This is a genomic window from Klebsiella sp. G-Nf4 (genome assembly GCF_002810615.1).
In the GTDB taxonomy this organism is placed as follows: Bacteria; Pseudomonadota; Gammaproteobacteria; order Enterobacterales; family Enterobacteriaceae; genus Klebsiella; species Klebsiella variicola.
In genome coordinates, this window is record NZ_PION01000011.1 from 1 (window position 1) to 115,343 (window position 115,343).

The following is a 115,343-nucleotide window of genomic DNA, read 5'->3' on the forward strand; positions in this document are numbered from 1 at the left end:
CATGTGTTAGGCCTGCCGCCAGCGTTCAATCTGAGCCATGATCAAACTCTTCAATTTAAGTTTGATGCTCGTGAATTAAACTTCGTAATGAATTACGTATGTTCACTCAGAGACTTGGTATTCATTTATTGTCCGAAGACATTAAGAATCCATGTCACTTTGAGTGCCCACACAGATTGTCTGATAAATTGTTAAAGAGCAGTTGCGACGCGCTTTAGCGCTCTGTCGCGAGGTGGCGTATATTACGCTTTCCTCTTTCAGAGTCAACCCTGAATTTCAGGATTTTTCTCTTCAACCGAACCGGCTGTTTGTGTGAAGTGATTCACATCCGCCGTGTCGATGGAGGCGCATTATAGGGAGCTCTCCGGGAATGACAAGCGGAAAAATACAATTTTATTTCAACCGCTCATCTTTTAAACGCAACGCTTATTTTTGCTGCTTTTTAATCGCCGCAGGCAGCTCTGCCAGGCTATTTAGCACCCAGTCAGCCGCTTTTTCCGCTTCTTCAGTAAGGGGCTTACCGGTACGCACCAGCACTTTAGTACCGACATCCGCTGCGGCGGCGGCCTGCATATCTTCCAGTTTGTCCCCTACCATATAGGAAGCGGCCATATCGATATGCAGAAAATCACGTGCAGAGATCAGCATCCCCGGATGTGGTTTACGGCAATCACAGGTCTGGCGGTACTCCTCCACCGTACCCTGCGGATGATGCGGGCAATAGTAGATACCATCCAGGTCGACACCACGGTCCGCCAGAGACCAGTCCATCCATTCGGTCAGCGTTTCAAACTGAGCTTCGGTAAATTTGCCGCGAGCAATACCGGACTGGTTAGTGACCAGCACCAGCGCGTAGCCCATCTCTTTTAGTTCGCGCATCGCGTCAATGACGCCATCGATAAATTCAAAATTGTCGATTTCGTGGACGTAACCATGATCGATATTAATCGTGCCGTCACGGTCGAGAAAAATTGCGGGTACTGACTTTGCCACCGGTTTGCTCCTGAAAAAGGCTAATGCCGTTAGTATCGCATGTTTCGGCATGCAAGAAAGTGCTCATTATAAAGAGTCAGATTGATTTAGACGTCTGGATGCCTTAACATCCATTTCATTGACAGGCATCGCCTGGATACGGCAGAAGAAAATGCCACGGCAAACGGCTAAACGATAATAAATAACTGATGATTAAACTTTCCAATATCACCAAAGTGTTCCAGCAGGGGAATCGCAGCATTCAGGCGCTGAATGACGTCAGCCTGCATGTCCCTGCCGGACAAATTTATGGCGTCATCGGAGCCTCCGGCGCCGGTAAAAGTACGCTGATTCGCTGCGTCAACCTGCTGGAGCGCCCGACCGAGGGCAGCGTACAAGTTGACGGTCAGGAATTGACTGCTCTGTCGGAAAAAGAGCTAACCCGCGCGCGCCGTCAGATTGGCATGATTTTCCAGCATTTTAACCTGCTGGCTTCCCGGACCGTTTTCGGCAACGTGGCGTTGCCCCTGGAACTGGATAACACCCCGCAGGCTGAAATCAAACGCCGTGTCACCGAGTTGCTGGATCTCGTCGGCCTGGGTGATAAGCACGACAGCTACCCGGCTAATCTCTCTGGTGGCCAGAAACAGCGCGTCGCCATTGCCCGCGCGCTGGCCAGCAACCCGAAGGTATTGCTGTGCGATGAAGCCACCAGCGCTCTCGACCCGGCCACCACTCGTTCCATTCTCGAACTGCTGAAAGACATTAACCGTCGTCTGGGACTGACCATTCTGCTAATCACCCACGAAATGGATGTGGTGAAACGCATCTGCGACTGCGTGGCGGTGATTAGCAACGGCCAGCTTATTGAGCAGGACACGGTAAGTGAAGTCTTCTCCCATCCGAAGACGCCGCTGGCCCAGCAGTTCATTCAGTCGACTCTGCACCTGGATATTCCGGATGACTACCAGGCACGCCTGAAACCTACCGCCGCAGCGGACAGTGTACCGATGCTGCGCATGGAATTTACCGGCCACTCCGTCGATGCGCCGCTGCTCTCTGAAACCGCGCGTCGCTTCAATGTGAATAACAACATTATTAGTGCGCAGATGGATTACGCCGGTGGCGTGAAGTTCGGCATAATGCTGACCGAAATGCACGGTACACAGGAAGACACTCAGGCGGCCATCGCCTGGCTGCAGGAACACCATGTAAAAGTAGAGGTATTGGGATATGTCTGAGCCAATGATGTGGCTGCTGTTGCGCGGCGTGTGGGAAACGCTGGCAATGACCTTTGTCTCCGGCTTCTTCGGCTTTGTCCTTGGTCTGCCGGTGGGCGTGCTGCTGTATGTCACGCGCCCTGGGCAAATTGCCGCCAATGCCAAACTCTATCGTACCTTGTCGGCGGTGGTGAATATTTTCCGTTCCATCCCGTTCATTATCCTGCTGGTCTGGATGATCCCGTTTACTCGCATAATCGTCGGCACCTCGATCGGCCTGCAGGCGGCGATCGTGCCGTTAACAGTCGGCGCCGCGCCGTTTATCGCCCGCATGGTGGAGAACGCCCTACTGGAGATCCCGACCGGGCTTATCGAAGCTTCCCGCGCGATGGGCGCCACACCGCTGCAGATTGTCCGCAAGGTCCTGCTGCCTGAGGCGCTGCCGGGTCTGGTCAACGCCGCCACCATCACCCTCATTACTCTCGTGGGCTATTCCGCCATGGGCGGTGCGGTGGGCGCCGGTGGTCTGGGGCAGATTGGTTATCAGTACGGTTATATCGGCTACAACGCCACCGTGATGAATACCGTACTGGTATTACTGGTTATTCTGGTTTATCTAATTCAATTCTCTGGCGATCGTATCGTCCGGGCTGTGACTCATAAATAACGTTATTGGCAGACAACACTCATTCTTACAGGAAGGAAATAACATGGCCTTTAATTTCAAAACCTTTGCGGCAGTTGGCGCGTTAATCGGTTCTCTGGCGCTGGTGGGTTGCGGTCAGGATGAAAAAGATCCGAATCATATTAAAGTCGGCGTTATCGTCGGGGCGGAACAGCAGGTCGCTGAAGTTGCGCAGAAAGTGGCAAAAGAGAAGTATGGCCTCGACGTTGAGCTGGTCACCTTTAACGATTATGTGCTGCCAAACGAAGCGCTGAGCAAAGGCGATATCGACGTGAACGCCTTCCAGCATAAACCGTATCTCGATCAGCAGATTAAAGACCGTGGCTATAAGCTGGTCTCCGTTGGCAACACCTTCGTCTATCCGATCGCGGGTTACTCGAAGAAAATCAAATCGCTGGACGAACTGCAGCCGGGCTCGCAGATCGCCGTCCCTAACGATCCGACCAACCTCGGCCGTTCCCTGCTGCTGCTGCAGCAAGTGGGTCTGATTAAACTGAAAGAAGGTGTAGGCCTGCTGCCAACCTCTCTGGATGTGGTAGAGAACCCGAAAAACCTGAAGATTGTTGAGCTGGAAGCGCCGCAGCTGCCGCGTTCTCTGGACGATGCACAGATTGCGCTGGCCGTCATCAACACCACTTACGCCAGCCAGATTGGCCTGACCCCGGCGAAAGACGGTATCTTTGTTGAAGGCAAAGAGTCTCCTTACGTGAACCTGATTGTGGCGCGCGAAGACAATAAAGATGCTGAGAATGTGAAGAAATTCGTTCAGGCTTACCAGAGCGATGAAGTTTACGAAGCGGCGAACAAGATCTTTAACGGCGGCGCAGTGAAAGGCTGGTAATCTTTTCTCACCGTAATATCATTCAGGACGGGCTTCACGCCCGTCTTGTCATTTATGCAAGCACCTGATTCAATAACGCCCTGTTTTTTATTCATTGAGGAAATACTATGCGTGCTTTACCGGTCTGTTTGTTAGCACTCATGTTAAGCGGTTGTTCCATGCTAAGCAGATCCCCTGTTGAACCTGTTCAAAGCACTGCAACCCCCCCGGTTAAATCTGAGCCGAGCAAACCACGCGTAACCCGTCCGGCGCCGGTACGTATTTATACCGATGCGTCAGAGCTGGTGGGAAAACCGTTCCGCGATCTGGGTGAAGTGACTGGTGAGTCATGCCAGGCCTCAAATCAGGATTCCCCACCGAACATCCCAACCGCCCGCAAGCGTCTGCAGGTGAATGCGGCACGCATGAAAGCCAATGCCGTCCTGCTTCACCGCTGCGAAGTGACCAGCGGCACGCCAGGCTGCTACCGTCAGGCGGTTTGTCTGGGCTCGGCGCTTAACGTTTCGGCACAATGAGTGCATTCCAGTTTGCGCAGATAGGCGTTATCCGCTCGCCGTATAAAGAGAAATTTGCCGTTCCTCGCCAGCCTGGGCTGGTTAAGCACGGCGGCGGAGAACTGCATCTGGTCGCGCCCTACAATCAGGCCGACGCCGTGCGTGGCCTGGAAAACTTCAGCCATCTGTGGGTCCTGTTTGTGTTTCATCAGACCATGGAAGGCGGCTGGCGTCCGACGGTGCGCCCTCCCCGACTGGGAGGCAATGCACGGATGGGCGTCTTTGCCACCCGTTCGACGTTTCGCCCTAACCCCATCGGCATGTCGCTGGTTGAGCTGAAAGGCATTCGTTGTCAGAAGGATCAGGTGATCCTGGAACTCGGTAGCCTCGATCTCGTCGACGGGACGCCGGTGGTTGATATCAAACCGTATCTTCCTTTCGCCGAAGCCCTGCCGGATGCCAGCGCCAGCTATGCGCAACAGGCGCCGCTGGCGGGTATGAACGTCAGTTTTACACCGGAAACAGAAGCGCAGTTACTGACCCTGGAAAAACGCTACCCGCATATCAAAGCGTTTATTCGCGAAGTATTGGCACAGGATCCGCGCCCAGCCTACCGTAAAGAGGAAGAAGCAGGAAAAAATTATGCCGTCTGGTTGCTGGATTTCAACGTCCGCTGGCGGGTGATCGCCTCTGGTTTTGAAGTCTTTGCCCTCGAAGCGCGCTAATTTTATTTTCCTCTCTTTTGGCATCTTTGCCACACTGGTAAACTAAACCACTTTTTTTGTTTCAGGCTGGGCAACCAGCCTGTTCCGCTCGTTTAACTGGAACCGTTACAACATGCGTACTAGCCAATATCTGCTCTCCACTCTGAAGGAGACACCTGCCGACGCCGAGGTCATCAGCCACCAGCTGATGCTGCGCGCCGGGATGATCCGCAAGCTGGCCTCCGGGTTATACACCTGGCTGCCGACCGGCGTGCGCGTCCTGAAAAAAGTCGAAAACATCGTGCGTGAAGAAATGAACAACGCCGGTGCGATCGAGGTGTTAATGCCGGTCGTTCAGCCCTCTGAACTGTGGCAGGAGAGCGGTCGCTGGGAGCAGTACGGCCCGGAACTACTGCGCATTGCCGATCGTGGCGATCGCCCGTTCGTCCTCGGTCCAACCCACGAAGAGGTCATTACCGATCTGATTCGCAACGAGCTGAATTCTTATAAGCAGCTGCCGCTGAACTTCTATCAGATTCAGACCAAGTTCCGCGACGAAGTGCGCCCGCGTTTCGGCGTGATGCGCTCCCGTGAATTCCTGATGAAAGATGCTTACTCTTTCCATACCTCTCAGGAATCGCTGCAGGAAACCTACGACGCGATGTATACCGCTTACAGCAAAATCTTCAGTCGTATGGGGCTGGATTTCCGTGCGGTACAGGCTGATACCGGTTCTATCGGCGGCAGCGCCTCTCATGAATTCCAGGTGCTGGCGCAGAGCGGCGAAGACGATGTGATCTTCTCCGACAGCTCCGACTACGCGGCAAACATCGAGTTTGCCGAAGCCGTTGCGCCAAAAGCGCCGCGCGCAGCCGCCACCCAGGAGATGACCCTGGTTGATACGCCGAACGCCAAAACCATCGCCGAACTGGTTGAGCAGTTCAACCTGCCGATCGAAAAAACCGTGAAGACCCTGCTGGTGAAAGCGGTTGAAGGTAGCGCCTTCCCGCTGGTTGCCCTGCTGGTGCGCGGCGATCACGAGCTGAACGAAGTGAAAGCGGAAAAACTGCCGCAGGTCGCCAGCCCGCTGACCTTCGCCACCGAAGAGGAGATCCGCGCTCTGGTGAAAGCCGGTCCGGGCTCCCTGGGTCCGGTGAACCTGCCGATCCCGGTGGTTATCGACCGTACCGTTGCGGTGATGAGCGATTTCGCCGCTGGCGCCAACATCGATGGCAAACACTACTTCGGCATCAACTGGGATCGCGACGTTGCCACGCCGGAAGTCGCCGATATTCGTAACGTCGTCGCTGGCGATCCGAGCCCGGACGGCAAAGGTACCCTGCTTATCAAGCGCGGTATCGAAGTGGGTCACATCTTCCAGTTGGGTACTAAGTACTCTCAGGCGATGAATGCCGCCGTACAGGGCGAAGATGGCCGTAACCAGATCCTGACCATGGGCTGCTACGGTATTGGGGTGACCCGCGTGGTGGCCGCTGCTATCGAGCAGAACTTCGACGATCGCGGGATTATCTGGCCAGACGCCATCGCGCCGTTCCAGGTGGCGATTCTGCCGATGAATATGCACAAGTCCTATCGCGTGCAGGAGCTGGCCGAGAAGCTGTACGCCGAGTTGCGTGCGCATGGCATCGATGTGCTGATGGACGACCGTAAAGAGCGTCCTGGCGTGATGTTCGCTGATATGGAGCTGATCGGTATCCCGCACACTATCGTGCTGGGCGATCGGAACCTCGATAACGATGATATTGAATACAAGTATCGTCGCAACGGTGAGAAGCAGCTGATTAAAACCGGTGATATCGTGGAATATCTGGTTAAAGCGATAAAAGGCTAAGCAACCACCTCAGGGCCCTGAACGGATGTCAGGGCCTTTTTTTTACAAGGACAGTACCCATGACTGCACCTATCCTGAGCAGCGGACTGCTTACTTCCGCCCTGCTACTGCTTACCGCCTGCACCGTAGACGTCGGCCGCAGCGCCGCTTCCGCATCCGCTACCGAGGGCCGCTCCCCGCCATGGGCTGTCACCCTCCAGCGTCAAAGCTCGATTGCCGGCAGCGGGCTCCACGAAATTGACGAAAGCGATCTCCGTTCCGGCGACCTGCTCTTCTCGTCCAGCCTGGGTATCACTTCGCTTGGGATCCGCGCCTTCAGCGCCTCTTCCGTTAGCCACGTCGCACTGTATCTTGGCGAGGGTCAGATCGCGGAAGCCACCGGCGCTGGCGTACAGGTGATTTCTGTTCAGCAGGCGCTGGCGCACAGCGATAAACTCTTTGCCCTCAGGGTGCCCGACCTGACGCCGGACCAGGCAACGGCGATGAAAAATTTTGCCTGGCAGGTCAAAGACAGCGGGTATAACTATCGCGGCATTATTCAGTTTATCCCTTATATGGTCACCAAACCGCTCTGCTCGCTCAACCCTTTCTCGCGTAACTTTCGTCAGCAGTGCGTGAGCGGCCTGGCCAAAGCGCAACTGGGCGATGCGGCAAGCGCCGACAAGAAAGCGTGGTTTTGCTCGGAGTTTGTCAGCGAGGCCTTCGTCAGAGCCGGGCATCCACTGACCCTGGCGCAGGCGGCGTGGATCAGTCCTTCTGATTTGCTGCACATGCGGGAAGGAGACGTCGCCACGTTTAAACCCGAAACGCAGTTGCAGTATGTCGGGCATCTGAAACCAGGCGTTTATCTTCAGGCCGGGAAGCTGGTGGGGCTGAATAAACCGAAGACAGATGTGAAGTGAAAAAACGATTTGCGCTTTTCCGCCAGCCAGACCCACGCTCACTGTTGATGTGACAGGGCGAATCGCAGGAGCAAGCTGGTGGTAGCTGGGGGGATCATCCCCTGCCCGGTCCCGGGCAGGGGCCTGACAATCAGTGGCTGCAGTCTTTTCCTGGGATAAATTTGCCGTCTTTATCTGTCATCAGCGTCTTCATCATTTCGCCGGTATCCGGGTTCGCCTCGAGGGTAAAGTGCCCCTCCACCACCAGCAGCACCGGTCGTGAATCATTGCCGCGGGCAGCGGCATAATCCCGCTCAAGCTGGGCATTGTTCGCCACCGCGACGCGTTTACCGGTCGCGCAATCGGTAAAGGTTGCCGCATCGGCCATATAGAAATACATGCCGCGCATCGCCATCGGGGTGGTCGGCAGGCTGGCCTTCACCGGCTCCAGGGTATAATTGAGAGGAGACTGAACGGGGCTCCCGCTGCGGTCAAGCATCTCCAGCTTGTCGCCCTTCGCGCGAAAATATGATTTCTCACCTTTGCTGTCGGTCAGCACCAGTTTATCCGCTGTGCGAGCCCAGGTGCCATAAGAGGCAAAAGATGACGGTTCACGACGGGCGCCCTGGTAGTGCTCGTTCATCACCCAGGTACCGTCTTTTTCCAGGAACAGCGAGGTTTCAATACCTTCACAATCCGCGCAAGGCAGCACCCCACGCCAGCTTTGCTGCATCGGTTTGAGCTCTTCCATCGCCGCTGGCTGTACGGTGTCAGTCTCGGCGCGATGGTTACAACCAAACAGCGCGAACAGCGAACAGGCCGCTATCACGGAGAATACGATTTTTTTCACTTTGCTTTCCTTATCATCCATTCCACCCGTTCACCATCGCCTTCACTGGCGAACTTTCCCACGCAGCGCTTTAACTGAGGACTTTTGTGCCTTGGAAGCAAGGCGTCGCTCTTTGGATGCCCGAGTCGGTCGCGTCTCCCGGCGACTTTTTTGCACTGCGGTTAATTCTTTTATGAGGGCCACCAGCCGCGAGATCGCCGCTTCGCGGTTCATCTCCTGGCTGCGATATTCCTGAGCCTTAATGATAACCACACCGTCAGCAGAAATTAAGTGGTGGCTGGCGGCGAGCAGGCGCTCCTTGTCATGCTCTGGCAAGCTCGAGGCTTTGATATCGAAGCGCAGATGGATCGCCGTCGACGCTTTATTCACATGCTGGCCCCCGGCCCCCTGGGCACGAATGCCTTCCAGCGTGACTTCATCATCGGCAATGGTCACGCTGCGGCTAATGGTAATCATGCTGATGCTTGCCAGGCCGTTAAATGAATTTCCAGATTATTCCGAGCGTCGGATAACCAGATAGCGCCGTCCTGCAGAGTGGCCTGCAGCGTCATGGTGCGATCGGCAAAGGCGCTAAGCTGCGCCAGTTGCGCATCATCAAGATACCAGATGGTCAGCTTCGGGTACGCCGCAAGCTTGTTCTGATTCTGCTGCCACCAGATTTCAGCGGCCCGGCTATTATAGGCAAACAGCGCCACCGCCTGCGCCCGGGAGCAGGCTTTCTTGAGACGTTTCTCGTCCGGCAGCCCCAGCTCAATCCACAGATCGATGCCCAAATGGTCGTTTAGCTGCCACAGCTCCGGTTCATCATCCGAGGATAACCCCCGGGTAAACTGTAGCCGCTCATCGGCATATTTGATCCACGCCAGCAGGCGCAACATCATGCGCTCCTGGGTTTCCGAGGGGTGCTGCGCCAGCGTCAGGTTAGCATCCAGAAACTGGTTGCGATCCAGATCGGCTACATTTACCGCGGCTTTATATATCGTCGCTTTCAGCGCCATGAATAAACTCCTGAAAAGAATGGCGTACATTGTAGCGAAACTGGCGGCAAAAGGCTGTCGTCAATCGCAGCAACCTGTTTCATCCTGCTGAAATTGCTTAAATGACTATGATATAGTTCCCTTGCTAAACAGAGTTTATCTTCGTAGGCTTAAACTTGCATCCCACGGTTGAGTCAGAACGCTGACAGGAGGGCATGTGGACCACTATTGTGAGTTAATACGCAAGCGGTATGCGGAAATAGCCAGCGGAGACTTAGGGTATATCCCGGATGCGCTGGGTTGCGTGTTGAAAGTATTGAATGAGATTGCGGCGGATGAGGCCCTTTCGGAGTCAGTCAGGGAAAAGGCCGCTTATGCGGCAGCAAACTTACTGGTGAGCGATTATGTCAATGAATGATACTTATCAACCCATTAACTGCGACGATTACGACAACCTGGAACTGGCTTGCCAGCATCACCTGGTGCTGACGCTGGCGCTGAAGGATGGTGAACAGCTGCAGGCGAAGGCCAGCGATCTAATCTCGCGTAAAAATATCGAGTATCTGGTGGTCGAACTCGCCGGCAACGTCCGCGAGCTACGCCTGGATAAAATCGCCAGCTTCAGTCACCCGGAAATCGGCACCGTGGTGGTGAGCGAATCCTGAATCAAAACGGGCTTAACCGCCCGTTTTCCTCCATGCCAGCCTGACCCCTTCCCCTTCCCCTTCCATGACGGCACCTTCTTTGGCCACAAACAGATCGTCCGCTGCGGCAATCAGCGTTTCGCCGTAAAACAGCAGCGGCGTGGTGTCTCGTCGCCACGGAGCAACGCCCAGCTCCTGCCAGATCTTCTTCAGCTTACGTCCGCCGTGGCGCCCGACGATATGCAGGCGGCCGCTGGCGCGAAAGCGGATAGTGACCGGCTCATCCGCAGACGGCGGGCGCAACGTCCCGCCGGGCTGCAGCATCAGCTCGCCGAGACCGTCTGCCAGCCGCAGCGGCTGGCGCCAGTTGGGCCAGTGCTGGACACTTTCCGTCTGGCCGGGAAGATACTTCACCCAGTACAAACGCTGTTGAAAACGACGAACGGTAAATTCCCCCAGCCGCAGACAAGGGCTGGCATCTTCCCGCGCCAGCGCCACCTCATGCCAGAGGCGCTCAGGCACCTCGCGGGCCGGCATCGGCGCCTGATGCCCGGCGAGCCAGCGACGCAGCAGCGCCGCGCGACGGGGTGGGCTCATCGACGTCAGCGGCGTGATAGCCAGCGAGCCATCTTCGGCCACCAGCGACGCCAGCTCCGCCGCCAGCATTTCGTCCAGCAGTTGTTCCTGCTCGGCGCACAGGCTGGCGCTGCGGGCGACGGCCTCGCTAAAGTGCGGCCAGCGCTCGCGCAGGACCGGGATCACCCGCAGGCGCAGAAAGTTGCGGTCATAGGTATCGTCCTGATTGCTCTCATCTTCAATCCACGAGAGCTGATGGGCGAGTGCCCACTGGCGTAGCGATTCGCGGGTTTCATTGAGGAGAGGACGCAGTAGTCGGCTGCCGGCAAAGGCAGAGGATGCCGCCATCGCCGACAGACCGGTAGGACCGCTGCCGCGTTTTAACGCCAGCAGCAGCGTTTCGCACTGGTCATCCTGGTGCTGGGCGGTCACTAACACCTCGCCGGCGTTGAGCGTATCCTGAAAAGCCTGATAGCGCGCCGCGCGGGCATGGGCCTCCACGCCCAGACCACCCCGGGCTAACGTCACGTGATGCACCACCAGCGGTACCTGCCACTGCTGGCAGATCTGCCGACAATGCGCCACCCAGTCGTCTGCATGGGCGCTCAGGCCATGGTGAACATGCACTGCCCGCAGCGTCAGCGAGGGATCCTGCTCCCGCAGCAGCACCAGCTGGTGCAGGAGAACCGTCGAATCCAGACCACCGCTGAAGGCCACCAGCAGCTGGCGATGGGGATGAAGCGTATGCGCAATATCAGCCGTCATATCCACGAACATACCGAGAAGTGATGGCCCGGCACGTTACCGGGCCAGGGTCGCGCTGGCAAGGTTTACTGCTGATATATTTCCAGCGGCAGGTCGTCCGGATCGCTAAAGAAGGTAAAGCGTTTACCGGTAAAGGGATCGACGCGAATTGCTTCACACTCGACGCCATGGGCCGTCAGATGCGCCACCGCAGCGTCGATATCATCCACGCTAAAGGCCAGATGACGCAACCCACAGGCTTCGGGGCGACTGGGTCGGGCCGGCGGAAACGGGAACGAGAACAGCTCAATCACGTACTCGCCATTGAGCGCCAGATCGCCCTTCCAGGAGTCGCGCTCGGCGCGATAAAACTCACTTTGCAGCGTAAACCCCAGAATATCGCAATAGAACGCTTTACTGCGGGCGTAGTCCGTCGCAATGATGGCAATATGGTGAACCCGTTTCAAACCCAGCATGGTCAAACTCCTTCTGTTAAGCCAGCCACGTTACTCGTGCGCGCCGTTAACGCGCAAGCCTTTCGTCATTTTTTAAGACTCGTACCCGATACACGCCGTCCTCATCGCGCTTCGCACCGTGAATATCAGTCTCAAAACCCGGGTAATGACGGCCGATGGAGCAGAGCATCAGCAGGAAATCGAGCACTGCCCGGCTCTCCTCCGTGATCATCTCTCCCGGCATCAGCAGCGGTACGCCCGGTGGATAAGGGAGGATCATGTTGGCCGAAATCCGGCCCACCAGGTTCTCCAGTTCAATCGTTTCCACCTCACCCTTGATCTGGCGCTGCCAGGCGTGATGCGGCGTCATTTTCATTTCCGGCAGGACGTCAAAGGCGCTGAGCATCAGCTGCGGCAGCTGGTGCTGACGGATCAAGCGGTGGATCCCCTGCGCCAGGTCCTGGATCCGCATGTTGCGGTAGAAGTCGGGATCTTCCGCGTACAGATCCGGCAACATATTTTTCACCCGCAGATTGAGATCGTAGGCGCGTTTGAACTCTGTCAGACCGCGCAGCAGCCCCATCGCCCGGGTTTTATCAATACCGATGCTGAACAGGAACAGCAGGTTATAGGGGCCCGTTTTTTCCACCACCACGCCCCGCTCGTCGAGGAACTTCGCCACCAGCGCCGCCGGGATCCCCTCTTCATCCATATTCCCCTGCTCGTCCATGCCCGGCGTCAGAATGGTGACCTTCACCGGATCGAGATACATATGATCCGCATCGGCATCTTTGAAACCGTGCCAGTCTTCGCCAGGCGCCACCGGCCAGCACTCGGCTTTATCCACCGCTTCCGGCTGCCAGATATCAAAGAACCAGCCGTCCGACTCCTCGCGCAGTCGCTGCACCTCTTTGCGGAAGTCCAGCGCTCGCTCAATGGAGCGCTGGATCAGACGCTTACCGGAGTTACCGCGCAGCATCGCCGCTGCGGTCTCAATCGACGCGACGATGGGATAGCTCGGCGACGTAGAGGTATGCATCATAAAGGCTTCATTAAAGGTCTCTTCATCATAGTTGCCCTTAATGTGGATCAGCGAGGCCTGCGACAGCGCGGCCAGCATCTTATGCGTGGACTGCGTCTCGAAGATGACTTTCCCGGGGATCCGCTCACCGCTCATGCCGCTTTTCCCCTGATATATCGGATGGAAATGGGTATACGGCACCCAGGCGGAATCGAAATGGATCGACGGGACGTCGAGCGTCTCCTTAAGCCAGGTGGTGTTATAGAGCAGGCCATCGTAGGTGGAGTTAGTGATCACCGCATGCACGGGCCACTGCGCCCCACCCGTGTCGCGCACTTTCTGGTGAATGCTGTCGCGGGTAAATTCGCGCCGGGGGATACCGCCGAGAATCCCCAGCGCGTTGCGGGTCGGCTTCAGCCACAGGGGAACCACATCGCTCATCATCAGCAGATGGGCCAGTGATTTGTGACAGTTACGGTCAATCAGCAGCGTGCTGCCGGCGGGCGCCGAGTACATACCGACAATTTTGTTGGACGTCGAGGTGCCGTTGGTCACCATGTAGCTCTGTTCAGCGCCAAAGGCGCGGGCAATATACTCCTCCGCCTCCAGATGCGGGCCGGTATGATCCAGCAGCGACCCCAGCTCGGTTACCGAAATCGAAACATCCGCCTTTAACGTATTCCCGCCAAAGAAATCATAGAACAGGCAGCCCACCGGGCTTTTCTGATAGGCGCTACCGCCCATATGGCCCGGTGTACAAAAGGTATACTTCCCCTCCTGCACATAGTTGAACAGGGCGCGGGTAAACGGCGGGGTGATATTGTCCAGGTACTCGCGCGTGTACTGCCCGATGCGGGTGGCGATCTCTTCGGAGAGTCCCAGCGCATATTCGAAGAACCACAGCGTCATGCGCAGATCCTGACTACTGACGTCCATCGTCGAGTGGGCGTTAATAAAGGCGTACAGAGGCAGATATTCATTGAGCTGATTAATGTCGCTGCACAGATCGACACTGTATTCATCCCAGTCGAAAATCACCCCACAGATGCGCGGGTTGTGCTCAATAAACTGCAGCAGGTCGGCGCTGTTTTGCGGCCAGATGGTCTGAAAGCCCTGGCGTTGCAGCGCCGCTTCCAGTTCTTTGATCGGTTCGTCTTTGTGATAGACGCCGTGAGGCCCCATGATGGCGATGATATTCACGCTTTCCTCCTGGTATTCACCTAAGTCAAGCATCATAGCAATCCCCTCGGCGCATCGCACATAAAAAAAGGGCCGGAAAATCCGGCCCTTAGTGTTTTGCGCTCGCGAAAAACTTAGGCGTAACCGTAGCTCATCAGGCGCTGATAGCGGCGGTTCAGCAGCTCTTCTTCGCTGAGCAGATCGAGATCGGCCAGGTCTGCCAGCAGCTGCGCTTTCAGGCTCGCTGCCATCACTTCCGGGTTGCGGTGCGCGCCGCCCAGCGGTTCCGGAACGATAGAGTCAATCAGCTTCAGCTCTTTCAGACGCGGCGCGACAATACCCATCGCTTCCGCGGCCAGCGGTGCTTTATCCGCGCTTTTCCACAGAATGGACGCGCAGCCTTCCGGCGAAATGACCGAATAGGTGCTGTACTGCAGCATGTTAACCTTGTCGCCCACGCCAATCGCCAGCGCGCCGCCGGAGCCGCCTTCACCGATCACGGTGCAGATAACCGGCACGCTAAGACGCGACATTTCACGCAGGTTGCGGGCAATCGCTTCAGACTGGCCGCGCTCTTCCGCACCAACACCCGGATAGGCGCCAGGGGTGTCGATGAAGGTGATGATCGGCATTTTAAACCGCTCAGCCATCTCCATCAGGCGCAGCGCTTTGCGATAGCCTTCCGGGGCCGGCATACCAAAGTTGCGACGGATCTTCTCTTTGGTTTCGCGACCTTTCTGGTGGCCGATGATCATCACCGGACGACCATCAAGACGCGCAATACCGCCGACAATCGCTTTATCGTCAGCGTAGGCGCGGTCACCGGCCAGTTCGTCAAACTCGTCGAACGCCAGGCGGACATAATCCAGGGTATAGGGACGACGTGGATGGCGCGCCAGCTGGGCTACCTGCCATGCACCAAGATCGGCGAAGATTTTGCGCGTCAGCTCTACGCTTTTCTCGCGCAGACGATGCACTTCTTCGTCGATGTTAATATCCAGTTTCTCATCCTGACGGCTTACCGCAGTCAGGGAATCGATTTTCGCTTCCAGCTCTGCAATCGGCTGTTCAAAATCTAGGAAATTCAGACTCATAGTATTCCTGTATTAGTCAAACTCCAGTTCCACCTGCTCCGAGCCGATAAGGCCACGCAGATCGTTAAGTAAACGATCGCTCGGAGAGACGCGCCATGTTGCGCCGAAACGCAACCGCGCGCGTGCATCCGCCCTCTGATAGTAGAGGTGCACTGGAATGGTTCCCGAACGGTGGGGTTCCAGAGACTGACGGAGTCGGTTTAAAAGCTGGTCATCAATTTGCCTGTCCGTCAGCGAGATAGCAAGCCCGCGAGCATATTTTTCCCGGGCTTCGTCAATGTCCATGACTTCGCGGGCGGTCATTTTAAGCCCCCCGCTAAAGTCATCAAAGCTGACCTGTCCGCTGACGATAAGTATGCGGTCTTTTTCCAGCAACTGCTGATATTTATCCAGCGCGTCGGTGAACAACATCACCTCCAGACGCCCGGAACGGTCATCCAGCGTACAGATGCCGATACGATTGCCGCGCTTGGTGACCATTACCCGCGCCGCAATCACCAGCCCCGCCGCCGTGGTCACTTTACCACGATCGGTCGGATGCATGTCTTTGAGCCGCACGCCACCGACGTAGCGCTCGATCTCTTTCAGGTACTGGTTAATCGGGTGACCGGTCAGATACAGCCCCAGGGTTTCCCTTTCACCATCCAGCACCACCTGCTCAGGCCACGGCTGGCAGCTGGCGTAGGACTGTTCAATTTGCTCAGGCTCTTCCGCCAGCACGCCGAACATATCGGCCTGGCCAATGGCCTCCGCTTTCGCGTGCTGGTCGGCGGCTTTTAACGCATCGCCCAGCGAATTCATCAGCGCTGCGCGATGCGGACCGAGACGATCGAACGCCCCGGACATAATCAGTTTTTCCAGCACCCGACGGTTGAGCTTTTTAATATCGGTCCGCGCGCAGAGGTCGAACAGCTCGCGGAAATAACCGCCATTGTTGCGCGCCTCAATGATCGCTTCGATCGGCCCTTCGCCAACGCCTTTGATGGCGCCGATGCCGTAGACGATCTCACCGTCATCATTGACGTGGAAATGGTACAGGCCGGAGTTAATATCCGGGGGCAAAATTTTCAGCCCCATACGCCAGCACTCATCCACCAGACCAACCACCTTCTCAGTGTTGTCCATATCGGCGGTCATTACCGCCGCCATAAACTCAGCCGGATAGTGCGCCTTAAGCCATAGCGTCTGGTAAGAGACCAGCGCGTAGGCAGCGGAGTGCGATTTGTTAAACCCGTAACCGGCGAATTTCTCCACCAGGTCGAAGATTTTTATCGCCAGTTCACCATCAACACCGTTTTTCCTCGCCCCTTCTTCGAAGGTGCCACGCTGCTTGGCCATCTCCTCCGGTTTTTTCTTACCCATCGCACGGCGCAGCATATCTGCGCCGCCGAGGGTATAACCGGAAAGCACCTGGGCAATCTGCATGACCTGTTCCTGATACAGGATAATGCCGTAGGTCGGCTCCAGCACCGGTTTCAGGCTCTCATGCTGCCACTGTACGTCCGGGTAGGAAATCTCTTCGCGGCCGTGCTTACGGTCGATAAAGTTATCTACCATTCCCGACTGCAGCGGGCCCGGACGGAACAGAGCCACCAGCGCGATCATATCTTCGAAGCAGTCAGGCTGCAGACGCTTAATCAGATCTTTCATGCCGCGTGATTCAAGCTGGAAGACCGCGGTGGTTTCCGAGCGCTGCAGCATGTCGAAGCTTTTCTTGTCATCCAGCGGGATAGCGGCAATATCCAACGGCCCTTCGCCGTTCTTCGCCCGCCGCTTGTTGATCATCTCCAGCGCCCAGTTAATGATAGTGAGCGTACGCAGACCGAGGAAGTCGAATTTTACCAGCCCGGCGTATTCGACGTCGTTCTTGTCAAACTGGGTAACCGGATGCAGCCCCTGCTCATCGCAATACAGCGGCGCAAAGTCGGTGATTTTAGTGGGAGCGATAACCACCCCACCGGCGTGTTTACCGGCGTTTCGCGTCACCCCTTCCAGCTTACGCGCCATGTCGATCAGCGCTTTAACTTCTTCGTCCGCCTCGTAGATTTCCGGCAGCTGCGGTTCGGCTTCAAACGCTTTCGCCAGCGTCATGCCCGGATCGGGCGGCACCAGCTTGGAGATACGGTCGACAAAGCCGTACGGGTGACCCAGCACACGGCCCACGTCGCGGATAACCGCTTTCGCCGCCATGGTACCGAAGGTGATGATCTGCGATACCGCATCGCGGCCATACATGTCCGCCACATGCTCAATAACCTGGTCGCGTTTCTCCATGCAGAAATCGACGTCGAAGTCGGGCATCGAGACACGCTCCGGGTTAAGGAAACGTTCGAACAGCAGATCAAATTCCAGCGGATCAAGATCGGTGATTTTCAGCGCGTAGGCCACCAGTGAACCGGCGCCGGAACCACGGCCCGGGCCAACCGGTACGCCGTTATCCTTCGACCACTGGATAAACTCCATGACGATCAGGAAGTAGCCCGGGAACCCCATCTGGTTGATGACCTGGAGTTCAATATCCAGACGCTCGTCATACGCCGGGCGCTTTTCAGCACGTACGGCAGGATCCGGGAAGAGGAATTCCAGACGCTCTTCCAGACCCTCTTTCGATTTCATGACCAGGAAATCTTCGGTGGTCATATCGCCCGTCGGAAACTGCGGCAGGAAATATTCACCAAGCCGCACGGTGACGTTGCAGCGTTTGGCGATCTCAACGCTGTTTTCCAGCGCTTCCGGGATATCGGCGAACAGCTCGCACATCTCCTCCTCACTGCGCATATATTGCTGCGGCGAGTAGTTGCGCGGGCGTTTCGGGTCGTCGAGCGTGAAGCCGTCGTGGATCGCGACGCGGATTTCATGGGCGTCGAAATCGCTGGTGTCGAGGAAGCGGACATCGTTGGTCGCCACCACCGGCAGGCCACGCGCTTCCGCCAGCGCCACCGCGGCGTGGAGATAGGACTCTTCATCCTGACGACCGGTGCGGATCAGCTCAAGAAAATAACGGTCCGGGAAATGCTCTTCATAGAACGCGACACACTGTTCCACTAAAGGCATATTGCCGCGGATCAGGCTAACACCAACGTCGCCTTTACGGCCGCCGGAGAGCAGAATCAACCCTTCCTGATGTTCTACCAGCCAGTCGCGGTCAATCCACGGCCCCAGCGCGCCGTAGCCGCGCTGGTAGGCGCGGGAAATGAGCAGTGTCAGATTCTGATAACCCGCATTATTCGCCGCCAGTACAGTCAGCTCGGTAAACTCGTCGCCGAGCAGGTCGCACTGCACGTGAAAGTCGGCGCCGACAATCGGCTTAATGCCCGCGCCGTGTCCCGTCCCGTAGAACTTCACCAGCCCACACAGGTTGGTGAAATCGGTGATCGCCAACGCAGGCATGCCAAGCGAGGCCGCCTTTTTCACCAGCGGCCCGGTCTTTGCCAGCCCATCGATCATGGAATAGTCGCTGTGCACCCGCAGGTGTACGAAACGTGGTTCAGCCATCTTTAGATCCCGGTGACTTAGTTGGACGCCAGGCCCAGGGCACGCTTCACCGGGCCAAAACTGCGCCGGTGATGCTCTGTTGCGCCGTGTTCCTGCAGCTTCTGCAGGTGAACAGCGGTGGGATAGCCTTTGTGCTGGGCAAAACCGTAGTGGGGAAATGCGAGATCCAGCGTGGCCATTTCGGCGTCACGAGTGACTTTTGCCAGAATAGACGCTGCGCTGATTTCTGCCACCCGGCTGTCGCCTTTCACCACCGCCAGGGAGGGCATCGGCAGCGACGGACAGCGGTTGCCATCGATCAGGACAAACTCAGGAACAATGCTCAGGCCGGCGACGGCGCGCTGCATCGCCAGCATAGTGGCATGCAGAATATTCAGCTCGTCGATTTCGTGCGGCTCGGCGCGCCCCAGGCTCCAGCACAGCGCTTTCTCTTTAATCTCATCGCACAGCGCCAGACGACGCTTCTCGCTGAGTTTTTTGGAATCATTCAGACCCACAATCGGCTTCGCCGGATCGAGGATCACCGCCGCGGTCACTACCGCGCCAACCAGTGGCCCGCGACCAACTTCATCAACGCCGGCAACCAGATGGGTATGCGGATAGACGAACTCCATCATTGTTTTGCTAACTCCAGTACGGCGTCCGCGGCCTGCTCATCGGCGTTGCAGCGGATCTGCTGATGCAGCGCGCGGAACGTCTCATGCATCTCGTGGCTGGTTTTGCCATCGGCCAGCAGCGGCTTCAGGGCGGCAGCCAGCGCCTGCGGCTCGCATTCATCCTGCAGCAGCTCTTTGACCAGCTCGCGCCCGGCCAGCAGATTCGGCAAGGAGACGTAGTCGGTTTTCACCAGACGCTTTGCCAGCCAGAAGGTGAACGGCTTCATGCGGTAGCCAACCACCATCGGGCACTTCGCCAGCATGCACTCCAGCGCCGCCGTCCCGGAGGCCAGCAGCGCGGCGTCGCTGGCGATCATCGCATCGCGCGCCTGACCATCCAGCATATGCACGATCATATCCGGCGCCGTCTCAGCTTTGATTCGCTCAAACTGCTCCCGTCGTTTGGCATTGACCAGCGGCACCACCACCTGCAGATCGGGATAGGTGACGCGTAACAACTGTGCGGTTTTCAGAAAGTCCGCGCTGAGCATTTCAACTTCCGCGCCGCGGCTGCCGGGCAGCAGCGCCAGACAGCGCACATTGTGCGGGATCCCTAACCGGTCACGCGCAGCGTTCTTGTCGGGATCCAGCGGCATCGCATCCGCCATGGTATGGCCGATAAAGCGGCAAGGGACGTTAAATTTGTCATAAAACGCTTTTTCGAAAGGCAGAAATGCCAGCACCAGATCGGTCGATCTGCCGATTTTGAAAACGCGTTTTTGTCGCCAGGCCCAGACCGACGGGCTGACGTAGTGAATCGTTTTGATGCCCTGCTTTTTCAAATTCCCTTCGAGGGTAATATTGAAGTCAGGGGCGTCGATGCCGACAAAGACATCGGGGCGCAGCTCGCCAAAACGGCGGGTTAAATCGGCGCGAATATGCAGTAAGCGGCGTAAGCGACCTAGCACTTCAACAATGCCCATCACCGCCAGCTCTTCCATTTCGTACCAGGCTTCGCACCCTTCCGCCTGCATCAGCGGCCCCGCCACGCCGACAAAGCGTGCATCAGGGATGCGCGCTTTGAGAGCCCGGATGAGGCCTGCACCAAGAATATCGCCGGAGGTTTCTCCGGCGACCAGGGCAATCGTCAGGGGAGGCGATTCAGCCATTAACGAATCAAGCCGCGAGTGGAACGGGCAAAGAAATCGACAAACGGCTGAACTTCAGGATACTGAGTCGCCAGTTCGGCGATTTCCGGTTTGGCTTCGTCCAGCGTTTTGCCGCTGCGGTACAGCAGTTTATACGCGTTACGAATCGCGGTAATCGCCTCACGGCTAAAGCCACGGCGTTTCAGCCCTTCGATGTTCACGCCAAACGGGGTGGCGTGGTTACCCTGGGCAATCACGAACGGCGGAACGTCCTGCGCCACGCCGGAGCAACCGCCAACCATGACGTGTGCGCCGATGATGCAGAACTGGTGTACTGCAGTCATGCCGCCGATGATGACGAAATCATCCAGAGATACGTGACCGGCCAAGGTTGCGTTATTGGCCAGAATGCAGCGATCGCCAAGCGTACAATCGTGCGCCACGTGGGCGTTGATCATCAGCAGGTTATCGTTGCCCACCTTTGTTAATCCACCGCCCTGTACTGTGCCGCGATGAATGGTGACGCTTTCGCGGATGCGGTTGCGATCGCCAATTTCCACCCGGGTCGGTTCGCCAGCATATTTCAGATCCTGGTTAACTTCGCCGACGGAAGCGAACTGATAGATCTCATTGTCACGGCCGATTTTGGTGTGGCCGTTAACGACGACATGAGACTTCAGTACGGTGCCTTCGCCAATTTCGACGTTAGCGCCAACAATACAAAACGGACCAATGTGAACGTTAGCGCCAATGACGGCGCCTTCTTCTACAATGGCGGTAGGATGAACAAAAGCGGTTTTATCAATCACGTATCAGGCCTCCCGGCTACGCGCACACATCATCGTCGCTTCGCAAACCACTTTACCGTCAACCATCGCGACGCCCTTAAAGCGGGTCAGGCCACGACGGGTTTTCTCGAAAGTGACTTCCATAATCATCTGATCGCCTGGTACTACCGGACGTTTGAAGCGCGCTTCGTCGATGCCCGCGAAATAGTACAGCTCGCCTGGCTCCAGTTTCCCGACGCTTTTAAATGCCAGAATCCCGGTGGCCTGCGCCATCGCTTCCAGAATCAGCACGCCCGGCAAAATCGGCTTACCAGGGAAGTGACCCTGGAAAAACGGCTCGTTTACAGAAACATTTTTTACTGCGCGCAGAAAACGACCTTCTTCAAAATCCAGCACGCGGTCTACCAGCAGGAACGGGTAACGGTGAGGCAGAAGTTCCAGAATCTCTTCAATGTGCAGAGTATGAGTGTCAGTAGTCAAAATACTCTTCCTGTCTAAATGTACTAAAAGGCAATAATAACACGGCCTGCGGCAATCTTTTAGCGAATGCAACAGGCCGGAAATGTCATGTGACCAAATGATGAATTAGTCTTGTTGATTAACCTTGCGCTCAATCGCTTTCAGGCGCTTGCTCATCTCGTCAATATTCATCACCAGCGCCGCAGTTTTACGCCACGCCTTGTTCGGCTGCAGCGGAATACCGGAGGAGTATACGCCAGGTTCAGAAATAGGACGCATAACCATCCCCATCCCCGTGACGGTGACTTTATCGCAGATTTCCATATGGCCATTAATCACGCTGGCGCCGCCAATCATGCAGTAGCGGCCAATTTTCAGGCTTCCGGCCATGATAACACCGCCGGCAACCGCGGTATTGTCGCCAATCACCACGTTATGCGCAATCTGACACTGATTATCGATAATGACGCCATTACCGATAAGGGTGTCATCCAGCGCGCCGCGATCGATAGTGGTACAGGCGCCGATCTCCACGCGATCGCCAATAATAACGCGACCAAGCTGCGGGATCTTTACCCAGTTGCCACGATCGTTAGCGTAGCCGAAGCCATCCGCGCCGATCACCGTGCTGGACTGGATCAGGCAATTCTCGCCGATCTCAATCTCATGGTAAATGGTCACATTGGCCCACAAACGCGAGCCGGCACCAATTTTCGTATTTTTCCCAACGAAGCAGCCTGCGCCGATCACCACGTTATCGCCCAGCACAACACCGGATTCGATAACGGCGTTAGCACCGATCGCCACGTTGTTACCCAGCTTCGCCGACGGATCGATAACCGCGCTCGGCGCGATATCCTGTGCCGGCTGCGGCGTGGTATCAAGAATTTGAGCCATGCGCGCGTAGGTCAGGTAGGGATTACGCACTACCAGCGCGGCGCTATGGGCAAAAGGCAAATCATCCTGCGTCATGACAACGGCAGAAGCCTGACAAGCGGCCAGGTGTTCACGGTACTTAGGGTTGACCATGAAAGTGATTTGGCCCGTTTTCGCGCTCTGCATGGACGCAACGCCGGTGATGACGATATCGCCATCACCGTGTAATTCTGCATCCAACTGCTGCGCGAGATCAGCCAGTCGAATTGAAGGCATTACTTATTTAACCTGTTTCAGCACATCAGCGGTGATGTCTTTTACATCGCCGCTGTTGTATGCAACGGCATTTGCGTCAACCACCAGATCGATGCTCTGATCTTTCGCTACGCTCTGTACAGCAGTCTGGATGCGGGTAACCAGTTTGCCACGCTCTTCGTTAGAACGACGTGCGCGATCTTGCTCAAATGCCTGCGCTTTCTGGGAGAAGCTCTGGCGCTGAGCCATCACGTCTTTTTCCAGTTTGGTACGATCGGCGCCCGGCTTCATGGACTGCAGACGCTGCATTTTAGACTGCAGGTCGCCTTCCATACGCTGCAGTTCGCTAGCGCGGCCTTTGAACTCGTTTTCCAGCGTGTTGGAAACGCCAGTTTTCTGGGCAACCTGTTGGAACAGGCTGTTCATGTTCACCAGGGCAATTTTATCTGCCGCCTGAGCGGAAGTAACCATTGCCAAACCCAGACCTGCAGCTAATAACCACTTTTTCACAATAAACTCCTTACCATCCCATGAGTACCCAGGGGTACCGTTATTTGCGTGGCGAGGCGATAAACGCGTTATCGCCTACAGTCAGCGCTATACTGCACTTGCATTCCGTTGCCACCTACAATTACCAGGTTTTACCAATGTTAAACTGGAACTGTTCGGCTTTGTCTCCATCGTACTTTTTGAACGGTTGGGCGTAGGAGAAGACCAACGGCCCCAACGGCGACATCCACTGCACGGCAATACCCGCAGACATACGGATGTTGCTCGGATCACTGTAATCCGGATAGCCGCCATAGGCGTTCGAATCCCAGTGAGTATCCCATACGGTACCCATATCCCAGAAGAAGGAAGTACGGACCGAGTTCGCATATTTGTCACTAATAAACGGTGTCGGGGTAATCAGCTCCAGGCTGGCCACCGCCATCGCGTTACCGCCCACCGCATCATCAGATTTACACGGTGCGGATTCGGTGCTCTTACAGTCATTGGTATAACCGCTATCGCCATCATGACGGCTGCTCGACGGGAAGTATACCGCCTTCGGACCGATGGTGTTCGACTGGAAACCACGCACGGTGCTGGAACCACCGGCATAGAAGTTCTCATAGAACGGCATCTCTTTGCCGCCGATACCATCGCCATAGCCAAAGCGGGTACGCCCCAGCACTACCCACTGGTGATCGTTGTCGATCGGCACGTAGGTCGCCGTATCCAGCGTCGCTTTGTAGTATTCGTTGTCTGAGCCCGGAATGGTCACCTTACCGTTCAGGTTGACGCGCGAACCTTCCGTTGGGAAGAAGCCGCGGTCAAGCTTGTTATAGGTCCAACCGTAGTTGAAGGTGAAGTCATTCGCACTGAACGAGTTCCGGTCGTTGGTGTTGTCCGGATACTGGCCCATCGAGTTCAGGTAACGCCACATCGCCACCTGCGGCTGCATATTGGACAGGGAGTTATGGACATAACCGACACCGGCGCGCAGCGTATTGTATTCGTTGACCGGGAAGCCCAGCGTGACGTCTGTACCATAGCTTTTGTTGGTATAGTCAGACAGATCCGCATCGTTCGCATCAAAGTCATTATAGAAGATACGACCGCCGAGGCTCACACCGTCTACGGTGAAGTACGGGTTGGTCACCGACAGTTCGGTATAGGTCTGGTAGTCATTTTTGGTGCCGTTGATCCCGACAGCATAACCCGTACCTAACCAGTTATCCTGCTGGACGCCCGCCTGGAAGCTGACGCCGCTTTCGGTACCGTAGCCGATGCCGAAGTTGAAGCTACCGGTATTACGCTCTTTCACCTTGTAGACAACGTCGACCTGGTCCGGGCTGCCCGGCACGCGCTGGGTATCGGTATCCACCGTTTCGAAGAAGCCTAAACGGTTGAGACGGTCTTTACCCTGATCGACGAGATCGCTCCCCAGCCATGCGCCTTCCATCTGGCGCATTTCGCGGCGCAGTACGGCATCTTTGGAGGTGTCGTTGCCTTCGAAGCGAATTTTACGCACGTAATAGCGGTTACCCGCATCGACGTTGACGTGCAGTTTGACGGTCTTATCGCTGTCGTTGATTTCCGGCTGCGACTGAACGCGCGGGTAGGCGTAACCATAACGACCCAACAGTTTCTTGATGTCGTTTTCCATCTTGGTTACTTTCGCGCCGTTGTACAGTTCGCCCGGCTCGACTTTGGTCAGCGCTTCGATTTCGGCCGAATGGCCCGCGAGATCGCCCGTTACCTGCACCCCGGAAAGCTTGTACTGATCGCCTTCGGTGATGTTGACGGTAATGTAGATCCCTTTCTTGTCCGGCGTCAGGCTAACCTGAGTAGAATCGATGTTGAAACGGGCATAACCGCGATCCAGATAGTAGCTGCGCAGGGTTTCAAGGTCGCCCGCCAGCTTCTGCTTCTGGTATTTACGGTCGCCGACCACGTTCCACCACGGTACCTCATCGCGCAGCTGGAAGTGGGAGATCAGTTCATCGGTCGAAAACGCATGGTTGCCGACGATATTGATCTGCTGAATTTTTGCGGAGACGCCTTCCTGGAAGACCAGCTTCAGATCGACACGGTTACGCGGCAGCGGCGTCACAACCGCTTTGACGCTGGCGCTGTATTTACCGACGCTGTAGTAGAAATCCTCAAGACCCTTCTCGATATCCGCGATGGTCGTGCGGTCAAGCGACTCGCCCACCCGAACACCAGAAGCCTCAAGGTTCTGCTTGAGCATGTCATCTTTCACCGACTTGTTGCCGGAGAAGGTGATGCTGGCGATCGTCGGACGCTCTTTCACCTGCACCAGCAGGGTATCACCGTCGCGCAGGACGCGGACGTCCTCGAAGTTGCCAGTGGCAAACAGCGCGCGAATAGTGTTACTGATATCATCGTCGGTCACCGTATCGCCAGGACGCACTGGCATACTGAGGAGGGCCGCACCAACAGCGACACGCTGCAAGCCTTCGAAATGAATGTCCTTCACCACGAACCCTTCAGCACCGTATACAGTCGCGCTGCTAAACAGCAGCGACGCTATGAGCAACTTTTTCATCGCCATCGTTATTATGCGTTCTTCCTAACAAACTCTCTTATAACCGAGAGAAATCATTGAAAAGTGCAAGCCCCATTAACAGCACCAGCAGTATTGAGCCAATGCGATAACTAAAGTCTTGAACTCGCTCGGATACCGGCCCGCCCTTCAGCTTTTCGATCGCTAAAAACAGCAGATGTCCCCCATCCAGTACGGGCAGTGGGAACAGGTTGATGATTCCGAGGTTCACGCTAATCAGCGCAAGGAACATCAGATAATAAATCAACCCAAACTCCGCTGACATTCCAGCCCCCTGAGCGATAGAGATCGGCCCACTGAGGTTGTTCAGTTTGACATCACCGGTTATCAATTTACCCAGCATCCTGACCGTCAGTGACATCAGCTGCCAGGTTTTATCCGTGGCTTCAGCGATGGCGGCAAACGGTCCGTACTGACGTACTGTCTTGTATTCCTCAGGTAGCGGGATGACCTTTGGCACCACCCCTGCGAACCCTTCTGCCTTACCTTTTACCGTTTTCGCATCCGGCGTCAGGGTTAACGGCAGCGCACTCCCCTGCCGTTCAATCTCCAGCGCCAGCGCTTTGCCCGGATTATCTCGCACCAGATTAACAAACGTCATCCACTGCGTTAACGGTTGACCATCGACTTTAACGATCCGGTCGCCCGCTTGCAAACCCGCTTTCTGGGCCGCCGAGCCCGCCTGGACTTCCGCCAGCACCGTATCAATCTGCGCGCTGCGCGGCTGGATCCCCAGCGAGGTCACGGGATCTTGCTTGTCTGGCTCAAACGCCCAGTGCCGCAGATCGACGATTTTATCCTGGCGCTGATTGGTCCCGAAAGGGGCGACGGTAAGTATTGTTTGCGAGTTGCCGATTTTGGCCACCAGCTGCATACGCACCGCATCCCAATCAGGCGTTTCGATACCATCTATCGCTTTAAGTTCCGTTCCTTTTGCAATTTGTGCTTGCGCGGCAACCGAATTGGGCGTTATTTCACCCACCACCGGCCGCACGCCGGGAACGCCGATGATAAAGACCAGCCAGTAGGCAAAGATTGCGAAAAGGAAGTTAGCGATGGGGCCTGCGGCAATCACCGCCGCACGCTGGCCGACGGTTTTATTGTTGAAAGCGTAGTGGCGCATCTCCGGCGCTACCGCCTCGACGCGCTCGTCCAGCATCTTGACGTAGCCGCCCAGCGGGATCAAAGCAATGACGAACTCCGTGCCCTGCTTATCCATCCGCCGCCACAGCGCTTTGCCAAAGCCAATAGAAAAACGCTCAACCCGGATGCCGCAGCGGCGCGCCACCCAAAAATGGCCAAACTCATGCACCGTAATCAGTACGCCAAGCGCAATGATAAAAGCTGCCAGATTCCAGAGCACGCTCAGCATATAACCTTCCGTCAAATCGTCCTGAAGACCAACAGTAGCAAACAGGCGAAGACCGGTACCGCCGCCGTCAGGCTGTCGATACGATCGAGAATACCGCCGTGTCCGGGAATCAAGTGCCCGCTATCCTTAATGCCGGCCTCGCGCTTAAACATACTTTCCGTCAGGTCGCCCAGCACGGAAGCCAGGGCCGCCACCACGGAACAGACCAGTAGCACCGTCGGCGTGACGTCAAGATGCGCCCACACCCCGTAAGCCCAGGAGATCACGGCCGCCGTCAGCAAACCGCCAAAAAAACCCTGCCAGGTTTTTCCCGGTGAAACCTTCGGCGCCAGCTTATGCTTGCCGAACATTTTGCCAAACATGTAGGCGCCCGAGTCGGCACCCCAGACCAGGATCATGACGTACAGCAGCCACACCGCGCCGCTATAGTGATTATCGGTATAGTGCCAGGCGCGCAGCGCCAACATGCCCCAGAAAAACGGGACGATGGTCAATATGCCGAAGATAAGGCGCAGCACTTTGGAATGGCGCCAGAATGCCGCCGACGCCGGGTACGATAACACCAGTAACAGGGCGACGATCCACCAGGCGAACGAGGCCCATAGTGAACCTTCGACCATCGGTTGATGAACGTCATAATGGTATTCAGGCAGCAGAAAAAGCATGGCAGCCAGCAGAAGGCCGCACAGCACCGCCAGCCAGACCCGCTGCGACGTTGAGTTGAAACCGCTCAGTTGCCCCCACTCCCACGCGGCGAGCATACAGACCACGAGGGTCACGATAGCAAACCCCATCGGCGGCAATAAGAACAGCGCCGCAATGACGACGGGAATTAAGACGAAAGCAGATATCAGGCGATACTTCAGCAAAAGTGACCCCCATCAGGCATGACTGCCACCCGGCTCAGTGCCGCCGAAACGACGCTCTCGATTAACAAAGGCATGGAGTGCACCTTCAAAGTCCTGTTCAGCAAAATCGGGCCAAAGAACATCCGTAAAGTAAAGTTCGGCATAGGCAATTTGCCAAATCAAAAAGTTACTTATTCGGTGCTCTCCCCCGGTCCTAATAACTAAATCAACGGGAGCCAGTTCATGCATGCAGACCTGCTGACTCAGCATCTCTTCCGTGATCTCTTCAGGCAGCAGCGTCCCGTCCTGCACTTGTTTGGCCAGCAGACGAACGCCCTGGGTAATATCCCAGCGACCACCGTAATTTGCCGCAATGTTCAGCGTTAAGCCGGTATTGTTTGCGGTCAACGCTTCCGCTTTGCGGATGCGTTCCTGCAGGCGTGCATTGAAGCGCGTGGTGTCGCCAATCACCCGCAAACGCACATTGTGTCGGTGCAGACTTTTGACTTCGCTATCCAGCGCCCAGACGAACAGTTCCATCAGCGCGCTGACTTCCTGAGCCGGACGATTCCAGTTTTCGCTGCTGAACGCGTATAACGTTAACGCCTCAATTCCATTATTCGCCGCAAAGGAGACCGCACGACGCACGGATTTCGCACCGGCCTTGTGCCCGAAAGCGCGAATTTTACCTTGCCGTTTCGCCCAACGGCCGTTGCCATCCATAATAATGGCGACATGACGGCAGCCATGTGTTGGCGATATTTCGCTGACAGTTTGATTAGCAGACAACATCACGCGTTTTAAGTCCATAATAAGGATTAACTAGCCACCAAACAGAGGCCACCGGGCCGCGCTGGATACGCATTTTTATCCGATGCCGGGGCTGCAGCCAATCGCAGAGAACAACCAAAAGCTTTACGCAAAAAAGCCGTGTTTTGCCACGGCCACCGTAATCTTTAACAACAAAATGCAACGATCGGGTGGCGCAGACTATATCACCGAAGCCTTTCGCCCACAAATACCACCGCGTTACGCCTGCGCGCCCAAACGCTTCAGCTGCTGGTGAGCTACCGCACGAGCGTCAGCGTCGATAACCAGAACGTCATCAATGCTTTGCGGCTCCTGCAGGTTCATCTTATCCAGCACCGCCAGATTCACCGCCGCAATATCGGTAAAGCGGATATCGCCATGCAGAAACGCGGCAACCGACTCTTCATTGGCCGCATTCAGCGCCGTAGTGGCCGCCTGGCCGACATCAAACGCGTCCATCGCCAGCTTCAGGCAAGGATACCGAGTGTAGTCCGGCGCGGAGAAGCTCAGGTTGCTCAGCTGGCAGAAGTCCAGCGGTTTGGCCCCGGAGGTCAGGCGCTGTGGCCAGCCCATGGTATGGGCAATCGGCGTGCGCATATCCGGCTCCCCAAGCTGGGCCAGCACGCTGCCGTCCTGATAGCGAACCATCGAGTGGATCACCGACTGCGGGTGGATCAGCACTTCCATCTGCTGCGCCGAGGCATTGAACAGCCAGCGCGCTTCAATATACTCCAGACCTTTGTTCATCATCGTGGCTGAGTCGACGGAGATCTTACGTCCCATTGACCAGTTTGGATGGCGGCAGGCCTGATCCGGGGTCATCGCCGACAGTTCAGCCACGTCCGTCTCGCGGAAAGGGCCTCCTGAACCGGTCAACAGAATCGACGAAACGCCATTCTGGGTGAGGTCAGCGTATCCCAGATGCTGTTGAATTGTCTCCGGCATACTCTGAAAAATAGCGTTATGTTCGCTATCGACCGGCAGCAATCGCGCCCCCGACCGCTGAACGGCCTCCATGAACAAGCGACCGCAGGTCACCAGCGATTCTTTATTCGCCAACAACACCGTTTTCCCGGCGCGGATCGCCGCCAGCGTCGGCACCAGTCCCGCCGCGCCGACGATAGCCGCCATCACCTGATCGACTTCATCCAGCGCCGCGACCTCAGCTGCCGCCTGCTGGCCGCTCAACACCTCGGTACGGCAGCCATGCTCATGCAGACGGGTGCGCAACCGCTCAGCGCTTTGCGCATCATCCATCACCGCGAAGCGAGGGGTAAATTCCAGGCATTGTTCAACCATGCGGTCAACGTTTTTCCCCGCGACCAGCGCGGCGACGGAAAAGCAACCAGGGTTATGGCGTACCACGTCCAGCGTGCTACAGCCAATGGATCCGGTCGAACCGAGAACGGTTAATTGCTTCATGAGACGTCCAGAAGAAAGGAAACAGAATAAAAAGCAAAACGCCGCCAGCAAGCCCCTACGCGACAACTATCGGGGATAAGACGGCGGCATCAGGCCTTCAACTTAGCGCTAAAGGCTACAAGGCCAGCCGTCTCAACGCAATCCCGAGAATTGAGCGTACAGTCTTCTGTACGGCGTTTCAGATTTTACTCAGGCCAGGAAGTGTCGGCCCGAGCAACAGCAGAGCATCAGAACTGCATCAGTTCCGCTTCTTTATCTGCCAGCGCCGCGTCAACTTTCTTGATGGCGGCGTCAGTCATTTTCTGCACGTCGTCCTGAGAACGGCGATCGTCATCTTCGCTGATCTCTTTCTCTTTGAGCAGAGCTTTAACTTTGTCGTTCGCATCACGGCGAACGTTACGCACGGCGACACGCGCCTGCTCCGCTTCGCCACGCACGATCTTGGTCAGATCTTTACGACGTTCTTCGGTCAGCGGCGGCAGCGGAACACGAATATCGCTGCCGGCAGAGCTTGGGTTCAAACCGAGGTCGGACGCCATGATTGCTTTTTCAACGGCCGGGCTCATGGAGCGGTCAAAGACGTTGATTTTCAGCGTACGGGAGTCTTCTACCGTAACGCTGGCCAGCTGGCGCAGCGGGGTCGGGGTACCGTAGTATTCAACAATAATCCCGTCCAGCAGGCTCGGAGAAGCACGACCCGTGCGAATTTTGCTGATTTGGTTTTTGAATGCTTCAACGCATTTTTCCATGCGGATTTCAGCATCTTTTCTGATATCGCTAATCACGTTACGAATCCTTGAAAGCTTGTCTCAGTCAGACCAGACGGGACACCCGTCGGAAAATGAGCTAAGTATAGTCAGATTTAATGAAAATCACCGGGCAATATCCCCGCGAAAGTAAAGCGGAATATTACCCGGATTTGGCGCTGACGGGAATTATTCCGTGATCAATGTGCCTTCTTTTTCGCCCATGACCACGCGACGCAGGGCGCCAGGTTTGTTCATGTTGAAGACGCGAATCGGCAATTTGTGGTCACGCGCCAGGGTGAAGGCCGCCAGATCCATGACTTTCAGCTCTTTATCCAGCACTTCGCTGTAGGTCAGCTGATCGTACATGGTGGCAGAAGGATCTTTTGCCGGATCCGCGGTAAACACACCGTCAACCTTGGTCGCTTTCAGCACCACGTCGGCTTCAATTTCAATACCACGCAGGCAGGCTGCGGAGTCGGTGGTAAAGAACGGGTTGCCGGTACCCGCGGAGAGGATCACCACGCGGTTGTTGCGCAGCAGGCTGATCGCCTCTGCCCAGCTGTAGTTGTCGCACACGCCGTTCAGCGGGATGGCGGACATCAGACGAGCGTTCACATAGGCGCGGTGGAGCGCATCACGCATTGCGAGGCCGTTCATGACCGTTGCCAGCATGCCCATGTGGTCGCCCACAACGCGGTTCATACCCGCTTTCGCCAGACCAGCACCACGGAACAGGTTACCGCCACCAATTACTACGCCAACCTGAATACCCAGCTCAACCAGCTCTTTGATCTCCTGAGCCATGCGGTCAAGTATGCTTGCATCAATACCGAAGCCTTCTGAGCCCTGCAGCGCTTCGCCACTTAATTTCAGCAGAATACGTTTGTAGACGGGTTTTGCATTGGTAGCCATGTTTCTTTCCTGAGACTGTCAACGAATGAGATATGAGAATTCTGGCGACATTGTATGTCGCATTTCAGCGCGGTCACTATACGCAGTTGGCTGAATTTACAAAATGGGCGCAAAAAGAAGCCGCCCTCAGGCGGCTCCTTGTAAAAATTAAGACTGCTTGGACATCGCAGCAACTTCTGCTGCAAAGTCAGTCTCAACTTTCTCGATGCCTTCGCCCACTTCAAAGCGGATGAAGCCAGTCACGTCAGCATTATGCTCTTTCAGCAGCTGACCAACAGATTTGCTCGGCTCCATAACGAAAGGCTGACCCGTCAGAGAAACTTCGCCGGTGAATTTCTTCATGCGGCCTTCAACCATTTTCTCTGCGATTTCTTTCGGCTTACCAGACTGCATCGCGATGTCCAGCTGAACCTGGTACTCTTTTTCTACGACTTCAGCAGACACGTCTTCCGGCTTAACGAATTCCGGCTTGCTTGCTGCAACGTGCATTGCCAGCTGCTTAACCAGCTCTGCGTCAGCGCCTTTAGCGGCAACCAGAACGCCGATGCGCGCACCGTGCTGGTAGCTACCCAGAACGTCGCCTTCCAGAACAGCGATACGACGGATGTTGATGTTCTCACCGATTTTAGCAACCAGCGCAACACGTTCTTCTTCGAACTGCGCTTTCAGAACTTCAACGTCGGAGATTTTACCAGCAACAGCTGCGTCCAGTACTTTGTCAGCAAATGCCTGGAAACCACCATCTTTAGCAACGAAGTCAGTCTGGCAGTTAACTTCCAGAATGTAACCGTAGTTGCCTTCGATTTTGGTTTTGATCACGCCGTCAGCAGCCACGTTGCCTGCTTTCTTCGCCGCTTTGATCGCGCCGGATTTACGCATGTTTTCGATTGCCAGCTCGATGTCGCCATTCGCTTCAGTCAGCGCTTTTTTGCAATCCATCATGCCTGCGCCAGTACGTTCGCGCAGCTCTTTTACCAGGGAAGCGGTAATTTCAGCCATTCTAAAATCCTCGGGAGATGTGGATACTGCCCGGCCAGCGGCCAAACAGCGTAAATTGAAAAAAGGGGCCTGTAATGGGCCCCTATTCATACACGGTACTAATAAGGGCTTAAACCTTATTATTCAGCTTCTACGAAGCTTTCTTCCGCCTGAGAAGCCAGGTCCTGAGAGCGACCTTCACGAACGGTAGCAGCAACAGCGCCCAGGTACAGGGTCACTGCGCGGATTGCATCGTCGTTACCCGGGATAACGAAGTCTACGCCGTCCGGATCAGAGTTGGTATCAACGATAGCAAATACCGGGATACCCAGGTTGTTTGCTTCTTTGATAGCGATGTGCTCGTGGTCAGCGTCGATAACGAACAGTGCGTCCGGCAGGCCGCCCATGTCTTTGATACCGCCCAGGCTGTTTTCCAGCTTGTCCAGCTCACGAGTGCGCATCAGCGCTTCTTTCTTGGTCAGCTTCTCGAAAGTACCGTCCTGGGACTGAGTTTCCAGGTCTTTCAGACGTTTGATGGACTGACGAACGGTTTTCCAGTTAGTCAGCATACCGCCCAGCCAGCGATGGTTCACGAAGAACTGGTCGCAGCTGTTAGCAGCTTCTTTTACCGCTTCGCTTGCAGCGCGCTTAGTACCAACGAACAGGATCTTGCCTTTACGGGCAGAGATTTTGTTCAGCTCAGCCAGAGCTTCGTTGAACATCGGTACCGTTTTCTCAAGGTTGATGATGTGAACTTTGTTACGCGCGCCGAAGATGAAAGGCTTCATTTTCGGGTTCCAGTAACGGGTCTGGTGACCAAAGTGAACACCAGCCTTGAGCATGTCGCGCATGGAAACAGTTGCCATGTTTAAAACCTCTATAGATTAAATTGGGGTTATGCCTCCACGTATCCCATATTACCGACCCCGAAGGGCACCCCGGAATATGTGCCGATACGTGTGTGTTATTTACACAATATGAGTATGTCGCTTACGTCCATCCTTGTGTATCTGAGATGGAACGGAAGTCCGGCGCGCTTTATACCACAAAATCAATCCAGACACCAACTCTTGTTGACGTCACGTGCTGTTAATGATTCTCAATTTGGCACCAGCCTGCCCGGACTGTTACCATTGGCAGGACTTACTCTATTATTGTCGAAAATATCGACACTGCTGGACATACTCCATGGCTATCTCTATCAAGACATCTGAAGACATTGAAAAAATGCGCGTTGCCGGCCGCCTGGCCGCTGAAGTGCTGGAAATGATCGAACCCTGGGTTAAACCGGGCGTCAGCACCGGCGAACTGGACCGCATCTGTAACGACTATATCGTTAACGAGCAGAAGGCCATTTCCGCCTGCCTCGGCTATCACGGCTATCCGAAATCCGTCTGCATTTCCGTCAACGAAGTGGTCTGCCACGGTATTCCTGACGACGGCAAACTGCTGAAAGATGGCGATATCGTTAACATCGACGTGACGGTCATTAAAGATGATTTCCATGGCGACACCTCCAAAATGTTTATCGTCGGTAAACCGACGATTCTCGGTGAGCGCCTGTGCCGCATCACTCAGGAAAGCCTGTATCTGGCGCTGAAAATGGTGAAGCCGGGGATCAACCTGCGCACCATCGGCGCGGCGATCCAGAAATACGTTGAAGCCGAAGGTTTTTCCGTGGTGCGCGAATACTGTGGCCACGGTATCGGCCGCGGCTTCCATGAAGAGCCGCAGGTGCTGCACTACGACTCACCAGAAACCAACGTTGTGCTTAAACCCGGCATGACCTTCACCATCGAGCCGATGGTCAACGCCGGTAAAAAAGAGATCCGCAGCATGAAAGACGGCTGGACGGTGAAAACTAAAGACCGGAGCTTGTCTGCGCAGTACGAGCATACTATTGTGGTGACAGACAACGGCTGCGAAATTCTGACGCTACGCAAGGATGACACCATCCCGGCGATAATCTCGCACGATGAATGATGAAAAGCCGGCGCCCGCCGGCTTTTTTATTAGATAGTTTCTTCTTATGGTGACGCGATGAGCAACTCATTACCTGACACAGCCTCCCCTCTTCTGCCCGTCCCGCCGGAACATCCGGTGAGCTGGCCGCAGGGCGATCTGAACTGTGCTGCAATTAAGGCGCACATCGATACCTTCCAGCACTGGCTGGGCGAGGCGTTTGACTCCGGCATCGCCGCGGAGCAGCTCATTGCGGCGCGCACCGAATTTATCGACCAGCTGCTGCAGCGGTTGTGGATCGCCTGCGGCTTTGAATCCGTCTGCGATCTGGCGCTGGTCGCCGTCGGCGGCTATGGCCGCGGCGAGCTGCATCCGCTCTCTGACGTCGACCTGCTGATCCTCAGCCGCAAAAAGCTGCCGGACGACCAGGCGCAAAAGGTCGGCGAACTGCTGACGCTGCTGTGGGACGTCAAGCTGGAGGTGGGCCACAGCGTACGTACCCTCGAAGAGTGTCTGCTCGAAGGCCTCTCGGATCTCACCGTCGCCACTAACTTGATTGAATCGCGCCTGCTGATCGGCGACGTCGCGCTGTTCCTTGAGCTACAAAAACATATTTTTAGCGACGGCTTCTGGCCATCGGAAAAGTTCTTCGCCGCCAAGGTCGAAGAACAGAACGTCCGTCATCAACGCTATCACGGCACCAGCTATAACCTGGAGCCGGACGTGAAAAGCAGCCCCGGCGGCCTGCGCGACATCCATACGCTACAGTGGGTAGCTCGCCGCCATTTTGGCGCCACCTCGATGGATGAGATGGTCGGCTTCGGCTTTCTGACCGAAGCCGAGCGCAATGAGCTCAACGAGTGCCTGCACCAGCTGTGGCGCATCCGTTTCGCGCTGCATCTCGAGCTCACGCGCTATGACAACCGCCTGCTTTTCGACCGTCAGCTCAGCGTCGCCCGCCGGCTCGGCTACGAAGGCGACGGCAACCAGCCGATTGAGCATATGATGAAGGACTTCTTCCGCGTCACCCGCCGGGTGAGCGAGCTGAACCAGATGCTGCTTCAGCTGTTTGAAGAGGCTATTCTCGCCCTGACCGAGGATGAAAAACCGCGCCCGATAGACGATGACTTCCAGCTGCGCGGCACCCTTATTGATCTGCGTGACGACACGCTGTTTATTCGCGAACCGCAGGCCATTCTGCGCATGTTTTATATGATGGTACGCAACAGCACCATCACCGGCATCTACTCCACGACGTTGCGCCATCTGCGCCATGCCCGGCGCCATCTGACCCAGCCGCTGTGCTATATCCCGGAGGCGCGTACGCTCTTTCTCAGCATGCTACGCCATCAGGGGGCGGTAAGCCGCGGACTGCTGCCGATGCATCGCCACAGCGTGCTGTGGGCCTATATGCCGCAGTGGTCACATATCGTCGGCCAGATGCAGTTTGATCTGTTTCACGCCTACACCGTCGATGAACACACCATCCGCGTGATGCTGAAGCTGGAGAGCTTTGCCAAAGAAGAAACCCGCAGCCGCCACCCGCTGTGCGTGGAGTTGTGGCCGCGCTTAACGCACCCGGAGCTGATTTTAATCGCCGCCCTGTTCCACGACATTGCGAAAGGGCGTGGCGGCGACCACTCGATCCTCGGCGCGCAGGATGTGCTGAAGTTTGCCGAGCTACATGGGCTAAACTCCCGCGAAACGCAGCTGGTCGCCTGGCTGGTGCGTCACCATCTGCTGATGTCGGTCACCGCCCAACGGCGCGACATTCAGGATCCGGAGGTGATTAAGCAGTTCGCCGAGGAAGTGCAAACGGAAAATCGCCTGCGCTATCTGGTGTGCCTGACCGTCGCCGATATCTGCGCCACCAACGAAACGCTGTGGAACAGCTGGAAGCAGAGCCTGCTGCGCGAACTCTATTTCGCTACCGAGAAGCAGCTGCGTCGCGGCATGCAAAGCACCCCGGATATGCGCGAACGGGTGCGTCATCATCAGCTGCAGGCGCTGGCCCTGCTGCGGATGGACAATATTAATGAAGAGGCGCTGCATCAGATCTGGAACCGCTGCCGCGCCAACTATTTCGTGCGGCATACGCCGACGCAGCTCGCCTGGCACGCCCGCAACCTGCTGCGCCACGATCTGAATAAGCCGATGATCCTGCTGAGCTCTCAGGCCACCCGCGGCGGTACGGAGATTTTCATCTGGAGCCCGGATCGCCCTTATCTGTTTGCCGCGGTGTGCGGCGAGCTGGACCGCCGCAACCTCAGCGTCCATGACGCGCAGATCTTCACCACCCGCGACGGCATGGCGATGGATACCTTTATTGTCCTCGAACCCGACGGCAGCCCGCTTTCCGCTGATCGCCACGACGCGATTCGCCACGGTCTTGAACAGACGATAACTCAGCGCAGCTGGGAGCCTCCGGCCCCGCGTCGCCAGGCGGCAAAACTGCGTCACTTCTCTGTGCCGACCGAGGTGAATTTTCTGCCAACACACACCGACCGAAAATCGTTTCTGGAGCTGATTGCGCTCGATCAGCCTGGGCTGCTCGCCCGCGTCGGACAGGTGTTCGCCGACCTCGGTATTTCGCTTCACGGGGCGCGAATTACGACAATTGGTGAGCGAGTAGAAGATTTATTTATAATCGCCACCGCCGACCGGCGTGGCCTTAATAATGAGCTACAACAAGAAGTGCAACAACGGTTGACAGAGGCCCTCAATCCAAACGATAAAGGGTGACGTATTTTTTTTAGTGAATGGAAAGAAACAATGCAGCAGTTACAGAACGTTATTGAGTCCGCCTTCGAGCGTCGCGCCGACATCACGCCGGCCAATGTGGATACCGTGACCCGCGAAGCGGTAAACCAGGTTATCGCCCTTCTGGATTCCGGCGCGCTGCGCGTCGCTGAGAAGATCGATGGTCAGTGGGTGACGCATCAATGGCTGAAGAAAGCGGTACTGCTCTCTTTCCGTATTAACGATAACCAGGTTATCGATGGTGCGGAAAGCCGCTACTTCGATAAAGTACCGATGAAATTCGCTGACTACGACGAAGCGCGTTTCCAGAAAGAAGGTTTCCGTGTGGTGCCGCCGGCAGCGGTGCGCCAGGGCGCATTCATCGCCCGCAACACCGTGCTGATGCCGTCCTACGTTAACATCGGCGCCTACGTTGACGAAGGCACCATGGTTGACACCTGGGCTACCGTCGGCTCCTGCGCGCAGATCGGTAAAAACGTTCACCTGTCCGGCGGTGTCGGCATCGGTGGCGTACTGGAGCCGCTGCAGGCGAACCCGACCATCATCGAAGACAACTGCTTTATCGGCGCGCGCTCTGAAGTGGTTGAAGGGGTGATTGTTGAAGAAGGCTCCGTGATCTCCATGGGCGTCTACCTGGGTCAGAGCACCAAAATCTACGATCGCGAAACCGGTGAAGTCTTCTACGGCCGCGTACCGGCTGGCTCGGTGGTCGTGTCAGGCAACCTGCCGTCGAAAGATGGTAAATACAGCCTGTACTGCGCGGTAATCGTTAAGAAAGTCGATGCCAAAACCCGCGGCAAAGTCGGCATTAACGAACTGCTGCGCACCATCGACTAAAGCAAATAAAAAGCGGGAGATATCCCGCTTTTTTTATATTTGATGCTGGCGAAAATGGATTTTTTCGTTAATTATTCAATGGTTATGATGCTATCAAAGGTACCGTTATGTACGATAATCTGAAAAGTCTTGGCATTACCAACCCTGATGAAATCGATCGCTATAGCCTGCGGCAGGAAGCTAACAACGACATCCTGAAAATCTATTTTCAGAAAGACAAAGGCGAATTCTTCGCCAAGAGCGTGAAGTTCAAATACCCGCGTCAGCGCAAAACCGTCGTCGCCGACGGCGTCGGCCAGGGCTACAAAGAGGTCCAGGAGATCAGTCCGAACCTGCGCTACGTCATCGATGAACTGGATCAGATCTGTCAGCGCGATCGCACTGAAATCGATCTCAAGCGTAAAATCCTCGACGACTTACGCCATCTGGAAAGTGTGGTCACCAACAAGATCAGCGAAATCGAAGCCGATCTGGAAAAGCTCACCCGTAAGTAACAGCGTTCCCGGCGGCGCACTGCCTGACCGGGCAAACGATATAATCTGCCGCTTACGCCATGCATCCTCCAGGCCGGGTAAGGCGAAACCGCCTCCCGGCATTTTTATCTCAATACCCTATCGTTGTTCATCCAGCTGCAGGGCAATATAGAGCAGCAGCCGATCGTCAAAGCTGCCGAGATCCAGACCGGTCAGTTCCGAGATACGGTTTAACCGATACTCCAGGGTATTGCGATGAATAAACAGCGCTTTTGACGTCGCCAGCGGCTGCACGTTATGGCGAAACCACGCCTGCAGCGTACGTCGCAGCAAACCGTTGTTATCCATTGCCTTCAGACGCGCCAGTGGACGAGCCAGTTCATTAGCCTGCCAGCCGCCGCGCAGGCTGTCGAGCAGCACCGGCAGCATCAGATCCTGATAGAAATAGCTGCGGCTCTCCGGCATCCTCTGCTTACCCACCATCATTGTCGTCCGTGCGGTACGGTAAGAACGGGCGATGCTCCCGGGGCCGGTGAAGAAGTTGCCCAGCGCCACGCGAAAGCGGAGCTGGCCATTCTCTTTCATCCTGGCGATAAGCTGCTCGACGCGGCGGACGTGATCGTCGGCATCCCAGCGACCAAAGCTGTTCAGCGCCGGTTTCAGCACCACCATTTCCGTGAGTGACACAATGGCCACCAGGTTATTGCGATCGGGGGTGGTCAGCGCGTTCTGCAACTGCTGCAATTCAGCCATCGCACTGTCCACACCGAGCTGGCCGCTGTCAACCTCAATCATCGCCACCACCCGCGGCTGATTGAGATCGATACCTAACCGCTGAGCCCATTCGTTCAGCGCCGGGGTATGCTCTTCCGCCTGAATCAGGTTCATCACCAGCTCTTCGCGCAGTCGGCTGTCCTGCGCCAGGAGATGCATCAGCCGCGACTGCTCCAGCATCATCTCTGCCGTCATGCACACCAGCTCGCCATATTTTCGTAACGATTCAGGCTCGCCCGTCAGGCCGATCACCCCGACGATTTCACCTTCGAGACGCAGCGGCAGGTTGATCCCCTGGCGCACTCCGTGCAGATGGCGAGCGACCGCGTCGTCGATATCCACTACCCGCCCCTGGGAGAGCACCAGCAGCGCGCCTTCGTGCAATTCACCAATCCTTTCGCGATCGCCGCTGCCGATAATCCGCCCGCGGGCATCCATCACGTTGATGTTGGTATCGATGATGCGCATCGTCCGCGCCACAATATCCTGCGCCATTTTGGTATCAAGATGCCAGCCAGCCATGTAATCCTCCCCTATGCAGGGGACCAGCATAAAAGAGTCATCGCCCTGCTGCATTGTGCATATGCCCGAAGGCGGGGCGAGATATGTGGAGTTGTGGAAGCGGTCACAGAACGAAAAAAAGCCCCTGCCCTCGACGAGGGAAGGGGCTATGGTGCTCGCGCTGACGATTACTGCAACAGCAGGTAGATAGAGGCGTCGCCGCGCTGAATGTTCAGCGCCAGTACTGACGGTTTGGCGTCGAAGATTTTCCGCAGATCGGCGATATTTTTCACCGGCTGCTGGTTCGCCCCGACAATAATATCGCCTTTCTTGAGGCCAATCTGCGCCGCCGGAGTACCGGCTTTCACATTATTGACCACCACGCCCTTGTCCTGACCCTTGTTGCTCATTTCCGCCCCTTCAATCCCGTTGAAGATGGTGCTGGAATCAACCTGGGTCTGGTTGCTCTGCTGCAGTTCGACGGTAACGGTGACCGGTTTGCCGTCGCGCAGCAGGCCAAGCTCAACTTTGCTACCGATAGGCATAGTGCCGACCTGAGCACGCAGCGCGGCGAAGCTGCTGATCGCCTTGCCGTTGAGGGTAGTGATCACGTCGCCGGCTTTAATACCCGCTTTCGCCGCAGCCGAACCTGGCATCACCTGGCTGACGAAGGCGCCGCGCTGGGCGTCGACTTTCATCGCTTTCGCCAGTTCAGAGTTCAGTTCGGTACCCATGATGCCGAGCTCACCGCGTTTCACCTGGCCATATTTCACCATCTGCTCGGTCAGGTTTTTCACCATGTTGCTCGGGATAGCAAAACCGATACCGATGTTGCCGCCGTCCGGCGCCAGGATGGCGGTGTTAATGCCGATCAGCTCACCGTTGAGGTTCACCAGCGCACCGCCGGAGTTCCCGCGGTTAATCGCCGCATCGGTCTGGATAAAGTTTTCGTAGTTTTCCACGTTCAGGCCGCTACGGCCCAGCGCGGAGACAATCCCGGAGGTCACGGTTTCGCCCAGACCGAACGGGTTACCGATAGCCACGGTGTAGTCGCCAACGCGCAGCGCGTCAGAATCAGCCAGCTTAATCGCCGTCAGGTTTTTCGGATCCTGAATCTGAATCAGCGCGATATCGGAGCGCGGATCTTTGCCCACGACTTTGGCATCAAACTTACGGCCATCGCTCAGTTGAACCTTAATCGTGGTGGCGTTGTCCACAACGTGGTTGTTGGTCACCACATACCCTTTGGCCGCATCAATGATGACGCCGGAGCCCAGCGCCATAAATTTCTGCTGCTGGCCGCCGTCAGGCTGACCGCCCTGTCCACCGCCCTGGCAAAACGGTGAACTTTGGAAAGGAGAACCATCCTGGCAGAACGGCGAGTTATCGCCAAAGAACTGCTGGAAGTTACGCGGCATCCGTGGGGTATTAACGGTGGTGCTACCTTCAACGTTAATGCTCACCACCGATGGCATCACCTTCTCCAGCATCGGGGCCAGGCTTGGCATCTGCTGCGCATTAGTCGCCGAAGATGCCGTTTCTGCCGCGCTCGCAGAGAGCGGGGACAACGCCAGACCTAAACTCAGAGCCAGTGCACTCATTGCTAACGTGGTTTTTTTCATCAGTTTCAATCTCAATATCAGATAACGAAAGTTGCTGTGTACGTGACTATCAGAGTCATTTTATAGCGCTAAGTTCCGGAATTAAGTTTCTGGAAAAAGTAAAAATTTATTGTCCATCTTTACAAAACTCCAGCCTATTCCACCGCCATCAATCGCCGATATTCATCCCACGCATACAAATCCGTCATTCCGCTGATATAATCCTGGATCAGACGGCAGCGATAATAGTATTCCATCAGCGCAAATTCGGGCGCCGTGCGCACCAGCTTATTTACTGCTTCAACATAGGCCAGCCGGTGACGGGTTGAAAGTTTCTGATACAGCCGGGAGGCAATGGGTAACCGCCGTACCCGCTCCTGCGCCACTAATTCGCTGAAATCCTCCAGAGATAATTTCAGCAGCGGCTGATAGATATCCAGCAGGCCGCTAATCACCCGGTAGCCCTGCAATTCCAGCTGCTCGACATCCGGATGGCTAAAGACCTGTTTCATCGCTACATTTTTATAGAGTTCCAGCAGCTGGCTGCAATCGCTATCGTCCTCGAGCAGCGCATGATTAAAGTCGCCAGTGAAGATGGCCGGCAGGTTATCAATAAATCGGCGCGCCGCGTAGGGCACCAGCTTATTCAGCGTGTTTACCCGCAAATACATAAAGAACTGATCTTCCGCGCTCTGTCGCAGGTAATTAGCTCGCGATTTTTCCCAGGCATTTTCCACCACCTGAGAGAATAACGATCCTTTTTCATGGTTGCCCCAGGCATCGTAAAGATGCTGATAAAGCTGCTCGGCGCTGAAAATACGTTTTTCAACCGCGTCCTCGAGATCCGCGACGCAATATGAGATGTCATCCGCGGCCTCCATAATCCAGGTTAATGGGAATCGATTGTAAGGTGCCAGATCCAGTTCTTTACGCAGGCGCGCGACATACTCTTCTTCGGCTAAATAATAGCCAGGCTTCTTCATTAAATAACTGTGACTGGCTGGCGTCGCTTCGAACCACCACGCCGGTCGGGTATATTTCAGGATACAGCCCACCTGCGCCCAGGTCAGATTCATCCGCATCAGCGTGTGGACCAGACGAATCCCCTGCGCGTTGCCCTCAAAGCTGCAGAGATCCTGGCGCACTTTGCGCCGCAGCGCATTCAGCGCCGTTTCCCCTTCATGCAGGCGTAACGCCTGCACCTCGCAGCGATCGTCGGTCAACGGCTGGCCGAGCGCATCGCCGGGGGCCAGACGCTGGCGAAACCAGTCGTTAATCGCCGCCTCGCCAAAGTGGCCAAACGGCGGGTTGCCAATGTCGTGCATCAGGCAGGCCATCTCTACCACGCTCTCGAATGGCCCGGTCAGCTCTTCAAGACCATACTCTTCCAGCAGCTTCTGCTCTTTCAGCCGGCTCAGCACCTCTTTGGCGATATAGCGCCCCACCTGCTGCACCTCCAGCGAGTGGGTCAGGCGAGTACGGACCGCCGCGTTGCGCTCCAGCGGGAAGACCTGGGTTTTTTGCTGTAGGCGGCGGATGGCCGGCGAGTTGACGATCCGCCCGCGATCGCTTTCGAAGATCCGCAGGATGTCGCGCTCCGTCTCCACCCGCGGCGGCGAACGGAAGCGTCGACGCCAGTTTATCTTGTTGCGAAAATCAATCTTTGCCATAGCCTCTCCCGCGCGAGCAATACGCTTCCCCTTAAGCGCATGATAGACTATGCAACTAAACCTGACACATCGCGAGTAAATCTATGAAAATTGGCATTATTGGCGCTATGGAAGAGGAAGTTACCCTCCTGCGCGACAAAATCGAAAACCGCCAGACTATCACTATTGGCGGGAGCGAAATCTATACCGGCCAACTTCACGGCGTTGACGTCGCTCTGCTGAAGTCTGGTATCGGGAAAGTGGCGGCGGCGACGGGCGCGACCCTGCTGCTGGAGCGCTGCCAGCCTGACGTGATCATTAATACCGGTTCTGCCGGCGGCCTCGCGCCGACGCTGAAGGTCGGCGATATCGTCGTCTCCGATGAAGCGCGCTACCACGATGCCGACGTCACCGCCTTCGGTTATGAGTATGGCCAGTTGCCTGGCTGCCCGGCGGGCTTTAAAGCGGACGATAAGCTGGTGGCCGCCGCCGAAGACTGCATTAAAGCGTTAGATCTCAATGCCGTTCGCGGCCTGATCGTCAGCGGCGATGCCTTCATTAACGGCTCCGTCGCACTGGCGAAGATCCGCCATAATTTCCCGCAGGCAATTGCCGTGGAAATGGAAGCGACCGCCATCGCTCACGTCTGCCATAACTTCAAAGTTCCCTTCGTGGTGGTTCGCGCCATCTCCGACGTGGCCGACCAGCAGTCCCACCTCAGCTTTGAGGAGTTCCTTGCGGTCGCCGCCAGACAGTCCACCCTGATGGTGGAGAATCTGGTACAGAACCTGGCACGTGGCTAAGTCGCTATCCTTCGCGCTTGCCGCGCTGCTGTTACTCGCCCCGGCGTGGCTACTGGCCGCGCCGCGGGTGGTCACCCTCTCCCCCGCCAATACCGAACTGGCCTTTGCCGCCGGGATCACGCCGGTCGGCGTCAGCAGCTATTCCGATTATCCGCCGCAGGCCAAAACCATAGAACAGGTTGCCAGCTGGCAGGGGATGAACCTGGAGCGCATCGTGGCGCTAAAGCCAGACGTGGTGCTGGCCTGGCGCGGGGGCAATGCCGAACGCCAGGTTAACCAGTTGCAGTCGCTGGGTATTCACGTCCTCTGGGTGCAGACCTCGACGATAGAAGAGATCATCGCTACCTTGCGTCAGCTGGCGCAGTGGAGCCCGCAGCCGGAAAAAGCGCAGCAGGCGGCGCAGGCGATGCAGCAGGAATACGATACGCTGAAAGCGCGCTATGCCAATGCGCCGAAGAAACGCGTCTTCCTGCAGTTCGGATCCGCACCGCTATTCACCAGTGGTCCCGGTTCGATTCAGGATCAGGTGCTGGGGCTGTGCGGCGGCGAGAATATCTTTGCCACCAGCCGTGTTCCCTGGCCGCAGGTGAGCCGCGAACAGGTGCTGGCCCGCCAGCCGCAGGCGATCGTGGTGACCGGCGACGCCAGCCGCATTGCCGAAGCGCAGCGCTTTTGGCAACATCAGCTCACCATTTCGTTGATTGCGTTACACAGCGACTGGTTTGAACGCGCAAGCCCACGTATTATCCTCGCCGCCAAACAACTTTGTGCGGCGCTTGACCAGATAAAATAATCATCCGGCACACCGGATGTTCAGTGGGAATCAACGATGCTTGTCTATTGGCTGGATATTATTGGCACGGCTGTCTTCGCGATCTCCGGCGTTCTGCTGGCGGGAAAATTACGCATGGACCCATTCGGCGTGCTGGTGTTAGGCGTGGTGACGGCGGTGGGCGGCGGAACCATCCGCGACATGGCGCTGGCGAATGGCCCGGTATTCTGGGTCAAAGATCCCACCGATCTGGTGGTGGCGATGGTCACCAGCATGCTGACCATCCTGCTGGTCCGCCAGCCGCGTCGGCTGCCGAAATGGATACTGCCCGTTCTTGATGCCGTTGGTCTGGCGGTGTTTGTCGGCATCGGCGTCAATAAAGCCTTTCTCGCCGGCAGCGGTCCGCTGGTGGCGGTCTGCATGGGGGTGGTCACCGGCGTCGGCGGCGGGATTATTCGTGACGTGCTGGCGCGCGAAATTCCCATGATTCTGCGCACCGAGATCTACGCCACCGCCTGTATTGTCGGCGGCATTGTCCACGCTACAGCGCACGACACCTTTCATCTCCCGCTGGAGAATTCGGCGATGATGGGCATGGTGGTGACGCTGGTGATCCGTCTGGCGGCGATCCGCTGGCACCTGAAGCTGCCGACGTTTGCCCTGGACGATAACGGAAGGTAATAAAAGCAAAACGGTAACCGTAAGGTTACCGTTTTTCGCGTTGACTCCCTCTCTCTGTGGGAGAAGGCAATCGGCCGTACTCTCGTTAAACGCTGAACGAGGACCCGCAGCCGCAGGTGCTTTTCGCGTTCGGGTTGGTCACGATGAAACGCGAACCTTCCAGCCCTTCGGTATAGTCGACGGCGCCGCCAACCAGATACTGCAGGCTCATTGGGTCGACCACCAGGCCGACGCCCTGTTTCTCGATGGTCATATCGCCTTCGTTCACCTGATCGTCAAAGGTGAAGCCATACTGGAAACCGCTGCAACCGCCGCCGGTGATATACACGCGCAGTTTCAGGTTCGGATTATCTTCATCCGCAATCAGGTGTTTTACTTTGTTGGCTGCGGCTTCGGTAAACTCCAGCGGCAACGCTACGTCATCACTCATTTTTTGCTCCCATTGATACTTCCGGCCGGTTAAAGAATAACCGGACCTTTTGAGCCATTATCTAATACCCTGGTAAATCGTTCAAGTATTCTCCCGAGGTGGCTGCTGCGCTTTTGCCGCCTGCTCGGCCTCCTGCTTCGCCAGAGTACGTTGCAGAATGGTCGAATACAAAGGCTTACCGCCGAGGAATTGCGCCAGTAGTGTTGCGCCAAGGCAGGTAATAATCATTGGCAAAATGAGCTGATAGTTATCCGTCATCTCCAGTACCAGCACAATTCCGGTCAGCGGCGCACGTACCGAGGCGGCAAGCAGTGCCCCCATCCCGGCGATAGCGAAGGTGCCGGCATCCAGATGGTAGGCCGGAAACAGCGGAATAGCCGCCATGCCGAACGCCGTGCCCAGCAACGTGCCCAGCGCCAGCATCGGCGCGAAAATGCCCCCCGGCGCGCCGGAAGAAAAGCAGATCAGCGTGGTCACCACGCGGGCGACAAAGATAAACAGCAGCAAACCGACGGAGAAATTACCGGCGGCAGCGATAGGGATCAGGTTGAAGCCACCCCCCACCGCGGAGGGCTGCATCAGCCCCAGCAGACCGCAGATCCCGCCGATTACCCCGCCCATCAACACCCATTTTTTGATATTGCCGCCGTGGATGCGCTGGAACAGATCCTGGGTGCGCAGCACCAGAAAATTAAACAGTGGGCCAAAGCAGCCAAAAAGCATGCCCAGCACCAGATACAGCCACAGGGTATTCACCGGGGCGTTGCTCAGCTTGCCCACCTCAATGATCGCCGCTTCGCCGTTGAAAATACGAAACACAATGCTCGACATGATCACGCCGGTAAATACCGCTTTAATGGAGATCAGGTTGTAGCGAAACTGCGGGCGCATCTCTTCGATGATAAACAGAATACCGGCCAGCGGCGCATTAAAGGCCGCCGAAAGCCCCGACGCCGCACCGGTCGCCAGCAGCGTGTGCCGCGCTTCCGGACTGCGCATACGGAAAATATCCAGCACCATGCGTCCAATGTTGCCGCCAAGCTGCACCATCGGCCCTTCGCGTCCCAGCACCATTCCGGCGCCCAGGGTCCCCATGCCGCCGATGAATTTCACCGGCAGCACGCGCCACCAGCGCACCGGCCGCAGCTCCTCCAGCGCCCCTTCGATTTCCGGGATCCCGGAGCCGCCCGCCTCCGGCGCAAAGCGGCGCACGAGGAAATAACCGACCATTGCCAACAGCGCCGACAAGATAAACGCCAGCGGCCAGACCAGATACCAGTGGTCGGCCACCTGCGCCAGCGCGCCGATCCGCTGGTTCTGCACCCAGTTCACGCTCTTTTCAAACGCCACGCCCACCAGACCGGCCAGCGTGCCAACCACCGCCGCCATCAACAGGACCGCCAGCGGCGTTTTATCACGCTGAATCAAACGGCGCACCGCATCGCCGCGACGCACCCGCACGAACTGATGTGCTTCAAAAGAGGGAGTATCTGCTTTCATGCCATTATCAATTATTGGTAATACAAATGAAGAGAGAGGCATTTTAGCCGCCCCGGCGCGCTGCGTCGTCAAAAAAATGCCCTTGCGGCACATTGTTTCAATTGGGCAAAACTTTCATAACCATCCTGGAATAACTTAGAATAGCCGATAAAACATTTTTCACGAACCAGGACCCTGGCCATGAGCAAATCTGAAAATCTATACCATGCTGCGCGCGAACTGATCCCCGGCGGCGTTAACTCGCCGGTGCGCGCCTTCACCGGCGTCGGCGGCACGCCGCTGTTTATCGAACGCGCGGATGGCGCCTATCTTTATGACGTGGATGGGAAGGCCTATATCGATTATGTCGGCTCCTGGGGTCCGATGGTGCTGGGCCACAACCATCCGGCTATCCGCAACGCGGTGATCGAGGCGGCGTCCCGCGGCCTGAGCTTTGGCGCGCCGACCGAAATGGAAGTGAAAATGGCGGCGCTGGTGACCGAACTGGTACCGACCATGGATATGGTGCGGATGGTGAACTCCGGCACCGAAGCGACCATGAGCGCCATTCGCCTGGCGCGTGGCTTCACCGGCCGCGACAAGATCATTAAGTTCGAAGGTTGCTATCACGGCCATGCCGACTGTCTGCTGGTGAAAGCCGGTTCCGGCGCGCTGACCCTCGGCCAGCCAAATTCGCCGGGCGTGCCAGCCGATTTCGCTAAACATACCCTGACCTGCACCTATAACGACCTCGCCTCGGTACGCGCGGCGTTCGAGCAATATCCACAGGATATCGCCTGCATCATCGTCGAGCCGGTCGCCGGGAATATGAACTGCATTCCGCCGCAGCCGGAGTTCCTGCCGGGCCTGCGCGCGTTGTGCGACGAATTTGGCGCGTTGCTGATTATCGACGAAGTGATGACCGGCTTCCGCGTCGCGCTGGCGGGCGCCCAGGCTTATTACGGCGTGGAGCCGGATCTGACCTGTCTCGGGAAAATCATCGGCGGCGGGATGCCGGTGGGCGCCTTCGGCGGCCGCCGCGAAGTGATGGACGCGCTGGCGCCGACCGGCCCGGTGTACCAGGCTGGTACGCTCTCCGGTAACCCGATCGCCATGGCCGCTGGCTTCGCCTGCTTAAGTGAAGTGGCGCAGCCGGGTGTGCATGAAACCCTGACCGAGCTGACTAATCAACTGGCGGATGGCCTGCTGAACGCGGCGCGCGAAACCGGGATCCCGCTGGTGGTGAATAATGTCGGCGGCATGTTCGGCATCTTCTTTACCGATGCCGAAACCGTCACCTGTTATCAGGACGTGGTGAAGTGCGATGTCGAACGCTTCAAGCGCTTCTTCCACCTGATGCTGGAGGAAGGCGTGTACCTGGCGCCGTCGGCGTTTGAAGCCGGCTTTATGTCCGTCGCCCACAGCGAAGAGGACATTAACAACACCATCGACGCCGCGCGTCGGGTATTTGCCAAACTGTAAGGTACTTGAATGCCTGGTGGCGCAGGGATTTTCCCGGAGGCGGCGCATTGCGCCTTATCCGGGCTACCAAATCGCACAGCGCTGTAGCCCCGGTAAGCGATAGCGCCACCGGGGATTTTCCCGGAGGCGGCGCATTGCGCCTTATCCGGGCTACCAAATCGCACAATGCTGTAGCCCTGGTAAACGCTAGCGCCACCGGGGAGTTTCCCGGAGGCGGCGCATTGCGCCTTCTCCAGACTACCAAATCGCACAGCGCTGTAGCCCCGGTAAGCGATAGCGCCACCGGGGAGTTTCCCGGAGGCGGCGCATTGCGCCTTATCCGGGCTACCAAATCGCACAGCACTGTAACCCCGGTAAGCGATAGCGCCACCGGGGATGTTGAGGCCATCCGGGATCGTTAGCGGCTCTGCTTTCTCAGCAAATAGATAAAGTACGGCGCGCCGATAAAGGTCGACAACAGCCCCGCGGGAATTTGGTAGGGGAACATGATCATTCGCCCGCACCAGTCGGCGAACACCAGTAGCATCCCGCCCGTCAGCCCGGAAATCACCATATGCGGCATCGTCCGGCGGAATCCCAGCATCCTCGCAATGTGCGGTGCCATCAGGCCAACGAAACTTAACGGCCCTATGGTGAGCGTCGCCGTCGCCGTCAGGCTCGCCGCCAGCAGCAGCAACCCGATACGCGATGGCGTCAGCGCCATCCCCACCGCCCGCGCCGCCTCGCCGCCCAGCGGCAGGATGGTCAGCCAGCGGCGGCAGAGCGGCGCCAGCGCCAGCAGCGCCAGCATCACCACACCGCTACGCAGCACCATTTCCGGCGTCGCGCTATAGGTCGAACCGGACATCCACGTCAGGATCTGCGCCATGCGCGGATCGCCGCTGGCCTGCAGCATCATCAGCAGCATGGTGAAAGCGGTACTCAGCGCCATCCCCGCCAGCAGCATCCGGTGCGGCGAGAAACCGCCGCGCCCGGCGGCGATCAGGATAACCAGCAGCGTCGCCGCCGCGCCAAGGCTGCCGGCAGGCAGCAGCCAGACAAAGGCGTTGCCCGGCACGAAGAACAGCATCAATACCACGCCGAAGGCCGCGCCAGAGCTGATGCCCAGTACTTCCGGGCTGGCCATCGGGTTGCCGGTCAGGCGTTGAATGATGCAGCCCGCGACCGCCAGCATCACCCCGGCGAACAGCGCCGAGAGCACTCGTGGCCAGCGCCAGGGCATCAGTTGCGCCAGCAGATCGCCGCTGGCCCACTGCCAGCTATGGGCATCGCGGCCAAAGGTTAGCGCGGCGGTTACCGCCAACAGCAGCAGCGCTAAGCCGCCCAGCGCGAACCACAGCACGTGGCGGCGCTCGATCAGCGCTTTATCGCCGCCGTTCATCACCGGGGCGCTGATGCTGCGCAGCCGCGGCAGCAGCCACAGCAATAAAGGCGCGCCAATCAGCGCGGTGACTGACCCGGTCGAGACTTCCCGCCAGACCCGGCTGAGCCAGAGAATAATTTGGTCGGAAAGCCACAGGATCAGCGCGCCGATCAGCGCCGCCAGCAGCAGCCGCGGCAGCAGGCGGCGGGCGCCGAGCATTTTCGCCAGCAGCGGCGCGAACAGACCGATAAAGCCGATAATGCCGACCGCGTTAACCAGCAGCGCGCTGATGACAATCGCCAGCGTCAGCACGCCAAGCCGCGCCAGAGACAACGCCAGCCCAAGGTTACGCGCCACGCCATCATCAAGCCCCATCAGGGTTAACGGGCGTAGCAACAACAGCGTCAACATCGCGCCGCCGAGCAGCTGCGGCCACAGACGCTGCACCACGCTCCAGTCGGTCTGCGTCAGGGTGCCGGTACTCCACAGGAACATGCTTTGCAGCTGGTCATGATGGAAAATCACCATCAGCTGATTGACCGCGCCGCAATAGAGACTCACCACCAGGCCGGCCAGGATCAGCGTCACCGGCGACAAACGTTTGCCCCACGAGACGCCGAACACCAGCGCCCCCACCAGACAAGCCCCAGCCAGCGCGGCAAACTGTGACGCCAGCACGCCGGGGATCGCCCATAATGTGGTGACGGTCATTCCCAACTGCGCGCCGGTGGCGACGCCAAGCGTGGTCGGCTCCGCCAGCGGGTTACGCAGCACCTGCTGGAACAGCACGCCGACGAGGCCCAGCCCGGCGCCGACCAGCAGCGATATCGCCAGCCTCGGCAGCAGGCTGTAATGGAACAGCATCTGGGCGATATTATCGATATCCGGCTGCCACAGCGCCTGACGCCATTGCGCGTAAGGTAAAGCGACATTGAGGTTGACGATGCTCAGCGCGAAAGCGGCAACCAGCAGCCCGGTCAGCAGGAGAATGGCTAACGGCGAGAGACGCGCGTTCATACCGCCGCCCTCCCCTGCGCATCGGCCAGCACGCGGGCGAAATGCATCGCCGACAACGTCGCGCCATAGAACCACACCGCCGGAACCCGCTGGAAACGCCCCGCGCGCACGAACGGCATCGCCTGCCACAGCGGCGTCGCCAACAGCTGGGCCATCTCCCGATCGTTGCCATGATCGAAACAGATCACATCGGCCTCGTTAAATGCCGCCAGCCGGTCAATACCGACGGTGATGCTGCCCCAGAACGCCGCTTCGCCGCGCCAGGCGTTTTGAATGCCAAAGCGATCGAGCACTTCCTGGAACAGGCAGTTCTCACCGAATACCAGTACGTGGCGGGCATCGAGCAGCGAAATCATCAGCAGTGGGCGATCAGCACGCCCGGCAAAACGCGGACGCAGGTTCTCCATCAGCGCGTCGAACTCCGCCAGGTGGTGCTTCGCCTGCTGTTGTTTACCCAGCAGGTCGGCCATTTCCAGCAGCGAACGCTGGGCCATCGCCAGCGGCCGTTTGCCGTCGCTGAAGGTGAAACCGCGGCCGGGTGCGATACGCGCCAGCTTTTCCGGCGACGGGCCATAGCCTGCCGACCAGACGATAAACGACGGTTTCATCTGCGTCAGCAGCTCAAGATTGGGTTCGGTGCGCAGGCCGACATCAATTACCGACGTGGGCAGCGCGGGTTCGTTCACCCACAGGCGATAGTTGGGAATGTCGGCCACGCCGTAGGGCGTGACGCCAAGCGCCAGCAGCAGTTCGGCCGGCAGCCACTCCAGCGCGACGACGCGCTGCGGGTCAATGTTCGCCGCCTGCGCGCCACGCATCTGCCACAGCAGCGGCGAGAGCGCCATCGCCGTCAGCAGGCGGCGTCGGGTTATCAGAGTTGGGTTCATCATCAATAGACAAAACTTACCGGCGCCGCGCCCGCCGGGTGCGGCAGGATCCCCATCGGGATGCCGTAGATTTGTTCCAGCGTGTCGCTGCGCATCAGTTCTGCTGGCGTCCCCTGGGCGATCATTTCCCCACCGCGCAGCGCGACCAGATAATCGCAGTAGCGGGCAGCCATATTGATATCATGCAGGACCGCGATCACCGTCAGGCCACGCTGCTGGCTGAGACGATGCACCAGCGCGAGCACATCAACCTGATGGGCGATATCCAGCGCCGAGGTCGGTTCATCAAGCAGCAGGCAGCGGCTATCCTGCGCCACCAGCATGGCGATCCACGCCCGCTGACGCTCGCCGCCGGAGAGGCTGTCCACCAGCCGCTGCGCCAAAGGCTTCAGCCCCACCAGCGCGATCGCCTCTTCCACCTTTTCGCGATCCGCCGCGCCGAAGCGCCCCAGCGCGCCGTGCCACGGGTAGCGACCTATCGCCACCAGCTCGCGAACTGTCATCCCTTCCGCCGCTGGCAGTTGCTGCGGCAGATAGGCCACTTTGCGGGCAAACGCCTTGCTGCTCCAGCTCTCCAGCGGCTGGCCGTCCAGCAGCACATCGCCTGCGGAAGGCGGCTGATGGCGGCCGAGCATTTTCAGTAATGTGGATTTGCCGGAACCATTATGGCCTATCAGGCCAGTCACTTTTCCTGCCGGGAAGGTTAACGAAAGGGGGTGAAGCAGCGTGCGACCCGGTACGCGAAAGGTCACGCCATTTAACGCAAAGGTGGTCTCAGAGTGCGGAGTCTGTTCCTGCATAGCAACAACCTGATGTTGGGCGCGGCGAACCGCGCCCGTGAGTAGTTAGAAGCGGAAGGTTGCGGTCGCGACAACCTGACGTCCCGCACCCCAGTAGCAGGCGTATTCGCTATAGCAGCTGGAGACATATTCGCGGTCAAACAGGTTGTTGACGTTGACGCCGACCGAAGAGCCCGGCAGGCCAAAGCGCGCCAGATCGTATTTCACCGTCGCATCCATCAGCGCATAACCGGCCACATTGAAGGCATCATTTTTGTTACCGGTGCTGGTGTCGTTTTTGTAGTAACTGACCGTTGAACCGATATAGCGTGCCCCGGCGCCGACCGTCAGACCGCTGAGCGCGGTTTCGTGGAAGGTGTAATCCGCCCACAGCGACGCCATGTTACGCGGCACTTCCGCCGGACGCTTGCCGTTGAACACCGTATCGTGAGTGTATTCCGCATCGGTGTAGCTGTAGGCCGCGGTGACGTTGATATTGGCGTTCACCGCCGCTTTCGCCTCCAGCTCAAGGCCGCGGGAGCGGATCTCGCCGGTCTGGATGCTGAACGCCTGGTTAGCCGGATCCGCCGTCAGGTTCTTATCTTTGGTCAGCTGATAGACCGCCGCGGTGACCACCACCGGCATGTCTTTCGGCACATATTTCACGCCAGCTTCATACTGCTTGCCACGCGACGGATCGAACGGCTGGCCGTTAAGCCCGGAACCCGATACCGGCTCGAAGGATTCGCTGTAGCTGAAGTACGGAGAGATGCCGTTATCAAACAGGTAATTGATACCGCCGCGCCAGGTGAACTGCTGGTCGTGATTCTCCGCCAGGCTGTTGCTGGAGCGAGTTAACGTTGAGGTGGTGGCGTAATCGTAACGGCCGCCCAGGGTCATGACCCACTTATCCCACTCCATCTGATCCTGCGCGTACAGGCCCGTCTGCTCCATTCGGTTGAGGACCGCGTACGGGAAAGTGACCTGAATATTCGGGTTGCCGTATTGCGGGTTGCTCATGCTGATAGGATCCGCCGTCCCGTAGTCGGCATCCACATCGTTGCGCATCCGCGAGTAATCCACGCCGGTCAGCAGCGTATGGCTGACCGCGCCGGTGGCGAAAGCAGACTGCAGCTGGGTATCGACGGTAAAGGTGTTCAGGTGCTCATCAGAACGCACATAGGCGCGATTCATGTAGCCCGGGGCAACATAGCCATTCCCGTACACCGAGCGATACAAGGTATCGACTTCGGCATAGCGCAGGTTCTGCCGCACGGTAAAGGTGTCATCAAACTGATGGGAGAAGCTATAACCCACCATCTTCTGGCGGCGCGAGATCTTATTATCCGCCTCGCCTTCGTTGAAATCGGTCGGCAGCTTGTGCGCCTTCCCGTTGGCGTCGTAATACGGCACCACGGTGCCTTCGCGCGGCAGCCAGCCGTAATAGCCCGCATCCGGGTCATTCTGGAAGTTGCTCAGGAAGGTGAAGTCGGTTTTATCGTCCGGGCGCCAGCTAAAGGACGGCGCCACCGCATAGCGGGTAGACTTCGCCATCTGCTGCTGGGTATCCTGGCTGCGGCCCAGGCCGGTCAGGCGATAGGACCAGACGCCGGCATCATCAATGGCGTCGCTGAAGTCAAACCCGGTCTGCCACAGGTTGTCGGTGCCCATCTTGAACTGCACTTCCTTCAGCGGCTCAGTGGTCGGGCGTTTGCTGACCATGCTGACGATACCGCCCGGGTTGCTGTTGCCATACAGCACCGAGGTTGGCCCGCGCATCACTTCCACGCGCTCGAGGAAATACGGGTCCATGGAGACTTCAGAGTAGTTATTCCCCTGCAGCTTCATGCCGTCCAGATACTGGTTGGTATTGACGGTCGTCGAGGTAGTGAAACCGCGGATGGTGACCACATCATAGGTGGTCGAGCTACCGCGGGTGGAGAAGACGCTCGGCGTATAGGAGAGCGCCTCTTTTACCGTGGTCGGCTGACGCATCTCCATCTCCTGGCGCGTGACCACCGAGACAGACTGCGGCGTTTTTTCAATCGGGGTATCGGTTTTCGTCGCCGTGGCAGAGCGTTTTGCCGCGATGGTCGGCGCCGGTCCCCAGGCGCTTTCCTGGGCGGCCGGTGCCGCAACGACGGTGATAGTCTCTTCTTGTTTCGGTTGTTCCGCAGCCTGTGCATAGACAGACATGCCGCTAACCGCCGTGGCTACTACAACTGCGATTTTACGCAGCGAGTGATTTGGCTGAGCAGTTTTTGGACGCGCCATGGGTATATCTCTGATGAAAGTGAATGATAACGTAAACGATAATTATTATTATGACTGGCGATATAATAGGCGAAACGCCGAAGGCAAGGCAAGCGATATGCCCGCCTGGAGAAACCGAAGGCCGAATTAATAACCAGATAGTTATTATGGAGTTAAAGAGGCGTTAACTTTTTTACAGGTATAAAAAAACCCCTTAATACTTTCGTACTAAGGGGTCAGGTCATGCGGCCGAAATCAGTTACTGCCGAACATATCCTTGATCCAGCCCGCGACGCCGTCGCTCTTTTCCTGCTGCTTCGGCGGCTGTTGCTGCTGTTGTTGTTGCTGCTGTTGTTGTTGCTGCTGCGGCTGCTGTTGCCCGGACTGATTAAACGGGTTGTTCGCTTCCTGCTGCTGCAACTGCTGCTGCTGCATCAGCTCGCCCTGGCGGCACAGCGCATCCGGCTGCGTTGTCCAGACCGGCAGCGAACGCACGCCACCGCTGCAGACGAGGTTGCCGTTGCTGTCCACGCCCATGTCGACCACGTCTTCCGGCGCCGTCAACGCCAGCGGCGTTGGCGTCTGGTTCGCCAGATAGCGCTGGTAAATCGACATCGCGCCGCTGGCGCCGTACAGTTTGGTCGGCTGGTTGTTGTCGCGGCCCACCCAGGTAATGGTCACCTGACTACCGTCGATGCCGGCGAACCAGGTATCGACGTTATTGTTGGTGGTCCCGGTTTTCCCCGCCAGATGCAGGCCCGGATACTTCGCGCCCAGCTGACGCCCCGTCCCGCGCTGCACCACCTGCTGCATGGTCCACAGCGTCATGTAGGCCGCCTGGGCAGGCACAGCGCGTTCCGCCTGCGGGTAGCTCTGATACAGCACCGTGCCATCTTCCGCAATCACCGAACGCAGCGCCGACAGCGTCGCGCGGTTACCGCCGCTGGCGATGGTCTGGAAGGCCTGCGCCACTTCAATCGGCGTCAGGTTCAGCGCGCCAAGCAGCATCGCCGGTACGGCGTTGAGCTGATCTTTCGGCGCGCCCAGCTTCGTCCAGGTATCGACCACCGCCGGCAAGCCCAGCGCCATCCCAAGGTTAACCGTCGGGACGTTCATCGAGCGGGTCAGGGCATCCACCAGCATCACCTGACCGCTGAAGCGACGATCGTCGTTCTGCGGGGACCACGTCTGGCCGTTGGACAGGCGAATGGTCACCGGCGCATCGGCGATCCAGGTGTTCAGGCGATACTGATTCGGCTGGCTCAGCGCGGTCAGATAGGTCGCCGGCTTGGCCAGAGAACCAATTGACCGGCGGGCCTGCATCGCGCGGTTGTACCCCGCGAACTGCGGCTCCGCGCCGCCGACCATTGCCCGCACTTCGCCGGTGAAGCGGTCAACCACCACCATGGCGGTTTCCAGGTCTGCCAGCTTGCGCTGTTTCTTCAGTACCGGGATCCCTTCCGAGGCCGCTTTTTCCGCCGCATCCTGGGCTACCGAGTCGAAGGTAGTGAAGATCTTCACGCCGGAGAGATCTTTCATTTTGTCGCCCAGCTTCGCCTGCAGCTCCTGACGAACCATCTGCATAAACGCCGGCTGCGGTGAAATCACCCCACCGCGCGGCTGTACGCCCAGCGGACGCGCGCTCAGCATGTCGTACAGCTCCTGGTCGATGACCTGCTGCTGCTGCAGCAGACGCAGTACCAGATTGCGTCGCTCAAGGGCCAGTTTCGGGTTGCGCCACGGGTTATATACCGACGCCCCTTTCACCATCCCCACCAGCAGCGCCTGCTGATCGAGGCTCAGCTCTTCCACCGGACGGCCGAAGTAGTACAGGCTCGCCAGCGGGAAGCCGCGAATTTCGTTATCGCCGCTCTGGCCGAGATACACCTCGTTCATATACAGCTCAAGAATGCGATCCTTGCTGTAGCGGGCGTCGACGATCAGCGCCATATACGCTTCGTTGGCTTTACGCCAGTAGGAGCGCTCGCTGGAGAGGAACAGGTTTTTCACCAGCTGCTGGGTCAGGGTACTCGCCCCTTGCACCGTACGACCTGCCGTCAGGTTCGCCAGCACGGCGCGGCCGATGGAATACAGGCTGATACCATCGTGCTCGTAGAAGTGGCGGTCTTCGGTCGCCAGCAGCGTATCCACCAGCAGATCCGGGAAGCCACTGCGCTTCACGAACAGGCGCTGCTCACCGTTCGGCGACTGCAGCATGGTGATAAGCCGCGGATCGAGGCGGAAGAAACCGAACTGGCGGTTATTATCCATATTCTCGATGGTATCCAGATGATCGCCATCGAAGGTCAGACGCGCGCGCACCTGCCCTTCTTTACTGTCCGGGAAATCGAACGGACGACGGATCATCTCGATGCTGTTGGCCTGCACGGTGTATTCGCCCGGGCGCGTCATCGCGCTGACCTGACGATACTGGGTGGCATTCAGCAGACGCACCATCTCGTTTTTGCTGATCTGCATGTCCGGCTCAAGGTTCACCATCCGGCCATAGACCGCGGCCGGCAGCTCCCAAACTTTACCGTCAATGCGGCTGCGGATTTTCTGATCGAGGTAGACGCCATAGGCGGCAATCAGCACCGCAAAGACAATCCCCAGCTTGACCAGCAGCCACAGCCAGCGGCGCTTACGACGAGGTTTGCTGCCGTTGCCTTTTCCTTTTCTTGGCACCGGTTTCTCATCCTCATAATCATCGTCATCATACTCGTCGTCGTAGTCCTCTTCCCGGACCCGGCGACGGGTGACTTTTTGTTTTGTCGGACGCGAGGGTCTCCCCTTACGTCCGATAGGCTCGCGGTCATCTCCCGCCATGCTTTTTCTCCGCAACGTTCAGGCGCAAAGGCCTGATTCTCAATACTTCCCCTGCACAGAGGAAGAAGAAATCTCTCAAATTAACGTCCAGGCTGCTTATCCTTCGGACGACAACCTGCTGGCAGGCAGGACATGCCGCCAGCCTTTCATGAGGTTGGTTTGCTTCGTTTTACATGATATTAACAATAAAAATTCACCATAAAATCATTATGTTAAACGCATCACCAGCAGAAATGGTCAGAACATAGCACGTAATGTTCAGGGCATACAGAATAGCACTAAAATGCGACATTCTTAACCAGCATTTTACCTCCTGCGCACGTAACAAGATGGGAAAGAGTATGTTTTTTAATAACATAAAAAATGACGTTCGCCATGATGCCAAACGCACTGGCATCATCTCCGGCTGAAAATATATTTCCCGGACGAAAGCATTTATTATTGAGAGAAGTAAAGGGGTTTAACTGATTTTCTGCTGATAAAAATGCGAGCCTGTTAACATTTATGCCGAATAATATTTTATGATGACACCAAGGGAATATTTGTTAAACTAGCGGCCAGTGATTCATTATTTTGATTACTCTACTATGCGCATTCCGTTTATATTTTCGCTTTGCGTGGTCGCCATGCTCTCTGGCTGCCAACAGAAACCCGCCTCTACGCTCAGCCCGGCCATCAGCAGCCAGGCGCAGCTGGAGCAGCTCTCGTCGGTAGCGGCCGGGACGCGCTATCTCAAGAATAAATGTAATCGTAGCGACCTGCCCGCCGATGAAACGATATATCAGGCAGCGGTGAATGTCGGCAAAGCGCGCGGATGGGGAAATATTGACGTAGCGACGTTAAGCCAAAATAGCGACCGGCTTTATCAACAACTTTTGCAGGACAGCACTCCGGAAGCCACACAGTGTAGTCAATTTAATCGCCAGCTCGCTCCCTTTATTGCCAGTTTGCGCAGCGACTAAGCAAAATATTCTCAACGCGCATATTATTGCGCGTGCCCCTTATTCCCCTTTCGGCTCCTCGTCAATTTTCCCGCCAGGCCAGTCATCCAGCGCCGCCAGGGTAAATGTAGTGCCGTTGAAGCTAAAAATCGTCACATCCTGCTGGATCTGCTCCACCACCAGATTGGGTAGCGGGGAATCGCCCTCCGACCACGCTTTGCCGTTTAACACAATGCTGCGCTTTTCCGGTAGCGAGGCGTAGACATGGGCGCTGTAGCGCAGGGGCGGCAGCGTATCGCTGTCCACTACCGGCGCCGCAGGTGCGCTGGGTTTTACCGCCGGCGACGGGTTTTTTGGCGCGGTCTCCCCGGCGGCGGTTAACGGCAGAAGCGCCGCATGGGCCACCGGCAAAGGCAGCGTTTGCGGCGGTGACGGATGGCGCCACTGCTCGCCGCCAAACCAGCCGAGCGCGATAAATAATCCGGCGTACAGCGGGATAATCCAGCCGGGGACCTGCACCATCCGGCCGCGGCTCACCGGCGCGTCTGCCTGCGCGGACGGCGGCTGATGCGCCACCAGCGGCGGGATGCCTCTTTCACTATCATCACGAACAATCACAACCGTCTCCTGTTCCCTCACGGTGCAGAGAAGGCGCCCTTACGGGCGCCCCAGACTGCTGACAAAGTGCAATCTTCAGGGATTGCCCGGCGGCGCTACGCTTGCGCGGGCCTACAGATAACTGCATAACTGTTTGATATTGCAATCTTTCGTAGGCCGGGTAAGGCGAAAGCCGCTACCCGGCAGAAAGGCGAGCACAATAACGAAACAGGTTTGTCATCAGCCAGAGGCGCCCTAACGGGCACCCCACGTCACCTTATTTACTGCTCACCGGCAGGCCAGCGCCCTGCGATTCGCCCTGCGGCAGCTCGAGGACCGCTACCGACCAGGCTGGCAGCGTGACCGAGCCGTCAGCGGCAACCTGCACGCCGCTCGCCAGCGAATGGTCGCCTGCCGCCTGCTGGATGGCGCTCAGCTGCAGCGATGTGCCGGCGAAGTCCTGTAGCGTCCGGCTTTCCGGTGCGGCGTTGATCGCCACCACGATGCCGTCGACACGGCTGTCCAGACTGGCGCCAGCCTGCATCCCGTCATCGATGGTCATCACCAGCAGACCCGTCTGCTGATCGGCGCCGGTGTTGCGGAAGTCCACGCGCTTCATCACCGTCGCGCCGTCACCGAGGGTAAACAGCGGAGACGATTTACGCAGCGCGGTCAGCTCCTGATAAAACGCGGTCATCTGCTTGAGCTCCGTTTCACCCGGAGTAGCCACCGCATCTTTCACCCGGGCGATGATGTCATAGTTGCTGCCATCATCGCTGCTGCGCGGCATACCCACGTTGTAGTTGTTGTCCTGCAGGGAGTAATCCACGCGGTTAAACCAGTCACCGGAATCATACGAATCACGAGTAAAAGATTTAGAGCGCAACAGCTCCGAGCCCTGCTGGTCAAAGGCGATCCCCTGGCCCAGCATCACGGTCGCCAGCGACACCGCCTGCATCCGGACGCGGGTATCGAGATCCGCCTCCTGAGTAGCTTTGTAGCTGATCATGTCCCACAGCGTTTGGTTGTCGTGTTTTGACACATAGTTCACGACTTCCGTCGGGTCAGCCGCATAGCCGCCAGGCGCGCCGTTATAGTCAATCTCGCTGCCTTTCTTCACCGCGCCGTCTTTGTCGATCAGCACGAAGTCCGCAAGGTTACCGGCCATGCCCAGACGGGTCAGATCGGCGAGGTGGCGCGCCTGATCGTCGGTCATGCTGGTCAGCTCATTCGGCAGAACGCCGGCGCCGCTGCCCACCCCCTGATTCTGGCGCAATGCATCGCCGGAATCGAACGGCCCGCCGCCGCGCACGGCGTCACGCAGACGATCGGAGAACGTGCCGATCCCGGTGCCTTTCAGATTGATTTGCGAGGCAATTTCAAAGCGATCGCTCTGGTTGGAATCCCAGCCTTCACCAAAGAAGTAAATGTCCGGGTTCAGCGCCTTAATACGCTCCCAGGCCGAGAGGATCTGTGCTTTCGGGTGGTAGCCCATCAGGTCGAAGCGGAAGCCATCGATCTTATAATCGGTGGTCCATACCGCCAGTGAATCGGCGATAAGCTTGGCGAACATCCGGTGCTCTGGCGCCGAGTCGGAGCAACAGGTGGCCGATTCCACGCTGCCGGTGGTTTCATTCAGGCGCTGATAGTACCAGGGGACGATCTTATCCAGCACCGAGGTGCGGTCAGTCGGGCCAGCGGCGTTGGTGTGGTTATACACCACGTCCATGATGACGTTCATCCCCAGATCCTGCTTGATCGCCTGAATCATGGTGCGGAACTCTTTAATACGCGCCGTGCCTTCCGGATCGGTGGCATAGGATCCTTCCGGCACCGTGTAGTGGAACGGATCGTAGCCCCAGTTATAGGAGTCGGTCTGCGCCACCAGCGTGTTCAACGCCTGCACCTGCGGGTTATCCTTGCTGTCGTTTTGCTTCAGCTGAGTCAACACCTCTTCGACCGTCGAACCGCTGTCGCAATAGCCCGCGAACTCGCTGCTCTTCACCGCGCTGTTGATTTCGCACAGGCGACTGAACGGCTGCTGAATATCGGCGACTTTGTCGCTGAACTCATTGACCGTGGCCAGATCGAAGACCGGCAGCAGCTCAATATGGGTCACACCCGAGGCCGACAGCTGTTTCAGATGCTGGACCATATTGCTGTCCTGGGCGGTGAGCGCCAGATATTTACCGCGCAGTTCAGCGGGAACGGTTTGATCCCAGGCGGACAGGTCGCGAATATGCGATTCGTGGATCGTCATTTTCGCCAGGTCGGCTTTGGTTTTCTGCGCGTGTGGCATCGTCAGCCCGTCCCAGCCTTCCGGCTTCAGCGCACTGTCGTTCAGATCGACCACCTGGCTGTACTCTGAGTTGGTCGACAAACTGTGGGCGTAGGGATCGGTTACTTCGTACTGCTCGACTTTACGCGACTGCGGGTGGTAGACCGTCATCGCGTAGCGGTAGAACGCGCCCTTCAGGTCGCTCCCGCCCTGCCAGGACCAGGCGCCGGAGGCGCTGTCGCGGGTCATCGGATGGCTGGCCACCACCTTCTTGTCGGCGCTGTAGACCACCAGTTCAACCTGCTGCGCCGTAGGTGCCCAGACGCGGAAGGTCACGCCGCTATCGGTTAGCTGGGCGCCATAGCTCAGCGCCTCGGCGGCGGCGGCATAGGTATCGTCCAGCACGCCAGCGGTCTGCACCTGGGTGGCGGAGCTCAGGATCCCATCGCTTTCCGCAGATATCGCCACCGCCTCGCCCTGCAGCAATTCATCGACGTTGACATCATCCGGCAGCTTAAAGGCAGGATAGCTGGCGAGATGCGGGAAGCGCATGCTCACCTGCTGGCTGACAGTGGTGGGGGTCAGCTTGACATACTTATCGGTAAATTCGCCGTTACTGTCGGCGGCCACCTTAGTGCTGTGGCTGTAATAGAGGCGCACAATGGGTTTATTTTCCCCGCCCGGCCACAGCAGGGTGGTCTTATCGACCCAGTGCGCATCGGCCAGCGCCACGCCAAAGGCGGCGCGGAAGGCGTCGGCGCGGGAGTCATAGACCGCGCTGTTGCCGGCGATGACCGATACCGTCCGATCGGTGAAATCGCCAAAAGAGACGCGCAGGTCGCTGTCGATCAGCTTATTGGTGCCATCGCGCACGATAACGTTGATACATCCGCTCTCTTTAGTCAGCGGGATCACCCAGTAAGGGCCATATTTGTCGCTGCCGGTCGGCGTGGTGCTGACATCATTCCAGTCCGCCACCGGCGCGCTCAGCGCATCACAGGTTTCGTTATTCCACAGATAGAGGTTTTTAGTCGCATAGTCGGCCGGCGTACTGCTGGTGATGCCGGCGATATCGACAAGGTGAATGACAGCCTGGTTGGCGGAAGCCTGCACCGCTTCGCCAGGGACGGCAACGTCCGGTAAGCGGACGACCACATCCTGCGGGTCGGGCGTGCCGGGAGTACCTGGGTTGCCAGGATTGCCTGGTGAACCCGGTGAGCCAGAGGGTGAAGAGGAAGAGCTGTTATCACAGCCACTCAATAATACTAACGATCCAAGAAATAGGGCATGACAGGTATATCTGAGCATTCGATAGTCCCTAATATGCTTATTAAATTATAAAAGGTAAGAAAGGATGAATATCTTTACAGCGCGCTAATTAGATATTTTTGCTTTCCGGGGCGCAATCATCCCCCACAAATGAGAGGGGGGCGTAGGAAGCCGGGGGAGTAAATCAATAAAGGGAATGACGACCCGAAACCGCAAACTGATTATGATTCGCCACGCTTATCGCCACTCTCCGGCAATAAATAATTCAAAAGCCAATAATCACCTACCTGTTTCGGTAGGGTATTACGCCAACGTGCAGAAAAATAAATTAGCAAAGGAATTAAAATGCCAGTTTCTGTGATGGGGTTAACAAATATAAATAAAAGGATAATTAAATTATTACCACAAATTGTGACGCTCATCATATTAATAACCGCTATCCCCCAGTTGGCGAAATTAACCTGGCGCGTGGTATTCCCTGTCAGTCCTGAGGATATTTCCGCCCTGCCATTAACCGCTTCTCCAATGGCGGAGCCGGAATTAAAAACCGAACGGCCCGTATTTACCCTGTTTGGGCTGGCGGCAAAAAACAGCCCTGCGCCAACGGATGCAACCCACCTCAATCAGGTGCCGGTTTCCAGCCTGAAACTACGCCTTACGGGTCTGCTCGCCAGCAGTAACCCGGCGCGATCCATCGCCATTATAGAAAAAGGAAATCAGCAGGTTAGCCTTAGCGTCGGCGATACTGTCCCGGGGTACGATGCGCGGATCGTCACCATTCTTCCCGACCGGATCATCGTTAACTATCAGGGACGCAAAGAGGCCATTTTGTTATTTAACGATACCCGCGCGCCGTCGTCATCGCCCGCTACAGCGGCCACTCCGCCTCTTGTGAAGCGACTCCGCGAACAGCCGCAAAATATCCTCACTTATTTATCTATTTCGCCGGTGCTCAGTGGCGACAAACTGCAGGGCTATCGCCTTAACCCAGGCAAAGACGCCACGCTATTTCGTCAGTCCGGCCTGCAGGAAAATGATTTAGCCATTGCCCTAAATGGCATTGATTTACGCGATCAGGCGCAAGCACAGCAGGCGCTGCAACACCTGAATGAACAGACCGAAATAACGCTGACCGTTGAGCGAGAAGGTCAACGACACGATATCGCTTTCGCGCTGGGGGATGAATAATTGCCAACCATAAAACGACTGCGGAAAATGCTGACTGCGCTGCTGATATTAACGCCGCTGCTATTTCGCCCGGCCATCGCAGAAGAATTTTCCGCCAGCTTTAAAGGCACCGATATCCAGGAATTTATCAATACCGTCAGCAAAAACCTGAATAAAACGGTGATTATCGATCCCAGCGTACGCGGCACCATTACCGTACGCAGTTACGATATGCTCAATGAAGAGCAATATTATCAATTCTTCCTTAGCGTGCTGGATGTGTATGGCTTCGCCGTGATCAATATGAATAACGGCGTACTGAAGGTGGTGCGGGCTAAAGATGCGAAAACCTCGGCCGTCCCGGTCGCCAGCGAGGCTGCACCGGGCGAAGGCGATGAAGTGGTCACCCGGGTGGTGCCCCTGACCAACGTCGCCGCCCGCGATCTCGCCCCGCTGCTTCGTCAGCTGAACGATAACGCCGGCGCCGGCAGCGTGGTCCATTATGAGCCCTCCAACGTGCTGCTGATGACCGGCCGCGCAGCGGTCATCAAACGCCTGCTGACCATTGTCGAGCGCGTCGACAACGCCGGGGATCGCAGCGTGGTGACCGTTCCCCTCTCCTGGGCCTCCGCCGCGGAGGTGGTCAAGCTGGTTACCGAGCTCAATAAAGACAGCAGCAAGTCGGCGCTGCCGGGCTCGATGGTGGCGAACGTGGTGGCCGATGAGCGCACCAACGCGGTACTGGTCAGCGGCGAGCCAAACTCGCGCCAGCGCATTATCGCCATGATCAAACAGCTCGACCGCCAGCAGGCGGTGCAGGGCAACACAAAAGTCATCTACCTGAAGTACGCCAAAGCCGCCGATCTGGTGGAGGTCCTGACCGGGATCAGCAGCTCGCTGCAGAACGATAAGCAAAGCGCCAAGCCGGTGGCCGCGATCGACAAAAATATCATTATCAAAGCCCACGGCCAGACCAACGCCCTGATCGTCACCGCGGCGCCGGACGTGATGAACGATCTTGAGCGGGTGATCGCCCAGCTCGATATCCGCCGCCCGCAGGTGCTGGTGGAGGCGATTATTGCCGAAGTACAGGATGCCGACGGCCTCAACCTCGGTATCCAGTGGGCCAATAAAAACGCTGGCATGACCCAGTTTACCAACAGCGGGCTGCCGATCTCCACGGTGATCGCCGGCGCCAACCAGTACAACAAAGACGGTACCGTCAGCAGCTCGCTGGCCAGCGCTCTGGGCTCGTTTAACGGTATCGCTGCCGGCTTCTATCAGGGGAACTGGGCGATGCTGCTCACCGCCCTCTCCAGCAGTACCAAGAACGATATTCTGGCCACCCCCAGCATCGTCACCCTCGACAACATGCAAGCCACCTTTAACGTCGGCCAGGAAGTTCCGGTATTAACCGGCTCGCAAACCACCTCCGGCGACAACATCTTTAATACCGTCGAGCGCAAAACCGTCGGCATTAAGCTGAAGGTGAAACCGCAGATTAACGAAGGCGATGCCGTGCTGCTGGAGATTGAGCAGGAGGTATCGAGCGTCGCCGACTCGGCCTCCAGCACCAGTAGCGATCTTGGCGCGACCTTCAATACCCGGACGGTGAATAACGCCGTGCTGGTCGGCAGCGGTGAAACGGTGGTGGTTGGTGGGCTGCTGGATAAAAGCGTCACCGATACCGCCGACAAAGTGCCGCTGCTCGGCGACATCCCGGTGATCGGCGCCCTGTTCCGCTCCGAGAGCAAGAAAGTGTCGAAACGCAACCTGATGTTGTTTATCCGCCCAACCATCATTCGCGATCGCGATGAGTACCGTCAGGCCTCTTCCGGCCAGTACACCGCATTCGACAATGCGCAAACCAAACAGCGGGGCAAAGACAGCAGCGAAGCGACGCTCAGCAACGACCTGCTGCACATCTATCCAAAGCAGGAGACCCAGGCCTTCCGCCAGGTCAGCGCCGCCATTGACGCCTTTAACCTCGGAGGCCGACCATGACGCCAGCCGCCGAACGCCGTCCGCTGTTGCCCTTTGCCTGGGCCCGCGCGCACCATCTTGTGCTGCTCAGCGACGGCGAACGCTGCGAAGCGCTGTGCCGCGCTGATACCGCCGCCCGGGCGCTGCTGGAAGCGCGTCGCCTGGCAGACGGCCCGATGAGCGTCAGCCGTCTGGCGCCGGACGCGTTCGAGAAAGTGCTGGTGCTCAGCTATCAGCGCGACTCGGCGGAAGCGCACCGCATGATGGCCGATATCGGCAATGAGCTCGACCTCTATACCCTCGCCGAAGAGCTGCCGGACACCGACGATCTGCTCGACAGCGAGGACGACGCGCCGATCATCCGCCTGATCAACGCCATGCTCACCGAGGCCATCAAAGAGAAAGCCTCGGATATCCATATCGAAACCTATGAGCGCCATCTGCAGATCCGCTTTCGCGTCGACGGCGTGCTGCGCGAAATCCTGCGCCCGCAGCGGCGGCTGGCCGCGCTGTTAATTTCGCGTATCAAGGTGATGGCCAGCCTGGATATCGCTGAAAAACGGATCCCTCAGGATGGTCGGATGGCGCTGCGCATCGGCGGACGGGCGATCGACGTCCGCGTCTCCACCCTGCCCTCCAGCCACGGCGAACGCGTCGTCTTGCGCCTGCTGGACAAAAACAGCGTCAACCTGGATCTGCTGACGCTGGGCATGCCCCCGGCCCTGCTCGATCGGGTCGACGCGCTGATCGCCCGGCCACACGGCATTATTCTGGTCACCGGGCCGACCGGGTCGGGGAAAAGCACTACCCTGTATGCCGCCCTCAGCCGTCTCGACGCCCACGAACGCAATATCATGACCATTGAAGATCCGGTGGAGTATGAGCTGGAGGGCATCGGCCAGACTCAGGTCAACGCCAAAGTCGATATGACTTTCGCCCGCGGCCTGCGCGCCATACTGCGCCAGGATCCGGATGTGGTACTGGTGGGAGAAATCCGCGATGGCGAAACCGCCCAGATCGCCGTTCAGGCCTCGCTGACCGGGCACCTGGTGCTGTCGACCCTGCACACCAACAGCGCGCTGGGCGCCATTTCCCGTCTGCAGGATATGGGCGTGGAACCTTTTTTACTCTCCACGTCGCTGCTGGCGGTGATGTCGCAGCGGCTGGTGCGCCAACTGTGCCCGCACTGCCGTCAACCCAGGCAGGCGGATGCCGACACCGCCCGGCAGATGGAGGTTCCGGTCGGCACGCCGCTATGGCAGCCAAGAGGCTGCGCGGAGTGTAATTTCATCGGCTATCGCGGACGCACCGGTATTCATGAACTGCTGCTGATTGACGACCGCGTCCGTGCCGCTATCCACCGCGGCGAGAATGAGATCACCCTGATCCAGCAGCTGGGGCCAGCCTGGCAGACCCTGCGTCATGCCGGACGCGACAAAGCGCTGGCGGGGATCACCAGCTGGGAGGAGGTGATGCGGGTCACCGAACAGCAAACGACGGAAAGCCTCTGAGATGGCCCTGTTTCGCTATCAGGCGCTGGACCCGCAGGGCAAAACCCGCCGCGGCGTTCAGCAGGCCGACTCCGCCCGCCACGCCCGCCAGTTGCTGCGGGACAACGGCTGGCTGGCGCTGGAAGTGACCGCCGCCGACCCGGCGCGCCGGCTGTGGCGCAGCGGATCCCTCACCCGGCGTACCAGCGCCGGTGATTTAGCCCTGCTCACCCGCCAGCTGGCCACCCTGGTCGCCGCCGGGATCCCGCTGGAAAAGGCGCTCGACGCCGTCGCCCAGCAGTGCGAAAAGGCGCCGCTGAGAACGTTAATGGCCGGGGTGCGCAGCAAAGTACTCGAAGGCCATTCGCTGGCGGAGGCGATGCGCGGCTATCCCGCCTGCTTCGACGGGCTGTTCTGCGCTATGGTGGCGGCTGGCGAAACCTCCGGCCATCTCGACGGCGTGCTTAACCGGCTGGCGGACTATACCGAGCAGCGCCAGCAGCTTCGCGCCCGCCTGCTGCAGGCAATGATCTATCCCATCGTGCTAACGCTGGTCGCCATCAGCGTGATCGCCATTCTGCTCTCCACTGTGGTCCCGAAAGTCGTTGAGCAGTTTGTTCATCTGAAACAGGCCCTGCCGTTCTCCACCCGGCTGCTGATGAGCCTGAGCGATATCGTGCGCAGCGCGGGGCCCTGGCTGGTGCTGCTGTCGCTACTGGCGCTGCTGACGCTGCGTTATCTGCTGCGCCAGCCCGCCCGGCGGCTCGCCTGGGACCGGATGCTGCTGCGCCTGCCGGTCATCGGACGCGTGGCGCGCAGCGTGAACAGCGCGCGCTACGCCCGCACCTTAAGCATTCTCAATGCCAGCGCGGTGCCGCTACTGCTGTCGATGCGCATCAGCGCCGGCGTCCTCAGCAACGCCTGGGCGCGCAGCCAGCTGGAGACGGCCAGCGAATCGGTACGCGAAGGCGTCAGTCTGCATCGCGCGCTGGAATCCACCGCCCTGTTCCCGCCGATGATGCGCTACATGATCGCCAGCGGCGAGCAGAGCGGCGAGTTGACCGCGATGCTGGAGCGCGCGGCGGAGAACCAGGACCGGGAGCTGAGCGCGCAGATCCAGATGGCCCTCAGTCTGTTTGAACCCCTGCTGGTGGTCACCATGGCCGGCATGGTGCTGTTTATCGTGCTGGCTATCCTGCAGCCGATCCTGCAACTGAACACCCTTATGAGTATGTAACTGTATTAATGGAGAAAACTATGCAACGGCAACGCGGTTTCACGTTACTGGAAATTATGGTGGTGATCGTCATTCTCGGCATTCTCGCCAGCCTGGTGGTGCCTAACCTGATGGGCAACAAGGAGAAAGCGGACCGCCAGAAAGTCGTCAGCGATCTGGTGGCGCTCGAGGGGGCGCTGGATATGTATAAACTGGACAACAGCCGCTACCCCAACACCGAGCAGGGACTGCAGGCGCTGGTGACCGCCCCGGCCGCCGAGCCGCACGCCCGCAACTACCCGGAAGGCGGCTATATCCGCCGTCTGCCGCAGGATCCGTGGGGAAATGAGTATCAGCTGTTAAGCCCGGGTCAGCATGGCGCCATCGACGTCTTCAGCGTCGGTCCGGACGGGATGCCCGATACCAATGACGACATCGGCAACTGGACCCTCGGGAAGAAATAGTGTCTCAGCGCGGTTTCACGCTCCTTGAGATGATGCTGGTCCTGCTGCTGATAGGCGTCAGCGCCAGCATGGTGCTGCTGGCGTTTCCCTCCGCCCGCACCCAGGAGGCCACGCAGATCCTGGCGCGCTTTCAGGCGCAGCTGGATTTTGTCCGCGAGCGCGGGCAGCAAACCGGTCAGCTCTTCGGCATCGTCATCCACCCCGACCGCTGGCAGTTTATGCGCCTGCAGCCTGCCGACGAAGACGCTCCGGCGGCGGCTGATGACCGCTGGGGCAACGCGCAGTGGCTGCCACTGCAGGCCGGACGCGTCACCACGGCGGAAACCCTCCCCCGGGCCAGGCTGACGCTGCGCTTTCCCGACGGCCAGGCGTGGACACCGGGCGAGCAGCCCGACGTACTTATTTTTCCCGGCGGCGAAGTCACGCCGTTTCAGTTGCGAATTGACACCGCGACGGGCATCAACATCGACGCCCAGGGTGACAGCCAGCCGCTGGCGGCGCGGGAGCAGCCATGAAACGCCAGGCCGGGATGACGCTTATCGAAGTGATGGTCGCGCTGGTGATTTTCGCGCTCGCTGGCCTGGCGGTGATGCAGTCCACCCTGCAGCAGACGCGCCAGCTTGGGCGTATGGAAGAGAAAATCCTCGCCAGCTGGCTGGCGGATAATCAGCTGGTACAGCTGCGGCTGGAGAAACGCTGGCCCGCCCTCAGCTGGTCCGAAACCACTGTGGAAGCCGCCGGAACGCGCTGGTTTGTCCGCTGGCAGGGGGTAGAAACCGCGCTGCCGCAGCTGCGGGCGCTGGACGTGGAGGTCCGGCGGCAAAAAAGCGATCCCGCGCCGCTGGCAACCCTGCGCACCTGGGTGACGCCGCCATGATAACCAGGATGCGCGGTTTCACCCTGATTGAAACGTTGCTGGCGCTGGCTATCCTCGCCGTCCTTAGCGCCGCCGCCGTGATGGTACTGCAGAACGTCATCCGCGCCGATGGCCTGACCCGCGAGAAGAGCCAGCAGATCGCCGCCCTCCAGCGCGCCTTTCGCCAGATCGCCGACGATGTCACGCACATCATTCCCCGTCGCGCCAGAAACAGCGACACGCTTTTCTTCGCCGGACGTTTCCAGTTGCAGAGCGACGACTGGGGGCTGGCCTTCAGCCGCAGCGGCTGGCCGAACCCGCTGGGGATCCTCCCGCGCTCGGAGATCCAGAACGTCAGCTACCGTCTGCGCCAGCAGCAGCTTGAGCGACTGAGCTTCGATCAGCAGGATCCGCTGACCGGCAGCCAGCCGACGGTTCGGGTGGTATTGCGCGAGGTGACGGCGTTTCGCCTGCGGTTCTACGCTGACGGACGCTGGCAGGAGACCTGGGATCGCTCGCAGACGCTGCCGCAGGGGCTGGAGATCACCCTGACGCTGGCGAAAAGCGGGGAGATAACCCGCCTGTTTTTACTCACCCCGGGAGGCAGCCAGTGAAAAATCGGCAACGCGGCGTCGCGCTCCTGATGGTGCTGTTCATCCTCGCCCTGATGATGATCCTCGCCAGCGCCATGACCGAACGCACCGCGGTCATGTATCAGCATACCGCCGTGACCCTCGATAATCTGCAGGCCAGATGGTACGCCCTGGCGGCGGAAAACATGGCCGCCGCGCTCCTGCAACGCGACGCGCTGGACTCACCCAGTCAAACGAACCTGGCGCAAAGCTGGGCGCAGGAGGGGCGCCGCTTTACCCTCGACGATGGCGAAATCCTCGCCACGATCCGCGACGGGCACGCCTGCTTTAACCTCAATGCCATCAACCATCGCGCGGATGAAACCAGCGGCGGAACGCCCTACCCGACCGACGTCTTCGTCCGGCTGCTGGCGCTGCTCGGCGAATCGCCGCTGCGCGCCAGCCAGATCGCCGCCGCCCTTGGCGACTGGACGGACAGCGACGGCCAGCCGCGGCTGAACGGAGCAGAGGATGAGGTCTATATGGCGCAAACCCCGGGCTATCTCGCCGCCAACCAGCCGATGCAGGATGTCAGCGAGCTGCGCCTGCTGGCGGGTATGGACGCCGCGCTCTATCAGCGCCTGCTCCCCTTCGTCTGCGTCCAGCCGGATGACGCGCTGCAGGTCAATGTCAACACCCTGCGGCCCTCCCAGGCCGCTCTGCTGGTGGCCCTCTTTCCCGGCGAGCTGACGCTGCAGGAGGCGCAACAGCTGCTGCACAACCGCCCGCGAACCGGCTGGAGCAGCGTCGCTGCGTTTCTCGCGCAGCCGACGCTGCAGAAAACCGATACCACGCTTGCCCGCCCCTGGCTGACGGTGCACAGCACGCGCTTTATCGCCGCCTTTACCGTGGTGACCGGCAATCTTCGCTTTCAGCTGCACAGCGTCCTGCAACAGGAGGGGCGCACGTTTACCGTCGTCCAGCGGCGATATGGACTCTCTATGGTGGTCGATGAATAAGTTTAACGCTTCTCCCCAGGCCATGCTGATCGTGCGCTTCGCCCCCGGGCAGGCTCCGCTGCACTGGCAACTCTTCGCCCCCGGCGAGCCGCACCACGAGGCCAGCGGCCGGTGGCCGGCTGACGACGCCAGCCCTTTCCCGGCGCTGGCGGCGCACTACCCCGCCTGGGTGCTGATCCCGGCCAGCGACTGCGCGTTTCACTCGCTCACCCTGCCGGCGGGCTTGCGTAAACCGCCGCTGCAGGTCGCCCCATTCCTGCTGGAAGAGCAGCTGGCCGACGATGTCGAAGCCACCCATTTTGCCCTGCTCCACCGCCAGCAGGCGCAGTGCGAGATCGTCGCCGTACAGCGGCAAAAAATGCGCGACTGGCTGGCCCGCTGCGAGTCGCTCTCCCTTCGGCCCCTGGCGTTGACGCCCGAGGTGCTGGCCCTGCCCTGGCATCCGCCCGCGTGGAGCGCGGTGCAGGTAGACGAGCAGTGGCTGATCCGCCACCAGCCGTGGGGCGGCATGGCGGCGGAAAACGTCTGGCTGACGGAGCTGCTGCAGAGCGAGGCGGAAGAGCAAGTCATCGACAGCTATTCACCGCCGCCCGCAGCGCCGGGCGTCTGGCGGGCGCAACCTGCGCAGACATTGCTGACCCTTGCCGCACGCCATCCGGCAGCGCAGAAGCTCAGTCTGCTGCAGGGGGAATTCGCCGTCCGTCGGCGGCGGCCTGCACAGGCGACCTGGCGTTCGGCGCAGTATGCCGCGCTGGCTCTGGCGTTACTGGTGGGGACAAACAGCGTGCTGGGCCATCTCGATCTGGCGCGCCAGGCCGAGGCGGCGCAGCAGGCCAGCCGGGCTTTCTATCATCGCTGGTTTCCGACGGAGAAAAAGGTGATTAATCCGCGACTGCAGATGCAGCAACACCTGCAAACCCTCGCCCGTCAGGCGCAGCATGCCCCCCTCGTCGATCGCCTCAGCGCGCTGCAAAACATCCTCAGCGACACGCCGGGGATCCGCCTGCGGGCGCTGAGCTGGGATGCCGCGGGCAACCGTCTGCAGCTGGATATCGCCGCGGTCTCTTCCCGGGCGCTGGAGCAGTTCACCCAGCGGGCGCAGACACGGTTTCGCGTCCGGCCAGGCGACATGACCACGAAACCGGATGGCATTGAGGGACAACTGACGCTGGAGGAAAACAATGGCTAATCTGCTTATCTGGTGGCGGCAGCGCACGCCGTCCGAGCAGCGCCTGCTGCTCGGACTCGTGGGGCTGCTGGTGGTATGCGCCCTCTGGTACGGACTGTGGCAGCCCTGGCGAGCCCGTGAGGCGCAGTGGCGACAAACCCTGATGAAAGAGCAGGCCAGCCTGCGCTGGATGACGCAGCAGAGCCCGCGTCTGCAGCAGCTCAGCCAGCAGCCCACGCCGGTGGCAAAAGAGGCGCTCACCGCCCTGGTGATGCGCGAGGCGGCGAGCCACGGGCTGGCCGTCGCCCGCCTGCAGCCGCAGGGAAAACGTCTGCAGGTCACCCTCCAGCCCTGCACCTTCCAGGCGCTGATGGCGTGGCTCGACGCCCCGGCGATGCGCGGCGTCAACGCAGTCTCCTTGTCCGTGACCGGGCAGCCGTCGCGGCCCGGCTGGGTTACGGTCAACCATCTGCTGCTGGAGCGCGACGATGAAAGCTAAAGGGATCGCGGTGGCGCTGCTGCTGGCGCTCTATCTGCTGTGGCTGGCTGCTACCGCCCCGGCGCGCCTGCTGGTCCCGATGCTGCCGCCCGGCGTACAGGTGGGCAGCCTTAGCGGCAGCGTCTGGCGCGGCACAGCGCAGCCGGTCTACTGGCATGGCGAACGGCTTGAACGACTGGCGTGGTCGCTGACCCTGGCTGGCTGGCAGGTCTCTCTCAGCGATCCCCGCGGCGTGGAGGGGCAGGCCCGGCTGTGGGGCCTGCGCGATCTGCGCCTGCAGGACGGGCGGCTCACCGCCCCCGCCAGCCTGCTCAGCCGCTGGTTGATGTCGACCATGCCCGTCAGCGCCGAGGGAGAGGTCACTTTCAGCCTGGCCGAAGCGCACTTCAGCGAGGGGCGCTGCCGACAAATCACCGCCGGAGGCGCGCAGTGGCGTCAGGCCCGACTGCACTCCCCGGTCGGCAGCCTGGAGCTGGCCCAGGTTAATGGCACCTTCCGCTGTACGGCGGACGGCGCCGTGGCGCTGACCCTCCGCCAGGATTCTCATCAGCTGAGCCTCAGCGGCCAGGGGGCCCTGTCGCCCGATGGCCGCTATCTGTTTCGCGGTACGCTGCAGCCCCGGCAGGGGATGCCGCCCCTGCTGGCGCTGCTGGTCACGCGCCCCGCCGCTAAAAACGAGTCAGGCCGCACACCGTGGCAGATTCAGGGAAAATGGTTACACCAGGAGTAAAAATGACGACATTAACGGCATTATCGCTGCACTTTCCCCTTGTCTGGTATGGCTTCCTGCTGCTGTTCGGCCTGGCGCTGGGCAGCTTTTACAACGTGGTGATCTATCGCCTGCCGCGCATGCTGACCCAGACCGCGGACGACGAGCGGATAAGCCTCAGCACCCCGAGATCATCCTGCCCGCAGTGCCGCCAGCCGATCGCCTGGCGGGACAATATCCCGCTGCTCAGCTTTCTCTGGCTGGGCCGCCGCGCCCGCTGCTGTCAGGCGCCCATCGCGTGGAGCTATCCGCTGACCGAGCTGGCCACCGGCCTGCTGTTTATGCTCGCCGGGGCATTGCTCGCGCCGGGCCTGCCGCTGGCGGGCGGCCTGGTGCTGCTCTCGTTCCTGCTGATGCTGGCGCGGATTGACGCCCGGACCCAGCTGTTGCCTGACCGTCTGACGCTGCCCCTGCTGTGGGCCGGGCTGCTGTTCAATCTTAACGAGGTGTACATTGCGTTGCCGGACGCGGTCGCCGGGGCGATGGCCGGTTATCTGGCGCTGTGGTCGGTCTACTGGCTGTTCCGCCTGCTGACCGGGAAAGAGGCGCTGGGCTATGGCGATTTTAAGCTGCTGGCGGCGCTGGGCGCCTGGTGCGGCTGGCAGGTCCTGCCGCAGGTGCTGTTGCTCGCTTCGGCCAGCGGACTGGTGTGGACCCTGCTGCAGCGCCTGTGGTCCCGGCAGTCGCTGCAGCAGCCGCTGGCCTTCGGCCCCTGGCTGGCGCTGGCCGGAGGGGGCATTTTTCTCTGGCAGCAGATGGTCTAGCGGCTACGAATATTTTTTGCTGCGCCGGGTCGGGGCGGTGTTGGCCGGATCGTCCGGCCAGACGTGTTTCGGGTAGCGTCCCTTCATCTCTTTCTGCACCTCGCGGTAGCTCCCCTGCCAGAAGGCGCTCAGATCGCGGGTGATCTGCAGCGGACGCTGGGCGGGCGACAGCAGCTCCAGCACCAGCGGCACTCGTCCCTCGGCGATAACCGGCGTCGTGGCCTCGCCGAACATCTCCTGCATACGCACCGCCAGCGCTGGTGGGTTCTCCGCATGGTAACGGATCGCCAGACGGCTGCCGGTCGGCACGGTATAGTGCGTCGGCAGCTCGCGATCCAGCTTCTGGCGCAGCGGCCACGGCAGCCAGTCCTGTAGCGCCTGACGCAGATCCAGCGCCTTCAGCGCCCGCAGCGAGTGAACGCCGTTCATCTGCGGCAGCAGCCATGCCTCCAGCGAGGCCAACAGCGAAGCGTCATCCACCGCGGGCCACGCCTCTTCCGGCAGCCACTGCGCCGCACACTGTAGCCGCAGTCGCAGCTGCTCAGCCTCTGGCGTCCAGTTGAGCACACCGAGGCCTTTCTCACGAATCCCGTTGAGCATCGCCTGATGCAGCTCCGCCTCAGAGGGCTTCGCCAGCGGCTGGGTCTTGATCACCAACTGGCCTATCACCGTCCGCCGCCAGGCTTTCAGCGTCCCCTGCGCTTCATCCCATTCCACCGTGTCGGAACGCTGCGCCAGCTCGGGACGGGCGGCGATCAGCTCGCCGATATCCACCGGCAGCGCCAACAGCATGCGGGCATCCGGCGAGGCGCTGCCCTGCAGCAGCAGCGGAGCGATCAGCCACTCATGGCGGCCCAGCGCGTCGTCGGCGTCCAGCATCGCGCCCATGCCGTTCGCCAGCTGGTAGCGCCCCTCCTGACCGCGGCGGCGGGCGATGCGATCGGCGAAGGCCGACGCCAGCAGCCCCGCCATTCGTCCGGCATAGGGCTGGCCGCTGCGGCGGGCCAGACGCTTCATCAACTGCTGCGCCCGCTGCTGCCAGTTGGCCTGCTGGCGAGAAAAGACGGCGCCCAAATCCGCCACCCCGCCGCGCGGAGGCTCCTCGAGGATCGCTGCCAGCTTTGCCGCCGTTGCCACCTCGTCATCGGTCTGCGCAGCGGCCAGCATCGCCGCCAGTCGTGGCTCGTTGCCAAGGGTCGCCATTTTGCGGCCAAACGCCGACAACCGATCGCCGTCCAGCGCCGAGAGCGCCTCCAGCAGGCGGCGCGCGGCGGCCAGGTTGACCGCCGGCGGCTGATCCAGCCAGGCCAGCGCAGACGGATCGTGGCAGCCCCACTGCAGCAGCTCCAGCAGCAGCGCCGACAGATCGCTGTGCAGGATCTCCGGCTCGCTCTGCGCCGCCGCCCGTTCGGCCTGTTCTTTGCCGAGCAAATGCAGGCAGATCCCCGGGGAGAGACGACCGGCGCGTCCGGCGCGCTGCGTCATTGATGCCTGACTAATGCGCTGCGTCACCAGCCGGGTCAGCCCGGTGCGCGGGTCAAAGCGGGCGACCCGCTCCTGGGCGCTGTCGACCACCAGGCGGATCCCCTCGATGGTCAGACTGGTCTCGGCAATGTTGGTGGCCAGCACCACTTTGCGCTTCCCAACCGGCGCGGGGAGGATCGCTTTGCGCTGCTCGCTTAAAGGCAACGCGCCATACAGCGGGCAGAGGATGACATCCTCCGCCACGCGCTCCGTCAGCTGGTCGAGAACGCGCTGGATCTCGCCGACGCCGGGCAGAAACAGCAGCATCGACCCCTGTTCATGACGCAACAGCTCCGCTGCCGCCACCGCCACGGCCTCATCAAAACGCTGGTGCGTGGGAAGCGGGTTGAAACGGCGCTCCACCGGATAAGCGCGCCCCTCCGAGACCACCACTGGCGCCTCAGGAAGCAGACGCTGCAGGCGATCGTTGTCGAGGGTCGCCGACATGATCAGCAACTTGAGATCGTCACGCAATCCCTGCTGGACGTCGAGCAGCAAGGCCAGCGCCAGATCCGCCTGCAGGCTGCGTTCGTGAAACTCATCGAGGATCACCAGCCCCACGCCCGCCAGCTCTGGATCGCGCTGGATCATGCGCGTCAGGATCCCCTCCGTAACCACCTCAAGGCGGGTCTGCGGCCCGACGCAGGTTTCAGCGCGCATGCGGTAGCCCACGGTCTCCCCCGGCTTTTCGCCGAGTAGTTCAGCCAGCCGCTGCGCGACATTACGCGCCGCCAGGCGCCTCGGCTCCAGCAGGATAATGCGTCCCGCGATGTTGCCCTCGGCGAGGATCTGCAGCGGCAGCCAGGTCGATTTCCCGGCGCCGGTCGGCGCGTTAAGCAAAACCTGCGGCGCGTGCTGCAGGGCGGATAACAGTTCTGGGAGGACGGCGGCAACCGGCAATAAGGACACAAAAGGCTCCGGGGGTTAACATTCAGGGGCTCGCATTGTAGCATCCCCCTAATTCATTACCGAGTCTCTATCATGTCTGAGCCGAAAAGGCTGTTTTTTGCGCTTGAACTGCCGCCTGCCGTCCAGAAACAGATTGTCCAGTGGCGGGCAAGCCACTTCCCCGAGGATGCCGGCAGGCCCGTCGCGGCGGATAACCTCCATCTGACGCTGGCGTTTCTCGGCGAGGTGAGCGCGGAAAAACAGCGGGCGCTGGCCGCCCTCGCCGGCCGCCTCCGTCAGCCGGGCTTTACCCTGACGCTGGACGATGCCGGACAGTGGCTGCGCTCGCGGGTGGTCTGGCTCGGAACCCGTCAGCCGCCGCGCGGCCTGCTGCAGCTCGCCAGTATGCTGCGCGCTCAGGCGGCGCGCAGCGGCTGCTATCAAAGCCCGCAGCCGTTTCATCCACATATTACCCTGTGGCGCGATGCCCGCCAGGCGGTGCCGATCCCGGCCCCCGGCTTTCACTGGTCGTTTCCGGTGAACGAGTTCGTGCTCTATGAGTCCAGCTTTGGCCGCGGGCGCACGCGCTACACGGCGCTGGAACGTTATCCGTTTCATAAGGAAAGTTGATGCAGTTTGATCCGCCGTTACAACCCGCTATTTTGCTTAAACGTTACAAACGATTTCTTGCTGACGTGGTTACCCCCGATGGCCGTGAGCTGACGCTTCACTGCCCCAATACCGGCGCAATGACCGGTTGCGCCGCCCCGGGCGACACCGTCTGGTATTCCACTTCTGACAATGCGAAGCGCAAATATGCCCATACCTGGGAATTAACTGAAACGCAGCAGGGCGCGGTTATTTGCGTCAATACGCTGCGCGCGAATTCGCTGGCAAAAGAGGCGATTTCCGCCGGAATAATCCCTGAGCTTTCAGGCTATAACCAACTGAAAAGCGAAGTGAAATATGGCGAAGAGAATAGCCGTATCGATATTATGTTGCAGGCAGATGACCGACAAAACTGCTATATTGAAGTGAAATCGGTTACGTTGGCGGAGAAAGAATACGGTTATTTTCCCGATGCGGTGACCACGCGCGGCCAGAAGCACCTGCGGGAGCTGATGGCCGTCGCGGCGAATGGCGACCGTGCGGTGATTTTATTTGCCGTTTTGCATTCGGCAATTGACCGTTTCTCCCCCGCGCATCATATTGATGCCAGATACGCACAGCTGTTAACAGAAGCCCGCGACAAGGGGGTGGAAATTCTCGCCTGGAAGGCGGAACTTTCTACGACGAAGATGACTCTGAATAAGCCGATTGCCGTGGTGTTAAACCCCGGTAAATAAGTGGCTAAATAGTGTTCGGGTCGCAAGCGCGAATACGCTTTTCTTCACAGGGTTGTCAAGTGTAACGTTTAGATAATTGCTATCCGGAAAAGCATCTGCTATTTATAGCGGCCTGATTTTCCCCCACATGGGGATCGATAGTGCGTGTTAAGGAGAAGCAACATGCAAGAAGGGCAAAACCGTAAAACATCGTCCCTGAGTATTCTCGCCATCGCTGGGGTGGAGCCGTACCAAGAGAAGCCGGGCGAAGAGTATATGAACGAAGCCCAGCTGGCGCACTTCAAGCGTATTCTTGAAGCATGGCGTAATCAACTCAGGGATGAAGTGGATCGCACCGTAACGCACATGCAGGATGAAGCTGCTAACTTCCCGGATCCGGTAGACCGTGCCGCCCAGGAAGAAGAGTTCAGCCTGGAACTGCGTAACCGCGACCGCGAACGTAAACTGATCAAAAAGATCGAGAAAACGCTGAAAAAAGTTGAAGATGAAGACTTCGGCTACTGCGAATCCTGCGGCGTGGAGATCGGCATTCGCCGTCTGGAAGCGCGTCCGACTGCGGATCTGTGCATTGACTGCAAAACCCTGGCGGAAATTCGCGAAAAACAGATGGCGGGCTAATCCCCTGCTGCCTCACTCTCTGGCGGGAGTCTCTCCCGCCTGGTTCTGTTGTCCGTAACATGACTGACTCACGCTATATTGGGCGCTTTGCTCCCTCCCCCTCCGGTGAACTCCACTTCGGCTCTCTGATTGCCGCGCTCGGCAGCTACCTGCAAGCCCGCGCGAACCAGGGTATCTGGCGCGTTCGCATTGAAGATATCGACCCGCCGCGTGAAGTCCCCGGAGCCGCCGACACCATTCTGCGCCAGCTTGACCACTACGGTCTGCACTGGGACGGCGACGTGCTCTGGCAGTCGCAACGACATGAAGCTTACCGCGAGGCGCTGGCCTGGCTGGGTGAACAAGGGCTGAGCTATTACTGCACTTGCACCCGCGCGCGGATCCATGCCGTAGGCGGGATCTACGATGGTCACTGCCGCGACCTCGGGCTGGGGGCGGAAAACGCCGCGCTGCGTCTACGCCAGACCCGTCCCGTGCTGCAGTTCACCGATCGCCTGCACGGTACGCTCATCGCCAATGAGCCGCTGGCGCGCGAGGATTTTATTATCCACCGTCGCGACGGCCTGTTTGCCTACAACCTGGCGGTGGTGGTTGATGATCACTTTCAGGGGATCACCGAGATCGTCCGCGGCGCTGACCTGATTGAGCCGACGGTCCGGCAGATTTCACTGTATCAGCATTTTGGCTGGCAGGCGCCGGACTACCTCCATCTGCCGCTGGCCCTCAATGCTGACGGGAATAAACTCTCTAAACAAAACCACGCACCGGCGCTGCCGGAAGGCGATCCGCGCCCCGAAATTGTCCGGGCGCTCCGGTTTCTTAATCAGGACATCGCCCAGGACTGGCAAGCCCTGAGCATTGACGATTTACTCAGTCAGGCCGTCGCCAACTGGCAGCCCGCAAAAATCGAGCATTCTCAAATGGCTCCCGCTGAGCTATGATTAGCCGCTATTTTTATACTGTATAGTTGATCTGAAGTCCGTCTGACACTACGAGGTGCACCATTTTTACCCGAGTCGCTAATTTTTGCCGTAAGGTGCTAAGCCGTGAGGAGCGCGAGGCAGAAGCCGCCGTCGAACCCATGCCTATGACGGTGATCCCGCGTGAGCAGCATGCTATTTCCCGCAAAGATATCAGTGAAAACGCCCTCAAGGTCATGTACCGCCTCAACAAGGCAGGCTACGAATCCTGGCTGGTCGGCGGCGGTGTCCGCGACCTGCTGCTTGGCAAAAAGCCGAAAGATTTTGACGTCACCACCAACGCCACGCCGGATCAGGTGCGCAAGCTGTTCCGCAACTGCCGTCTGGTCGGGCGACGTTTCCGCCTGGCGCACGTCATGTTCGGGCCGGAAATCATTGAAGTCGCCACCTTCCGCGGCCATCACGAAGGGCACACCACCGATCGCGTGACCTCCCAGCAGGGCCAGAACGGCATGCTGCTGCGCGATAACATCTTCGGCTCGATCGAAGAGGATGCCCAGCGTCGCGACTTCACCATCAATAGCCTTTATTACAGCGTGGCTGACTTTACCGTTCGCGACTACGTCGGCGGCATGAAGGATCTGCAGGACGGCGTGATCCGCTTGATCGGCAATCCGGAAACCCGCTATCGCGAAGATCCGGTGCGCATGCTGCGCGCGGTGCGCTTTGCCGCCAAGCTGGATATGAGCATCAGCCAGGAAACGGCTGAACCGCTGCCGCGCCTGGCCACCCTGCTCCACGACGTGCCGCCGGCACGCCTGTTCGAAGAAGTGCTTAAGTTGCTGCAGGCCGGGTATGGCTACCAGACCTATATGCTGCTGCGGGAATACAACCTGTTCCAGCCGCTGTTCCCGACCATCACTCGCTACTTTACCGAGCGCGGCGACAGCCCGATGGAGCGGATCATCAGCCAGGTGCTGAAGAACACCGATACCCGCATTCATAACGACATGCGCGTCAATCCGGCCTTCCTCTTCGCGGTGATGTTCTGGTATCCGCTGCTGGAGACGGCGCAAAAAATCGCCCAGGAGAGCGGTCTGGCGTACTACGACGCCTTCGCCCTGGCGATGAACGATGTCCTGGACGAAGCCTGCCGTACGCTGGCGATCCCTAAGCGCATCACCACCCTTATTCGTGATATCTGGCAGCTGCAGCTGCGCATGTCCCGTCGTCAGGGCAAACGCGCCTGGAAGCTGATGGAACATCCGAAATTCCGTGCCGCCTACGATCTGCTGGAGCTGCGTGCCGGGGCGGAAAACAACAGCGAACTGCAGCGCCTGACCAAATGGTGGGGCGAATTCCAGGTTGCCGCGCCGCCGGAACAAAAAGACATGCTCAACGACCTCGGGGACGATCCGGCGCCACGCCGTCGCCACCGCCGTCCGCGCAAGCGCGCGCCGCGTCAGGGTAACGCATGACTCTGGTCTATATCGCGCTTGGCAGTAACCTTGCTTCTCCGCTGGAGCAGGTGCAGGCGGCCATCCGCGCGCTGGGCGATATTCCGCACAGCCGCGTGGTGAACGTCTCTTCGTTCTACCGCACGCCGCCGCTGGGCCCGCAGGATCAGCCGGACTATCTCAACGCCGCCGTCGCGCTGGAAACCACCCTGGCGCCCGATGCGCTGCTCGATCACACTCAGCGCATCGAGCTGCAGCAGGGTCGGGTGCGCAAAGCTGAACGCTGGGGACCGCGCACGCTCGACCTCGACATCATGCTGTTTGGCGATGAGGTCATCAATAGCCCGCGCCTGACCGTTCCGCACTACGATATGAAAAACCGCGGCTTTATGCTCTGGCCGCTGTTCGAGATCGCCCCGGATCTCCATTTTCCTGACGGCCCTGCGCTGCGCGCCGTGCTGGATAATCTGGGCGCGGAAAAACCCGCGAGCTGGTAATCCCCTCTCCCTTTTTTAGCATTTGCGGCGATCGTCGTAATCGGTTGCCCAAAATCATTGCCCCTCTGAATGCTGCTGTTAGAATGCCGGTTAATATGACTTTCATCATCAGGAAATGTTATGAAACCGACCACCATTGCCCTGCTGCAGAAATGCAAACAGGAAAAGAAGCGCTTTGCCACCATTACCGCCTACGACCATAGCTTCGCGAAGCTGTTCGCCGATGAAGGCATTAATGTGCTGCTGGTGGGCGATTCCCTGGGAATGACGGTACAGGGTCACGACTCCACCCTGCCGGTCACCGTGGAAGATATCGCCTATCACACCCGCGCCGTCCGCCGCGGTGCGCCGAACAGCCTGCTGCTTGCCGACCTGCCTTTTATGGCCTACGCCACTCCCGAACAGACCTTCGAAAATGCGGCCATCGTGATGCGCGCTGGCGCCAATATGGTCAAACTCGAAGGCGGCGCCTGGCTGGCCGATACCGTGAAGATGCTGGCGGAACGCGCGGTGCCGGTTTGCGGCCACCTCGGCCTCACGCCGCAGTCGGTAAACGTATTCGGCGGGTATAAAGTGCAGGGGCGCGGCGATGCGGCGCAGACCCTGTTTGAAGACGCGTTAGCGCTGGAAGCGGCTGGCGCGCAGCTGCTGGTGCTGGAGTGCGTGCCGGTAGAACTGGCGAAACGCATTACCGAAGCCCTGACCATTCCGGTGATCGGTATCGGCGCGGGCAACGTCACCGACGGGCAGATCCTGGTGATGCATGACGCATTCGGGATCACCGGCGGCCACATCCCTAAATTCGCTAAGAATTTCCTTGCCGAAGCGGGCGACATCCGCGCCGCGGTACGGCAGTATATTGCCGAAGTTGAATCCGGGGTCTATCCGGGCGAAGAACACAGTTTCCATTAAGGAGTCTTGTTGTGCTGATTATTGAATCCGTGCTGCTGCTGCGTCAGCATATCCGCCGTCTGCGTCAGGAAGGTAAGCGTATCGCGCTGGTTCCGACGATGGGCAACCTGCATGATGGTCATATGAAGCTGGTTGATGAGGCTAAAGCCAGCGCGGACGTGGTGGTGGTCAGTATTTTCGTCAATCCGATGCAGTTTGACCGCGCCGACGACCTGGCACGCTACCCGCGTACCCTGCAGGATGATTGCGAAAAGCTGAACAAGCGCCATGTCGACTTTGTCTTCGCACCGACGCCGGCGGAAGTCTACCCGCAGGGCACCGAAGGCCAGACCTACGTCGACGTCCCAGGCCTGTCCACTATGCTGGAAGGCGCCAGCCGCCCGGGCCATTTCCGCGGCGTGTCGACCATCGTCAGTAAGCTGTTCAATCTGGTTCAGCCGGACGTCGCCTGCTTCGGCGAGAAAGACTTCCAGCAGCTGGCGCTGATCCGCAAGATGACCGCCGACATGGGCTACGATATCGAGATTATCGGCGTGCCGATCGTCCGCGCGAAAGATGGCCTGGCGCTGAGTTCGCGTAACGGCTACCTGACCGCCGACCAGCGCAAAATCGCCCCCGGCCTGTACAAGGTGCTGAGCACGGTGGCGGAAAAACTGGCCGCCGGCGATCGCCAACTCGACGAGATCATCGCTATCGCTGAACAGGAGCTGAATGAAAAAGGCTTCCGCGCCGACGACATTCAGATCCGCGATGCCGACACCCTGCTTGAGCTGACAGATGCCAGCCAGCGCGCGGTGATCCTGATGGCCGCCTGGCTGGGTCAGGCCCGCCTGATCGACAACCAGATCGTCACGCTCGGTCAGTAGACAGCGGGTAAAAATCGGGCAATACTTGCCCGGGCTTTTCTCAGGGCGGACGACCTGTCCGCTCTGCTACATTAAGGTTGAAGGGTAGAAGTTATGATGCGTAATATGCTGCAGGGCAAGCTCCACCGCGTAAAAGTCACGCAGGCTGACCTGCACTATGAAGGTTCATGCGCCATTGACCAGGATTTCCTGGATGCGGCCGGTATTCTGGAGAATGAAACCATTCACCTCTGGAACGTCACCAACGGCAACCGTTTCTCCACCTACGCCATTGCCGCCGAACGGGGTTCCAGAATCATCTCCGTCAACGGCGCCGCCGCGCACTGCGCCAGCGTCGGCGATATCCTGATCATCGCCAGCTTCGTCACCATGTCGGACGAAGAGGCGCGCACCTGGCAGCCCAACATCGCCTACTTCGAAGGCGACAACGAAATGAAGCGCCAGGCGAAAGCCATTCCGGTTCAGGTCGCCTGATGACCGCGGCGCTGCGCTCAGGCACAGCGCCGGTGTTAGCCCTGCGGCTGGTTACTGATCAGCCGCGACATCGTCTCCAGCGAATCCGTCCGTAAGATATATAACCGCTTCAGCAGAAACGGATTGTCTCCCGGCTTCACCTTCCCCCGCACCGTCGTCACCGCCATATGAAATCCGGCGTCATTCGCCGCCTGCACCGCCGTGGCGTTATAGCCGCCGAAGGGATAGGAAAGGTAGAGAACATGCGGATTAAACTGGCTGAGCGCCCGGCGCGAGTGGGCGAAATCAAACAGAATATTATGGTAATTGCGGCTGAATAAAATCGGCCGGCGGCTGGCGTCAACCCGATGCAGGAAGTGGGTATGCGACTGAATATCAAAAACATCCTGGATCTGCCGTAGCTCAGAAATACTCATGAACTGCAGCGATTTCGGATCCCATTTCTGCGGATGGCGCTTAATACGCGAGGAGATAATAAATGCAGTGGCATGGAAGCCGTACTGTTTCAGCACCGGATAGGCGTAACGGTTTACCGATTTCAGGCCGTCATCGAAGGTAATGACCACTGCCCGCGCCGGAAGGTTGATTTTATTACGCACATAGCCTTCCAGTTGATACAAGGTCAGCGTGGTATAGCCCTGATCACGCAGCCAGGTCATCTGGTTGTTGAAGGCGCGTACCGAGGTGGTGGTCGAGGTATGGCGGAAACGGGTGTTCTCTTCGTCGCGCAGAATGTGGTGATAGGTCAGCACGGGAATACCGTTATCTTCCTGCGCATCCAGACTGCTGACCCACGCCAGCCGGTCGCCAATGCGGATCTGAAACCAGGTCTGATTGAGCCGGTCTTTCAGCTTGCTGAGGATCGGATAGCGCAGATTAGTGGCCAGCGTACCAAACGGCACGCTGCTCACTGAAGGAGCGTCATAGAGCGGCGTATCTTTCCAGGTGAGTAAATTCTGGTTACTCAACGGTTTATTGAGATCCCCCAGTCGGTCCTCCACTCGCTGTTTACCCTGTACCGGCTCGAGGTGGCCTTTATCAATAAACCCGGTGCCGAAGCCGAAGCGAAATTCATAATAGTCAGCCGCCGTCGGGACGACCGCGAGGATCTGCCCGGCACGCACATTGCCGACGCTGACCACACGGTTCCCCACCTGCGCCCAGATAACCGCGTCTTCGGTGGTTTGCATATAGCGCACAGGCTTGCCCTGCTGGCTAAGCAGGCTGGCGGAAGCGCTGAGCGAGGTCAGTAAAAAAAGAAGCGTAAAAAATCGGGCAAGCATGCGCATCGAACCGGTAAACCATCAACGGCAGCTATTGTAACAAAAGCAGCATCTGTCACGCTGCTTAATTTCCGAAGGTATCATGACGCAAGCGGAACGGGGGATTCTTCTGCTGCTGATGCCACAAGCTGCTCACCATCGGCCCGCCCGCGCTGACGATAGCCTGGCGAAACGCCTCGCTGCTTAACGTGTTCCGCAGCAGATACATTCGCTCAAGTAATGAATAGCTGACGCCGGAGATCACTTCGCAGTGGGTATGTTTGTGGCTCATCAGCGCCGCGGCCCGATAAGGCGCCGCGCCGGTTCTGTCGGTCAGGAAAATGACGCCGTCCCCGGAGTCGGTGGCATGCAGCGCATCGCACATCATCCGGCTCAACATATTGCTGCTGAGATTGCGCCAGTAATTGACCGCCCGACACTGGGCCAGCGGACCAAACTTTTGTTCAAGACGATCCAGCATCTCCTGCGCCAGCTCATCGTGACAGGTAATAACCCAACCAAGCATGCTTCCCTCCTTAGCCAGCAAACAATGTAGCAAGGGGAGGATGGCGTATCGGTGATGGCGGTCAAAGATAAGCGGTTAGCGCTTCGCGTATTGGCGTCAGGAAGCGCTAACCGTGATGAACATCAGCTGCGCAGGCCGCGGCCGCGCTGGATTAACGACCAGCAAAGCAGATAGAAGGCGACGATGAAGACCACCAGCACCGCAAAGGTGGTCACCAGCGGCACATCGTTGATACCCAGGAAGCCGAAGCGGAAACCGCTGATCATGTAGACGATGGGATTCAAATGCGACAGCCCCTGCCAGAACGGCGGCAGCAGGGTCAGCGAATAGAACACCCCGCCGAGGTAGGTCAGCGGCGTCAGCACAAAGGTCGGGATCAGGCTGATGTCGTCAAAGGTCTTGGCAAACACTGCGTTCAACAGGCCCGCCAGCGAGAACAGCACCGCGGTGAGGAGCAGCGTCAGGGCGACAAACAGCCAGGAGTGAACCTGGAACGGCACAAAGAACAACGACACCGCCGTCACCAGGATACCCACGCACAGCCCGCGCGCCACGCCACCGCCAACGTAGCCGGCGATGATCACATGCGTCGGCACCGGCGCCACCAGCAGCTCTTCAATATTGCGCTGAAACTTGGCGCTGAAGAACGACGAGGCGACATTGGCGTAAGCGTTGGTGATCACCGCCATCATGATCAGGCCCGGCACGATAAACTGCATATAGGTAAAGCCATGCATCTCGCCGATGCGCGACCCGATCAGGTTGCCAAAAATCACGAAGTACAGGGTCATGGTGATCACCGGCGGCACCAGCGTCTGGATCCAGATGCGCATAAAACGGTGGATCTCTTTGGTCCAGATGCTTTTCAGCGCGACCCAATAAAGCTGCATCATGCTGACTCTCCTTTTCGCTCATGCACCAGCGTGACAAACAGCTCTTCCAGACGGTTAGCTTTGTTACGCATACTCAGTACCTGCACCCCCTGGGCGCTCAGTTGGGCAAAGACGCTGTTAATCCCCTGCTCGCGCAGGACCTCGACTTCCAGCGTCGAGGTATCGACCAGCTGGTACTGGTAGCCTTCGAGCTTCGGTACCGGGCTTTTTGGCGCGAGGTCGAGAATAAAGGTCTCAGACTTCAGCTTCGACAGCAGCGCTTTCATCGAGGTGTTTTCCACCAGCGCGCCGTGCTGGATGATGCCGATGTTGCGGCACAGCATTTCGGCCTCTTCGAGATAGTGGGTGGTCAGGATAATGGTGGTCCCGCGATCGTTCAGATCCTTGAGAAAGCCCCACATTGAGCGACGCAGTTCAATATCGACGCCAGCGGTCGGTTCGTCGAGGATCAGCAGCTTCGGCTCATGCATTAACGCGCGGGCGATCATCAGGCGACGCTTCATCCCGCCGGAGAGCATCCGCGCGCGTTCGTTGCGTTTTTCCCACAGATCGAGCTGTTTTAAGTATTTTTCGCTGCGGGCGACAGCTTCTTTGCGTTCCACGCCGTAGTAGCCCGCCTGGTTAACGACAATCTGCTGCACGGTCTCGAACGGGTTAAAGTTAAACTCCTGCGGCACCAGGCCAAGCTGACGCTTGGCGTTGACGACATCTTTTTCCAGATCGTAGCCAAAGACATTGACCTGACCGGAGGTTTTATTCACCAGCGAACTGATGATGCCGATAGTCGTGGATTTTCCGGCCCCGTTCGGCCCCAGCAGGGCATAGAAATCCCCGGCCTCGACTTGCAGGTCGATTCCCCGCAGCGCCTGAACCCCGCCGGGGTAGGTTTTTTTGAGCTGTTTTAATTCCAGAGCAATGGTCATTAAATATCTCTTCTCGTGTCGTGACACGTCATTAACCCGCCTGACTCACGTTTGCGTTCTACTGGCGCTGGCGCCGCCAACGCATCGGTAGCCTGACGTATCACGGGTTAAGATGGTTTTAAAAAAGGTGAGCTTACCCTATATTAGCGCAACGCACTTACTTGGTTACAGGCCGATAACGTCCATGAATGATATAGATACACTCATCAGCAATAATGCACTATGGTCAAAAATGCTGGTGGAAGAGGACCCCGGCTTTTTTGAGAAACTGTCGCAGGCGCAGAAACCGCGCTTTCTGTGGATTGGCTGCTCTGACAGCCGCGTTCCCGCTGAGCGACTTACCGGCCTGGAACCAGGCGAACTGTTTGTCCATCGTAACGTCGCCAATCTGGTGATCCACACCGACCTGAACTGCCTGTCGGTGGTGCAGTATGCCGTCGATGTCCTCGAAGTCGAGCACATTATCATCTGCGGCCATTACGGCTGCGGCGGCGTGCAGGCGGCGGTAGAAAACCCGGAGCTGGGACTCATCGACAACTGGCTGCTGCATATCCGCGATATCTGGTTTAAGCACAGCTCACTGCTGGGTGAAATGCCGGAGGAGCGCCGTCTGGATACCCTTTGCGAACTGAACGTGATGGAGCAGGTGTACAACCTGGGACATTCGACGATTATGCAATCGGCGTGGAAGCGCGGACAGAAGGTCACCATCCACGGCTGGGCATACGGCATTCACGACGGGCTGCTGCGCGATCTGGATGTCACCGCCGTGAGCCGGGAAACCCTCGAACAGCGCTATCGCCACGGGATCTCCAACCTCAAGATCAAGCATATCAACCACAAATAGCCTTCAGACTTAGCCACCCTGGAGAGCGCGGCGCGCGCTGTCCAGAGTGGGATATCTCTTACTCGTCCAGCAGGGTGACTTTGCCAATATACGGCAGATGACGGTAGCGCTGGGCGTAGTCGATACCGTAGCCCACCACGAACTCGTCCGGAATGGCGAAACCGACAAACTCAACCGGGACGTTGACTTCACGACGGCTTGGTTTATCCAGCAGCGTACAAATGGCCAGCGATTTCGGCTCGCGCAGGCTGAGGATCTCACGCACTTTAGACAGGGTATTGCCGGAGTCGATGATGTCTTCCACGATCAATACGTCTTTACCACGGATGTCTTCATCCAGATCTTTGAGGATTTTCACATCACGGGTAGTGGACATGCCGCTGCCGTAGCTGGAGGCGGTCATAAAATCGACTTCATGCGGCACCTGCACTTCACGGCACAGGTCGGCCATGAACATAAATGAGCCGCGCAGCAGCCCCACCAGCACCATTTCGCTGCCGCTGTCCTGGTAATGTTCGTTGATTTGACGACCCAGTTCCGCGATGCGCGCTTTGATCTCGGTTTCCGGGATCATCACTTCTACAGTATGTTTCATAAGACTAACCATTTGATTCTAAATATAAATCATCAAAGCCGCTGCTTTCGCCCCGACGATGACCGGCAAGCCATCCAGTATACCAGCAAAAAGAAATCTTCGGTGCAGGGATTAATAAAGCCATATTTGTGATTCCGATCACACTTGTTAAAACCTATAATTAATTGCAGTTAAAAAATTAACAAACACATGAGTAACTTTCTATGGCTGAAACAAAGTCTCAACAATCAAGGCTCCTGGTGACGCTGACTGCGCTATTTGCAGCGTTCTGCGGCCTCTATCTTTTAATCGGCGGAGCATGGCTGGTCGTGCTTGGCGGCTCCTGGTACTACCCTATCGCCGGTCTGGTGATGCTGGGCGTGACCGTAATGCTGCTGCGCGGCAAACGCGCTGCGCTGTGGCTGTACGCTGCGCTGCTGCTGGCGACGATGATCTGGGGCGTCTGGGAAGTCGGCTTCGACTTCTGGGCGCTGACGCCGCGTAGCGACATCCTCGTCTTCTTTGGTATCTGGCTGATCCTGCCCTTTGTCTGGCGTCGTCTGTCCGTGCCTTCCGCTGGCGCCGTAGGCGCGCTGGTCGTCGCCCTGCTGATCAGCGGCGGCATGCTGACCTGGGCCGGTTTTAACGACCCGCAGGAAGTCAACGGCACCCTGAGCGCCGACGCCACCCCGGCCGCGCCGATCTCCAACGTTGCCGACGGCGACTGGCCGGCCTATGGCCGCAACCAGGAAGGCCAGCGCTTCTCTCCGCTGAAGCAGATTAACGCCGACAACGTGAAGAACCTGAAGGAAGCCTGGGTATTCCGCACCGGCGACCTGAAGCAACCGAACGACCCGGGTGAAATCACCAACGAAGTGACGCCGATTAAAGTCGGCGACACGCTCTTCCTGTGTACCGCCCACCAGCGTCTGTTCGCGCTGGACGCGGCCACCGGTAAAGAGAAGTGGCATTTTGACCCGCAGCTGAATGCCGATCCGTCGTTCCAGCACGTCACCTGCCGCGGCGTCTCTTATCACGAAGCCAAAGCGGATAACGCCCCTGCTGACGTCGTCGCCGACTGTCCGCGCCGCATTATCCTGCCGGTGAACGATGGCCGTCTGTTCGCGGTAAACGCCGACAACGGTAAGCTGTGCGAAACCTTTGCCAATAAAGGTATTCTCAACCTGCAGACCAACATGCCGGTCACCACGCCGGGTATGTATGAACCTACTTCTCCGCCGATTATCACCGATAAGACCATCGTGATTGCCGGCGCGGTCACCGATAACTTCTCTACCCGCGAGCCGTCTGGCGTCATCCGCGGCTTTGATGTGAATACCGGTAAACTGCTGTGGGCCTTCGATCCGGGCGCGAAAGATCCGAACGCCATCCCGAGCGATGAGCATCACTTCACGCTCAACTCACCGAACTCCTGGGCGCCTGCCGCCTACGACGCTAAGCTGGATCTGGTCTATCTGCCGATGGGCGTGACCACCCCGGATATCTGGGGCGGCAACCGTACGCCGGAGCAAGAGCGTTACGCCAGCTCGATTGTGGCGCTGAACGCCACCACCGGTAAGCTGGCCTGGAGCTACCAGACCGTCCACCACGATCTGTGGGATATGGATATGCCCTCCCAGCCGACGCTGGCGGACATTGAGGTTAATGGTAAAACCGTACCAGTCGTCTATGCCCCGGCGAAAACCGGCAACATCTTCGTACTGGATCGCCGTAATGGCGAGCTGGTGGTCCCGGCCCCGGAAAAACCGGTTCCGCAGGGCGCTGCCAAAGGGGATTACGTCGCCAAAACTCAGCCGTTCTCCGATCTGAGCTTCCGTCCGAAGAAAGATCTGACCGGGGCGGACATGTGGGGCGCCACCATGTTCGATCAGCTGGTGTGCCGCGTGATCTTCCACCAGATGCGCTATGAAGGTATCTTCACCCCGCCATCTGAGCAGGGCACTCTCGTCTTCCCGGGTAACCTGGGGATGTTTGAATGGGGCGGTATCTCCGTCGATCCGAACCGTCAGGTGGCTATTGCCAACCCGATGGCGCTGCCGTTCGTCTCTAAACTGATCCCACGCGGCCCGGGCAACCCGATGGAGCCGCCGAAAGATGCGAAAGGCTCTGGCACCGAGTCCGGCGTGCAGCCACAGTACGGCGTCCCGTACGGCGTGACCCTGAACCCGTTCCTGTCGCCGTTTGGCCTGCCATGCAAACAGCCAGCCTGGGGCTATATCTCCGCGCTGGATCTGAAAACCAACGAAGTGGTATGGAAAAAACGTATCGGTACTCCGCAGGATAGCCTGCCGTTCCCGATGCCGGTTAAGCTGCCGTTCACCATGGGGATGCCGATGCTTGGCGGCCCGATCTCCACGGCCGGTAACGTCCTGTTCATCGGCGCGACCGCAGATAACTACCTGCGCGCGTACAATATGAGCAACGGCGAGAAGCTGTGGGAAGCCCGTCTACCAGCCGGCGGTCAGGCCACCCCAATGACCTACGAAGTGAATGGCAAACAGTATGTTGTCATCTCTGCCGGCGGTCACGGCTCGTTCGGTACCAAAATGGGCGATTACATCGTTGCCTATGCGCTCCCGGATGACGCCAAATAAAACGCAAAACGGCAACGAAAGTTGCCGTTTTTTTTGTGTTTATCCCTTCTCCCCATGGAAGATGGCAGCAGGCCGCCGAGCGCTAAACCGTGAATCCCAACATCATCCCGGTGTCTTCATGCTCCAGCAGGTGGCAGTGGGCCATATAGGCAAACTCCTTCGGCGCTGGATGATCAAACTTCACCAACACTTCACTGACGTCACCTTCCACGCGGACGGTATCTTTCCAGCCGCTGCGGTGCGCGGCTGGCGGCTTGCCGTTCTCGCTGAGGATGCGGAACTGGGTGCCGTGGATATGGAACGGATGCAGCATCATGTCGCCCTTACCCGATATCACCCAGCGCTCGTACTGGCCTCTGGCTGCGGCAAACATCGGCACATTCATGTCGAAGGCTTTGCCGTTGATGCGGTTGGCGTTGTGGAAATCAAACCCCTTGCCTGACGACATGTCATGATCCCGACCAGCCCCGTGGTTCATATTGCTCATATTGCTCATGTCACCGTGGTGCATATTGCTCATGTCGCCCATGCCGCCATGCCCCATCATGCCGTGGTCCATTCCCGCCATCGCCTGGTCGCCATACTTTTCCATCAGCGCCTGCATGCCCATCCTGTCGAGCATCGGATCCATCGACAGCTGGAGCTGACGCTGCGTCAGCCCCGTCAGGGACGGTAGCGCTGGCAGCGCGGCCAGCGTATCCAGCAGTTTGCCGGAGGCGGGAATGATCAGTGGCTGAACGCGCAGCACCGGCTGCGGTTTATCAAAAGGCGCAATAGCCATGCCCATCTGGCTCACCGGCAGGGTCACCAGATCGAAAGGTTTACCGTCGCTGGTGTCCACCAGCACCTCAAAGCGTTCCCCCATCAAAACCGGCAATTCATCGACCTTGACCGGCTCGGCCAACAGACCGCCGTCACTGGCCACCACGTACAGCGGACGCTTATCGCTGGTGGCAAAATTGAGGGAACGGGCATTACAGCCGTTTAGCAAGCGCAGACGGAGCCAGCCGCGCGGGGCGGCATGTTCGGGATAGAGAGCGCCATTGGTCAGCAGCGTATCGCCAAACCAGCCGACGGCGGCGCTCATCACATCCAGCTGGTAGTCGATCTCGCCGGCGGCGGTGAACTTCTTGTCCTGGACAATCACCGGCACATCATCGATTCCCCATTGTTTAGGCAGCAGCAGGCGTCCGCTCTCTTCATCCTCGATCAGCACCAGGCCGGCCAGCCCCATCGCCACCTGCCGGCCGGTGGTCCCGTGTTGATGGGGATGAAACCAGCAGGTGGCCGCCCGCTGCGTCGGCGTGAAGCTCACCGTACGGGTGGCGCCCGGGGCGATAACGCCCTGCGGCCCTCCGTCGACCTCGCCCGGGACCTCCAGACCATGCCAGTGCAGCGTGGTCTCTTCCGCCAGCTGGTTGGTAATGTCCACCGTGATGGCCTTCCCCTGCGTCAACTGTAGCGCAGGACCCAGCAGCGAACCGTTATAGCCCCAGGTGGTGGCGTGCAGAGCGCCAAACTGCGTTTTGCCCGCCTGGATCGTCAGGGCGATACGGTTGCGCGCATCGGCCGTCAACAGCGTCGGTATCGGCAGAGCCGGGCGACTGGCCGCAAAAACCGCACGGCTCCATAGCGGTAATGCGCTGGCCACGCTGACCGCGGCGGTCAGTTTGAGGAAGTCTCGACGTTGCATATTCACATCCTTTTTATTCTGCGGGCGAATATTTGAGCTTAAACCCTACCGTAACGGGAAGGTCAAGCAGAAGAGTAAGAATAAAGATCGGCGCTGTGTAAAGAAGTATGCTAATTTGAAGCGTCGGTGATCTAATGGTAGAAAAAATGAAGACGCTTTTCAGAACAATGGTACTCGGCAGCCTGCTTGCTCTCTCCGCCAACAGCTACGCGCTCAGCGAATCAGAAGCAGAAGATATGGCTGATTTAACCGCAGTTTTTGTGTTTCTGAAAAACGACTGTGGCTACCAGAACCTGCCCAATACACAGATCCGACGCGCGCTGGTGTTCTTTGCCCAACAGAACCAGTGGGACCTGAGCAACTACGACAGCTACAACATGAAAGCGCTTGGTGAGGACAGCTACCGCGATCTCAGCGGTATTAACATCCCGACGGCGAAAAAATGCAAAGCGCTGGCCCGCGATTCGCTCAGCCTGTTGGCTTACGTCAAATAATGACCGGCGCGGACGGTCACGCTCCGCGCCTTTGCCGTTTCATTTGTCACATTTAAATATTTATATCTATATTTATTATTGTATATAAACAAACATTATTTAATTGCAAACCTATCAATTCGCCAAATAAATTAAACCCCTAATAATGATGAATGACTAAAAAACTAATAAAATATCATTATTCATATATTGCAAAATAAAAAGCACCCTTCTAGAATCCGGTAAAAATATATCTACTTCATGGACTGAAATTGTGAATATCTCGCCGACTCTCCGTATTATCCCGCTCGCCGCACTTTTATTAGTGGGCTGTAGCAATACCTCATCTCGCCAGCAGGTAAAACCGATCACCACGCCGCTCACATCACAGCAGCAGGCTGAGCAGGAGCGAGCGGCCAGCGAACAGGAGCGTATTGAGTCCTGCCGAAAGGCGCTGGATTCACTTAAAGAGGTGAACCCACAGCAGGCAACTAAACTCAGCAATGAGTTCAATGCCCTGGTGCGTTCGGCATCGCAATACAACAACGTGCGCGAGAAAGTGGCCGATCCCACCCGACTGGGCATTGACTCCATGTATCAGTTTAAATCCATCAAACTGTGTTCCGATATCCAGAAAACGCTGATCGATACCCTGGTACAGCGTGGTGAAAACAAACTGCCATGAACAAACCCGCCACGCTGACTCCTAAAGCACCACTGCTGATGCTCGTCGCGGCGCTGGCGCTTTCAACCTCATTCTACGCCGGTGCTACGCCGGCTTTTCTCGATTACGCCCAGCAGCAAACTCAGCAAGCTCAGGCGCAAGAAGAGAAAAGCTCTGCGGCCACAGCAAAGCAAGCGTCAGACGCTCGCCAGAACGCGGACAATAAAAAAACGACGGCCAATAACGCACAGTTGCAAAAAAGAATCGCCAGCCAGCAGGCAACGATTGCGCAAAAAGATAAAACTATTCAACAATTAAAAAAACAGCTTACCGCCACGCCAGCCACGGAAACGTCCATTGCGAATGAGCAAGCGGCGTTAAATAATAAAATACAACAATTACAGCTCGCCTTAACCGCCGCCACGGCGGAAAATGAGACGTTAATTAAAAAGGAAGCGGTTGCCCAGAATAATACTCTGCAACAGAGCCAGGCTGCCGCACTTAAGCAGATCCAACAATTAACGTCGCAGCTTCAGAACGTCGAAGCGGAAAATAAACGGCTCAGCGCCAGCCTCACCACGCTGAATACGGATAAACAAACGCTGACCACCCGGTTGGCCGCCGCGGAAAAAGCACAGCAGACCGCGCTCGGCCAGCTCAAAGCCCTCGACACAGACAAGCAGTCACTCACCGCCCGGCTGATGGCTGCGGAAAAAGAGAAACAGGCCGCCCTCGACCAGGCCAAAGCCCTTAACGCCGACAAACAGCCGCTGGCCACCCGACTGGCCGCGGCGGAAAAAGAGAAGCTGGCTGCCCTCGAGCAGGTTAAAGCGCTGACCACCGATAAGCAGTCGCTGACTATCCGGCTCGACGCCGCGGAGAAAACGCAGCAGGCCGCTCTCGACCAGGTCAAGGCGCTAAACGCCGACAAGCAGTCGTTGACCGCCCGGTTGGCCGCCGCGGAAAAAGCGCCAACGACCCGTCCTGATCCAGCCGCAGCGCCAAAAAATGAGCCACCGGAGATGGCGGTGGTTGTTGCGGCCTACCGCCTGCAGGCGGACAAAGACAACGCCCAGCTACGGATGAAAGAAGATGAAATCCAACTGCTGAGAACACAGCTTTCTGTACAGTCCAAAACGCGTAGCGGCGAGAGCGCCAACATCAAACTCAGCGCATCCGGAGAACAGCAGGCTTATGCGATCGGCGCCTCGATGGGAACAGAAGCCCTTAACGTCCTCACCACCCGTCGCACTCAGGGGATTACCGTCGACGCCGGGCTGGTGCTACGGGGTATCGAAGATGCCTTTAGCGGCCAGCTTCGTCTCGGAGAACAGGAGCGTAACAAGGCGCTGTTTGACGTCTCACAGCAGGTTTTCCAGAACCTGAATAAAATCGAGCAGAAAAACATCAGCGCCGGTAAGAAATATCAGCAGACGTTTGCGCGCAAAAAAGATGTGGTCTTCAAAGATGGCGTCTACAGTCGTATCGATTATCCAGGCAAAGGAAAAATAAGCGGTAACGATCTGGTCACCGTAGTAATCAAAGAGACGCTGACGGACGGGACAGTGATCAACGATATGGAAGCGAAAGATCAGGCGCTCACCCAGAAGCTGGATGCCTATCCCCCGGTGTTTCGCGGACCGCTGCAACGTCTGCAGAACCATGGATCCTTGACGCTGGTCGTCCCGCCCGAAAAAGCCTATGGCAGTAAAGGATTGCCACCGAAAATCCCGCCTGGCGCCACCATGGTTTACTCCGTGCGGATAGTAGATACCCAACCCGCACCGGCGAAATAATCTCGTCCACCTCACCGCCCTCCCCGGGCGGTGGCGTTTATTCCTGCCGCATTGCTGCAATAACCGCCGTGCATCCTCATCTATAGTTGTCTATGATGTTGCACTCGTTTTACGGGTGTAACAGATGTTAACGAAGAGGAGCCTCACCGTGGCCGATAATCCACTGTGGCATGAAACGCTGCATGACCATTTTGGTCAGTACTTTAGCGTTGATAACGTGCTGTACCACGAAAAAACCGATCATCAGGATTTGATCATCTTCGACAACCGCGCCTTTGGCAGGGTGATGGCGCTGGATGGCGTCGTACAAACCACCGAACGTGATGAGTTTATCTATCACGAAATGATGACCCACGTGCCGCTGCTGGCCCACGGCAACGCGAAGCATGTCCTGATCATCGGCGGCGGCGACGGCGCGATGCTGCGCGAAGTCTCTCGTCACCGTAGCATCGAAACCATCACCATGGTGGAAATCGATGCCGGGGTGGTCTCATTCTGCCGTCAGTACCTGCCCAACCATAGCGCCGGGGCCTACGACGATCCGCGCTTCACGCTGGTGATTGATGATGGCGTCAATTTTGTTAACCAGACGACGCAAACGTTTGACGTGATCATTTCGGACTGTACCGACCCTATTGGTCCGGGCGAAAGCCTGTTCACCTCGGCTTTTTATGAAGGCTGCAAACGCTGCCTGAACCCGGGGGGCGTATTCGTTGCGCAAAACGGCGTTTGTTTCCTGCAGCAGGACGAAGCGGTCGGAAGCCATCGCAAGCTGAGCCATTATTTTCGCGACGTCAGCTTCTACCAGGCAGCCATCCCGACCTATTACGGCGGGATCATGACCTTTGCCTGGGCGAGCGACAACGAGGCGTTGCGCCATCTCTCCAGCGAAATCATTCAGGCGCGCTTTCACAAAGCCAACCTGACCTGCCGTTACTACAATCCGGCAATTCATACGGCGGCCTTCGCCTTACCACAATATCTGCATGATGCTCTGTCCGCACCGTGACGCGAAGTAAGGGGGTGAACTAAATTGAAAAAATTGAAGCTGCACGGCTTTAACAACCTGACCAAAAGCCTGAGTTTTTGTATCTACGATATCTGTTACGCCAAAACGGCGGAAGAGCGCGACGGCTACATCGCCTATATCGACGAACTTTATAATGCCAATCGCCTGACGGAGATCCTGACAGAAACCTGTTCTATTATCGGCGCCAATATCCTGAATATCGCCCGCCAGGATTATGAACCCCAGGGCGCCAGCGTGACCATTCTGGTCAGCGAAGAGCCTGTCGATCCCAAGCTTATCGACCAAACCGAACATCCAGGTCCGCTACCGGAAACCGTGGTCGCCCATCTCGATAAGAGCCATATCTGCGTGCATACCTACCCGGAGAGCCATCCGGAAGGCGGCCTGTGCACCTTCCGCGCCGATATCGAAGTCTCTACCTGCGGGGTCATTTCACCGCTCAAAGCGCTGAACTATCTGATCCACCAGCTGGAATCGGACATTGTGACCATTGACTACCGCGTGCGCGGCTTTACCCGCGATATCAATGGGATGAAGCATTTTATCGATCATGAAATCAATTCGATTCAGAACTTTATGTCCGATGACATTAAGTCGTTGTATGACATGGTCGATGTGAACGTCTATCAGGAAAATATCTTCCATACCAAAATGTTGCTCAAGGAGTTTGACCTTAAGCACTACATGTTCCATACCCGACCGGAAGAGTTGACCGCCGAAGAGCGCAAGGTCATTACCGACCTGCTGTGGAAAGAGATGCGCGAGATTTACTACGGCCGCAATATTCCTGCCGTGTAATATTAGAAAGGCCCGGTGGCGCTTGTGCTTGCCGGGCCTGGGGTTCTGCGCCGCCTGGTCGCCCGGGTAAGGCACCAGCCGCTACCCGGGGATTTCCCCTGCTCACGCTACGCTTAGCAGGGTTACGGTCTTGCGCCACCCGGCATAATTAACGCTGCTGCATAAATTCACGATAAGCGGCAACGACCTGCAGGAAATCCTCCACGCCGCAGAGAGAGAGGCTTTCTTCGTCGTAGTAGCTCATCCCCTCCTCGATTTCATCGCCAGAAAACTCCAGCTGATTGGCGCGGATCATCACCTCTTCGCCATCCAGCCACAGCGTATATTCATGGCCAGCCCGCTGCCAGGAACGTTCACTGCCCTTCACGGTGCGTGCAGCCTGCTCTACTTCATCAAGCAGGGCAAGATTGTCTTTCACCTCTTCGTTGAACCAGTGGCCAATCGCCTCGTGATCCATCGACATTCGCACCTTTACCACTCCGGTAATATCGCGCAGAAATTCGTAGTCCATAGTCTTTTCCTCTGCAAGGGCAATGCGTCACCGCTGCACTGTACCCATGCAGTAATTATCGCAGCAGACAGAAAGAAAAAAAGCGTAACGGGCAGGAGGTTTGGAAATAAAAATGCCCGGTGATGCAATGTTCACCGGGCATTGGGGAGTTTGTCGCCAAACGGTCAGCCGGGCTGACCGAATGGTTTTACACCGCGGTCTGGAAGATCACGCCGTCAGCTTTTTCAGTGTACTGATCCAGCTGGTTGAAGTTCAGATAACGATAGGTATCTTCCGCTGTCTTATCCACCTGCGCCACGAAGGTCTGGTACTCTTCCGGCGTCGGCAGTTTGCCGAGCAGAGAAGCCACCGCTGCCAGCTCGGCAGAGGCCAGATAGACGTTAGCGCCGGTACCTAAACGGTTCGGGAAGTTACGGGTAGAGGTGGAAACCACCGTTGCACCGTCGGCCACGCGCGCCTGGTTACCCATACACAGGGAACAGCCAGGGATTTCGATACGCGCTCCGCTCTTACCAAACACGCTGTAGTAGCCTTCTTCGGTCAGCTGCGCGGCGTCCATACGGGTTGGCGGCGCCACCCACAGGCGAGTCGGCAGCTGGCCTTTGTGGCTGTCCAGCAGCTTACCGGCGGCACGGAAGTGGCCGATGTTGGTCATGCAGGAACCGATGAACACTTCGTCGATCTTCTCGCCCTGCACGTCTGACAGCAGGCGGGCATCGTCCGGATCGTTCGGCGCACACAGGATTGGCTCTTTGATATCCGCCAGATCGATGTCGATCACTGCTGCGTATTCCGCGTCAGCATCGGCTTCCAGCAGTTGCGGATCCGCCAGCCATTTTTCCATACCCTGGATACGACGCTCCAGCGTACGGCGGTCGCCGTAGCCTTCGGCGATCATCCACTTCAGCAGGACGATGTTGGAGTTCAGATACTCAACGATCGGCTCTTTGTTCAGCTTGATAGTACAGCCGGCAGCAGAACGCTCAGCGGACGCATCGGTCAGTTCAAATGCCTGCTCGACTTTCAGATCCGGCAGACCTTCGATCTCCAGGATACGGCCAGAGAAGATGTTTTTCTTACCTTTCTTCTCAACGGTCAGCAGGCCCTGCTTGATGGCATACAGCGGGATGGCGTGAACCAGGTCGCGCAGGGTGATACCCGGCTGCATTTTCCCTTTGAAGCGCACCAGCACCGATTCCGGCATATCCAACGGCATCACGCCGGTCGCAGCGGCGAAGGCCACCAGACCAGAGCCCGCCGGGAAGGAGATACCGATGGGGAAACGGGTGTGGGAGTCACCGCCGGTACCCACGGTATCCGGCAGCAGCATACGGTTCAGCCAGGAGTGGATAACGCCATCGCCCGGACGCAGAGAAACACCGCCGCGGTTCATGATGAAATCCGGCAGGGTATGGTGCGTGGTCACGTCAACCGGCTTCGGATAAGCCGCGGTGTGGCAGAAGGACTGCATCACCAGGTCAGCGGAGAAGCCCAGGCACGCCAGGTCTTTCAGTTCATCACGGGTCATTGGACCGGTGGTATCCTGAGAACCGACGGAGGTCATCTTCGGCTCGCAGTAGGCGCCCGGACGGATACCGGCAACGCCGCAGGCGCGGCCAACCATTTTCTGCGCCAGGGAGAAGCCGCGGTTGCTTTCCGCCACGTCTTTCGCCTGACGGAATACATCGCTGTGCGGCAGACCCAACGCTTCGCGCGCTTTGGTGGTCAGGCCGCGGCCGATGATCAGCGGAATACGGCCACCGGCGCGCACTTCGTCGATCAGCACATCGGTTTTCAGCTCGAAGCTGGCCAGCAGTTCGTTGGTCTCGTGGTTACGCACTTCGCCTTTGAACGGGTAAACGTCAATCACGTCGCCCATGTTCAGGTTGTTCACGTCCACTTCGATAGGCAGCGCGCCCGCATCTTCCATGGTATTGAAGAAGATTGGGGCAATTTTGCCGCCCAGGCACAGGCCGCCGCCGCGCTTGTTCGGCACGTTCGGGATATCGTCGCCCATAAACCACAGCACCGAGTTGGTGGCGGATTTACGCGAAGAACCGGTACCGACAACGTCGCCGACGTAGGCCAGCGGGTAGCCTTTCTGCTGCAGCGCTTCGATTTGTTTAATCGGGCCGACCGCACCCGGCTGATCCGGCTCAATACCTTCGCGGGCGTTTTTCAGCATCGCCAGCGCATGCAGTGGGATATCCGGGCGAGACCAGGCATCCGGCGCCGGAGACAGGTCATCGGTATTGGTTTCGCCGGTGACCTTGAAGACGGTAACGGTGATTTTCTCTGCCAGCTGCGGGCGGTTCAGGAACCACTCAGCATCAGCCCAGGATTGCATGACCCGTTTAGCATGCTCATTACCTGCTTTTGCTTTCTCTTCTACGTCGTAGAAGTTATCGAACATCAGCAGAGTATGAGACAGCGCTTTCGCGGCAATCGGCGCCAGTTTCGCGTCGTCCAGCGCATCAATCAGCGGGTGAATGTTGTAACCGCCCTGCATGGTGCCCAGCAGTTCAATGGCTTTTTCAGGGGTTACCAGGGGGGAGGTCGCTTCGCCTTTGGCGATCGCGGCAAGGAATCCAGCTTTAACATAGGCGGCTTCGTCAACGCCCGGCGGTACACGGTTAATCAGCAGGTCTAACAGGAATTCTTCTTCGCCCGCAGGCGGGTTTTTCAGCAGTTCTACCAGCGCGGCCATTTGGGTTGCATCTAAGGGTTTGGCAACAATCCCCATGGCGGCACGCTCAGCTACGTGCTTACGGTATTCTTCTAGCACGACGGTTCTCCTCGCTCTCATTGTCATAATGCGGCCTACACGTCCTCAATCAATCTGCTTCGGTATTGGCAGTTTGCCGCCTTGACGCATCTTGAAGGATTTAGTGGCTGGGCGATTTTCTTCACGCTCCTGTGAGACAGCAGTTTGTAGGGTAAATGCCCGATACCGCGTCGGCAGCATAGCAGGATTTTTGAAAGGTGTTAATCTGTTTACAAAAAAGCAACATTAAAATTTAGCTGAATCGTTAAGGGCAGGATATTGCAGGCTTTCTGTTCAAATCCCGCGACAAAAATTCCTCTCGGTGTCGAGTTTGCTGGGCCGATCCCAACAAAAATCAAAAAAAAACACACCACTTACATATACTCAGCAGACGAGCCGTTTTCGCCGATACTTAAGCGAGATGGGTTACTTTTTGGGTCAGGAGCTTCTATGTCACTGCCGTTCAAACCCCATATTATCGCCCTGGTCTGCAGCGCAGGCTTACTCGCGGCGGCGGGAACACTCTATGTGCAAAGCCGTACCCCAGAGACGGTCACTGAGGCGACGGCGCAGCCTGCACCGACACCTGCGCCAACCCCAGCCACGCCACCTGCCACCGCACAACCGGCAGCCACCACCTATACGCCGGCGCAGATTGATCAGTGGGTCGCGCCCATCGCGCTTTATCCGGACAGTTTGCTGTCGCAGGTGCTGATGGCCTCCACCTATCCGGACAACGTCATGCAGGCGGTGCAGTGGTCCCAGGACAACCCTACCCTGAAAGGTGACGCGGCCGTGCAGGCGGTGACCAGCCAGCCGTGGGATCCCAGCGTCAAATCCCTTGTCGCCTTCCCAGCCCTGCTGGCGATGATGGGCGAGAACCCGCCGTGGGTAGAAAACCTCGGCAACGCGTTTTTGGCCCAGCCACACGATGTGATGGACTCGGTGCAGCGCCTGCGCACCATTGCCCAGCAGACCGGGACGCTGAAATCCACGCCGCAGCAGAAAGTGATTGTCACCGCTGCTGCGCCTGCACCGACCACTACCGCAAAAAGCAACACCGTATCAACGTCAACCACTACCGCGGCGGCGCCCGCGCCGACCCAGGTCATTAAAATAGAACCGACCGACCCGCAGGTGGTGTATGTCCCGAACTACAACCCTGCCTCGGTCTATGGCACCTGGCCGAATAGCGCCTATCCGCCGGTCTACCTGCCGCCCCCTCCCGGCGAGCAGTTTACCGACAGCTTCGTCAAAGGCTTTGGTTACAGCCTCGGCGTCGCCACGACCTGGGCGCTGTTTAGCAGCATCGACTGGGATGATGATGACCATCATCACGATGACGATTACCATCACGGCGGTTACCAGCACAATGGCGATAACATCAATATCAATGTGAATAATTTCAACCACATTACCGGGCAGAATCTGCCGGGCAACCGCGTTAACTGGCAACACAACCCAGCCTATCGCGGAAACGTGCCTTATCCCGATAATACCGTCGCCCAGCGCTTCCATCAGACCAACGTTGCCGGTGGACTGAGCGCCACCCAGCATACGCCGGTCGATCGCGATGCCCAGCGCCAGGCGGCAATGACCCAGCTTCAGCAGCGCAATGCGCCGGCGGCCACAGCGGGTAACCTGGCGGCAAACAATCCCTCGCGTGATGCCCAACGTCAGGCAGCCTCGGCGCAATTAAAACAAGCTACCCAGCGCAGCAACTATCGCGGTTACGACAGCACACCGACCCAGCAGCAGCGTCGCGATGCGGCAAAAACGCAGTTGAAAAATCCCACGCCGCAGCAACAGCAGCGTCGAGAAACCGTCAAAAGCCGCGAGCAGAACCCGACACCTCAGCAGCAACAGCGTCGGCAGCAGCAGGTTAGTCATTTACGTACCAGCGCTCTTAGCGGCAACGAAAGCCGCGCCCCCTCCTGGCAAGCGCAGCAGGAACGGGGACTGCAAAGCCGCCAGTTTTCCGGCGTAAACCGCGAACAGCGCAACGGCGCCAGAGAACGTTCTTCCGAACACCATGAACTGCGCCGCCGCTGAGGATGAGCAGAATGAGAAATCTATTACCTATTGCCCTGTTCACATTGATGCTGTCACCGTTAGCCGCGTTCGCCCAGCAGCAGTTTTCTACCCCGGAACAGGCCGCGAGCGCGCTGGCTGAGGCGCTCAGCCAGCAAAATGAAGCGGCGCTGAGCAAGGTGCTCGGCGATAACTGGCAGCAATTTTTACCGCCCGATGGGATCGACCCCAGCGCCGTCGACCGCTTTCAGCGCGACTGGCAGGTGAAACATGTCATCGTGCAGCAGGGTGATAACGCCTGGCTCGACGTCGGCAGCGAGGCATGGCGGCTGCCCGTGCCTATCGTAAAAACGTCACAGGGATGGCGCTTTGATATGGCCGCAGGCGAAGAGGAGATCCTCACCCGCGCCATCGGTCGCAATGAGCTGTCAGCGATAGCCGCCATGCACGCTTACGTTGATGCCCAGCAGGATTACTACCAGCTGAACCACCGCTGGGCGCAGAAAATCATCAGCAGTGAAGGCAAAAAAGATGGGTTGTACTGGCCGACGTCGCCGGGTGAAACGCCCAGCCCGCTGGGGCCAGCTTTCAGCCCAACAGAGCCCGGTACCGGTTATCATGGCTATCGTTTCCGCATTATCGCAGGCCGCGAAGACCAGGATACGGCCTTGCTGGCCTGGCCTGTGGAATGGGGCGAAACCGGGGTGATGAGCTTTATGATCGATCAGCACGATACCGTTTATCAGGCTAATCTCGGTGAAGAGAGCGCCGCAAAAGCGCAGGCCATCACGCGCTTTGCCCCCGATGCTGACGCCGGCTGGCAGGTTGTCAAACCATAAAAAAACGCCAGGTTGCGCTCAAGCAACCTGGCGTTTCTATTCGCTTAGCCCTTCGCTTAGCCCTGATGGGGCATCAGAGACGGGTCGCCAGCAAAAGTCGGCTTTGTGCTGGATAATGCCGCTTCATCAGCGCTGATGCTTCCGGAGTTCGCCGCCCATACCCCTTCATTGCTCTTTGTCACCTGCTGATGCTGGGCATTCAGATCCTGGCCCATCGCCGCAATATGGGTCGTTTCCGTGCCACCGCTGTTGTCCGCCCAGGGGATGGTGGCGTCAGCCGCGCAGGCCACACCGGATAGGCACGTTGCAGCGACCAGCGCTGCGGTTAAAAAGCGTTTCATCTCACACCTCAACTATATCGTTAACTGCCTATAAGTTTATTGCGTGATTATTTTCAAAGTATGTATGAGGTGTAGCGGTTTATGAACGGAGACATAGTTCTAAACATCAGGCATAAAAAAAGCGGCTCCGGGAGCCGCTTATGCTTTTAGCCTGAAAGAAAAAGTTACTTTTTCTTCGCTTTGGCGTTTGGCAGATCGGTGATGCTGCCTTCGAAGACTTCTGCCGCCAGGCCAACAGACTCGTGCAGAGTCGGGTGAGCATGGATGGTCAGCGCGATGTCTTCAGCGTCACAGCCCATTTCGATAGCCAGACCGATTTCACCCAGCAGCTCGCCGCCGTTGGTGCCGACAATCGCGCCGCCGATAACACGGTGGGTCTCTTTGTCGAAGATCAGTTTGGTCATACCGTCTGCGCAGTCGGAAGCGATAGCACGGCCGGAAGCAGCCCACGGGAAGGTGGCGGTTTCGTAGCTGATGCCTTTCTCTTTCGCTTCTTTCTCAGTCAGACCAACCCATGCCACTTCTGGCTCGGTGTAGGCGATGGACGGGATCACTTTCGGATCGAAGTAGTGTTTCAGACCAGAGATAACTTCTGCGGCAACGTGACCTTCATGGACGCCTTTGTGCGCCAGCATCGGCTGACCGACGATATCGCCGATAGCAAAGATGTGCGGCACGTTGGTGCGCATTTGTTTGTCAACGCGGATGAAGCCACGATCGTCCACTTCCACGCCGGCTTTGCCTGCATCGAGGTTTTTGCCGTTCGGTACGCGACCGATAGCCACCAGCACGGCGTCGTAACGCTGTGCTTCAGCCGGCGCTTTTTTGCCTTCCATGGAAACGTAAATACCGTCTTCTTTCGCTTCAACGGCAGTCACTTTGGTTTCCAGCATCAGGTTGAATTTCTTGCTGATGCGTTTAGTGAAGACTTTCACCACGTCTTTATCGGCCGCCGGGATAACCTGGTCGAACATTTCAACCACGTCAATCTCTGAACCCAGCGCATGGTATACGGTACCCATTTCCAGACCGATGATACCGCCACCCATGACCAGCATGCGTTTCGGTACGGATTTCAGTTCCAGCGCGTCGGTGGAATCCCATACGCGCGGATCTTCATGCGGGATAAACGGCAGCTGAATCGGACGGGAGCCCGCCGCGATGATCGCGTTGTCGAAGTTGATCACGGTTTTACCGTTTTCGCCTTCCACTTCCAGGGTGTTGGCGCCGGTAAATTTACCCAGACCGTTAACCACTTTCACTTTACGGCCTTTGGCCATACCAGCCAGGCCACCGGTCAGTTGAGTGATAACTTTTTCTTTCCAGGTGCGGATCTTGTCAATGTCGGTTTTCGGTTCGCCGAAAACGATGCCGTGATCGGCCAACGCTTTCGCTTCTTCGATAACTTTTGCCACGTGCAGCAGCGCTTTAGACGGGATACAACCTACGTTCAGACAAACACCACCGAGGGTGCTGTAACGTTCTACGATGACGGTTTCCAGACCTAAATCAGCGCAACGGAAGGCTGCAGAGTAACCTGCGGGGCCTGCCCCAAGTACCACGACCTGAGTTTTGATTTCAGTACTCATCATGACCTCTGTAATTTATATCCGGCGGGTCTGACGCTATTATTCTTACGCCCAAGTCCACCGGGACGTTCTATCCGCGTGTATTTTACAAAATTGTTAACAATTTTTAAACAACAAACGGCAAACGATTTTGTCCTTTGTTGCTGATAATCCCCAACAGCCTGAGGTTATCAGAAAAAAGCCGGCCGTCAGGCCGGCTTTTTCGATTACATCACCAGGCGGCGAATGTCGCTCAAGGTGTTGTTAATGATGGTAATGAAGCGGGCACCATCAGCACCGTCGATGACGCGGTGGTCGAAGGACAGAGAGATCGGCATCATCAGACGCGGAACGAACTCTTTACCATTCCATACCGGCTCCATCGCGGACTTAGACACGCCCAGGATGGCCACTTCCGGCGCGTTAACAATCGGCGCGAAGTGGGTGGTGCCCAGGCCGCCGATGCTGGAGATGGTGAAGCAACCGCCCTGCATTTCGCCAGCCGTCAGCTTGCCATCGCGCGCTTTCTTCGAGATGGTGGTCAGTTCACGAGACAGCTCGGTGATGCTCTTCTTGTTCACGTCTTTGAAGACCGGAACCACCAGACCGTTCGGGGTATCAACCGCCACACCGATGTTGATGTATTTCTTCAGCGTCAGGCGCTGGCCATCTTCGGAGAGCGAGCTGTTGAAGCGCGGCATCTGCTCAAGCGCAGCGGCAACGGCTTTCATGATGAAGACCACTGGGGTGAATTTCACGTCCAGTTTACGCTTCTCAGCTTCGGCGTTCTGCTGCTTACGGAACGCTTCCAGATCGGTGATATCGGTTTTGTCGAAGTGGGTAACGTGCGGGATCATCACCCAGTTACGGCTCAGGTTAGCACCAGAGATTTTCTGGATACGACCCAGTTCCACTTCTTCGATTTCACCAAACTTGCTGAAGTCAACCTTCGGCCATGGCAGCATGCCCGGGATACCGCCGCCAGCGGCAGCCGCCGGTGCGGATTCAGCGCGTTTAACCGCGTCTTTCACATAAGCCTGAACGTCTTCGCGCAGGATACGACCTTTACGGCCGGTGCCTTTCACTTTCGCCAGGTTAACGCCGAACTCGCGCGCCAGGCGGCGAATCAGCGGCGTCGCGTGAACGTAAGCATCGTTTTCAGCGAATTCGGTTTTGCCTTCTGCTTTCGCAGCCGGTGCTGCGGCAGGCTTAGCAGCCTGAGCCGGTGCAGCAGCCGGTGCCGGAGCAGCAGCTTGAGCCGGAGCGGCGGCAGGCGCAGCGCCTTCCACTTCGAAGACCATGATCAGGGAACCGGTTTTGACTTTATCGCCGGTGCTGATTTTGATCTCTTTGACGGTGCCTGCGAACGGCGCCGGCACTTCCATAGAAGCTTTGTCGCCTTCGACGGTGATCAGGGACTGCTCGGCAGCCACTTTATCGCCGACTTTAACCATCACTTCAGTGACTTCAACTTCATCACCGCCGATGTCCGGGACGTTAACGTCTTTCGCGCCAGCGGCGGCAGCCGGTGCCGCGGCAGCCGGAGCGGCAGCTTGTGCCGGAGCCGCGGCAGGCGCAGCACCCGCCACTTCGAAGATCATGATCAGGGAGCCGGTGGACACTTTATCGCCGGTGTTGATTTTGATCTCTTTCACGGTACCCGCGAACGGCGCCGGCACTTCCATAGAGGCTTTATCGCCTTCTACAGTGATCAGGGATTGCTCAGCGGCGATGGTGTCGCCCACTTTAACCATGATCTCGGTGACTTCAACTTCATCGCCGCCGATATCCGGGACGTGAACTTCTTTCGCTGCCGCGGCAGCTGCTGGCGCAGCCGCAGCCGGAGCGGCTTCTTTCTTCTCTTCCTGCGCAGGTGCAGCGGCTGCTGCACCCTCGGCGGAATCGAAAATCATAATCAGTTTGCCAGTCTCGGTTTTGTCGCCGACGGAGACTTTAATCTCTTTCACGACGCCAGCCTGCGGAGACGGGACTTCCATAGAGGCTTTATCGCCTTCTACGGTGATCAGCGACTGTTCAGCTTCTACTTTGTCGCCAACTTTGACCAGGATCTCGGTGATTTCAACTTCATCAGCCCCGATGTCCGGTACTTTGATTTCGATAGCCATTATTCTTTTACCTCTTACGCCAGACGCGGGTTAACTTTTTCTGCATCGATGTCGAATTTAGCGATAGCGTCAGCCACCACTTTCTTATCGATTTCACCACGTTTAGCCAGTTCGCCCAGCGCCGCAACGACCACATAGGAAGCATCGACTTCGAAGTGGTGACGCAGGTTTTCACGGCTGTCGGAACGACCGAAGCCATCGGTACCCAGTACGCGGTAATCATCAGCCGGTACATAAGTACGAACCTGCTCGGCGAACAGTTTCATATAGTCAGTGGATGCCACGGCCGGAGCGTCGTTCATCACCTGAGCGATGTACGGCACGCGCGGGGTTTCCAGCGGGTGCAGCATATTCCAGCGTTCGCAATCCTGGCCATCACGCGCCAGTTCGGTGAAGGAGGTGACGCTATAGACGTCAGAGCCCACGCCGTAGTCTTTCGCCAGGATCTGCGCTGCTTCACGAACGTGACGCAGGATAGAACCGGAGCCCAGCAGCTGAACTTTACCTTTGCTACCTTCGATGGTTTCGAGTTTGTAGATACCTTTACGGATACCTTCCTCGGCGCCTTCCGGCATAGCCGGCATATGGTAGTTTTCGTTCAGCGTAGTGATGTAGTAGTAAACGTTCTCTTGCGCTTCGCCGTACATACGAACCAGACCGTCATGCATGATGACCGCCACTTCGTACGCGTAAGACGGGTCGTAGGAGATACAGTTCGGGATAGTCAGCGACTGAATATGGCTGTGGCCATCTTCGTGCTGCAGACCTTCGCCGTTCAGCGTCGTACGACCGGAAGTACCACCGATCAGGAAGCCGCGAGCCTGCTGGTCGCCTGCCTGCCAGCACAGGTCGCCGATACGCTGGAACCCGAACATCGAGTAGTAGATGTAGAACGGGATCATCGGCAGGTTGTTGGTGCTGTAAGAGGTCGCCGCAGCCAGCCAGGATGCGCCTGCGCCCAGCTCGTTGATCCCTTCCTGCAGAATCTGGCCTTTCTCGTCTTCTTTATAGTAGGCAACCTGCTCACGGTCCTGCGGGGTGTACTGCTGGCCGTTCGGGCTGTAAATACCGATCTGACGGAACAGACCTTCCATACCGAAAGTACGCGCTTCGTCGGCGATGATCGGCACGAGGCGGTCTTTGATGGATTTGTTCTTCAGCATCACGTTCAGGGCACGAACGAACGCGATAGTGGTAGAGATCTCTTTATTCTGCTCTTCCAGCAGCGGAGCGAAATCTTCCAGCGTCGGCAGCTCCAGCTTCTCAGAGAAGTTCGGCTGACGGCTCGGCAGATAGCCGTGCAGTTTCTGGCGCTGAGCGTGCAGATAGGTGTGCTCTTCGGAACCTTCCGGGAAGGTGACGTACGGCAGTTTTTCGAGATCGGCATCGGCAACCGGCACGTTGAAACGATCGCGGACGTAACGAACGCCGTCCATGTTCATTTTCTTAACCTGGTGGGCGATGTTTTTACCTTCAGCGGTGTCACCCATGCCGTAACCTTTAATGGTATGGGCGAGGATTACGGTCGCTTTGCCTTTGGTTTCCTGCGCTTTTTTCAGTGCAGCGTAAACTTTCTTCGGATCGTGGCCGCCGCGGTTCAGGGCCCAAATCTGCTCGTCAGTCCAGTCGGCAACCAGCGCTGCGGTCTCCGGATATTTACCGAAGAAGTGCTCGCGGACGTAAGCGCCGTCTTTGGATTTGAAGGTCTGGTAATCGCCGTCAACGGTTTCTTCCATCAGCTGAATCAGCTTACCGCTGGTGTCTTTACGCAGCAGCTCATCCCAACGACCGCCCCAGATAACCTTGATAACGTTCCAGCCAGCACCACCGAAGATGCCTTCCAGTTCGTTAATGATTTTGCCGTTACCCGTCACCGGGCCGTCAAGGCGCTGCAGATTACAGTTGATAACGAAGACCAGGTTGTCCAGCTTCTCACGGGTGGCGATGGTGATCGCGCCTTTAGATTCCGGCTCGTCCATCTCACCGTCGCCCAGGAAAGCATAAACGGTTTGTTTGGAGGTGTCTTTCAGACCACGGTGTTCCAGATATTTCAGGAACTTAGCCTGATAAATCGCCCCGATTGGGCCCAGGCCCATCGAAACGGTCGGGAACTGCCAGAATTCCGGCATCAGTTTCGGGTGCGGATAAGAGGACAGACCTTTACCGTGAACTTCCTGACGGAAATTGTTCATCTGCTCTTCAGTCAGACGACCTTCCAGGAAAGCACGCGCATATACGCCCGGAGAGATGTGACCCTGGAAGTAAACCAGGTCGCCGCCATCCTGCTCGTTGCGTGCACGGAAGAAGTGGTTGAAGCACACTTCGTAGAAGGTTGCGGAAGACTGGAAGGACGCCATGTGGCCGCCCAGTTCGAGATCTTTTTTCGATGCGCGCAGAACGGTCATGATGGCGTTCCAGCGGATCGCAGAACGGATACGACGTTCCAGATCCAGATTACCCGGGTATTCCGGTTCATCTTCAACGGCAATAGTGTTTACGTAACCGCCGGTCGATGCGCCAGCAGCCACTTTCACCCCGCCTTTGCGGGCTTCAGAAAGGAGTTGGTCAATAAGATACTGAGCACGCTCAACACCTTCTTCACGGATGACCGATTCGATCGCCTGTAGCCAGTCGCGAGTTTCGATCGGATCCACGTCATTTGGTAAACGTTCTGACATGGGGGGTATTCCTTATCTATCTAATCGTTGATTAATCTGGAACCTGTCCCATTGAACTCTTTGCTCTTCACGTTTGAACAACCAAAAATTCAATAAGACAGGTTCTGCGTTTAGTTGCCGCGCTCTAAAAATGGCGCTTAAGAACCGGAGTTCTCGTCCTTTCGTTGCTGTAAACGACGCAGTGAGCGTTCTCTACGACTCTGCTCACGGCTACGGTCCAGCAAAATTTCCTCAATGAACGCCAGGTGACGGTGCGACGCCTCACGCGCCTGCTCCGGCTCCCCGGCCATTATCGCCTCGAAAATGCGAGTACGATGGTTGCTGACCAACGGGAGCATTTCCCGGCGGGCATACAGCAATTCAAAGTTCTGACGAACGTTTTGTGCCAGCATCGGCTCCATACACCTTAGCAGATGGAGCAAAACCACATTGTGTGCCGCCTCGGTGACGGCGATTTGATACTGGACGACGGCGCCGGACTCAGCGTCCAGATCGCCCGACTGCTGAGCGCGTTCAATAGCCTGATGCAGCTCGCGGATACGATCGCGATCTTCATCATTGCTGCGCAGCGCCGCGTAATAAGCCGCGATGCCTTCCAGCGCGTGACGGGTCTCAAGCAGATCGAATTGGGATTCAGGGTGATCGGACAGCAGCTCGACCAGCGGATCGCTGAAGCTCTGCCACAGGCGGCTCTGAACAAACGTTCCACCTCCCTGACGACGAAGCAACAAGCCCTTGGCTTCGAGGCGTTGAATCGCCTCACGCAGCGAGGGGCGGGAAACGTCGAACTGTTTGGCCAGTTCGCGTTCGGGCGGAAGTTTTTCACCGGGGCGCAAGGTCCCCTCAAGGATCAGAAACTCCAGCTGCTGCTCTATCACATCGGATAATTTTGGTTGGCGGATTTTGCTGTAGGCCATATTCCCTGTCTCTGCCATTAGCCCGGAGTCAATTGGTCTTACCAATTTAAAGTTCGTAGCGCTAAAGTAACAAAGTATTCACCTTCTGTCCATACAGGTTTTGATTGAAATCAGTAAACCGCGGACATTTTAACAACCTTACAGAAATAACATTTCAGAAATGTAACCTTGCACAAATGTTACGTTTACTCACAAAGGGGTAGCGTTAACTTTATGGAAACGAAAAATTACGCTATCTGAACCGATTCAACTGTGCCATAAATGAATATAAAATCATTTTAATAGAATAGATAACCACTACAGGGTAGTGAGACGGAATAATACAGAATATGTCTATTGATGTCTTTTTAGACACATCGTCATCATCCCTTCATAAAGCAGGTGCATTCGGTCGCGCTTAACACTATTCTCCCTCAGACGAAAGGCCTTTTTCTGAATTACCGCACTGCCTTCCGTAAACAAAACAATACAGAAACGGAAGTCACTAAATACACAAACACAACAATATGTGCGCGACATCACTCAGATAAAACGCGGGCCATTTCGCCCAAATTTTCGCTGGCTATGCTTTCTGGCAGGGACAGCAGTGAAGCAGCAATCTGACGGATGACGTACACAAAAAATAACCACACACGAGGTTTCATATGGAAGGTCAACAGCACGGCGATCGGCTGAAGCGCGGCCTGAAAAACCGCCACATTCAGCTTATCGCGCTGGGCGGGGCTATCGGCACCGGCCTGTTTCTGGGGAGCGCGTCCGTCATTCAGTCCGCCGGCCCGGGTATCATTCTTGGTTACGCTATCGCCGGTTTTATCGCCTTTCTGATCATGCGTCAGTTGGGTGAAATGGTGGTGGAAGAGCCGGTAGCCGGTTCATTTAGCCACTTCGCGTATAAATACTGGGGCGGCTTTGCCGGCTTCGCTTCCGGCTGGAACTACTGGGTACTGTATGTCCTGGTGGCCATGGCGGAACTGACCGCCGTCGGCAAATACATCCAGTTCTGGTGGCCGGAAATCCCGACCTGGGCCTCGGCGGCCGTCTTCTTCATCGCTATCAACGCCATTAACCTGACCAACGTGAAAGTGTTCGGGGAAATGGAGTTCTGGTTCGCGATTATCAAAGTGGTCGCCGTGGTGGCGATGATTCTGTTCGGCGGCTGGCTGCTGTTCAGCGGCAACGGCGGCCCGCAGGCGACGGTTCGTAACCTGTGGGATCAGGGTGGCTTCCTGCCGCACGGCTTTACCGGACTGGTGATGATGATGGCGATCATCATGTTCTCCTTCGGCGGTCTGGAGCTGGTGGGGATCACCGCGGCGGAAGCGGATAATCCGGAGCAAAGCATTCCGAAAGCCACCAACCAGGTTATCTACCGTATCCTGATCTTCTATGTTGGCTCGCTGGCGGTGCTGCTCTCCCTGCTGCCGTGGACCCGCGTGACCGCGGACACCAGCCCATTCGTCCTGATTTTCCATGAGCTTGGCGATACGCTGGTGGCAAATGCCCTTAACGTCGTGGTGCTGACGGCGGCTCTGTCGGTTTATAACAGCTGCGTCTACTGCAATAGCCGTATGCTGTTCGGCCTTGCCCAGCAGGGTAACGCGCCGAAAGCGCTACTCAGCGTCGACAAACGCGGCGTGCCGGTGAATACCATCCTCGTCTCGGCCCTGGTGACCGCGCTGTGCGTGCTGATCAACTATCTGGCGCCAGAATCCGCTTTCGGCCTGCTGATGGCGCTGGTGGTCTCGGCCCTGGTCATCAACTGGGCGATGATCAGCCTGGCGCACATTAAATTCCGTCGCGCCAAACAGCAGCAGGGCGTCACCACTCGCTTCCCTGCCCTCTTCTACCCGCTGGGTAACTGGGTGTGTCTGCTGTTTATGGCGGCAGTGCTGGTGATAATGCTGATGACCCCTGGGATGGCGATTTCCGTCTGGCTGATCCCGGTATGGGTTGCGGTGCTGGGCGTGGGCTATCTGTTTAAACAGAAAGCCGCCGCCGCCATAAAAGCACAATAATACATCTCATAAATATTTCTCTTTGCTCTGCGCCCCTCCCTGAATAACGGGCGCAGAGCATTGTTACCTGCTTCACACTTTCCCCTCCATAGCTGATATATCCATATCGTTAACGAGTTCCTGCAACGTATTTCCCTCGATAGCGGCCAATAATTCTCTCCATACTGCAACGGAGAGACCGCACATGGCAGACAATAGACTATCAATAAAGGAAAAGATTGGTTACGGGATGGGTGATGCCGGATGCAATATCATCTTTGGCGCCATCATGCTGTTTGTGAACTATTTTTATACCGATATCTTCGGTCTGGCGCCGGCGCTGGTCGGCGTACTGCTGTTGTCGGTGCGCGTCATCGATGCGGTGACCGACCCGATTATGGGCGCCCTTGCCGACCGTACCCGCAGTAAATATGGCCGCTTTCGTCCATGGTTACTGTGGATTGCCTTCCCCTACGCCCTGTTCAGCGTGCTGATGTTCACTACCCCTGAGTGGACCTATAACAGCAAAGTTATCTATGCGTTCGTGACCTACTTTCTGCTGTCGGTGACCTATACCGCGATTAACATCCCCTACTGCTCGCTGGGAACGGTGATGACCGCTGATCC

Annotated in this window: 103 protein-coding genes (1 of these 103 running past the window's edge); 52 read left to right on the forward strand and 51 right to left on the reverse strand. The window is 57.8% G+C overall.

Annotated features, from left to right (window positions below; genetic code table 11):
• Positions 1-426: 426 nt before the first annotated feature.
• Entirely contained in the window at positions 427-993 is a 567-nt protein-coding gene (gene gmhB / locus CWM57_RS20665; RefSeq protein WP_100631598.1) for a D-glycero-beta-D-manno-heptose 1,7-bisphosphate 7-phosphatase, read from the reverse strand.
• Positions 994-1,181: 188 nt separating this feature from the next.
• Here gmhB and metN point away from each other — a divergent pair, with 188 nt between their 5' ends.
• The 7 genes from metN (at position 1,182) to CWM57_RS20700 (ending at position 7,670) form a co-directional block, all read left to right on the forward strand.
• Entirely contained in the window at positions 1,182-2,213 is a 1,032-nt protein-coding gene (gene metN, locus CWM57_RS20670) for a methionine ABC transporter ATP-binding protein MetN (protein ID WP_061155683.1), read from the forward strand.
• Positions 2,206-2,859, forward strand: a complete 654-nt coding sequence (locus CWM57_RS20675) for a methionine ABC transporter permease MetI (protein WP_061155684.1) — start codon at positions 2,206-2,208, stop codon at positions 2,857-2,859. The genes metN and CWM57_RS20675 overlap by 8 nt, the downstream gene beginning before the upstream one ends.
• A gap of 43 nt (positions 2,860-2,902) precedes the next feature.
• Complete coding sequence (metQ, locus tag CWM57_RS20680; protein ID WP_074386822.1) at positions 2,903-3,718, forward strand: methionine ABC transporter substrate-binding lipoprotein MetQ; 816 nt, start codon at positions 2,903-2,905, stop codon at positions 3,716-3,718.
• A 107-nt stretch (positions 3,719-3,825) separates the two neighbouring features.
• Complete coding sequence (gene rcsF, locus CWM57_RS20685) at positions 3,826-4,233, forward strand: Rcs stress response system protein RcsF (RefSeq protein ID WP_061155686.1); 408 nt, start codon at positions 3,826-3,828, stop codon at positions 4,231-4,233.
• Positions 4,230-4,937, forward strand: a complete 708-nt coding sequence (gene tsaA / locus CWM57_RS20690) for a tRNA (N6-threonylcarbamoyladenosine(37)-N6)-methyltransferase TrmO (RefSeq protein ID WP_100631599.1) — start codon at positions 4,230-4,232, stop codon at positions 4,935-4,937. Before rcsF ends, tsaA begins: the two co-directional genes overlap by 4 nt.
• A gap of 112 nt (positions 4,938-5,049) precedes the next feature.
• Positions 5,050-6,768, forward strand: a complete 1,719-nt coding sequence (gene proS / locus CWM57_RS20695; RefSeq protein ID WP_074386824.1) for a proline--tRNA ligase — start codon at positions 5,050-5,052, stop codon at positions 6,766-6,768.
• 59 nt (positions 6,769-6,827) lie between these two features.
• Positions 6,828-7,670, forward strand: a complete 843-nt coding sequence (locus tag CWM57_RS20700; protein WP_074386825.1) for a YaeF family permuted papain-like enzyme — start codon at positions 6,828-6,830, stop codon at positions 7,668-7,670.
• A gap of 130 nt (positions 7,671-7,800) precedes the next feature.
• On the opposite strand, the gene nlpE is transcribed toward CWM57_RS20700, so the two are convergent.
• From nlpE to CWM57_RS20715, 3 genes are read right to left on the reverse strand one after another with little or no spacing between them, the layout of a single operon-like run.
• On the reverse strand, positions 7,801-8,499 hold the full coding sequence (nlpE, locus tag CWM57_RS20705) for an envelope stress response activation lipoprotein NlpE (protein ID WP_100631637.1): 699 nt from the start codon (positions 8,497-8,499) through the stop codon (positions 7,801-7,803).
• A 42-nt stretch (positions 8,500-8,541) separates the two neighbouring features.
• A complete protein-coding gene (arfB, locus tag CWM57_RS20710) occupies positions 8,542-8,955 on the reverse strand; it encodes an alternative ribosome rescue aminoacyl-tRNA hydrolase ArfB (protein WP_074386826.1) in 414 nt (137 codons plus the stop codon).
• On the reverse strand, positions 8,952-9,497 hold the full coding sequence (locus CWM57_RS20715) for a YaeQ family protein (protein WP_074386827.1): 546 nt from the start codon (positions 9,495-9,497) through the stop codon (positions 8,952-8,954). Before CWM57_RS20715 ends, arfB begins: the two co-directional genes overlap by 4 nt.
• Positions 9,498-9,693: 196 nt before the next feature.
• Here CWM57_RS20715 and CWM57_RS20720 point away from each other — a divergent pair, with 196 nt between their 5' ends.
• Both CWM57_RS20720 and rof read left to right on the forward strand, forming a co-directional pair.
• Positions 9,694-9,894, forward strand: coding sequence for a YaeP family protein (locus tag CWM57_RS20720; protein WP_002889429.1), 201 nt, complete (start codon positions 9,694-9,696; stop codon positions 9,892-9,894).
• Complete coding sequence (rof, locus tag CWM57_RS20725) at positions 9,881-10,141, forward strand: Rho-binding antiterminator (RefSeq protein ID WP_002889424.1); 261 nt, start codon at positions 9,881-9,883, stop codon at positions 10,139-10,141. The genes CWM57_RS20720 and rof overlap by 14 nt, the downstream gene beginning before the upstream one ends.
• A 12-nt stretch (positions 10,142-10,153) precedes the next feature.
• On the opposite strand, the gene tilS is transcribed toward rof, so the two are convergent.
• The 20 genes from tilS to rpsB all read right to left on the reverse strand — a co-directional run bounded on the left by tilS (position 10,154) and on the right by rpsB (position 33,836).
• Entirely contained in the window at positions 10,154-11,473 is a 1,320-nt protein-coding gene (gene tilS, locus CWM57_RS20730) for a tRNA lysidine(34) synthetase TilS (RefSeq protein WP_165784236.1), read from the reverse strand.
• Between the two features lie 53 nt (positions 11,474-11,526).
• Positions 11,527-11,916, reverse strand: a complete 390-nt coding sequence (locus CWM57_RS20735) for a VOC family protein (protein ID WP_002889387.1) — start codon at positions 11,914-11,916, stop codon at positions 11,527-11,529.
• Between the two features lie 46 nt (positions 11,917-11,962).
• Entirely contained in the window at positions 11,963-14,116 is a 2,154-nt protein-coding gene (locus tag CWM57_RS20740; protein WP_061156413.1) for a lysine decarboxylase LdcC, read from the reverse strand.
• A 113-nt stretch (positions 14,117-14,229) separates the two neighbouring features.
• Entirely contained in the window at positions 14,230-15,189 is a 960-nt protein-coding gene (accA, locus tag CWM57_RS20745) for an acetyl-CoA carboxylase carboxyl transferase subunit alpha (protein WP_061155694.1), read from the reverse strand.
• 12 nt (positions 15,190-15,201) lie between these two features.
• Positions 15,202-18,684 carry a DNA polymerase III subunit alpha gene (gene dnaE / locus CWM57_RS20750; RefSeq protein ID WP_061155695.1) on the reverse strand — a complete coding sequence of 1,161 codons (3,483 nt, stop codon included), beginning with the start codon at positions 18,682-18,684 and terminating at the stop codon, positions 15,202-15,204.
• A gap of 17 nt (positions 18,685-18,701) precedes the next feature.
• Positions 18,702-19,301, reverse strand: a complete 600-nt coding sequence (gene rnhB, locus CWM57_RS20755) for a ribonuclease HII (protein ID WP_012542806.1) — start codon at positions 19,299-19,301, stop codon at positions 18,702-18,704.
• Positions 19,298-20,449: a lipid-A-disaccharide synthase gene (gene lpxB / locus CWM57_RS20760; RefSeq protein WP_100631601.1), complete on the reverse strand. Its 1,152-nt coding sequence runs from the start codon at positions 20,447-20,449 to the stop codon at positions 19,298-19,300. Before lpxB ends, rnhB begins: the two co-directional genes overlap by 4 nt.
• Positions 20,449-21,237 carry an acyl-ACP--UDP-N-acetylglucosamine O-acyltransferase gene (gene lpxA / locus CWM57_RS20765; protein ID WP_100631602.1) on the reverse strand — a complete coding sequence of 263 codons (789 nt, stop codon included), beginning with the start codon at positions 21,235-21,237 and terminating at the stop codon, positions 20,449-20,451. Before lpxA ends, lpxB begins: the two co-directional genes overlap by 1 nt.
• Before the next feature lie 3 nt (positions 21,238-21,240).
• The gene (gene fabZ / locus CWM57_RS20770) at positions 21,241-21,696 is read right to left on the reverse strand and encodes a 3-hydroxyacyl-ACP dehydratase FabZ (RefSeq protein ID WP_061155698.1); all 456 of its coding nucleotides are present in this window, start codon (positions 21,694-21,696) and stop codon (positions 21,241-21,243) included.
• A gap of 105 nt (positions 21,697-21,801) precedes the next feature.
• The gene (gene lpxD, locus CWM57_RS20775; protein WP_008807350.1) at positions 21,802-22,827 is read right to left on the reverse strand and encodes a UDP-3-O-(3-hydroxymyristoyl)glucosamine N-acyltransferase; all 1,026 of its coding nucleotides are present in this window, start codon (positions 22,825-22,827) and stop codon (positions 21,802-21,804) included.
• 3 nt (positions 22,828-22,830) lie between these two features.
• Positions 22,831-23,316, reverse strand: a complete 486-nt coding sequence (gene skp, locus CWM57_RS20780; protein WP_061155699.1) for a molecular chaperone Skp — start codon at positions 23,314-23,316, stop codon at positions 22,831-22,833.
• Between the two features lie 121 nt (positions 23,317-23,437).
• Positions 23,438-25,867 (reverse strand): outer membrane protein assembly factor BamA, encoded by a 2,430-nt coding sequence (gene bamA, locus CWM57_RS20785; protein WP_061155700.1) that lies wholly within the window; start codon positions 25,865-25,867, stop codon positions 23,438-23,440.
• A gap of 31 nt (positions 25,868-25,898) precedes the next feature.
• Positions 25,899-27,251 (reverse strand): sigma E protease regulator RseP, encoded by a 1,353-nt coding sequence (gene rseP, locus CWM57_RS20790; RefSeq protein WP_061155701.1) that lies wholly within the window; start codon positions 27,249-27,251, stop codon positions 25,899-25,901.
• A gap of 11 nt (positions 27,252-27,262) precedes the next feature.
• Complete coding sequence (gene cdsA / locus CWM57_RS20795; protein ID WP_061155702.1) at positions 27,263-28,120, reverse strand: phosphatidate cytidylyltransferase; 858 nt, start codon at positions 28,118-28,120, stop codon at positions 27,263-27,265.
• 12 nt (positions 28,121-28,132) lie between these two features.
• A complete protein-coding gene (gene ispU, locus CWM57_RS20800) occupies positions 28,133-28,891 on the reverse strand; it encodes a (2E,6E)-farnesyl-diphosphate-specific ditrans,polycis-undecaprenyl-diphosphate synthase (protein WP_012968905.1) in 759 nt (252 codons plus the stop codon).
• A gap of 237 nt (positions 28,892-29,128) precedes the next feature.
• The gene (gene ispC, locus CWM57_RS20810; RefSeq protein WP_074386829.1) at positions 29,129-30,331 is read right to left on the reverse strand and encodes a 1-deoxy-D-xylulose-5-phosphate reductoisomerase; all 1,203 of its coding nucleotides are present in this window, start codon (positions 30,329-30,331) and stop codon (positions 29,129-29,131) included.
• Between the two features lie 227 nt (positions 30,332-30,558).
• Positions 30,559-31,116, reverse strand: a complete 558-nt coding sequence (gene frr / locus CWM57_RS20815) for a ribosome recycling factor (RefSeq protein ID WP_061155704.1) — start codon at positions 31,114-31,116, stop codon at positions 30,559-30,561.
• Positions 31,117-31,266: 150 nt separating this feature from the next.
• The gene (gene pyrH / locus CWM57_RS20820) at positions 31,267-31,992 is read right to left on the reverse strand and encodes a UMP kinase (RefSeq protein WP_004098747.1); all 726 of its coding nucleotides are present in this window, start codon (positions 31,990-31,992) and stop codon (positions 31,267-31,269) included.
• 147 nt (positions 31,993-32,139) lie between these two features.
• Positions 32,140-32,991, reverse strand: coding sequence for a translation elongation factor Ts (tsf, locus tag CWM57_RS20825; protein ID WP_100676322.1), 852 nt, complete (start codon positions 32,989-32,991; stop codon positions 32,140-32,142).
• A gap of 119 nt (positions 32,992-33,110) precedes the next feature.
• Positions 33,111-33,836 carry a 30S ribosomal protein S2 gene (gene rpsB / locus CWM57_RS20830; protein WP_061155705.1) on the reverse strand — a complete coding sequence of 242 codons (726 nt, stop codon included), beginning with the start codon at positions 33,834-33,836 and terminating at the stop codon, positions 33,111-33,113.
• Between the two features lie 322 nt (positions 33,837-34,158).
• Between rpsB and map the strand changes: the two genes are divergently transcribed.
• The 4 genes from map to CWM57_RS20850 all read left to right on the forward strand — a co-directional run bounded on the left by map (position 34,159) and on the right by CWM57_RS20850 (position 39,023).
• Positions 34,159-34,953 (forward strand): type I methionyl aminopeptidase, encoded by a 795-nt coding sequence (gene map, locus CWM57_RS20835; protein ID WP_004204446.1) that lies wholly within the window; start codon positions 34,159-34,161, stop codon positions 34,951-34,953.
• 57 nt (positions 34,954-35,010) lie between these two features.
• Entirely contained in the window at positions 35,011-37,674 is a 2,664-nt protein-coding gene (gene glnD / locus CWM57_RS20840) for a bifunctional uridylyltransferase/uridylyl-removing protein GlnD (RefSeq protein WP_074386830.1), read from the forward strand.
• A gap of 30 nt (positions 37,675-37,704) precedes the next feature.
• The gene (gene dapD / locus CWM57_RS20845) at positions 37,705-38,529 is read left to right on the forward strand and encodes a 2,3,4,5-tetrahydropyridine-2,6-dicarboxylate N-succinyltransferase (protein WP_002889295.1); all 825 of its coding nucleotides are present in this window, start codon (positions 37,705-37,707) and stop codon (positions 38,527-38,529) included.
• Between the two features lie 107 nt (positions 38,530-38,636).
• Entirely contained in the window at positions 38,637-39,023 is a 387-nt protein-coding gene (locus CWM57_RS20850; protein ID WP_002889292.1) for a DUF3461 family protein, read from the forward strand.
• A gap of 117 nt (positions 39,024-39,140) precedes the next feature.
• On the opposite strand, the gene cdaR is transcribed toward CWM57_RS20850, so the two are convergent.
• The 3 genes from cdaR to dgt form a co-directional block, all read right to left on the reverse strand.
• Positions 39,141-40,298, reverse strand: a complete 1,158-nt coding sequence (gene cdaR, locus CWM57_RS20855) for a DNA-binding transcriptional regulator CdaR (protein ID WP_002889289.1) — start codon at positions 40,296-40,298, stop codon at positions 39,141-39,143.
• Between the two features lie 167 nt (positions 40,299-40,465).
• Positions 40,466-41,899 carry a serine endoprotease DegP gene (degP, locus tag CWM57_RS20860; RefSeq protein ID WP_008807359.1) on the reverse strand — a complete coding sequence of 478 codons (1,434 nt, stop codon included), beginning with the start codon at positions 41,897-41,899 and terminating at the stop codon, positions 40,466-40,468.
• A 134-nt stretch (positions 41,900-42,033) separates the two neighbouring features.
• Positions 42,034-43,548, reverse strand: a complete 1,515-nt coding sequence (gene dgt / locus CWM57_RS20865) for a dGTPase (protein WP_008807360.1) — start codon at positions 43,546-43,548, stop codon at positions 42,034-42,036.
• Between the two features lie 83 nt (positions 43,549-43,631).
• Between dgt and mtnN the strand changes: the two genes are divergently transcribed.
• Genes mtnN through CWM57_RS20880 form a run of 3 tightly spaced genes read left to right on the forward strand, consistent with a single transcriptional unit; the run spans position 43,632 to position 45,783 of the window.
• Complete coding sequence (gene mtnN, locus CWM57_RS20870) at positions 43,632-44,330, forward strand: 5'-methylthioadenosine/S-adenosylhomocysteine nucleosidase (RefSeq protein WP_008807361.1); 699 nt, start codon at positions 43,632-43,634, stop codon at positions 44,328-44,330.
• Positions 44,323-45,123, forward strand: a complete 801-nt coding sequence (btuF, locus tag CWM57_RS20875) for a vitamin B12 ABC transporter substrate-binding protein BtuF (RefSeq protein ID WP_100676323.1) — start codon at positions 44,323-44,325, stop codon at positions 45,121-45,123. Before mtnN ends, btuF begins: the two co-directional genes overlap by 8 nt.
• A 36-nt stretch (positions 45,124-45,159) precedes the next feature.
• Positions 45,160-45,783, forward strand: a complete 624-nt coding sequence (locus CWM57_RS20880) for a TRIC cation channel family protein (protein WP_002889277.1) — start codon at positions 45,160-45,162, stop codon at positions 45,781-45,783.
• Positions 45,784-45,868: 85 nt separating this feature from the next.
• On the opposite strand, the gene erpA is transcribed toward CWM57_RS20880, so the two are convergent.
• On the reverse strand, positions 45,869-46,213 hold the full coding sequence (gene erpA, locus CWM57_RS20885) for an iron-sulfur cluster insertion protein ErpA (RefSeq protein WP_008807363.1): 345 nt from the start codon (positions 46,211-46,213) through the stop codon (positions 45,869-45,871).
• An 81-nt stretch (positions 46,214-46,294) separates the two neighbouring features.
• Positions 46,295-47,713 (reverse strand): H(+)/Cl(-) exchange transporter ClcA, encoded by a 1,419-nt coding sequence (gene clcA, locus CWM57_RS20890; RefSeq protein WP_100631605.1) that lies wholly within the window; start codon positions 47,711-47,713, stop codon positions 46,295-46,297.
• 180 nt (positions 47,714-47,893) lie between these two features.
• Here clcA and hemL point away from each other — a divergent pair, with 180 nt between their 5' ends.
• Positions 47,894-49,174: a glutamate-1-semialdehyde 2,1-aminomutase gene (hemL, locus tag CWM57_RS20895; RefSeq protein WP_032731640.1), complete on the forward strand. Its 1,281-nt coding sequence runs from the start codon at positions 47,894-47,896 to the stop codon at positions 49,172-49,174.
• Positions 49,175-49,571: 397 nt separating this feature from the next.
• Here hemL and fhuB read toward each other — a convergent pair whose 3' ends face one another.
• The 5 genes from fhuB to mrcB all read right to left on the reverse strand — a co-directional run bounded on the left by fhuB (position 49,572) and on the right by mrcB (position 58,299).
• Positions 49,572-51,554, reverse strand: a complete 1,983-nt coding sequence (gene fhuB / locus CWM57_RS20905; RefSeq protein WP_100676325.1) for a Fe(3+)-hydroxamate ABC transporter permease FhuB — start codon at positions 51,552-51,554, stop codon at positions 49,572-49,574.
• Entirely contained in the window at positions 51,551-52,444 is an 894-nt protein-coding gene (fhuD, locus tag CWM57_RS20910) for a Fe(3+)-hydroxamate ABC transporter substrate-binding protein FhuD (protein ID WP_074386834.1), read from the reverse strand. Before fhuD ends, fhuB begins: the two co-directional genes overlap by 4 nt.
• Positions 52,444-53,241 carry a Fe3+-hydroxamate ABC transporter ATP-binding protein FhuC gene (gene fhuC, locus CWM57_RS20915; protein WP_012968912.1) on the reverse strand — a complete coding sequence of 266 codons (798 nt, stop codon included), beginning with the start codon at positions 53,239-53,241 and terminating at the stop codon, positions 52,444-52,446. Before fhuC ends, fhuD begins: the two co-directional genes overlap by 1 nt.
• A gap of 45 nt (positions 53,242-53,286) precedes the next feature.
• Entirely contained in the window at positions 53,287-55,494 is a 2,208-nt protein-coding gene (gene fhuA, locus CWM57_RS20920; RefSeq protein ID WP_061155714.1) for a ferrichrome porin FhuA, read from the reverse strand.
• A gap of 234 nt (positions 55,495-55,728) precedes the next feature.
• Positions 55,729-58,299 (reverse strand): bifunctional glycosyl transferase/transpeptidase, encoded by a 2,571-nt coding sequence (mrcB, locus tag CWM57_RS20925; protein WP_100676326.1) that lies wholly within the window; start codon positions 58,297-58,299, stop codon positions 55,729-55,731.
• A 587-nt stretch (positions 58,300-58,886) separates the two neighbouring features.
• On the opposite strand from mrcB, the gene gspS reads away from it, so the two are divergent.
• Positions 58,887-59,261 (forward strand): type II secretion system pilot lipoprotein GspS, encoded by a 375-nt coding sequence (gene gspS, locus CWM57_RS20935; protein WP_064180730.1) that lies wholly within the window; start codon positions 58,887-58,889, stop codon positions 59,259-59,261.
• A 39-nt stretch (positions 59,262-59,300) separates the two neighbouring features.
• Here gspS and gspB read toward each other — a convergent pair whose 3' ends face one another.
• Entirely contained in the window at positions 59,301-59,858 is a 558-nt protein-coding gene (gene gspB, locus CWM57_RS20940) for a type II secretion system assembly factor GspB (RefSeq protein ID WP_074386836.1), read from the reverse strand.
• A 256-nt stretch (positions 59,859-60,114) separates the two neighbouring features.
• Entirely contained in the window at positions 60,115-63,423 is a 3,309-nt protein-coding gene (gene pulA / locus CWM57_RS20945; protein WP_100676329.1) for a pullulanase-type alpha-1,6-glucosidase, read from the reverse strand.
• Between the two features lie 184 nt (positions 63,424-63,607).
• Between pulA and CWM57_RS27875 the strand changes: the two genes are divergently transcribed.
• Genes CWM57_RS27875 through CWM57_RS21010 form a run of 14 tightly spaced genes read left to right on the forward strand, consistent with a single transcriptional unit; the run spans position 63,608 to position 75,351 of the window.
• A complete protein-coding gene (locus CWM57_RS27875; protein WP_004219434.1) occupies positions 63,608-63,745 on the forward strand; it encodes a hypothetical protein in 138 nt (45 codons plus the stop codon).
• On the forward strand, positions 63,730-64,572 hold the full coding sequence (gene gspC / locus CWM57_RS20950; protein ID WP_100676330.1) for a type II secretion system protein GspC: 843 nt from the start codon (positions 63,730-63,732) through the stop codon (positions 64,570-64,572). Before CWM57_RS27875 ends, gspC begins: the two co-directional genes overlap by 16 nt.
• Before the next feature lie 9 nt (positions 64,573-64,581).
• Positions 64,582-66,555 carry a GspD family T2SS secretin variant PulD gene (pulD, locus tag CWM57_RS20955; RefSeq protein WP_165784237.1) on the forward strand — a complete coding sequence of 658 codons (1,974 nt, stop codon included), beginning with the start codon at positions 64,582-64,584 and terminating at the stop codon, positions 66,553-66,555.
• Positions 66,552-68,045: a type II secretion system ATPase GspE gene (gene gspE, locus CWM57_RS20960; protein WP_074386840.1), complete on the forward strand. Its 1,494-nt coding sequence runs from the start codon at positions 66,552-66,554 to the stop codon at positions 68,043-68,045. Before pulD ends, gspE begins: the two co-directional genes overlap by 4 nt.
• Before the next feature lies 1 nt (position 68,046).
• Positions 68,047-69,261: a type II secretion system inner membrane protein GspF gene (gene gspF, locus CWM57_RS20965; protein WP_100676331.1), complete on the forward strand. Its 1,215-nt coding sequence runs from the start codon at positions 68,047-68,049 to the stop codon at positions 69,259-69,261.
• 20 nt (positions 69,262-69,281) lie between these two features.
• The gene (gene gspG / locus CWM57_RS20970) at positions 69,282-69,704 is read left to right on the forward strand and encodes a type II secretion system major pseudopilin GspG (protein ID WP_002889054.1); all 423 of its coding nucleotides are present in this window, start codon (positions 69,282-69,284) and stop codon (positions 69,702-69,704) included.
• Positions 69,704-70,219 carry a type II secretion system minor pseudopilin GspH gene (gspH, locus tag CWM57_RS20975; RefSeq protein WP_100676332.1) on the forward strand — a complete coding sequence of 172 codons (516 nt, stop codon included), beginning with the start codon at positions 69,704-69,706 and terminating at the stop codon, positions 70,217-70,219. The genes gspG and gspH overlap by 1 nt, the downstream gene beginning before the upstream one ends.
• The gene (gene gspI, locus CWM57_RS20980) at positions 70,216-70,581 is read left to right on the forward strand and encodes a type II secretion system minor pseudopilin GspI (protein WP_004894160.1); all 366 of its coding nucleotides are present in this window, start codon (positions 70,216-70,218) and stop codon (positions 70,579-70,581) included. Before gspH ends, gspI begins: the two co-directional genes overlap by 4 nt.
• On the forward strand, positions 70,578-71,174 hold the full coding sequence (gspJ, locus tag CWM57_RS20985; protein WP_074386843.1) for a type II secretion system minor pseudopilin GspJ: 597 nt from the start codon (positions 70,578-70,580) through the stop codon (positions 71,172-71,174). The genes gspI and gspJ overlap by 4 nt, the downstream gene beginning before the upstream one ends.
• Positions 71,171-72,151, forward strand: coding sequence for a type II secretion system minor pseudopilin GspK (gspK, locus tag CWM57_RS20990; protein ID WP_100676333.1), 981 nt, complete (start codon positions 71,171-71,173; stop codon positions 72,149-72,151). The genes gspJ and gspK overlap by 4 nt, the downstream gene beginning before the upstream one ends.
• On the forward strand, positions 72,144-73,340 hold the full coding sequence (gspL, locus tag CWM57_RS20995; protein WP_100676334.1) for a type II secretion system protein GspL: 1,197 nt from the start codon (positions 72,144-72,146) through the stop codon (positions 73,338-73,340). Before gspK ends, gspL begins: the two co-directional genes overlap by 8 nt.
• A complete protein-coding gene (locus CWM57_RS21000) occupies positions 73,333-73,818 on the forward strand; it encodes a type II secretion system protein M (RefSeq protein WP_074386845.1) in 486 nt (161 codons plus the stop codon). The genes gspL and CWM57_RS21000 overlap by 8 nt, the downstream gene beginning before the upstream one ends.
• A complete protein-coding gene (locus tag CWM57_RS21005; RefSeq protein WP_074386846.1) occupies positions 73,808-74,548 on the forward strand; it encodes a type II secretion system protein N in 741 nt (246 codons plus the stop codon). Before CWM57_RS21000 ends, CWM57_RS21005 begins: the two co-directional genes overlap by 11 nt.
• A gap of 2 nt (positions 74,549-74,550) precedes the next feature.
• Positions 74,551-75,351 (forward strand): prepilin peptidase, encoded by an 801-nt coding sequence (locus CWM57_RS21010; protein ID WP_074386847.1) that lies wholly within the window; start codon positions 74,551-74,553, stop codon positions 75,349-75,351.
• Between the two features lie 3 nt (positions 75,352-75,354).
• Here CWM57_RS21010 and hrpB read toward each other — a convergent pair whose 3' ends face one another.
• Positions 75,355-77,784 carry an ATP-dependent helicase HrpB gene (hrpB, locus tag CWM57_RS21015; RefSeq protein WP_100676335.1) on the reverse strand — a complete coding sequence of 810 codons (2,430 nt, stop codon included), beginning with the start codon at positions 77,782-77,784 and terminating at the stop codon, positions 75,355-75,357.
• Between the two features lie 72 nt (positions 77,785-77,856).
• On the opposite strand from hrpB, the gene thpR reads away from it, so the two are divergent.
• From thpR to panD, 9 genes are all read left to right on the forward strand, one after another.
• Positions 77,857-78,393: an RNA 2',3'-cyclic phosphodiesterase gene (thpR, locus tag CWM57_RS21020; protein WP_100631613.1), complete on the forward strand. Its 537-nt coding sequence runs from the start codon at positions 77,857-77,859 to the stop codon at positions 78,391-78,393.
• Positions 78,393-79,109 (forward strand): DNA/RNA nuclease SfsA, encoded by a 717-nt coding sequence (gene sfsA, locus CWM57_RS21025; protein WP_008807388.1) that lies wholly within the window; start codon positions 78,393-78,395, stop codon positions 79,107-79,109. Before thpR ends, sfsA begins: the two co-directional genes overlap by 1 nt.
• Positions 79,110-79,271: 162 nt before the next feature.
• Complete coding sequence (gene dksA, locus CWM57_RS21030) at positions 79,272-79,727, forward strand: RNA polymerase-binding protein DksA (protein WP_007749299.1); 456 nt, start codon at positions 79,272-79,274, stop codon at positions 79,725-79,727.
• Positions 79,728-79,786: 59 nt separating this feature from the next.
• The gene (gluQRS, locus tag CWM57_RS21035; protein ID WP_061155730.1) at positions 79,787-80,668 is read left to right on the forward strand and encodes a tRNA glutamyl-Q(34) synthetase GluQRS; all 882 of its coding nucleotides are present in this window, start codon (positions 79,787-79,789) and stop codon (positions 80,666-80,668) included.
• A 62-nt stretch (positions 80,669-80,730) separates the two neighbouring features.
• Positions 80,731-82,125, forward strand: coding sequence for a polynucleotide adenylyltransferase PcnB (gene pcnB / locus CWM57_RS21040; RefSeq protein ID WP_071839121.1), 1,395 nt, complete (start codon positions 80,731-80,733; stop codon positions 82,123-82,125).
• Positions 82,122-82,601: a 2-amino-4-hydroxy-6-hydroxymethyldihydropteridine diphosphokinase gene (gene folK / locus CWM57_RS21045; RefSeq protein ID WP_074386850.1), complete on the forward strand. Its 480-nt coding sequence runs from the start codon at positions 82,122-82,124 to the stop codon at positions 82,599-82,601. The genes pcnB and folK overlap by 4 nt, the downstream gene beginning before the upstream one ends.
• Positions 82,602-82,721: 120 nt before the next feature.
• Positions 82,722-83,513: a 3-methyl-2-oxobutanoate hydroxymethyltransferase gene (gene panB, locus CWM57_RS21050; protein ID WP_025714105.1), complete on the forward strand. Its 792-nt coding sequence runs from the start codon at positions 82,722-82,724 to the stop codon at positions 83,511-83,513.
• 11 nt (positions 83,514-83,524) lie between these two features.
• The gene (gene panC / locus CWM57_RS21055) at positions 83,525-84,379 is read left to right on the forward strand and encodes a pantoate--beta-alanine ligase (protein WP_074386851.1); all 855 of its coding nucleotides are present in this window, start codon (positions 83,525-83,527) and stop codon (positions 84,377-84,379) included.
• 93 nt (positions 84,380-84,472) lie between these two features.
• Positions 84,473-84,853 (forward strand): aspartate 1-decarboxylase, encoded by a 381-nt coding sequence (gene panD, locus CWM57_RS21060; RefSeq protein ID WP_008807395.1) that lies wholly within the window; start codon positions 84,473-84,475, stop codon positions 84,851-84,853.
• Between the two features lie 35 nt (positions 84,854-84,888).
• Here panD and CWM57_RS21065 read toward each other — a convergent pair whose 3' ends face one another.
• From CWM57_RS21065 to CWM57_RS21080, 4 genes are all read right to left on the reverse strand, one after another.
• Positions 84,889-86,142: a polysaccharide deacetylase family protein gene (locus CWM57_RS21065; RefSeq protein WP_074386852.1), complete on the reverse strand. Its 1,254-nt coding sequence runs from the start codon at positions 86,140-86,142 to the stop codon at positions 84,889-84,891.
• A 58-nt stretch (positions 86,143-86,200) separates the two neighbouring features.
• The gene (locus CWM57_RS21070) at positions 86,201-86,641 is read right to left on the reverse strand and encodes a PTS sugar transporter subunit IIA (protein WP_004204391.1); all 441 of its coding nucleotides are present in this window, start codon (positions 86,639-86,641) and stop codon (positions 86,201-86,203) included.
• A gap of 122 nt (positions 86,642-86,763) precedes the next feature.
• Positions 86,764-87,534: an ABC transporter permease gene (locus CWM57_RS21075; RefSeq protein ID WP_044614773.1), complete on the reverse strand. Its 771-nt coding sequence runs from the start codon at positions 87,532-87,534 to the stop codon at positions 86,764-86,766.
• The gene (locus CWM57_RS21080; protein WP_008807399.1) at positions 87,531-88,457 is read right to left on the reverse strand and encodes an ABC transporter ATP-binding protein; all 927 of its coding nucleotides are present in this window, start codon (positions 88,455-88,457) and stop codon (positions 87,531-87,533) included. Before CWM57_RS21080 ends, CWM57_RS21075 begins: the two co-directional genes overlap by 4 nt.
• A 184-nt stretch (positions 88,458-88,641) precedes the next feature.
• On the opposite strand from CWM57_RS21080, the gene can reads away from it, so the two are divergent.
• The gene (gene can / locus CWM57_RS21085) at positions 88,642-89,304 is read left to right on the forward strand and encodes a carbonate dehydratase (RefSeq protein ID WP_012542834.1); all 663 of its coding nucleotides are present in this window, start codon (positions 88,642-88,644) and stop codon (positions 89,302-89,304) included.
• A gap of 58 nt (positions 89,305-89,362) precedes the next feature.
• On the opposite strand, the gene hpt is transcribed toward can, so the two are convergent.
• Together hpt and CWM57_RS27880 are read right to left on the reverse strand one after the other, a co-directional pair.
• A complete protein-coding gene (gene hpt, locus CWM57_RS21090) occupies positions 89,363-89,899 on the reverse strand; it encodes a hypoxanthine phosphoribosyltransferase (protein WP_023322073.1) in 537 nt (178 codons plus the stop codon).
• A gap of 4 nt (positions 89,900-89,903) precedes the next feature.
• Positions 89,904-90,023 (reverse strand): hypothetical protein, encoded by a 120-nt coding sequence (locus CWM57_RS27880; RefSeq protein ID WP_012542835.1) that lies wholly within the window; start codon positions 90,021-90,023, stop codon positions 89,904-89,906.
• A gap of 79 nt (positions 90,024-90,102) precedes the next feature.
• Between CWM57_RS27880 and CWM57_RS21095 the strand changes: the two genes are divergently transcribed.
• The gene (locus CWM57_RS21095; protein WP_032732524.1) at positions 90,103-92,493 is read left to right on the forward strand and encodes a glucose/quinate/shikimate family membrane-bound PQQ-dependent dehydrogenase; all 2,391 of its coding nucleotides are present in this window, start codon (positions 90,103-90,105) and stop codon (positions 92,491-92,493) included.
• An 82-nt stretch (positions 92,494-92,575) separates the two neighbouring features.
• Here the strand turns inward: CWM57_RS21095 and cueO are convergent, their stop codons facing one another.
• Positions 92,576-94,186: a multicopper oxidase CueO gene (gene cueO, locus CWM57_RS21100; protein ID WP_100676336.1), complete on the reverse strand. Its 1,611-nt coding sequence runs from the start codon at positions 94,184-94,186 to the stop codon at positions 92,576-92,578.
• Between the two features lie 146 nt (positions 94,187-94,332).
• On the opposite strand from cueO, the gene CWM57_RS21105 reads away from it, so the two are divergent.
• From CWM57_RS21105 to speD, 5 genes are all read left to right on the forward strand, one after another.
• Positions 94,333-94,680, forward strand: a complete 348-nt coding sequence (locus tag CWM57_RS21105; protein ID WP_002888808.1) for a YacC family pilotin-like protein — start codon at positions 94,333-94,335, stop codon at positions 94,678-94,680.
• Between the two features lie 253 nt (positions 94,681-94,933).
• A complete protein-coding gene (locus CWM57_RS21110; RefSeq protein ID WP_061155738.1) occupies positions 94,934-95,344 on the forward strand; it encodes a hypothetical protein in 411 nt (136 codons plus the stop codon).
• Positions 95,345-95,904: 560 nt separating this feature from the next.
• On the forward strand, positions 95,905-97,119 hold the full coding sequence (locus tag CWM57_RS21115) for an FKBP-type peptidyl-prolyl cis-trans isomerase (protein ID WP_165784238.1): 1,215 nt from the start codon (positions 95,905-95,907) through the stop codon (positions 97,117-97,119).
• 148 nt (positions 97,120-97,267) lie between these two features.
• Positions 97,268-98,128 (forward strand): polyamine aminopropyltransferase, encoded by an 861-nt coding sequence (speE, locus tag CWM57_RS21120; RefSeq protein WP_008807405.1) that lies wholly within the window; start codon positions 97,268-97,270, stop codon positions 98,126-98,128.
• 24 nt (positions 98,129-98,152) lie between these two features.
• Complete coding sequence (speD, locus tag CWM57_RS21125; RefSeq protein WP_008807406.1) at positions 98,153-98,947, forward strand: adenosylmethionine decarboxylase; 795 nt, start codon at positions 98,153-98,155, stop codon at positions 98,945-98,947.
• A gap of 148 nt (positions 98,948-99,095) precedes the next feature.
• Here the strand turns inward: speD and yacL are convergent, their stop codons facing one another.
• Positions 99,096-99,458, reverse strand: a complete 363-nt coding sequence (yacL, locus tag CWM57_RS21130; protein WP_004204373.1) for a protein YacL — start codon at positions 99,456-99,458, stop codon at positions 99,096-99,098.
• Positions 99,459-99,645: 187 nt separating this feature from the next.
• Entirely contained in the window at positions 99,646-102,243 is a 2,598-nt protein-coding gene (gene acnB, locus CWM57_RS21135; protein ID WP_074386855.1) for a bifunctional aconitate hydratase 2/2-methylisocitrate dehydratase, read from the reverse strand.
• Positions 102,244-102,672: 429 nt separating this feature from the next.
• Between acnB and CWM57_RS21145 the strand changes: the two genes are divergently transcribed.
• Positions 102,673-104,274, forward strand: coding sequence for a DUF3300 domain-containing protein (locus CWM57_RS21145; protein ID WP_100676337.1), 1,602 nt, complete (start codon positions 102,673-102,675; stop codon positions 104,272-104,274).
• Between the two features lie 11 nt (positions 104,275-104,285).
• On the forward strand, positions 104,286-105,092 hold the full coding sequence (locus CWM57_RS21150; RefSeq protein WP_074386857.1) for a DUF2950 family protein: 807 nt from the start codon (positions 104,286-104,288) through the stop codon (positions 105,090-105,092).
• 56 nt (positions 105,093-105,148) lie between these two features.
• Here the strand turns inward: CWM57_RS21150 and CWM57_RS21155 are convergent, their stop codons facing one another.
• The 5 genes from CWM57_RS21155 to pdhR form a co-directional block, all read right to left on the reverse strand.
• Positions 105,149-105,433, reverse strand: coding sequence for a hypothetical protein (locus CWM57_RS21155; RefSeq protein WP_038422117.1), 285 nt, complete (start codon positions 105,431-105,433; stop codon positions 105,149-105,151).
• A gap of 164 nt (positions 105,434-105,597) precedes the next feature.
• Entirely contained in the window at positions 105,598-107,022 is a 1,425-nt protein-coding gene (lpdA, locus tag CWM57_RS21160) for a dihydrolipoyl dehydrogenase (RefSeq protein WP_061155744.1), read from the reverse strand.
• A 206-nt stretch (positions 107,023-107,228) separates the two neighbouring features.
• Positions 107,229-109,127 carry a pyruvate dehydrogenase complex dihydrolipoyllysine-residue acetyltransferase gene (aceF, locus tag CWM57_RS21165; protein WP_047667434.1) on the reverse strand — a complete coding sequence of 633 codons (1,899 nt, stop codon included), beginning with the start codon at positions 109,125-109,127 and terminating at the stop codon, positions 107,229-107,231.
• Positions 109,128-109,141: 14 nt separating this feature from the next.
• Positions 109,142-111,805 (reverse strand): pyruvate dehydrogenase (acetyl-transferring), homodimeric type, encoded by a 2,664-nt coding sequence (gene aceE, locus CWM57_RS21170; protein WP_061155746.1) that lies wholly within the window; start codon positions 111,803-111,805, stop codon positions 109,142-109,144.
• A gap of 137 nt (positions 111,806-111,942) precedes the next feature.
• Positions 111,943-112,722, reverse strand: a complete 780-nt coding sequence (pdhR, locus tag CWM57_RS21175; protein ID WP_002888699.1) for a pyruvate dehydrogenase complex transcriptional repressor PdhR — start codon at positions 112,720-112,722, stop codon at positions 111,943-111,945.
• Between the two features lie 644 nt (positions 112,723-113,366).
• On the opposite strand from pdhR, the gene aroP reads away from it, so the two are divergent.
• Together aroP and CWM57_RS21185 are read left to right on the forward strand one after the other, a co-directional pair.
• Complete coding sequence (gene aroP, locus CWM57_RS21180; protein ID WP_100631617.1) at positions 113,367-114,737, forward strand: aromatic amino acid transporter AroP; 1,371 nt, start codon at positions 113,367-113,369, stop codon at positions 114,735-114,737.
• 184 nt (positions 114,738-114,921) lie between these two features.
• Positions 114,922-115,343, forward strand: the beginning of a protein-coding gene (locus tag CWM57_RS21185; protein ID WP_100676338.1) for a glycoside-pentoside-hexuronide (GPH):cation symporter. The gene runs 985 nt beyond the window's last position; the window shows 422 of its 1,407 coding nt (coding positions 1-422); the start codon lies at positions 114,922-114,924; its stop codon lies off the right edge, out of view.

What these genes read in the sequence shown, in the direction of transcription:
- metN (WP_061155683.1), top strand. Translation starts at nt 1,182, where the DNA reads ATGATTAAACTTTCCAATATCACCAAAGTGTTCCAGCAGGGGAATCGC.
- CWM57_RS20675 (WP_061155684.1), top strand. Translation starts at nt 2,206, where the DNA reads ATGTCTGAGCCAATGATGTGGCTGCTGTTGCGCGGCGTGTGGGAAACG.
- metQ (WP_074386822.1), top strand. Translation starts at nt 2,903, where the DNA reads ATGGCCTTTAATTTCAAAACCTTTGCGGCAGTTGGCGCGTTAATCGGT.
- rcsF (WP_061155686.1), top strand. Translation starts at nt 3,826, where the DNA reads ATGCGTGCTTTACCGGTCTGTTTGTTAGCACTCATGTTAAGCGGTTGT.
- tsaA (WP_100631599.1), top strand. Translation starts at nt 4,230, where the DNA reads ATGAGTGCATTCCAGTTTGCGCAGATAGGCGTTATCCGCTCGCCGTAT.
- proS (WP_074386824.1), top strand. Translation starts at nt 5,050, where the DNA reads ATGCGTACTAGCCAATATCTGCTCTCCACTCTGAAGGAGACACCTGCC.
- CWM57_RS20700 (WP_074386825.1), top strand. Translation starts at nt 6,828, where the DNA reads ATGACTGCACCTATCCTGAGCAGCGGACTGCTTACTTCCGCCCTGCTA.
- arfB (WP_074386826.1), bottom strand. Translation starts at nt 8,955, where the DNA reads ATGATTACCATTAGCCGCAGCGTGACCATTGCCGATGATGAAGTCACG.
- CWM57_RS20715 (WP_074386827.1), bottom strand. Translation starts at nt 9,497, where the DNA reads ATGGCGCTGAAAGCGACGATATATAAAGCCGCGGTAAATGTAGCCGAT.
- rof (WP_002889424.1), top strand. Translation starts at nt 9,881, where the DNA reads ATGTCAATGAATGATACTTATCAACCCATTAACTGCGACGATTACGAC.
- tilS (WP_165784236.1), bottom strand. Translation starts at nt 11,473, where the DNA reads ATGTTCGTGGATATGACGGCTGATATTGCGCATACGCTTCATCCCCAT.
- CWM57_RS20735 (WP_002889387.1), bottom strand. Translation starts at nt 11,916, where the DNA reads ATGCTGGGTTTGAAACGGGTTCACCATATTGCCATCATTGCGACGGAC.
- accA (WP_061155694.1), bottom strand. Translation starts at nt 15,189, where the DNA reads ATGAGTCTGAATTTCCTAGATTTTGAACAGCCGATTGCAGAGCTGGAA.
- dnaE (WP_061155695.1), bottom strand. Translation starts at nt 18,684, where the DNA reads ATGGCTGAACCACGTTTCGTACACCTGCGGGTGCACAGCGACTATTCC.
- rnhB (WP_012542806.1), bottom strand. Translation starts at nt 19,301, where the DNA reads ATGATGGAGTTCGTCTATCCGCATACCCATCTGGTTGCCGGCGTTGAT.
- lpxB (WP_100631601.1), bottom strand. Translation starts at nt 20,449, where the DNA reads ATGGCTGAATCGCCTCCCCTGACGATTGCCCTGGTCGCCGGAGAAACC.
- lpxD (WP_008807350.1), bottom strand. Translation starts at nt 22,827, where the DNA reads ATGCCTTCAATTCGACTGGCTGATCTCGCGCAGCAGTTGGATGCAGAA.
- bamA (WP_061155700.1), bottom strand. Translation starts at nt 25,867, where the DNA reads ATGGCGATGAAAAAGTTGCTCATAGCGTCGCTGCTGTTTAGCAGCGCG.
- rseP (WP_061155701.1), bottom strand. Translation starts at nt 27,251, where the DNA reads ATGCTGAGCGTGCTCTGGAATCTGGCAGCTTTTATCATTGCGCTTGGC.
- ispU (WP_012968905.1), bottom strand. Translation starts at nt 28,891, where the DNA reads ATGTTGTCTGCTAATCAAACTGTCAGCGAAATATCGCCAACACATGGC.
- ispC (WP_074386829.1), bottom strand. Translation starts at nt 30,331, where the DNA reads ATGAAGCAATTAACCGTTCTCGGTTCGACCGGATCCATTGGCTGTAGC.
- pyrH (WP_004098747.1), bottom strand. Translation starts at nt 31,992, where the DNA reads ATGGCTACCAATGCAAAACCCGTCTACAAACGTATTCTGCTGAAATTA.
- tsf (WP_100676322.1), bottom strand. Translation starts at nt 32,991, where the DNA reads ATGGCTGAAATTACCGCTTCCCTGGTAAAAGAGCTGCGCGAACGTACT.
- rpsB (WP_061155705.1), bottom strand. Translation starts at nt 33,836, where the DNA reads ATGGCAACTGTTTCCATGCGCGACATGCTCAAGGCTGGTGTTCACTTT.
- map (WP_004204446.1), top strand. Translation starts at nt 34,159, where the DNA reads ATGGCTATCTCTATCAAGACATCTGAAGACATTGAAAAAATGCGCGTT.
- glnD (WP_074386830.1), top strand. Translation starts at nt 35,011, where the DNA reads ATGAGCAACTCATTACCTGACACAGCCTCCCCTCTTCTGCCCGTCCCG.
- dapD (WP_002889295.1), top strand. Translation starts at nt 37,705, where the DNA reads ATGCAGCAGTTACAGAACGTTATTGAGTCCGCCTTCGAGCGTCGCGCC.
- CWM57_RS20850 (WP_002889292.1), top strand. Translation starts at nt 38,637, where the DNA reads ATGTACGATAATCTGAAAAGTCTTGGCATTACCAACCCTGATGAAATC.
- cdaR (WP_002889289.1), bottom strand. Translation starts at nt 40,298, where the DNA reads ATGGCTGGCTGGCATCTTGATACCAAAATGGCGCAGGATATTGTGGCG.
- degP (WP_008807359.1), bottom strand. Translation starts at nt 41,899, where the DNA reads ATGAAAAAAACCACGTTAGCAATGAGTGCACTGGCTCTGAGTTTAGGT.
- dgt (WP_008807360.1), bottom strand. Translation starts at nt 43,548, where the DNA reads ATGGCAAAGATTGATTTTCGCAACAAGATAAACTGGCGTCGACGCTTC.
- mtnN (WP_008807361.1), top strand. Translation starts at nt 43,632, where the DNA reads ATGAAAATTGGCATTATTGGCGCTATGGAAGAGGAAGTTACCCTCCTG.
- CWM57_RS20880 (WP_002889277.1), top strand. Translation starts at nt 45,160, where the DNA reads ATGCTTGTCTATTGGCTGGATATTATTGGCACGGCTGTCTTCGCGATC.
- erpA (WP_008807363.1), bottom strand. Translation starts at nt 46,213, where the DNA reads ATGAGTGATGACGTAGCGTTGCCGCTGGAGTTTACCGAAGCCGCAGCC.
- clcA (WP_100631605.1), bottom strand. Translation starts at nt 47,713, where the DNA reads ATGAAAGCAGATACTCCCTCTTTTGAAGCACATCAGTTCGTGCGGGTG.
- hemL (WP_032731640.1), top strand. Translation starts at nt 47,894, where the DNA reads ATGAGCAAATCTGAAAATCTATACCATGCTGCGCGCGAACTGATCCCC.
- fhuB (WP_100676325.1), bottom strand. Translation starts at nt 51,554, where the DNA reads ATGAACGCGCGTCTCTCGCCGTTAGCCATTCTCCTGCTGACCGGGCTG.
- fhuD (WP_074386834.1), bottom strand. Translation starts at nt 52,444, where the DNA reads ATGATGAACCCAACTCTGATAACCCGACGCCGCCTGCTGACGGCGATG.
- fhuC (WP_012968912.1), bottom strand. Translation starts at nt 53,241, where the DNA reads ATGCAGGAACAGACTCCGCACTCTGAGACCACCTTTGCGTTAAATGGC.
- fhuA (WP_061155714.1), bottom strand. Translation starts at nt 55,494, where the DNA reads ATGGCGCGTCCAAAAACTGCTCAGCCAAATCACTCGCTGCGTAAAATC.
- mrcB (WP_100676326.1), bottom strand. Translation starts at nt 58,299, where the DNA reads ATGGCGGGAGATGACCGCGAGCCTATCGGACGTAAGGGGAGACCCTCG.
- gspS (WP_064180730.1), top strand. Translation starts at nt 58,887, where the DNA reads ATGCGCATTCCGTTTATATTTTCGCTTTGCGTGGTCGCCATGCTCTCT.
- pulA (WP_100676329.1), bottom strand. Translation starts at nt 63,423, where the DNA reads ATGCTCAGATATACCTGTCATGCCCTATTTCTTGGATCGTTAGTATTA.
- CWM57_RS27875 (WP_004219434.1), top strand. Translation starts at nt 63,608, where the DNA reads ATGATTCGCCACGCTTATCGCCACTCTCCGGCAATAAATAATTCAAAA.
- gspC (WP_100676330.1), top strand. Translation starts at nt 63,730, where the DNA reads ATGCCAGTTTCTGTGATGGGGTTAACAAATATAAATAAAAGGATAATT.
- gspE (WP_074386840.1), top strand. Translation starts at nt 66,552, where the DNA reads ATGACGCCAGCCGCCGAACGCCGTCCGCTGTTGCCCTTTGCCTGGGCC.
- gspF (WP_100676331.1), top strand. Translation starts at nt 68,047, where the DNA reads ATGGCCCTGTTTCGCTATCAGGCGCTGGACCCGCAGGGCAAAACCCGC.
- gspG (WP_002889054.1), top strand. Translation starts at nt 69,282, where the DNA reads ATGCAACGGCAACGCGGTTTCACGTTACTGGAAATTATGGTGGTGATC.
- gspI (WP_004894160.1), top strand. Translation starts at nt 70,216, where the DNA reads ATGAAACGCCAGGCCGGGATGACGCTTATCGAAGTGATGGTCGCGCTG.
- gspJ (WP_074386843.1), top strand. Translation starts at nt 70,578, where the DNA reads ATGATAACCAGGATGCGCGGTTTCACCCTGATTGAAACGTTGCTGGCG.
- gspL (WP_100676334.1), top strand. Translation starts at nt 72,144, where the DNA reads ATGAATAAGTTTAACGCTTCTCCCCAGGCCATGCTGATCGTGCGCTTC.
- CWM57_RS21000 (WP_074386845.1), top strand. Translation starts at nt 73,333, where the DNA reads ATGGCTAATCTGCTTATCTGGTGGCGGCAGCGCACGCCGTCCGAGCAG.
- CWM57_RS21005 (WP_074386846.1), top strand. Translation starts at nt 73,808, where the DNA reads ATGAAAGCTAAAGGGATCGCGGTGGCGCTGCTGCTGGCGCTCTATCTG.
- CWM57_RS21010 (WP_074386847.1), top strand. Translation starts at nt 74,551, where the DNA reads ATGACGACATTAACGGCATTATCGCTGCACTTTCCCCTTGTCTGGTAT.
- thpR (WP_100631613.1), top strand. Translation starts at nt 77,857, where the DNA reads ATGTCTGAGCCGAAAAGGCTGTTTTTTGCGCTTGAACTGCCGCCTGCC.
- sfsA (WP_008807388.1), top strand. Translation starts at nt 78,393, where the DNA reads ATGCAGTTTGATCCGCCGTTACAACCCGCTATTTTGCTTAAACGTTAC.
- dksA (WP_007749299.1), top strand. Translation starts at nt 79,272, where the DNA reads ATGCAAGAAGGGCAAAACCGTAAAACATCGTCCCTGAGTATTCTCGCC.
- gluQRS (WP_061155730.1), top strand. Translation starts at nt 79,787, where the DNA reads ATGACTGACTCACGCTATATTGGGCGCTTTGCTCCCTCCCCCTCCGGT.
- folK (WP_074386850.1), top strand. Translation starts at nt 82,122, where the DNA reads ATGACTCTGGTCTATATCGCGCTTGGCAGTAACCTTGCTTCTCCGCTG.
- panB (WP_025714105.1), top strand. Translation starts at nt 82,722, where the DNA reads ATGAAACCGACCACCATTGCCCTGCTGCAGAAATGCAAACAGGAAAAG.
- panD (WP_008807395.1), top strand. Translation starts at nt 84,473, where the DNA reads ATGATGCGTAATATGCTGCAGGGCAAGCTCCACCGCGTAAAAGTCACG.
- CWM57_RS21065 (WP_074386852.1), bottom strand. Translation starts at nt 86,142, where the DNA reads ATGCGCATGCTTGCCCGATTTTTTACGCTTCTTTTTTTACTGACCTCG.
- CWM57_RS21070 (WP_004204391.1), bottom strand. Translation starts at nt 86,641, where the DNA reads ATGCTTGGTTGGGTTATTACCTGTCACGATGAGCTGGCGCAGGAGATG.
- CWM57_RS21075 (WP_044614773.1), bottom strand. Translation starts at nt 87,534, where the DNA reads ATGATGCAGCTTTATTGGGTCGCGCTGAAAAGCATCTGGACCAAAGAG.
- CWM57_RS21080 (WP_008807399.1), bottom strand. Translation starts at nt 88,457, where the DNA reads ATGACCATTGCTCTGGAATTAAAACAGCTCAAAAAAACCTACCCCGGC.
- can (WP_012542834.1), top strand. Translation starts at nt 88,642, where the DNA reads ATGAATGATATAGATACACTCATCAGCAATAATGCACTATGGTCAAAA.
- hpt (WP_023322073.1), bottom strand. Translation starts at nt 89,899, where the DNA reads ATGAAACATACTGTAGAAGTGATGATCCCGGAAACCGAGATCAAAGCG.
- CWM57_RS27880 (WP_012542835.1), bottom strand. Translation starts at nt 90,023, where the DNA reads ATGGCTTTATTAATCCCTGCACCGAAGATTTCTTTTTGCTGGTATACT.
- CWM57_RS21095 (WP_032732524.1), top strand. Translation starts at nt 90,103, where the DNA reads ATGGCTGAAACAAAGTCTCAACAATCAAGGCTCCTGGTGACGCTGACT.
- cueO (WP_100676336.1), bottom strand. Translation starts at nt 94,186, where the DNA reads ATGCAACGTCGAGACTTCCTCAAACTGACCGCCGCGGTCAGCGTGGCC.
- CWM57_RS21105 (WP_002888808.1), top strand. Translation starts at nt 94,333, where the DNA reads ATGAAGACGCTTTTCAGAACAATGGTACTCGGCAGCCTGCTTGCTCTC.
- yacL (WP_004204373.1), bottom strand. Translation starts at nt 99,458, where the DNA reads ATGGACTACGAATTTCTGCGCGATATTACCGGAGTGGTAAAGGTGCGA.
- CWM57_RS21145 (WP_100676337.1), top strand. Translation starts at nt 102,673, where the DNA reads ATGTCACTGCCGTTCAAACCCCATATTATCGCCCTGGTCTGCAGCGCA.
- CWM57_RS21150 (WP_074386857.1), top strand. Translation starts at nt 104,286, where the DNA reads ATGAGAAATCTATTACCTATTGCCCTGTTCACATTGATGCTGTCACCG.
- CWM57_RS21155 (WP_038422117.1), bottom strand. Translation starts at nt 105,433, where the DNA reads ATGAAACGCTTTTTAACCGCAGCGCTGGTCGCTGCAACGTGCCTATCC.
- lpdA (WP_061155744.1), bottom strand. Translation starts at nt 107,022, where the DNA reads ATGAGTACTGAAATCAAAACTCAGGTCGTGGTACTTGGGGCAGGCCCC.
- aceF (WP_047667434.1), bottom strand. Translation starts at nt 109,127, where the DNA reads ATGGCTATCGAAATCAAAGTACCGGACATCGGGGCTGATGAAGTTGAA.
- aceE (WP_061155746.1), bottom strand. Translation starts at nt 111,805, where the DNA reads ATGTCAGAACGTTTACCAAATGACGTGGATCCGATCGAAACTCGCGAC.
- pdhR (WP_002888699.1), bottom strand. Translation starts at nt 112,722, where the DNA reads ATGGCCTACAGCAAAATCCGCCAACCAAAATTATCCGATGTGATAGAG.
- aroP (WP_100631617.1), top strand. Translation starts at nt 113,367, where the DNA reads ATGGAAGGTCAACAGCACGGCGATCGGCTGAAGCGCGGCCTGAAAAAC.